At 61.4% G+C, this 112,759-nt stretch carries 108 protein-coding genes, 1 tRNA gene and 2 pseudogenes (1 of these 111 cut by a window edge); 45 read left to right on the top strand and 66 right to left on the bottom strand.

Annotated elements, in window-relative coordinates; all coding sequences use genetic code 11:
- Both BLU37_RS23350 and BLU37_RS23345 read left to right on the top strand, forming a co-directional pair.
- Nucleotides 1–464: the 3' portion of a DUF4174 domain-containing protein gene (locus BLU37_RS23350; RefSeq protein ID WP_090209380.1), read on the top strand. The gene continues 100 nt to the left of window position 1, outside the view; the window shows 464 of its 564 coding nt (coding positions 101–564); the start codon falls outside the window, past its left edge; it ends in the stop codon at nucleotides 462–464.
- A 43-nt stretch (nucleotides 465–507) separates the two neighbouring features.
- A complete protein-coding gene (locus BLU37_RS23345) occupies nucleotides 508–1,278 on the top strand; it encodes a class I SAM-dependent methyltransferase (RefSeq protein WP_010450874.1) in 771 nt (256 codons plus the stop codon).
- Nucleotides 1,279–1,334: 56 nt separating this feature from the next.
- Here BLU37_RS23345 and BLU37_RS23340 read toward each other — a convergent pair whose 3' ends face one another.
- Both BLU37_RS23340 and BLU37_RS23335 read right to left on the bottom strand, forming a co-directional pair.
- Nucleotides 1,335–1,937, bottom strand: a complete 603-nt coding sequence (locus BLU37_RS23340) for a 4'-phosphopantetheinyl transferase family protein (RefSeq protein ID WP_090209377.1) — start codon at nucleotides 1,935–1,937, stop codon at nucleotides 1,335–1,337.
- Between the two features lie 17 nt (nucleotides 1,938–1,954).
- A complete protein-coding gene (locus tag BLU37_RS23335) occupies nucleotides 1,955–5,995 on the bottom strand; it encodes a Pls/PosA family non-ribosomal peptide synthetase (RefSeq protein WP_090209375.1) in 4,041 nt (1,346 codons plus the stop codon).
- Nucleotides 5,996–6,467: 472 nt separating this feature from the next.
- Here BLU37_RS23335 and BLU37_RS23330 point away from each other — a divergent pair, with 472 nt between their 5' ends.
- Entirely contained in the window at nucleotides 6,468–7,253 is a 786-nt protein-coding gene (locus tag BLU37_RS23330) for a sulfite exporter TauE/SafE family protein (protein ID WP_090209372.1), read from the top strand.
- A gap of 62 nt (nucleotides 7,254–7,315) precedes the next feature.
- Nucleotides 7,316–7,600 (top strand): hypothetical protein, encoded by a 285-nt coding sequence (locus BLU37_RS23325; protein ID WP_029379552.1) that lies wholly within the window; start codon nucleotides 7,316–7,318, stop codon nucleotides 7,598–7,600.
- Nucleotides 7,601–7,715: 115 nt separating this feature from the next.
- Here BLU37_RS23325 and BLU37_RS23320 read toward each other — a convergent pair whose 3' ends face one another.
- From BLU37_RS23320 to BLU37_RS23290, 6 genes are all read right to left on the bottom strand, one after another.
- A complete protein-coding gene (locus BLU37_RS23320) occupies nucleotides 7,716–8,285 on the bottom strand; it encodes a hypothetical protein (RefSeq protein ID WP_090209369.1) in 570 nt (189 codons plus the stop codon).
- Between the two features lie 253 nt (nucleotides 8,286–8,538).
- Nucleotides 8,539–9,465: a DHH family phosphoesterase gene (locus tag BLU37_RS23315; protein WP_090209366.1), complete on the bottom strand. Its 927-nt coding sequence runs from the start codon at nucleotides 9,463–9,465 to the stop codon at nucleotides 8,539–8,541.
- A gap of 422 nt (nucleotides 9,466–9,887) precedes the next feature.
- Nucleotides 9,888–10,307 (bottom strand): MerR family transcriptional regulator, encoded by a 420-nt coding sequence (locus BLU37_RS23305; protein WP_090209363.1) that lies wholly within the window; start codon nucleotides 10,305–10,307, stop codon nucleotides 9,888–9,890.
- 75 nt (nucleotides 10,308–10,382) lie between these two features.
- Entirely contained in the window at nucleotides 10,383–10,961 is a 579-nt protein-coding gene (locus BLU37_RS23300; RefSeq protein WP_090209360.1) for an NAD(P)H-dependent oxidoreductase, read from the bottom strand.
- Nucleotides 10,962–11,081: 120 nt separating this feature from the next.
- Entirely contained in the window at nucleotides 11,082–11,903 is an 822-nt protein-coding gene (locus BLU37_RS23295; RefSeq protein ID WP_090209357.1) for an amino acid ABC transporter permease, read from the bottom strand.
- Nucleotides 11,900–12,721 carry an ABC transporter substrate-binding protein gene (locus BLU37_RS23290; RefSeq protein ID WP_010450848.1) on the bottom strand — a complete coding sequence of 274 codons (822 nt, stop codon included), beginning with the start codon at nucleotides 12,719–12,721 and terminating at the stop codon, nucleotides 11,900–11,902. Before BLU37_RS23290 ends, BLU37_RS23295 begins: the two co-directional genes overlap by 4 nt.
- A gap of 119 nt (nucleotides 12,722–12,840) precedes the next feature.
- Between BLU37_RS23290 and BLU37_RS23285 the strand changes: the two genes are divergently transcribed.
- Genes BLU37_RS23285 through BLU37_RS23275 form a run of 3 tightly spaced genes read left to right on the top strand, consistent with a single transcriptional unit; the run spans nucleotide 12,841 to nucleotide 14,614 of the window.
- Nucleotides 12,841–13,725: a homocysteine S-methyltransferase family protein gene (locus tag BLU37_RS23285; RefSeq protein WP_172833137.1), complete on the top strand. Its 885-nt coding sequence runs from the start codon at nucleotides 12,841–12,843 to the stop codon at nucleotides 13,723–13,725.
- 11 nt (nucleotides 13,726–13,736) lie between these two features.
- The gene (locus BLU37_RS23280; protein WP_090209350.1) at nucleotides 13,737–14,132 is read left to right on the top strand and encodes a DoxX-like family protein; all 396 of its coding nucleotides are present in this window, start codon (nucleotides 13,737–13,739) and stop codon (nucleotides 14,130–14,132) included.
- Between the two features lie 44 nt (nucleotides 14,133–14,176).
- The gene (locus BLU37_RS23275) at nucleotides 14,177–14,614 is read left to right on the top strand and encodes a hypothetical protein (RefSeq protein ID WP_090209347.1); all 438 of its coding nucleotides are present in this window, start codon (nucleotides 14,177–14,179) and stop codon (nucleotides 14,612–14,614) included.
- Here BLU37_RS23275 and BLU37_RS23270 read toward each other — a convergent pair.
- The 9 genes and pseudogenes from BLU37_RS23270 to BLU37_RS23225 all read right to left on the bottom strand — a co-directional run.
- Nucleotides 14,592–14,864: pseudogene (locus BLU37_RS23270) on the bottom strand (VOC family protein); the annotation flags it as partial. The gene BLU37_RS23275 and the pseudogene BLU37_RS23270 overlap by 23 nt on opposite strands.
- A 325-nt stretch (nucleotides 14,865–15,189) precedes the next feature.
- On the bottom strand, nucleotides 15,190–15,381 hold the full coding sequence (locus BLU37_RS23260; RefSeq protein ID WP_010450839.1) for a hypothetical protein: 192 nt from the start codon (nucleotides 15,379–15,381) through the stop codon (nucleotides 15,190–15,192).
- A gap of 216 nt (nucleotides 15,382–15,597) precedes the next feature.
- A complete protein-coding gene (locus BLU37_RS23255) occupies nucleotides 15,598–16,254 on the bottom strand; it encodes a nuclease-related domain-containing protein (RefSeq protein WP_090209338.1) in 657 nt (218 codons plus the stop codon).
- Between the two features lie 81 nt (nucleotides 16,255–16,335).
- Complete coding sequence (locus BLU37_RS23250; RefSeq protein WP_090209335.1) at nucleotides 16,336–17,169, bottom strand: phosphodiesterase; 834 nt, start codon at nucleotides 17,167–17,169, stop codon at nucleotides 16,336–16,338.
- A 25-nt stretch (nucleotides 17,170–17,194) separates the two neighbouring features.
- Complete coding sequence (locus tag BLU37_RS23245; RefSeq protein WP_090209332.1) at nucleotides 17,195–18,229, bottom strand: ABC transporter ATP-binding protein; 1,035 nt, start codon at nucleotides 18,227–18,229, stop codon at nucleotides 17,195–17,197.
- Complete coding sequence (locus BLU37_RS23240; RefSeq protein WP_090209329.1) at nucleotides 18,226–19,020, bottom strand: ABC transporter permease; 795 nt, start codon at nucleotides 19,018–19,020, stop codon at nucleotides 18,226–18,228. Before BLU37_RS23240 ends, BLU37_RS23245 begins: the two co-directional genes overlap by 4 nt.
- A complete protein-coding gene (locus BLU37_RS23235; protein WP_172833136.1) occupies nucleotides 19,017–19,790 on the bottom strand; it encodes an ABC transporter permease in 774 nt (257 codons plus the stop codon). The genes BLU37_RS23240 and BLU37_RS23235 overlap by 4 nt, the downstream gene beginning before the upstream one ends.
- A 96-nt stretch (nucleotides 19,791–19,886) precedes the next feature.
- On the bottom strand, nucleotides 19,887–20,891 hold the full coding sequence (locus BLU37_RS23230) for an ABC transporter substrate-binding protein (protein ID WP_019361911.1): 1,005 nt from the start codon (nucleotides 20,889–20,891) through the stop codon (nucleotides 19,887–19,889).
- Complete coding sequence (locus BLU37_RS23225) at nucleotides 20,875–21,894, bottom strand: LacI family DNA-binding transcriptional regulator (protein ID WP_019361912.1); 1,020 nt, start codon at nucleotides 21,892–21,894, stop codon at nucleotides 20,875–20,877. Before BLU37_RS23225 ends, BLU37_RS23230 begins: the two co-directional genes overlap by 17 nt.
- 623 nt (nucleotides 21,895–22,517) lie before the next feature.
- Here BLU37_RS23225 and mqo point away from each other — a divergent pair.
- The 3 genes from mqo to BLU37_RS23210 all read left to right on the top strand — a co-directional run bounded on the left by mqo (nucleotide 22,518) and on the right by BLU37_RS23210 (nucleotide 25,736).
- On the top strand, nucleotides 22,518–24,167 hold the full coding sequence (gene mqo, locus BLU37_RS23220) for a malate dehydrogenase (quinone) (RefSeq protein ID WP_090209323.1): 1,650 nt from the start codon (nucleotides 22,518–22,520) through the stop codon (nucleotides 24,165–24,167).
- A gap of 148 nt (nucleotides 24,168–24,315) precedes the next feature.
- Nucleotides 24,316–24,621, top strand: a complete 306-nt coding sequence (locus tag BLU37_RS23215; protein WP_010450821.1) for an RcnB family protein — start codon at nucleotides 24,316–24,318, stop codon at nucleotides 24,619–24,621.
- A gap of 107 nt (nucleotides 24,622–24,728) precedes the next feature.
- A complete protein-coding gene (locus tag BLU37_RS23210; protein ID WP_090209321.1) occupies nucleotides 24,729–25,736 on the top strand; it encodes an Ldh family oxidoreductase in 1,008 nt (335 codons plus the stop codon).
- A 104-nt stretch (nucleotides 25,737–25,840) separates the two neighbouring features.
- On the opposite strand, the gene BLU37_RS23205 is transcribed toward BLU37_RS23210, so the two are convergent.
- The 16 genes from BLU37_RS23205 to BLU37_RS23130 all read right to left on the bottom strand — a co-directional run bounded on the left by BLU37_RS23205 (nucleotide 25,841) and on the right by BLU37_RS23130 (nucleotide 40,144).
- On the bottom strand, nucleotides 25,841–26,758 hold the full coding sequence (locus tag BLU37_RS23205) for a dihydrodipicolinate synthase family protein (protein WP_010450817.1): 918 nt from the start codon (nucleotides 26,756–26,758) through the stop codon (nucleotides 25,841–25,843).
- Between the two features lie 126 nt (nucleotides 26,759–26,884).
- The gene (locus BLU37_RS23200) at nucleotides 26,885–27,913 is read right to left on the bottom strand and encodes a trans-3-hydroxy-L-proline dehydratase (protein WP_090209318.1); all 1,029 of its coding nucleotides are present in this window, start codon (nucleotides 27,911–27,913) and stop codon (nucleotides 26,885–26,887) included.
- A 360-nt stretch (nucleotides 27,914–28,273) separates the two neighbouring features.
- On the bottom strand, nucleotides 28,274–28,996 hold the full coding sequence (locus BLU37_RS23195; protein WP_010450814.1) for an amino acid ABC transporter ATP-binding protein: 723 nt from the start codon (nucleotides 28,994–28,996) through the stop codon (nucleotides 28,274–28,276).
- Nucleotides 28,989–29,639, bottom strand: a complete 651-nt coding sequence (locus BLU37_RS23190; RefSeq protein WP_019361915.1) for an amino acid ABC transporter permease — start codon at nucleotides 29,637–29,639, stop codon at nucleotides 28,989–28,991. Before BLU37_RS23190 ends, BLU37_RS23195 begins: the two co-directional genes overlap by 8 nt.
- 12 nt (nucleotides 29,640–29,651) lie before the next feature.
- Entirely contained in the window at nucleotides 29,652–30,323 is a 672-nt protein-coding gene (locus tag BLU37_RS23185) for an amino acid ABC transporter permease (protein ID WP_029532234.1), read from the bottom strand.
- A complete protein-coding gene (lhpI, locus tag BLU37_RS23180) occupies nucleotides 30,316–32,079 on the bottom strand; it encodes a cis-3-hydroxy-L-proline dehydratase (protein WP_090209315.1) in 1,764 nt (587 codons plus the stop codon). The genes BLU37_RS23185 and lhpI overlap by 8 nt, the downstream gene beginning before the upstream one ends.
- 10 nt (nucleotides 32,080–32,089) lie before the next feature.
- Nucleotides 32,090–32,908: an ABC transporter substrate-binding protein gene (locus tag BLU37_RS23175; protein ID WP_010450806.1), complete on the bottom strand. Its 819-nt coding sequence runs from the start codon at nucleotides 32,906–32,908 to the stop codon at nucleotides 32,090–32,092.
- 391 nt (nucleotides 32,909–33,299) lie between these two features.
- A complete protein-coding gene (locus tag BLU37_RS23170; RefSeq protein ID WP_090209312.1) occupies nucleotides 33,300–34,055 on the bottom strand; it encodes an AraC family transcriptional regulator in 756 nt (251 codons plus the stop codon).
- 74 nt (nucleotides 34,056–34,129) lie between these two features.
- Entirely contained in the window at nucleotides 34,130–35,386 is a 1,257-nt protein-coding gene (locus tag BLU37_RS23165) for an NAD(P)/FAD-dependent oxidoreductase (protein WP_090209310.1), read from the bottom strand.
- Entirely contained in the window at nucleotides 35,383–35,619 is a 237-nt protein-coding gene (locus tag BLU37_RS23160) for a (2Fe-2S)-binding protein (protein WP_090209307.1), read from the bottom strand. Before BLU37_RS23160 ends, BLU37_RS23165 begins: the two co-directional genes overlap by 4 nt.
- The gene (locus BLU37_RS23155) at nucleotides 35,612–36,727 is read right to left on the bottom strand and encodes an NAD(P)/FAD-dependent oxidoreductase (protein WP_019361921.1); all 1,116 of its coding nucleotides are present in this window, start codon (nucleotides 36,725–36,727) and stop codon (nucleotides 35,612–35,614) included. Before BLU37_RS23155 ends, BLU37_RS23160 begins: the two co-directional genes overlap by 8 nt.
- A complete protein-coding gene (locus BLU37_RS23150; protein WP_090209304.1) occupies nucleotides 36,724–37,656 on the bottom strand; it encodes a 4-hydroxyproline epimerase in 933 nt (310 codons plus the stop codon). Before BLU37_RS23150 ends, BLU37_RS23155 begins: the two co-directional genes overlap by 4 nt.
- A 109-nt stretch (nucleotides 37,657–37,765) precedes the next feature.
- On the bottom strand, nucleotides 37,766–38,437 hold the full coding sequence (locus BLU37_RS23145; protein WP_010450795.1) for a GntR family transcriptional regulator: 672 nt from the start codon (nucleotides 38,435–38,437) through the stop codon (nucleotides 37,766–37,768).
- 94 nt (nucleotides 38,438–38,531) lie between these two features.
- Nucleotides 38,532–38,936 (bottom strand): DUF2442 domain-containing protein, encoded by a 405-nt coding sequence (locus BLU37_RS23140; RefSeq protein ID WP_090209302.1) that lies wholly within the window; start codon nucleotides 38,934–38,936, stop codon nucleotides 38,532–38,534.
- Nucleotides 38,923–39,174, bottom strand: a complete 252-nt coding sequence (locus BLU37_RS23135) for a DUF4160 domain-containing protein (protein ID WP_010450792.1) — start codon at nucleotides 39,172–39,174, stop codon at nucleotides 38,923–38,925. The genes BLU37_RS23140 and BLU37_RS23135 overlap by 14 nt, the downstream gene beginning before the upstream one ends.
- 181 nt (nucleotides 39,175–39,355) lie before the next feature.
- Nucleotides 39,356–40,144, bottom strand: a complete 789-nt coding sequence (locus tag BLU37_RS23130; protein ID WP_090209299.1) for an N-acetylmuramoyl-L-alanine amidase-like domain-containing protein — start codon at nucleotides 40,142–40,144, stop codon at nucleotides 39,356–39,358.
- Between the two features lie 184 nt (nucleotides 40,145–40,328).
- On the opposite strand from BLU37_RS23130, the gene BLU37_RS23125 reads away from it, so the two are divergent.
- Complete coding sequence (locus BLU37_RS23125) at nucleotides 40,329–41,381, top strand: GlxA family transcriptional regulator (RefSeq protein WP_010450789.1); 1,053 nt, start codon at nucleotides 40,329–40,331, stop codon at nucleotides 41,379–41,381.
- A 128-nt stretch (nucleotides 41,382–41,509) separates the two neighbouring features.
- A complete protein-coding gene (locus tag BLU37_RS23120) occupies nucleotides 41,510–43,231 on the top strand; it encodes a hydrogenase maturation protein (RefSeq protein ID WP_090209296.1) in 1,722 nt (573 codons plus the stop codon).
- On the opposite strand, the gene BLU37_RS23115 is transcribed toward BLU37_RS23120, so the two are convergent.
- The 4 genes from BLU37_RS23115 to BLU37_RS23100 form a co-directional block, all read right to left on the bottom strand.
- A complete protein-coding gene (locus tag BLU37_RS23115; RefSeq protein ID WP_090209293.1) occupies nucleotides 43,228–44,271 on the bottom strand; it encodes an ABC transporter ATP-binding protein in 1,044 nt (347 codons plus the stop codon). The genes BLU37_RS23120 and BLU37_RS23115 overlap by 4 nt on opposite strands.
- Nucleotides 44,268–45,770 carry an ABC transporter permease gene (locus tag BLU37_RS23110; RefSeq protein WP_408003685.1) on the bottom strand — a complete coding sequence of 501 codons (1,503 nt, stop codon included), beginning with the start codon at nucleotides 45,768–45,770 and terminating at the stop codon, nucleotides 44,268–44,270. Before BLU37_RS23110 ends, BLU37_RS23115 begins: the two co-directional genes overlap by 4 nt.
- Nucleotides 45,771–45,881: 111 nt before the next feature.
- Complete coding sequence (locus tag BLU37_RS23105) at nucleotides 45,882–46,898, bottom strand: iron ABC transporter substrate-binding protein (RefSeq protein ID WP_010450781.1); 1,017 nt, start codon at nucleotides 46,896–46,898, stop codon at nucleotides 45,882–45,884.
- A 233-nt stretch (nucleotides 46,899–47,131) separates the two neighbouring features.
- The gene (locus BLU37_RS23100; RefSeq protein ID WP_090209291.1) at nucleotides 47,132–48,208 is read right to left on the bottom strand and encodes an AbrB family transcriptional regulator; all 1,077 of its coding nucleotides are present in this window, start codon (nucleotides 48,206–48,208) and stop codon (nucleotides 47,132–47,134) included.
- Between the two features lie 131 nt (nucleotides 48,209–48,339).
- On the opposite strand from BLU37_RS23100, the gene BLU37_RS23095 reads away from it, so the two are divergent.
- The gene (locus tag BLU37_RS23095) at nucleotides 48,340–49,242 is read left to right on the top strand and encodes a LysR family transcriptional regulator (RefSeq protein WP_090209288.1); all 903 of its coding nucleotides are present in this window, start codon (nucleotides 48,340–48,342) and stop codon (nucleotides 49,240–49,242) included.
- Between the two features lie 87 nt (nucleotides 49,243–49,329).
- Here the strand turns inward: BLU37_RS23095 and BLU37_RS23090 are convergent, their stop codons facing one another.
- From BLU37_RS23090 to BLU37_RS23055, 8 genes and pseudogenes are all read right to left on the bottom strand, one after another.
- Complete coding sequence (locus tag BLU37_RS23090) at nucleotides 49,330–50,148, bottom strand: dienelactone hydrolase family protein (RefSeq protein WP_090209285.1); 819 nt, start codon at nucleotides 50,146–50,148, stop codon at nucleotides 49,330–49,332.
- Between the two features lie 127 nt (nucleotides 50,149–50,275).
- The gene (locus BLU37_RS23085; protein WP_090209283.1) at nucleotides 50,276–50,635 is read right to left on the bottom strand and encodes a Na+/H+ antiporter subunit G; all 360 of its coding nucleotides are present in this window, start codon (nucleotides 50,633–50,635) and stop codon (nucleotides 50,276–50,278) included.
- Nucleotides 50,632–50,910, bottom strand: a complete 279-nt coding sequence (locus BLU37_RS23080) for a K+/H+ antiporter subunit F (RefSeq protein ID WP_010450770.1) — start codon at nucleotides 50,908–50,910, stop codon at nucleotides 50,632–50,634. The genes BLU37_RS23085 and BLU37_RS23080 overlap by 4 nt, the downstream gene beginning before the upstream one ends.
- Nucleotides 50,907–51,395 (bottom strand): Na+/H+ antiporter subunit E, encoded by a 489-nt coding sequence (locus BLU37_RS23075; RefSeq protein ID WP_010450768.1) that lies wholly within the window; start codon nucleotides 51,393–51,395, stop codon nucleotides 50,907–50,909. Before BLU37_RS23075 ends, BLU37_RS23080 begins: the two co-directional genes overlap by 4 nt.
- Nucleotides 51,392–53,071: a monovalent cation/H+ antiporter subunit D gene (locus BLU37_RS23070; protein ID WP_090209280.1), complete on the bottom strand. Its 1,680-nt coding sequence runs from the start codon at nucleotides 53,069–53,071 to the stop codon at nucleotides 51,392–51,394. Before BLU37_RS23070 ends, BLU37_RS23075 begins: the two co-directional genes overlap by 4 nt.
- On the bottom strand, nucleotides 53,068–53,412 hold the full coding sequence (locus BLU37_RS23065; RefSeq protein WP_007986256.1) for a Na+/H+ antiporter subunit C: 345 nt from the start codon (nucleotides 53,410–53,412) through the stop codon (nucleotides 53,068–53,070). Before BLU37_RS23065 ends, BLU37_RS23070 begins: the two co-directional genes overlap by 4 nt.
- Nucleotides 53,412–56,342, bottom strand: a complete 2,931-nt coding sequence (locus tag BLU37_RS23060) for a monovalent cation/H+ antiporter subunit A (RefSeq protein WP_090209277.1) — start codon at nucleotides 56,340–56,342, stop codon at nucleotides 53,412–53,414. Before BLU37_RS23060 ends, BLU37_RS23065 begins: the two co-directional genes overlap by 1 nt.
- A 166-nt stretch (nucleotides 56,343–56,508) precedes the next feature.
- Nucleotides 56,509–57,550, bottom strand: a pseudogene (locus tag BLU37_RS23055) (DMT family transporter).
- Here BLU37_RS23055 and BLU37_RS23050 point away from each other — a divergent pair.
- From BLU37_RS23050 to relB, 14 genes are all read left to right on the top strand, one after another.
- Entirely contained in the window at nucleotides 57,545–58,108 is a 564-nt protein-coding gene (locus tag BLU37_RS23050) for a helix-turn-helix domain-containing protein (RefSeq protein ID WP_010450758.1), read from the top strand. The pseudogene BLU37_RS23055 and the gene BLU37_RS23050 sit on opposite strands and share 6 nt — an antisense overlap.
- Nucleotides 58,109–58,285: 177 nt before the next feature.
- On the top strand, nucleotides 58,286–59,488 hold the full coding sequence (locus tag BLU37_RS23045) for an SfnB family sulfur acquisition oxidoreductase (protein WP_090209270.1): 1,203 nt from the start codon (nucleotides 58,286–58,288) through the stop codon (nucleotides 59,486–59,488).
- 9 nt (nucleotides 59,489–59,497) lie between these two features.
- On the top strand, nucleotides 59,498–59,953 hold the full coding sequence (locus tag BLU37_RS23040; protein WP_010450756.1) for an acyl-CoA dehydrogenase family protein: 456 nt from the start codon (nucleotides 59,498–59,500) through the stop codon (nucleotides 59,951–59,953).
- On the top strand, nucleotides 59,943–61,340 hold the full coding sequence (locus BLU37_RS23035; RefSeq protein WP_090209267.1) for an LLM class flavin-dependent oxidoreductase: 1,398 nt from the start codon (nucleotides 59,943–59,945) through the stop codon (nucleotides 61,338–61,340). The genes BLU37_RS23040 and BLU37_RS23035 overlap by 11 nt, the downstream gene beginning before the upstream one ends.
- Before the next feature lie 70 nt (nucleotides 61,341–61,410).
- The gene (locus tag BLU37_RS23030; RefSeq protein WP_090209264.1) at nucleotides 61,411–62,406 is read left to right on the top strand and encodes an AMP-binding protein; all 996 of its coding nucleotides are present in this window, start codon (nucleotides 61,411–61,413) and stop codon (nucleotides 62,404–62,406) included.
- Nucleotides 62,403–63,179: an ABC transporter ATP-binding protein gene (locus BLU37_RS23025; protein WP_090209262.1), complete on the top strand. Its 777-nt coding sequence runs from the start codon at nucleotides 62,403–62,405 to the stop codon at nucleotides 63,177–63,179. The genes BLU37_RS23030 and BLU37_RS23025 overlap by 4 nt, the downstream gene beginning before the upstream one ends.
- Nucleotides 63,179–64,060: a branched-chain amino acid ABC transporter permease gene (locus BLU37_RS23020; RefSeq protein WP_090209259.1), complete on the top strand. Its 882-nt coding sequence runs from the start codon at nucleotides 63,179–63,181 to the stop codon at nucleotides 64,058–64,060. The genes BLU37_RS23025 and BLU37_RS23020 overlap by 1 nt, the downstream gene beginning before the upstream one ends.
- Nucleotides 64,061–64,063: 3 nt before the next feature.
- Nucleotides 64,064–65,113 (top strand): branched-chain amino acid ABC transporter permease, encoded by a 1,050-nt coding sequence (locus tag BLU37_RS23015; RefSeq protein ID WP_090209256.1) that lies wholly within the window; start codon nucleotides 64,064–64,066, stop codon nucleotides 65,111–65,113.
- A gap of 36 nt (nucleotides 65,114–65,149) precedes the next feature.
- Complete coding sequence (locus tag BLU37_RS23010; protein WP_090209253.1) at nucleotides 65,150–66,490, top strand: ABC transporter substrate-binding protein; 1,341 nt, start codon at nucleotides 65,150–65,152, stop codon at nucleotides 66,488–66,490.
- Between the two features lie 3 nt (nucleotides 66,491–66,493).
- A complete protein-coding gene (locus tag BLU37_RS23005) occupies nucleotides 66,494–67,261 on the top strand; it encodes an ABC transporter ATP-binding protein (RefSeq protein WP_090209251.1) in 768 nt (255 codons plus the stop codon).
- 14 nt (nucleotides 67,262–67,275) lie between these two features.
- Nucleotides 67,276–68,754, top strand: coding sequence for an FAD/NAD(P)-binding protein (locus BLU37_RS23000; RefSeq protein WP_090209248.1), 1,479 nt, complete (start codon nucleotides 67,276–67,278; stop codon nucleotides 68,752–68,754).
- Nucleotides 68,755–68,898: 144 nt separating this feature from the next.
- Nucleotides 68,899–68,972, top strand: a tRNA-Cys gene (locus BLU37_RS22995).
- A gap of 390 nt (nucleotides 68,973–69,362) precedes the next feature.
- Nucleotides 69,363–69,692: a DUF6124 family protein gene (locus BLU37_RS29135; RefSeq protein WP_157696406.1), complete on the top strand. Its 330-nt coding sequence runs from the start codon at nucleotides 69,363–69,365 to the stop codon at nucleotides 69,690–69,692.
- Between the two features lie 29 nt (nucleotides 69,693–69,721).
- Nucleotides 69,722–69,907 carry a type II toxin-antitoxin system RelB family antitoxin gene (gene relB / locus BLU37_RS22990; protein ID WP_090209245.1) on the top strand — a complete coding sequence of 62 codons (186 nt, stop codon included), beginning with the start codon at nucleotides 69,722–69,724 and terminating at the stop codon, nucleotides 69,905–69,907.
- Between the two features lie 316 nt (nucleotides 69,908–70,223).
- Here relB and BLU37_RS29130 read toward each other — a convergent pair whose 3' ends face one another.
- Together BLU37_RS29130 and BLU37_RS22985 are read right to left on the bottom strand one after the other, a co-directional pair.
- Nucleotides 70,224–71,141 carry a hypothetical protein gene (locus tag BLU37_RS29130; RefSeq protein ID WP_157696405.1) on the bottom strand — a complete coding sequence of 306 codons (918 nt, stop codon included), beginning with the start codon at nucleotides 71,139–71,141 and terminating at the stop codon, nucleotides 70,224–70,226.
- The gene (locus BLU37_RS22985; protein WP_157696404.1) at nucleotides 71,138–72,640 is read right to left on the bottom strand and encodes a DUF3696 domain-containing protein; all 1,503 of its coding nucleotides are present in this window, start codon (nucleotides 72,638–72,640) and stop codon (nucleotides 71,138–71,140) included. Before BLU37_RS22985 ends, BLU37_RS29130 begins: the two co-directional genes overlap by 4 nt.
- A 1,066-nt stretch (nucleotides 72,641–73,706) precedes the next feature.
- Here BLU37_RS22985 and BLU37_RS22975 point away from each other — a divergent pair.
- Nucleotides 73,707–74,063, top strand: a complete 357-nt coding sequence (locus BLU37_RS22975) for a hypothetical protein (RefSeq protein ID WP_090209236.1) — start codon at nucleotides 73,707–73,709, stop codon at nucleotides 74,061–74,063.
- Nucleotides 74,064–74,428: 365 nt separating this feature from the next.
- Here the strand turns inward: BLU37_RS22975 and BLU37_RS22970 are convergent, their stop codons facing one another.
- Nucleotides 74,429–74,899 (bottom strand): hypothetical protein, encoded by a 471-nt coding sequence (locus BLU37_RS22970; protein ID WP_090209231.1) that lies wholly within the window; start codon nucleotides 74,897–74,899, stop codon nucleotides 74,429–74,431.
- A complete protein-coding gene (locus BLU37_RS22965) occupies nucleotides 74,893–75,348 on the bottom strand; it encodes a glucosaminidase domain-containing protein (protein WP_010448130.1) in 456 nt (151 codons plus the stop codon). The genes BLU37_RS22970 and BLU37_RS22965 overlap by 7 nt, the downstream gene beginning before the upstream one ends.
- Before the next feature lie 194 nt (nucleotides 75,349–75,542).
- Between BLU37_RS22965 and BLU37_RS22960 the strand changes: the two genes are divergently transcribed.
- The 5 genes from BLU37_RS22960 to BLU37_RS22940 all read left to right on the top strand — a co-directional run bounded on the left by BLU37_RS22960 (nucleotide 75,543) and on the right by BLU37_RS22940 (nucleotide 79,772).
- Nucleotides 75,543–76,013 carry an antitoxin Xre/MbcA/ParS toxin-binding domain-containing protein gene (locus BLU37_RS22960; protein WP_010448132.1) on the top strand — a complete coding sequence of 157 codons (471 nt, stop codon included), beginning with the start codon at nucleotides 75,543–75,545 and terminating at the stop codon, nucleotides 76,011–76,013.
- A complete protein-coding gene (locus BLU37_RS22955; RefSeq protein ID WP_090209228.1) occupies nucleotides 76,010–76,501 on the top strand; it encodes an RES family NAD+ phosphorylase in 492 nt (163 codons plus the stop codon). The genes BLU37_RS22960 and BLU37_RS22955 overlap by 4 nt, the downstream gene beginning before the upstream one ends.
- Before the next feature lie 267 nt (nucleotides 76,502–76,768).
- A complete protein-coding gene (locus BLU37_RS22950) occupies nucleotides 76,769–77,881 on the top strand; it encodes a hypothetical protein (protein ID WP_090209225.1) in 1,113 nt (370 codons plus the stop codon).
- Nucleotides 77,882–77,991: 110 nt separating this feature from the next.
- Nucleotides 77,992–79,224 carry a hypothetical protein gene (locus tag BLU37_RS22945; RefSeq protein ID WP_090209223.1) on the top strand — a complete coding sequence of 411 codons (1,233 nt, stop codon included), beginning with the start codon at nucleotides 77,992–77,994 and terminating at the stop codon, nucleotides 79,222–79,224.
- 95 nt (nucleotides 79,225–79,319) lie between these two features.
- The gene (locus BLU37_RS22940; protein ID WP_090209221.1) at nucleotides 79,320–79,772 is read left to right on the top strand and encodes a hypothetical protein; all 453 of its coding nucleotides are present in this window, start codon (nucleotides 79,320–79,322) and stop codon (nucleotides 79,770–79,772) included.
- A 52-nt stretch (nucleotides 79,773–79,824) separates the two neighbouring features.
- On the opposite strand, the gene BLU37_RS22935 is transcribed toward BLU37_RS22940, so the two are convergent.
- On the bottom strand, nucleotides 79,825–81,276 hold the full coding sequence (locus BLU37_RS22935) for an efflux transporter outer membrane subunit (RefSeq protein WP_090209218.1): 1,452 nt from the start codon (nucleotides 81,274–81,276) through the stop codon (nucleotides 79,825–79,827).
- Between the two features lie 88 nt (nucleotides 81,277–81,364).
- Here BLU37_RS22935 and BLU37_RS22930 point away from each other — a divergent pair, with 88 nt between their 5' ends.
- The 4 genes from BLU37_RS22930 (at nucleotide 81,365) to fabF (ending at nucleotide 87,625) form a co-directional block, all read left to right on the top strand.
- Nucleotides 81,365–81,979, top strand: coding sequence for a TetR/AcrR family transcriptional regulator (locus BLU37_RS22930; protein ID WP_090210994.1), 615 nt, complete (start codon nucleotides 81,365–81,367; stop codon nucleotides 81,977–81,979).
- An 80-nt stretch (nucleotides 81,980–82,059) separates the two neighbouring features.
- Nucleotides 82,060–83,166, top strand: a complete 1,107-nt coding sequence (locus BLU37_RS22925; protein WP_090209216.1) for an efflux RND transporter periplasmic adaptor subunit — start codon at nucleotides 82,060–82,062, stop codon at nucleotides 83,164–83,166.
- Nucleotides 83,163–86,243: an efflux RND transporter permease subunit gene (locus BLU37_RS22920; protein WP_090209213.1), complete on the top strand. Its 3,081-nt coding sequence runs from the start codon at nucleotides 83,163–83,165 to the stop codon at nucleotides 86,241–86,243. The genes BLU37_RS22925 and BLU37_RS22920 overlap by 4 nt, the downstream gene beginning before the upstream one ends.
- An 89-nt stretch (nucleotides 86,244–86,332) precedes the next feature.
- On the top strand, nucleotides 86,333–87,625 hold the full coding sequence (fabF, locus tag BLU37_RS22915) for a beta-ketoacyl-ACP synthase II (protein ID WP_090209210.1): 1,293 nt from the start codon (nucleotides 86,333–86,335) through the stop codon (nucleotides 87,623–87,625).
- A 55-nt stretch (nucleotides 87,626–87,680) separates the two neighbouring features.
- Here fabF and BLU37_RS22910 read toward each other — a convergent pair whose 3' ends face one another.
- Nucleotides 87,681–89,597 (bottom strand): methyl-accepting chemotaxis protein, encoded by a 1,917-nt coding sequence (locus BLU37_RS22910; protein ID WP_172833049.1) that lies wholly within the window; start codon nucleotides 89,595–89,597, stop codon nucleotides 87,681–87,683.
- Between the two features lie 313 nt (nucleotides 89,598–89,910).
- Complete coding sequence (locus tag BLU37_RS22905) at nucleotides 89,911–90,660, bottom strand: TIGR03747 family integrating conjugative element membrane protein (protein WP_090209204.1); 750 nt, start codon at nucleotides 90,658–90,660, stop codon at nucleotides 89,911–89,913.
- Nucleotides 90,661–90,958: 298 nt separating this feature from the next.
- On the opposite strand from BLU37_RS22905, the gene gabP reads away from it, so the two are divergent.
- Complete coding sequence (gene gabP, locus BLU37_RS22900; protein WP_019362399.1) at nucleotides 90,959–92,365, top strand: GABA permease; 1,407 nt, start codon at nucleotides 90,959–90,961, stop codon at nucleotides 92,363–92,365.
- 5 nt (nucleotides 92,366–92,370) lie between these two features.
- On the opposite strand, the gene traD is transcribed toward gabP, so the two are convergent.
- The 10 genes from traD to BLU37_RS22850 all read right to left on the bottom strand — a co-directional run bounded on the left by traD (nucleotide 92,371) and on the right by BLU37_RS22850 (nucleotide 103,593).
- Complete coding sequence (traD, locus tag BLU37_RS22895; protein WP_090209201.1) at nucleotides 92,371–94,473, bottom strand: type IV conjugative transfer system coupling protein TraD; 2,103 nt, start codon at nucleotides 94,471–94,473, stop codon at nucleotides 92,371–92,373.
- A 155-nt stretch (nucleotides 94,474–94,628) separates the two neighbouring features.
- The gene (locus tag BLU37_RS22890) at nucleotides 94,629–97,262 is read right to left on the bottom strand and encodes an MGH1-like glycoside hydrolase domain-containing protein (protein ID WP_090209199.1); all 2,634 of its coding nucleotides are present in this window, start codon (nucleotides 97,260–97,262) and stop codon (nucleotides 94,629–94,631) included.
- The gene (locus BLU37_RS22885) at nucleotides 97,259–98,326 is read right to left on the bottom strand and encodes a DNA topoisomerase IB (protein ID WP_090209196.1); all 1,068 of its coding nucleotides are present in this window, start codon (nucleotides 98,324–98,326) and stop codon (nucleotides 97,259–97,261) included. Before BLU37_RS22885 ends, BLU37_RS22890 begins: the two co-directional genes overlap by 4 nt.
- A 70-nt stretch (nucleotides 98,327–98,396) precedes the next feature.
- Nucleotides 98,397–99,485 carry a molybdenum ABC transporter ATP-binding protein gene (gene modC, locus BLU37_RS22880; protein ID WP_090209194.1) on the bottom strand — a complete coding sequence of 363 codons (1,089 nt, stop codon included), beginning with the start codon at nucleotides 99,483–99,485 and terminating at the stop codon, nucleotides 98,397–98,399.
- Nucleotides 99,486–99,488: 3 nt separating this feature from the next.
- The gene (gene modB, locus BLU37_RS22875; RefSeq protein WP_019362396.1) at nucleotides 99,489–100,169 is read right to left on the bottom strand and encodes a molybdate ABC transporter permease subunit; all 681 of its coding nucleotides are present in this window, start codon (nucleotides 100,167–100,169) and stop codon (nucleotides 99,489–99,491) included.
- Complete coding sequence (gene modA / locus BLU37_RS22870; RefSeq protein ID WP_010448163.1) at nucleotides 100,170–100,937, bottom strand: molybdate ABC transporter substrate-binding protein; 768 nt, start codon at nucleotides 100,935–100,937, stop codon at nucleotides 100,170–100,172.
- Nucleotides 100,938–101,212: 275 nt separating this feature from the next.
- Nucleotides 101,213–102,277: an NAD(P)H-dependent flavin oxidoreductase gene (locus BLU37_RS22865; protein ID WP_090209191.1), complete on the bottom strand. Its 1,065-nt coding sequence runs from the start codon at nucleotides 102,275–102,277 to the stop codon at nucleotides 101,213–101,215.
- Between the two features lie 135 nt (nucleotides 102,278–102,412).
- Nucleotides 102,413–103,075 carry a DNA oxidative demethylase AlkB gene (gene alkB / locus BLU37_RS22860; RefSeq protein ID WP_019362393.1) on the bottom strand — a complete coding sequence of 221 codons (663 nt, stop codon included), beginning with the start codon at nucleotides 103,073–103,075 and terminating at the stop codon, nucleotides 102,413–102,415.
- Between the two features lie 9 nt (nucleotides 103,076–103,084).
- Nucleotides 103,085–103,246, bottom strand: coding sequence for a hypothetical protein (locus BLU37_RS29275; protein WP_162173939.1), 162 nt, complete (start codon nucleotides 103,244–103,246; stop codon nucleotides 103,085–103,087).
- Between the two features lie 41 nt (nucleotides 103,247–103,287).
- Complete coding sequence (locus BLU37_RS22850) at nucleotides 103,288–103,593, bottom strand: DUF1883 domain-containing protein (protein ID WP_090209188.1); 306 nt, start codon at nucleotides 103,591–103,593, stop codon at nucleotides 103,288–103,290.
- 211 nt (nucleotides 103,594–103,804) lie between these two features.
- Between BLU37_RS22850 and BLU37_RS22845 the strand changes: the two genes are divergently transcribed.
- Nucleotides 103,805–104,164 carry a hypothetical protein gene (locus BLU37_RS22845; RefSeq protein ID WP_010448173.1) on the top strand — a complete coding sequence of 120 codons (360 nt, stop codon included), beginning with the start codon at nucleotides 103,805–103,807 and terminating at the stop codon, nucleotides 104,162–104,164.
- Nucleotides 104,165–104,183: 19 nt separating this feature from the next.
- Here the strand turns inward: BLU37_RS22845 and BLU37_RS22840 are convergent, their stop codons facing one another.
- Nucleotides 104,184–104,465: a hypothetical protein gene (locus BLU37_RS22840; protein ID WP_010448175.1), complete on the bottom strand. Its 282-nt coding sequence runs from the start codon at nucleotides 104,463–104,465 to the stop codon at nucleotides 104,184–104,186.
- A 12-nt stretch (nucleotides 104,466–104,477) separates the two neighbouring features.
- Nucleotides 104,478–104,660: a hypothetical protein gene (locus BLU37_RS22835; RefSeq protein ID WP_010448177.1), complete on the bottom strand. Its 183-nt coding sequence runs from the start codon at nucleotides 104,658–104,660 to the stop codon at nucleotides 104,478–104,480.
- A 280-nt stretch (nucleotides 104,661–104,940) separates the two neighbouring features.
- On the opposite strand from BLU37_RS22835, the gene galU reads away from it, so the two are divergent.
- The 5 genes from galU to BLU37_RS22810 all read left to right on the top strand — a co-directional run bounded on the left by galU (nucleotide 104,941) and on the right by BLU37_RS22810 (nucleotide 109,315).
- Nucleotides 104,941–105,780, top strand: a complete 840-nt coding sequence (galU, locus tag BLU37_RS22830; RefSeq protein ID WP_010448179.1) for a UTP--glucose-1-phosphate uridylyltransferase GalU — start codon at nucleotides 104,941–104,943, stop codon at nucleotides 105,778–105,780.
- Between the two features lie 134 nt (nucleotides 105,781–105,914).
- Nucleotides 105,915–107,273, top strand: coding sequence for a glutathione-disulfide reductase (gorA, locus tag BLU37_RS22825; RefSeq protein WP_090209185.1), 1,359 nt, complete (start codon nucleotides 105,915–105,917; stop codon nucleotides 107,271–107,273).
- 2 nt (nucleotides 107,274–107,275) lie between these two features.
- Nucleotides 107,276–108,043 carry an AraC family transcriptional regulator gene (locus BLU37_RS22820; protein WP_090209182.1) on the top strand — a complete coding sequence of 256 codons (768 nt, stop codon included), beginning with the start codon at nucleotides 107,276–107,278 and terminating at the stop codon, nucleotides 108,041–108,043.
- 104 nt (nucleotides 108,044–108,147) lie between these two features.
- Nucleotides 108,148–108,321 carry a DUF1427 family protein gene (locus tag BLU37_RS22815; RefSeq protein ID WP_010448184.1) on the top strand — a complete coding sequence of 58 codons (174 nt, stop codon included), beginning with the start codon at nucleotides 108,148–108,150 and terminating at the stop codon, nucleotides 108,319–108,321.
- 34 nt (nucleotides 108,322–108,355) lie between these two features.
- Entirely contained in the window at nucleotides 108,356–109,315 is a 960-nt protein-coding gene (locus BLU37_RS22810) for a quinone oxidoreductase family protein (protein ID WP_090209178.1), read from the top strand.
- 74 nt (nucleotides 109,316–109,389) lie between these two features.
- Here the strand turns inward: BLU37_RS22810 and BLU37_RS22805 are convergent, their stop codons facing one another.
- Nucleotides 109,390–109,935, bottom strand: a complete 546-nt coding sequence (locus BLU37_RS22805) for a DUF4946 domain-containing protein (RefSeq protein ID WP_010448189.1) — start codon at nucleotides 109,933–109,935, stop codon at nucleotides 109,390–109,392.
- 116 nt (nucleotides 109,936–110,051) lie between these two features.
- Nucleotides 110,052–111,089, bottom strand: a complete 1,038-nt coding sequence (locus tag BLU37_RS22800) for an alpha/beta hydrolase family protein (protein ID WP_090209175.1) — start codon at nucleotides 111,087–111,089, stop codon at nucleotides 110,052–110,054.
- Between the two features lie 353 nt (nucleotides 111,090–111,442).
- Between BLU37_RS22800 and BLU37_RS22795 the strand changes: the two genes are divergently transcribed.
- Nucleotides 111,443–112,720: a serine/threonine transporter gene (locus tag BLU37_RS22795; protein ID WP_090209172.1), complete on the top strand. Its 1,278-nt coding sequence runs from the start codon at nucleotides 111,443–111,445 to the stop codon at nucleotides 112,718–112,720.
- The last annotated feature ends 39 nt before the right edge of the window (nucleotides 112,721–112,759 follow it).

Genomic DNA, 112,759 nt, shown 5'->3' with positions numbered 1-112,759 from the left:
AATCCCGTGCCTTGGTGGTGATTGCGCCGAGCACCGCCGACCCGACCCTGGTCGGGTTGAAAAAGGCCCTCGACGACCCGGCCAACCGCAAGGCGTTCGACGAGCGTCAAATGGTCTTCTACGAGGTGGCGCAGACCGTGGGCAAGCGTGCCGACAAGTTCATGGAGCAGCCGACCACCATGGCGCTGATTCGCGGGTTGAAGCTGGGCGTCACGCCGGAAGGCAAGTCCACGGTGATCCTGGTCGGCAAGGACGGCCAGCAGCGGACCCTCGAACATGACGGGCCGTTGCCGATAGCCGAGGTGTTCAAGGCGGTCGATGCGTTGCCGGCCTCTGAGAAGGCAATTGTCGCGCCGACGCCACCGCCAGCCGCCGTCGAGGCCAAGCCGGAGAAGGGCGGCAAGCCCGGCAAGGCGGAAAAGCCGGGTAAGGCAACGGCGGCGCCCAAAGATCTGGATGACTGATTCGGCTGGTATTTCGCACCATTGACTTGAGGAGATCGTCGGTATGTCGGGTGTTCACAAGGCTGCAAACGTTGGTTTCAGTGCCGAGGCCAAGACCTACGCCAATGGGCGCCCGGATTATTCCTCCGAGCTGCTCCCGTGGTTGCGCGATACCTTGGGCATTGGCCCTGGTGCCCAGGTGGTCGACCTGGGCGCAGGTACCGGCAAGTTTACTCGCCTGCTCACGGAGACCGGGGCAACGCTGACGGCGATCGAGCCCGTCGAAGCCATGCGGGCCGAGCTGGTTGCGCGCTTGCCGCAGGTTCGCGCGTTGTCCGGCACGGCCGATAGCATGCCTCTGAACTCTGCCGCAGCCGATGCGCTGACGTGCGCCCAGGCTTTTCACTGGTTTGCCCATGAGGCGGCGCTGGCCGAGATTCATCGAGTGCTCAAGCCCGGCGGGCGACTGGGGCTGGTGTGGAACGTGCGTGATGAATCGGTGGACTGGGTAGCGCAAATCACCCGGATCATCACGCCCTACGAAGGTGATACTCCGCGTTTCCATACCGGAGCCTGGCGTTTGCCCTTCAACGGTCGTTACTTCTCGACGCTGGAACTGAGCCGTTTCGAGTACAGCCATGTGGGTACGCCGCAGGAGGTGATCATCGATCGTTTTCTGTCAGTCAGTTTTATTGCCGCGCTATCGGCGCCGGAAAAGACCGCTGTCGCCGAGCAGCTTCACCACCTCATTCAGACTCATCCGGACTTGCGTGGCCGCAAAACCATCGCTTTTCCCTATCGTACCGAAGCCTATAGCGGCATCCGTCTGGATTGATGCGCAGTACTTTCGGATGTCCGGTTCTGCCGGATGTCCAGCGCTGGCTGAGCAGCCTATGCGGTCAAGCCAGGTGCCCAAGCATCCTCTGCATCAGGTAATACCACGACACCCTGCACTGTTGCAGGCAGATCCAGTGTGAAGCTGCGGCCCGGGGGTTGTGTCGTGTCTGACCACTCCACCAGGGGTAGCCCGGCACACTTGAGCATTGCCTCACGCAGGCACCAGGCTTGGGCAAAGGCCGTTGGGCGTTGTTCTTCGGCGACCTGTTGCAACTGTCGGGTGGTGTGTGGCCCCAGGTAGTCGCAGGCGATGGTTTCCCAATCCGGCACTTCCTGCACCTGCATCAAGTCGATACCTACGGCACCGTGCAGGTTCAAGGCCGCTACCGAGAGTGTTCCTTCATGACTGATCGAGAGCCCCGGTTCAGCCCGCCCGGCAATGAGCACGCGAGGGCGATTGCCGGGGTTACGGGGGAAGCTGATGGCGTCTGCCCGGATGCTCAGGGTCTGCGCGAGGACACTGCCCAGAGCCTGACGAATCCGCTCCCGAGCCTCGGCCCGTGAGGTGCCCGGCTTGTGCCGGGTACCTATCAGCAGGATGCCTTGTTGCCAGGAGGGCTGCGGCCCCGGCCAGGAGTGAAGGGGCAAACTCAGCATCACCGTTCCTGCGCGACTCAGGCTTGTGCGGGTGCGGCAGGGCAGCCGGCCCAACTGCTCCCGGCGGGGATATGTTCGCCTTTCATCACCAGGGTCAGGGGACCGAGGCGCGCATTGTCCGCCACCTGTGCGCTGTAGAGCACCGCACTGCGTGGTCCCATATAGACGCGTTGACCGATCTGCACATGATCGATCTTCATGACCCGATCTTCGAACAGGTGCGTCTGGGGGCTCGCCATGGCGTTCAGTTCGCTGTCATGACCGATGGTCACACAGTCGAATTCGGTGATATCGGTGGTGTCCATGTAGACGCCTTTGCCGATCCGGCTGCCGAGCAGGTTGAACGCCAATGGCAACCACGGCGTACCCCTCAGGTAGCGCATGAAGTTGGGCACGGCCATGCCTTCGTAGAGGCTGGTGACGCTTTCCGAGAGCCACACAAACGGTGTCCACATCGGCTCGGCCCGCTTGCGGTAACGGCCCATTGCCAGCCACTTGCAGGCCACCACGAACAGGTAATTGCTCACGCCATAGGCCAGGCCGATCAGCGCCAGGTAAGCCAGCACCGCTCCCCAGCGCTCGTCGCCAGCCAGGGGCATCAGGTCGAGCATGACGGTGTAGCCCACTGCGATCACCAGGGCATGGGGAATGACGATACGCAGGCCTTCGATCAGGCCGCGAGCCAGGCGCCGCCATGGCGAAGGGCGGAAGGTCAGGGATTCGGGATAGCCGCTGACCTGCTCGCGCGCCGGCAGGTTGATCGCCGGTGAGCCCAACCAGGTATCGCCGTCGCGAAGTTCGGCAGTGGTCGGTGCACAGGAGTGCACGCCGATCAGCACGTTTTCCGGCACCACGGTGCCATCGGGGACATAGCTGCCGTTGCCGATGAAGCTGCGGTGGCCGATCACTGTCGGCTGAATGGACATCCAGCCGCCTTCGACCTGCTCGTCCCCGAGCATCACCGCATCGGCGATGAACGTTTCATCCCCCAGCGTCAGCATATAGGGCACCACACCCTGGGCGCTGGAGATCTCCGCATCACGGCCGACCTTGACGCCCAGCAGGCGGTACCAGGCCGGAGCGTAAACCGTGGCGTAGATACCCGAGAGCACATTCAGGCCCGCTTCCTGGATATGGCTGGCCAGCCACTTGGCGCAATAGGTGTTGCTGTGTACCGGATAGCGCCCTGGGGCCAGGCGCGGCAGGGCGACCTTGCGGATACCCGCCGAAACCAGGGCGGTGGCGACGATCAACACGGCACTGGCTGGCAGCGCCAGGACGAAATAGCGTGCCAATTGGATACCGACGCCGTCGCCTTGCAGCCAGGTCATCAGGTTCTGCTCATCGAACCAGTCGATCAGGGCGAAGGTTGGAAACACCGGGATAAAGAACAGGGTGGCGATCAACAGAATGCCGAACACGAAGAACAGGTTTTCGGCCAATCGGCGTCGTGCGCTGACGAGCGGCCGAGGAGGTAGGCGCTGGGGATCGAAAGCTCCGCTGTCGCGGGCCGGAGAGCCGCGCCAGACACGGCCAGCGGGTATTTGCTGACCATCGGCAAGGGCTGATTGACCTTCCAGACGGGCGTAGCGCCCCAGGCGGGTGTTGCCTTCGAGGATCGCGTAGGAGCCGACGCAGGCCTGTTCATCCAGAGTGATACGGCCCAAATGCAACTGACCGCGTTCGACCCGGGCGTTTTCGCAACTCACGGCGTTACCCAGGCTGACACCTGCGCCCACGCGCAACAGATCCGGCGCCCGCAGGCTCATCGAGCCGATGCTCACGTCCTTGCCGATCTGGGCTCCCAGTGCCCGCAGCCACATCGGGTAGAGCGGTGAACCGCTGAGCAGGTAGACCGGTGCCGATTCGAGCAGGCGGTCGGCGAGCCACCAACGGTAGTAGGTCAGACCCCAGAGTGGGTAAGTCCCAGGCTGCAGACGGCCGGCCACCAACCATTTGCCCGCGATCGCAATGACGAACTGCAGAAGGGTCGCGGCGAGGAACACCCCGATCGAGGCGATCGTGGCCACAGCCATGGAGTCGCCCGGGCTGCCGGTCAGGTAGTGGAAGGTGAAGAACGGGGCCAGCCACTGCATCATGCGCAGGCACACCATGGGCGGCAATGCCAGCGCCTGGGCGACTGCACAACGCCAGCGGCGAAACGCCGACGGCACTGTCCATTCGGCCTGGGGAGCCTGAGCTTGCGGTGTCTGCTCCAGCACTTGGGCAATCGCACCGACCCGCCGTTGCTGGTAGATGTCGCGCACGGTGACGTGAGCGAAGCGCGGATCGGCTCGCAAGGCCGAGGCCAGCCGCGCGGCAAAGAAGGAGTGGCCACCCAGGTCGGTGAAGAAGTCGGCGTTGCGGCTGATCGGCTGACCGGGGAAAAGCGTCTCCAAGGCCGCGAACAGCACCTGTTCGGCGACGGTTTCAGGCAGGTCACTTTCCTGCGCGGCAGTGGTGCAAAGGCTCAGGGGGCGAGCCCTGAGGGCCTTGCGGTCAATCTTGCCGGACGTCAGGCGGGGCATGCTGTCCAGCAGTTCGAAGCGCCCCGGCACCATGTAGGGTGGCAGTTGCAACTGCAGTGCCTTGCGCAGCAGCGGGGGGAGGGTGGTTTCATCGAGCGAGTGATCGGGGACCAGGTAGGCGACCAACTGATCCATGCCATTGTCGTTACGCAGCAGCACCGCCACGGTGCCGACGCCCGGCTGTTGTGCCAGCAGCGCCTCGATTTCACCCAGTTCAACGCGGAAACCGCGGATTTTCACCTGATCATCGGCACGTCCCAGGCATTGCACCTGGCCGTCGACATCAATGCGGGCCAGGTCGCCAGTGCGGTACAGACGGGCATCGTGATAGCCGGTGCTCCAGGGGTTGGCCAGGAACTTCTCCCGAGTCAGATCGGGACGGCCCAGATAGCCTTCGGCCAGGCCGGGGCCAATGATACACAGCTCACCGGTTTCGCCCCGTGGCAGCAGGCTCGGGGTCCAGCCGGTGGTATTGTCGGCGTCGTTGGCGATCACCAGCAGGCCGTAGTTGGGCAACGGTGTGCCGATGGTGACCGGCCGCCCGGGGACCAGGCGCGCAAGGCTGGCGGACACCGTGGCTTCGGTCGGGCCGTAAGTATTGAATATTTCCCGGCCAGGCCGGCTCCAGCGCTCGACCAGCGATTCGGGACACATCTCGCCGCCCAGGTTGATCAGGCGCAGGCTGGGTACTTCTTCGCTGAAGAGTGCGAGCAGCGTCGGTACGGCATGCAGCACACTGATGCGCTGTTCGTTGAGCATGCGTGGCAGCGTTTCGGGGTCGCCGCTGATTTCCTTGGGGCCTATCCACAGCGTGGCACCGACCAGGTAGGCGATCCAGATTTCCTCGAAGGACATGTCGAAGGCCACCGAGAAACCCTGATAGATCCGGTCTGCCGCGTGAATGCCGAGTATCGCGTTTTCACTGCGCAGAAAGTGGCAGATGCTGCGCTGGCTGATGAGAATGCCCTTGGGCTTGCCAGTGGAGCCGGAGGTGTAGATCACGTAGGCCGGGTGATCGGGCAGGGCGCCGCTGCGGCGCACCAGGGGCTCGGTGTTGGGAGCCAGCAGGGCCTCGGCGGTCCATACCTGCAAGCCGGTGCCGGCCAGACTGGGGGCCAGTTGTTCGCAACTGACTACACCGACGGCAGCGGCATCCTCCATGCACACCTGCAAGCGTTCGACCGGCGTGTCCTGGTCCAGCGGCAGCCAGGCAGCGCCGGCCTTGGCAATGGCGGCCTGCATCACCAGCAGCTCGATCCCCCGGGGCAACCATAGGCCGACGATCTGGCCTGGGCGGACACCGGCACAGATAAGGCTCGAGGCGACTCGATCGGCTTGCGCATCCAGTTCGCGATAGCTGAGCTGACGCTCACCGGCGATCAGCGCGATCTGATCAGGCATGCGTCTGGCCGTGGCCTCCAGCAGATCGGCGAGGATTTCCTCGTGCAGCAGTTCGGGTTGGATCGGCCCGTACAAAACGTCCGATATCGCCATGGTCTGACGTGGTTCTTGCGCTAGTGCTCTGTTCATAAGTGCGCTGTTCACTCTGTTGTGACGGGGGCTGAGGCTTTGTGCTCCACGTCGAAACCGCTGGGTGCGCCATCCATTGGCTGTACGTTTTGAAATATTTTGTTACATGTCATTTTTGATACATTTACGCCCTGAAGGGGCCTTTGATTTCGGGCTTCCCAGGGCTTTATGTATCGCTGCTGATACTGCTGATGACTGAAGTCTCTCAGAACGGAGCTGTACGGCAGTTGAACGTCAGAGGTGCTTGCACTTTGTCGAAGCACCGGCTGCCAGCGATGTTCCGGAACAGGGCAGATAGAGGGGCGCGGGACATCGCAGGGCAGAAAGGGGAACGATGGGAGGAGGGACCTGGGAGGCCGCGGGGTGAAATCGGTTATAACGTTAGATTATATTTTTATAAATGCTCATAACATTAACCGTTATGCTGCCCGCCAATTTTTCTGTCGTCGTGTCAGACTCCCAGGATTGGCTAATGGATGTCGGTAATTTCGGTTTTGTCGTAGCAGGCTTGGTGGTCGGCTTTATTGTCGGTATGACGGGGGTCGGTGGCGGCTCGCTGATGACGCCGATCCTGTTGTGGTTCGGTATCAACCCGGCCACCGCCGTGGGCACGGACCTGCTGTACGCGGCCATCACCAAGTCCGGTGGTGTGCTGGTGCACAAGCGCAACGACAATATCGACTGGAAGATCACCGGCTGGCTGACCTTGGGCAGCGTGCCTGCGGTGTTGCTGACCCTGTGGTTTCTCAGCAGCCTGCATGCAGCGCCCGATGAGCTGAACCGCACCATCAAATATGCTCTGGGCGTCGTGCTGTTGCTGACTGCACTGGCGGTGCTGTTCAAGAATCGCTTGCTGGCGTTTGCCCATCGGCGTGGCGTCGACCATTCGCAGATCAGCCCATCTAAGTTGAACAGCCTGACGGTACTGACCGGGCTGGTCCTCGGCACCATGGTCGCGCTGACGTCCATCGGTGCCGGCGCCCTGGGCACGGTGGCGTTGTTCATCCTCTATCCTTTCCTGCCGACACGACGTCTGGTCGGCACGGAGATTGCCCATGCAGTGCCGCTGACCCTGGTGGCGGGGCTGGGCCATGCGAGTATGGGCAACTTGAACTGGGAGCTGCTGGGCTTCCTGTTGATGGGCTCGTTGCCAGGTATTTATGTCGGCAGCCACTTGGCTGGCCGTGTACCCGATGGTTTGCTGCGACCGTTTTTGGCACTGATGCTGTTCGCGATCGGCTACAAGCTGGTGTTTTGAGCCGGCTGGCGGGTGCTCCGTAAATAATGTTCGCTCAGTTGGCGCAGGAATTTGGGAACATCATGAGTGATCGTCAGCCAATCATCAGGGGCAGGATCGAAGCGGTAGTGGCAGCCAGCGGAGTCGGCGAGATCACCTATCAGTCGGAGTGGCTTGGCTATCTGCCTTTCGGGGTGTTCCACTGGGTCGAGCATCGGGGCCGGGACATTTCCAGTGACTTTCCCGCAGGCTGGACGCTTGAGGACCTGACGGATCTTGAACGCTCCGGGTTCCTGGAGGTGCTGGAAACCCATGAGAACCCGGAGGACGAATTTGATCGGCGAATCAGGTATCGGGTGTGCTTGTAGGACTTCGAGAGCTTACGGCGCCGATGACTGCGTCTTGCCAAGCGCAGCATGGCCGTGGATTACTGCAGAAGCTCGATAATCAGAAAAAATCATGTCACCTGAAGCGTAGCGGTTCTCAGAGCAGTTCGGTCACCAGGAAGAAGTGATGCCCGTAGGGCTGCACCGATGCATTTTCCTGCCAGCGCCGCTCGTTCTTCGGCTGGGTCAGTGGCTTGTCGGTTTCATCGTAGACCAGGGTGTAGGTGACATTGGTGCCGATATCTCCACCGGTCGAACCCCAACTCCACTCATGATATTTCGCGGATGATTGCGGCAGGCTGCGGATCATTTCCAGGTAGATATGCCGCTTCAGTTGAAAACTCACCCAACCGGCATCCACCCCATAGTGGAACGATGCGGTCAACAGGCCGACGGTGACGACCGGGGCCACGATGACCGAGACCAGGCGTTTCCAGCGACGTTTCCAGAGGTTGGCCACGACCCCTACGACGAAGCTGCAGGACGCGATAAGGGCGGGAGCGGTAAGTAGCGGGATCAGCAGCATCCAGAGCCCCAGGAGGCGGTCCAGCTCGCTGCTGATGTAGATAATCAGGCAGAACACCAACCAGTCGGCAAGATGGCGAGCGGTGAAACGGTCGGCGGAGTCCTCGGGAGACGGTTTGATGCTGTTATCGAGAATGCTCAAGGCGTTTGTCCTTCCATGACAACGCGAAATGCCCGGCTTCTTTCGCGTACTGCTGTACCAGAAAGGACGTGAGTTACTTCAACTCGCAACGATCTATCCAAGAATCGTCGATAACCGGGTTCCGTCCCTGGAAGACGGTATAGTCAATAGTGACCAGTCAGTCAATACGGGCGCAGGCTGAAGGCCCGGATGTTTGAACTGCTCGACAAACTTGAACGGCGTCTTGCCTGTTTCACCGTGGCCGGCCGGCGATTCATCCGCCCGGGCACTGACGGTCTGCCGATCGGGATAGGGCGAGCAACTCTTTGCGCAGCAGCGAAGGTTCAATCACCGCCACGTCTTCCTCCCAACACAGGCTTATCAGACGACTGAGCTTGTCCTTTGATCGTTGGGTATCAGCCAGAAAGTAGCTCTTGCCATCGACGATACCGATCAGGTTCACCAAGCTGTCACCCCCTTGAGCTTTCAGCCAGGCGATCAGCGTGTGGTGATATCTCATCAGCAAACCCTTGGCATCCCAGACGGTCAGTTGCGCAAACACTTCAGGAAGCCTGGAAACCTGCAGCCGCTTGCAGTCGGCTTTCAGTGCGTCTGTCAGCGCTGATTCGATCGATGACTGGCATTCAAGAAAATACTGCGCTGGCCAGTCTCCTGGTAGTTGCGCCAGAGTTGCCAATACACGATATGCATCGGCATCTCCAGGCGTTGAGATCGCGCTGTTGAAATTCAGTGTGTTGTCCAGGATCGCCGTTGCCAGCAAGGCGGCGCTTTGCTGGCTGATTCGGGGCAGTAGTCCTGACGCCTCCCAGCGCTCGAAGACCTGGGTGGCTGCGGCACCGATGGAACGAATATCGGCCTTCGCTCCCAGCCTCTGGGCCCAGTGCAGTTCGAAGCCAGGATGATGATCGATGATCTCCACCACCCGATCCATGACAACGATGGGATCGAAGTGCCGGGGATCTGAAACATCGACGAGTACAAAGGTGTCATTGGGGCCTGGCTCATGGCGGGCGAGGGCACCGTTCCAGCTCAGTACCGTCGAGCAGATGCTGGCGTTGAACGGTGCACTGCTCACTGCACAAGCCTCGACACCCTGCTGATTCAGCAGTTCTGCGTAGGCAATGCAGCAGGCATAGGCGTCAATGTCGAGGTAGGCCGAGCCGGAAGTGACGATTTTCATCAGACCTCTGCCACCGTGCTCTTCCGAGTTGCCAAGGGCAGCTTCATTGCATGAGCCATTCCTGCCAGGATGCGATCGTAAGCGAGCTCGCATCCATCCTCCTCATTGGCTTTACGATCCGAGCAGGCCGACCCGCCTGTCACGTTGATCGCCTGTGAGTTCAACGCCATCTGGAGTGTCCTTGTATTGATCCCCGGCAATGAGAGAAAGCTCACGAAGATACGATTGCGTAGTCGACATCCGAGGCTCGTAGATCGACGGGGGATATTGTAAGCAGAGCGTTATCGCTCAGGTATGCTCGCGACGTCATGTTGCAGGCGGAGGAAAGATTTCATATTAAAATGACGGTGCTATGACATTTTTACTGGGTTTTAAAGGTGGATTCATGTCGATAGGGATGTCTTTCTGAAGCACCATTGCGCTCAACTCGTAACAGCGCCTTCATGCGAGGGTAGTATTGAACATTGAGTAGGCTGCGTTCTGGGAGCGACGCTATCTGGCAGTGACTCGTAGATGCTTTCAAACGCCTCCAGCCCCGCATGGATCTTTTGCAGCCCCTGGATCTGCGTCATCAGCTCCTGCTTTTTATCGGCGATGGCTTTTCTCGCCACTTCCCAGGGCAACTCTTGGCCGTGATGGTCCTCGAGGATCGCCTGCATTTCCTTGAGTTTGAAACCCAACTGCTGGGCGCATTTGATGAACGTCAGCAGTTCGACGCTTTGCTGGCTGTAAACCCGGTATTTTCCTTCGCGCCGAGGGGGCGGCAGCAAACCGATGTCTTCGTAGTGGCGGATGGTCTTGACGGTCGTGCCCGACAGTTGGGCGGCTTTGCCGATGTACATGAACGTCCTTTTTCGAGCGGGATGGGGCGGTGGCGCATCTTTGCACAACCCTATCGCAGCGGGAACCCGGACCAGTCAGCGGCGGGCGATTGCCTCGGTCTGTCGCAGCCAGGTATTTCGCTGCAGGTCGCTGGAACCGAGCAGTGGTCCGAACATCAGGGTCTTCATTGGCCTGATGCCACAGAACTGCAAGGTGGTCTTGCGCACCTGGTGCAGGCCGGGCATGCGGTAGACCCATTTGAAGTACCACGGCGGTGTATCCATCGTCACCAGCAGGTCAGCCGTGCGCCCCTTGAGAAGCTGGTCGGGGAAGGCTTTTCCCTGGCGGTAGCGGAAAGCGAAACCGGGCAGGAATGTCCTGTCGAAAAAGCCTTTCATCAAGGCCGGAATGCCTCCCCACCAGATCGGATAGACCCATGCCATGTGCTCGGCCCAGGTGATGTCCGTCTGGGCCTGGAGCAGGTCCGCTTCCAGTGGCTGGACCTGTCGGTAACCTTCGTGCAGTACAGGGTCGAAATCCAGGGTGCCAAGGCGCAACACACGGACCTCATGCCCGGCGTTCCTGGCTGTTTCGGCATAGCGCTCGGCCAGCGCACCACAGAAGCTCTCGGCTGAAGGGTGGCCCAGAATCACCAGAACTCGTTTGCTCATCATCACCGCATCCTGAACGTGGAGTCCCAGGGTAGGGTGTGCCCCTAAGGGGAGAGTCAATGGCAGGACGGGGCCGGTTCGCTCGGTGCATCGACAGGATGGCGAGGTCGCCATCCCCGAGGGTCACCGCCGGTAAGCCTTGCCGAAGTGTCTTTCCAGCCGCGCTTGCACCAGTTCCAGCAGGATCGACAGCAGCCAATAGATCACTGCCGCGGTGGTCAGCATTTCCAGGTAACGATAGCTGGAGCGGCCATAGGACTGCGCCAGGAACATCACTTCCCACACCCCCATCACCGAAATCAGTGATGAATCCTTGAGCATCGAGATGAACTGGTTGGCGGTCGGTGGAATGATCACGCGCATGGCCTGCGGCAGGACCACATACCGGAATATCTGTGGCTCACGCATTCCCAAGGCCAGCGCCGCTTCCCGCTGGCCGCGAGCGACGCCGAGGATGCCGGCGCGAAATATCTCGCTCAGGTAGGCGCCGTAGTTGAGCGACAGGGCGATGATGCCGGCACTGATTGCGCCCGGCACCATGCCCAGTTGCGGCAGCCCCAGGTAGATCAGCAGGATCTGGATCAGCAGCGGTGTGCCGCGAAAGAACGACGTGTAAAAACTGGCGATGCCCACCAGGACCGCGCTTTGCGACAACCGCGCCAGAGCCGCGGCGAAGCCGAACAGGACCGAGACCACCATCGAGCACAGACAGAGGAACAGAGTCAGTGCCGCGCCCTGCAGGAAACCGTTCGGCCCCAGCTTGAAACCGGCCAGGTTGGGGAACTTGTCGACGATGATCGAGAACTTCAGGTCGAAGCTCAGGAAGAACGCGATGAACAAGGCGAACAGCACCAGCCAGGTCAGGTACAGGCGGGTGCGAAAGCTGAACAGGCGTGGGCCCGTGGTGCTGACCACGGGCTTGGGGGTAGGCGGGAAGGCACTCATTTGCTGATGTCGGTACCGATCCATTTCTGCGACAGGCGGCTCAGGGTGCCATCGGCTTTAAGCTCTGCGAACACCTGGCGTACCTTCGCGTCCCATTCGGGGTCGCCTTTCTCGATGGCGACCGAGTTGGGCTCTTCATACAACGGGGCGCCCGCCAGCTTGAAACGCTTGTCCTGGTCAAGGCGCGGTTGAGCGGTCACCAGATTGGTCAGGATCGCATCCAGACGTACCCCGGCGCCCAGGCCCAAGTCCTGGAAGGCCACGTTATCGGTGTCATAGGGAGCGATCTGGACGAAGTCGAAGGGATAGTCGATCTTCTTGTCTTCGGCGCCTTCGATCACCAGGTTCTTGTTCAGGTAGCTCTCGTAGCTGGATGCGCTGGTCAGACCGACCTTGCGGCCTTCCAGATCCTTGGCCGAATGAATGCGGTCATCCTTGGCGTTGACCACGATCACCGCAGGCGAAGCGTAGTACTCCACCGGGAAGTCGAACACTTCGGCCCGGGCCTTGCTCGGCGTCATCGAACAGATGCAGATGTCATAGCGGCCACTCCAGCGGCCAGCGGCGATCACGTCCCACGAGGGGGTTTCCAGGCGCAGCTTGACGCCGAGCTTTTGCGCGACCGCCTTGGCTACATCGACGTCGAAACCATCGAGCTGGTTCTGGTCGTTCAGGAAGGAGAACGGCGGATAGCTTTCCATCAGCACGTTGACCAGTTCCTTGCGCGACTCGACCCGATCCAGAGTGGCACCGGCAAAAGCCTGTGAAGTAGCAGCAAGCGCGAGCAGTCCCGCGCCCAGCAAGGAAGGAAAACGCATGTAAGCTCCTGAAAAGTTGCTTGTAAGTAGAATTAAGCTATTAAATAGCTATAAGCGTACTGAACATAGTGAATTTTCTTCATAAGCACATTCAAGGAAGTTATATGAAACAACGATCGATGGTGGTGCTGGACGGTGGCATGGGGCGCGAGCTGCAACGCAGCGGCGCACCGTTCCGCCAGCCCGAATGGTCTGCCCTGGCGCTGAGCGAGGCTCCCGAAGCGGTTGTGGGTGTGCATGCATCGTTCATCGCGGCCGGTGCCCAGGTCATCACCAGCAACAGCTATGCGGTGGTGCCGTTTCATATCGGCGAGGAGCGCTTTGCCCGGGAAGGGCGTCAGCTTGCTGAAATCGCCGGCAAACTGGCCCGGACGGCCGCCGATGCCAGTGTGAACCCGGTGCGGGTGGCAGGCTCCCTGCCGCCGTTGTTCGGTTCCTACCGGCCAGACCTGTTCCAGCCGGAACGCGTGGCCGAAGTGCTCACGCCGCTGCTTGAGGGTTTGGCTGCGAATGTCGACCTGTGGCTGGCGGAAACCCAGAGCCTGATCGCCGAGGTCCGCGCGATCCACGCCCACCTGCCGGCGGACGGCAAACCGTTCTGGGTGTCGTTTACCCTGCAGGACGAAGACACCGACGAAACGCCGCGCCTGCGCTCCGGTGAACCGGTGGCCGAGGCCATCGAAGCGGTGGCGGGCCTGGGCGTGGGGGCGGTGCTGTTCAACTGCAGCCAACCCGAGGTCATTGGTGCGGCAGTGGATGTGGCGCGCTCGGTGATCGAGCGCCTGAGCGCTGATATCGCCATCGGCGCCTATGCCAACGCCTTCCCGCCGCAACCCAAGGAAGCCAAGGCCAACGATGGCCTGGATGAGTTGCGCGAAGACCTCGACCCGCCGGGCTACCTGGTATGGGCCAGGGACTGGCAACAACGTGGCGCCAGCCTGATCGGTGGCTGCTGCGGTATTGGCCCGGAGCATATCGCCGAACTGAAACGCAACCTGGCGTGAGTGACCGGGCCATGAATCGTCTGCAGCAGACCCACTGGCTCGCACGTGGGAGCCTCGCGTTCATGTTCGCCTATCATGGCCTGGTGCCCAAGCTCCTCGTCCAGAGCCCGGGTGAACGTGTGCTGTTGCAGGCCCACGGTCTTGGGCAGGCCACCTGGTTGCTACTGGTGGCGGGTGGGGCGGAGTTGCTTCTGGCGGTGCTGCTGCTCATGCCCAGGTTCATCTGGCCGCTGATCCTGGCGGCTGGCGCATTGCTGGGTCTGTTGCTTGATGTGGCGCTGATGCAGCCGGCGATGCTGGTCGATGCTTTTAATCCGGTATCGCTGAATGTGGCTGGGGTGGCGTTGTGTGCGATTGCGTGGATTACTCGAAGTACTGAAGGATGGCCTTCCAAGGGTTGCCAGTAGCTCAGGGAGGCGCCTGGATATGATGAGCGCCCCTGAGACCATCAATGGACGATGCCGTGTCGAGACTATCCTTTGCCATCCGGCTGATCTTTGCCGCCTGCCTTTTCGTTGCCACGGCCAACCACCTGCGAGCCTGTCTTGAACATGGGGTGTTCTGGGATTACGGCTATGGGAGCGGCACTCCCTGGGGCAGTCGCATATTCTGGGCTGCACTGACCGTATTCGATCCTCTGGCTGCGTTGCTGCTTTTCCTCAGGCCGCAGTTGGGGATCATTCTTACCGTGGCGATCATTGTCGCCGATGTGGTTCACAACACCTTCTATGTGGCACTGCACCGGCAGTGGTTGGAGGTGTTCTATTTGTCGCAGGTGGGGTTTCTACTGGCTGTGCTGCTTCTGGCACCGATTGCCTGGAGGCAGGTCCGGCTCCGTTCTACCTCGGATGGCAGTCGCTGCGATCTCAGGCAAACGCCTTCTCGATGAAGGCCCCCAGGGTCTTCTCTTCCAGGATCTCGATGGAAAAGTGCCCAAAACGCTTGGGCAGCCAGATGATGCGCGTCCCGGATGGATATTGCAGGTTCTCGCGGCTCAGCGGCCTGCCGTTCTCGTCTTCTGGCTGGACGCCGGAGGCAATCAGTTCGTCGTAGGCTTTCTCGATGTCCGGGGTGGTGTAGCAATGGCGATAGATCATGCCTTCACCCACCGTTTCCAGGAGCTGCTCGAGGTTACGTGCTCCCTGAATGATCCGGGCTACAGGCTAAACCGCTTCGGTTGGGGCTGTCTTGCTCGTGGCGAGGTACGACTGGCTGTCTTTAGTGCCGCATCAACGAGACGAGAATGAAGACGCCCAGCGCCATGCTGGCCCCCAGCACGAATGGCAACCAGACCTGGAAGAAATCATTGCTCGATCTGCTCATCTCCTTGTTGAGCATGGCCAGCTCGGTACGTATCTGATGCCGTTCTTCAGACGGCCTGCTGGAAGGTTTGGGGTATCGGCTATGCATGATTTTCCTTGTTGAAAGGCATCGACAGGCACATAAGTGCCCGGAGTCTCCTGACTACCTGTCCAGAACAGTGAACAGGGTGACCAGAGCGGTGAGCAGTCCAGCTCCGACGACGAAGGGGTACAGGAGCGCTTCGCGCTTGATCTTCTTTTCCTCTGCATTCAGCTTTCGTGTTTCCGCTAGGCACTTGCGGTTCGTAACCGAAAGGTTCTCAAGTTCCAGGTCTTCTCGGTCTTCTCTCAACATCGAGGTAGTCCAGCATGAGGTGGGGCAGGAGCAGTCTTGAGGGGTGAATGCTGCACCCATGGAGCGGATTTTTGAAGCGCAACGGTGTTTCAGCTCATGACCAGCGTTGTGCGTCCTGTAGAGGCTATATGCAGTGCATCAACGCCCATGCCGATCAATACACGTTCCCCGACGAGAAACTCGCCCGAATCGAGACTCAATAAGGGTTCCAGACGTTCAACGGTCATGTGAGCCCGGTGTTTTGCGGCGCTTCAGGTTCTGCACATGCTCACGGTGAGTCGCCAGGGTTGCGGCGCGTCGACCGGTTTGCAGGGCTTGGAGCAGGGCATCGACTTCGGTTTCGCTGAACACCGGTTGGCGAAAGGACTTGATGTAACGAATGAATCCGGTGCCCTGGGTAACGTTGGCCGGCATCGAGGTCTTGAAGGTACTGCTGCCGATGAAGGTGACGACCGAGTGCAGGTGTTCGAGAGGCACTCCGAGGGTGGCCTCAAGAGCCTTCAGATGCTTGTAGTTCTGCCGCAGCGGGTTCTGGAATCTGGAGGTGTGTCGGTAGATTTTCTGTGTCCACTGCGGCTGCTTCTCGTTGCCGAAAATCCAGCCTTTCATGTTCTTGGTTTCCAGCACGAAGATGCCGTAGGTCGAGATAAACACGTGGTCGATCTGCGTCGTACCGTCGAGCGTGTCCAGGGTGACGTTATGCAGGCGACGGTAGATTTGCTTGTCCAACTGCAAAGAAGCGAACAGGCGCACCTGGAGTTCGCCGATATGTCCCTTGGCCCAGGAGGTCTTGAGCAGGCGCAGCAGCAGTATCAGCGGAACCAGCCAGCCAAACTGGCTCCAGAGCTGGGCGATAACAGGGGAGAAGTCCATTTCTTGCCTTCGGTCATCCAGAAAGAATCCGGATACTACCGAAGGTTGGTGTCAATTAGCCATCAATTGCCTCGTCCAAGATCAGTCAATCAACCCATTATCATCATAAAACGGATATGGCCCCGCATACGCTCCAAACACCCCGTTATGGGTTACCAGCCCGCGCTGCGGATGCCAGGCATGCAACAGATACCCCGCAGGTTCCAGGTTGAAATGCGCCGGTGCCGCGTCCTGCAGGTCCAGTACGATCTGGTGGGATGTGCCCGGACACACGCAACTGATACTGCCACCAAAGCGTCGCTGCATGGGCCGGTGCATATGTCCGCAGAGCAAGCGCTCGACCTGTGGATGGCGCGCAACCACCGCTTCCAGCCCCGGTGCGTTCTGAAACGACTCGCGGTCCATATGGCCGATGCCGGTGATGAACGGCGGATGGTGCAGGATCAGCAGCGTCGGCACTTCCGGGCGCAGGCCCAGTTGTTCGTCGAGCCATTCAAGTTGCGTGTCCGTTACGCAGCCGCCATGGGCGCCGGGAGTGGTCGAGTCGAGGCCGATCAGGCGCACCGGGTACTCGTCCACCACCCAGTCCAGAGGACCATCGGTCACGCGCGGCAGGTAGCGGTGTTCAGGCAGGCCGGCCAGCAGGTGCTCGCGCTGGTCGTGGTTGCCGGGCACCAGGTAGCAGGGCATCTGCAGGCGCGCCAGCTCGGGGGCGAGTACGGCGTATTCGTCTGGTCGGCCGAAGTCCACCAGGTCACCGCTGATCACCACGATGTCCGGGCGCGGGAGGCTGGCGTTCAGGTGATCGACGGCGTGGCGCAAGGCGGCCAGGGTGTCTACTACGCCGTAGGTCAGGCGCTGGCCGGCCTTGAGGTGCAGGTCGCTGATCTGGGCGATTAGAAACGAAGAATTCAAGAAAACCTCTCGTACAGGGCAATTATCACGATTGCAGGGTGAACAGCGCCTGGGGCTCGATGGCCAGGGAGATCGGCGCGCCGTTGGCGTGGATGTGCGGGTCGCTGCTGTCGACCAGCAGCGGTTGCGCGGCGCCAACGTCCACCAGCAGGCGGCTCTGGGCACCCTGGAAGAATTGCCCGAGCAGGCGGCCGCGCAGGTGTCCGGAGCCGTTTTCCATCACCCGCAGGTGTTCAGGACGACAGTAGACTGTGGCCGGCTGTTGCGCGCCGCTCCAGGGCAGTTCGCCGCCGTCGACCCGCAGGCCATCGCGGTGCTGCGCGAGCACGCTGAAGGCGTTGAGGTTGCCGACGAAACCGGCGACGAAGGCGTTGGCCGGCTGCTGGTAGATGGCGCGCGGCGTACCCAGTTGGGCGACACGGCCGTTTTCCATCACCAGGATGCGATCACCGAGGGCCATGGCTTCGCCCTGGTCGTGGGTGACGAACACCGAGGTGATGCCGAGGCTGCGCAGCAGTTGATCCAGTTCGCTGCGCAGGCGCTCGCGCAGTTGTGCGTCCAGCGCCGCCAGCGGCTCGTCCAGCAGCAGCACGCGAGGCCGTGGCGCCAGTGCGCGGGCGAGGGCGACCCGCTGGCGCTGGCCGCCGGACAGTTCGTGGATGCTACGCTGGCCGTAGGTCTCAAGGCCCACCAGTTCCAGCAGTTCGGCGCAGCGCCGCTTGCGCTCGGTCGCGGCCACGCCCCGGACCTTGAGCCCGTAGACCACGTTCTCGGCGACGTTGAGGTTGGGGAACAGCGCATAGTTCTGGAACACCATGCCGACATCGCGCCGCTCGATTGGCAGGCCGGTGACGTCCTGTTGACCAAACCAGACCTGGCCGCTGTCGGGACGCTCCAGGCCGGCGATCAGGCGCAGGGTGGTGGTCTTGCCGCAGCCGGACGGGCCGAGGATCGCCAGGATCTCACCGGGCTCGATCTCCAGGTCCAGCGCGTGTACGGCCACCGTACCGTCAGAAAAGGTCTTGCGGCAGCCTTGCAGGCGAATCGGGGTGCCGGTCATGGGCGTTCTCCACGGGAAAGACGGGCGCTGATGGCCTGGACTGCAATCAGCAGCGGCACGATCAGCAACAGAAAAATCAGTGTGTAGGCGCTGGCAACTTCCAACCGCGCCGAGGCGTAGCTGTCGGCCAGGCCGACGGGCAAGGTCTTGGTCATCGGAGTGTGGAGCATCCAGGTCAGGTTGAATTCGCCCAGAGACAGGGTGATCACCATCAGCACCCCGGCGAGAATGCCGGCGCGGCTGTTGGGTACCACCACGCTGAAGAAACGACTCCAGGGACCGGCGCCCAGGCTGGCCGCCGCTTCCTCGAGCAGCGGCAACTGCTGGCGCTGCATCACCGCCATCACCGGGCGCACCAGAAAGGGCAGGGTGAACAGCACATGACCGACCAGGATGAACAGCCAACTGCCGCGAAAGGCGCCGAACTGGCCGTAGGTCAGCAGCAGCGCCAGGGCGCTCGCCAGGCCTGGCATTGCCACGGGCAGCACCATCAACTCCTCGAAGGCGCGGCTGAAACGGTTGTTCATCCGCACCAGGGCATAGGCGGCCGGCACGCCGATCACGCAGACGCAGACAGCGCAGGCCAGGGCCAGTTGCAGTGAGAGCCAGACGGTATCGGCATAGGCCTGCCAGACCTGCACCAGCCAGGTGAACGTCAGGCCACTGGACGGGCCCTGAAAGTAGTTGCGGGTGACGCCGGCGAGCAGCGACAGCAGCACCGGCACCAGCATGAAGGCGCAGACCAGCAGGGTGAATGCCAACTGGGCGAAAAACAGTTTCGAACGGTTCACAGCACGCTCCCCGACTGCTTGACCAGCCGCCGCGCCAGCAGCAATACCAGCCAGGTCACGCCGCCGAGCACCACGGAAAGCGCCGCGGCAACGGCGAAGTTGGCATAGTTGGTAAACACGTTGTAGATCGCCACCGGGGTGACATTGAGCCGGGTGCCGAGGGTGAAGGCGGTGCCGAAAGCGCCCATCGAGGTGGCGAAACAGATCGCCCCGCAGGACACCAGCGCCGGCGCCAGGCCAGGCACAATCACATCACGGACCACCTGCCAGAGACCGGCGCCGAGTGAACGGGCGGCTTCCTCCAGGCTGCGGTCGAGGCTTTCACAGGCGGCCATCACGGTGAGGATCACCCGTGGAATCGAGAAGTACAGGTAGCCGATGAACAGACCCATCAGCGAGTAGGCGAAGATCCAGCGTTCGCCAGCCAGTTGCAGGCCGAGTTGGGCGAACAGGCCCTGACGGCCGGCGAGCAGGATCACCAGAAAACCCACGACCACGCCGGGGAAGGCCAGGGGGAAGGTCAGCAGCGACACCAGCAGCGAGCGGCCGAGGAACCGCTGGCGGGCCAGGAACACGCCGCTGATGCCGCCGACCAACAAGGCGGCGAGGGTCGTCAGCGTTGCCAGCAGCACGGTCTGTACCAGGCTTTGCAGGTACTGCGCGCTGCTCAGCACCTGCCAGTAGCCGCTGCCGCCGGCATCGCGCTGTTGCGCGCCGAGCAGGATCAGGTGAGCCAGTGGCAGCAGCCAGAACGCCAGCAGCAGCGCCATGGCCGGTGCCAATGCCCAGGTCGCCGCCGATGGCCGGCGCAGCCTGGGCCAGCGACGTGGGCGGGCCGTCAGCTTGTCGTCGAGCGCCAGTGCCACTTATTTCACCTCGCTCAGGTAGCGGGCGGCGAAGGCTTCCTGGACGGCGGCCATGTGCTCGTAGTCGACCACGCCGGCGCGGGCGTAATCGCTGTCCGGGAGAAAGCGTGCGGCCACTTCGGCGGGCATTTTCATCTGCCGTACCGGGCGCAGGTAGGCGTTGGCCCACAGGGCCTGGCCCTGGTCCGAGAGCACGAAGTCCAGGACCTTCTCGGCATTGGCCCGATGCGGGGCGTTGCCGACCGGGCTCATCACGTAAGGCACGCTGAGGCTGCCTTCTTTCGGAATCACGAAGGCGACGTTGGCCTGGTCCTTGTAGCGGGCGCGGTAGGCGTTGAAGTCGTAATCGACCAGGATCGGCAACTCACCCGAGAGCACCCGCGCATAGGCGGTCTGCTTGGGAACGATGGGGGCGTTTTTCGCAAGCTTCTTGAAGTAGTCGATAGCGGGAGCGAAGTTATCCAGGTTGCCGCCCATGGCCTGGTTGATCGCCACGGCCGAGACGTAACCGACGAAGGCGCTGGAGGGGTCCAGGTAACCGACCATGCCCTTGTACTCGGGCTTGAGCAGGTCGGCCCAGCTCTGTGGTACGGGCAGGCCGCCGAGGGCGTCGACGTTGACCATCAGGCCGAGGGTGCCGGAATGGATCGCGAACCAGTGGCCGGCCGGGTCTTTGAGCCCGGCGGGAATCTCGTCCCAGTGCTTGGGTTTGTATTCGCCCAGCACCCCGGCTTTTTGCGCCTGCAGGCCAAAGGTCACGCCGTAGTAGACCACGTCGGCCACCGGCGCCCCACGTTCGGCGACCAGTTGCGCCAGGGCCTGGCCGGAGTTCTTGTTGTCCAGCGGCACTTGCACGCCCGTACTGTCGGCAATGGCCTTGAGCTGGGTGCCCCAGTCGGCCCATTCGGGCGGGCAGTTGTAGCAGATCGCGGTCTCGGCGGCGTGGGCGAGGCTGGCGATACCTCCGAGCAGCAGGGCTGCCAGGGTGTTACTGAGTTTGGTCATGACACGTTTCCTCGTAGGGCCGCATGCTTTCGCCGGGCCGGATATGACAGGGCAGACATTGGGATGTGGGGTTGGCACCGTTGATCCGCGCCAGCAGGTGCTCGATCACGGTGTTCGCCAGGGTGGTGATCGGCTGGACCACGCTGCACAGGGTTGGATGCATCTGGGTACCGATGGCGATGCCGTCGAAGCCGATGACCGACAACTGCTCGGGTACGCCCCAGTTGTTGCGGCGCAGTTCGGCGATCAGGCTGATCGCCAACATATCGTTGGAACAGACCAGCGCGGTGGGTGGCCGGGGGCCGCGCAGCAGCGGTTCGATGACGGCGAAGTCGGCGCTGATATGGGCCGGCATCTCGATGACCGGCAGCGGTGTCAGGCCACGTTCCTGCATGGCATCGCAGTAGCCGGCGTAGCGCAGGCGGGCGCGGTCCGATTGCAGGGCGGGCCCTGCAACCATGGCGATGCGCGAATGCCCGGCGTCCAGCAGGTAATCGGTTGCCAGGGCCATGCCAGCGCGGTTGTCGACCGAGACGGCGCAGTAGTCGGTGTTGTCCGGCTGGTGGTAGGCCAGCACGAAAGGGGTGTCTTCGCAGGACAGGCCCTCCAGCAGCGTGTTCTGTTCGACCTCGGTGACTGTCAGGACCAGGCCATCGACCCGCTGGCGCAGCAGTTCCTCGACCACCGCGCTTTCGCGCTCGGCGGCATAGTCGGTGGTTGCCAGCAGCAGGTTGTAGCCCCAGGCCCGGGCCGCTCGCTCCATGGCCTGGAACTGTTCGGCGAACACCGGGTTGAGCAGGTTGGGCACCACCACGCCGATCAGGTTGGTCTGCTGCAGGCGCAGTTGGCGGCCCAGGTGGTTGGGGCGGAAACCGAGTTCGCGGGCGGCGGCAAAGACCTGCTCGCGGGTCGCCGGGCGCACCACTTCAGGGGTGGCGAACGTGCGGGCGGCGGTCGCCCGGGAAACACCGGCCAGTCGGGCTACTTCTTTCAAATCGGTCATTGTCGCGTCCTTGAGATCGATCTCATTTAGCGACGACAGTACGGATTGGATATGGCGAACAGATAAAAGAGTGATGACAGTTTGAAGTCATGTGGCCCCTGACTCAGCCACTAAATGGCTGCCTCAGGCAGCAGGAGGGCAGGTTTCCGAATGCCGTCGCGAACTTCAGCTATCATGTTTTTTGTCAAAGAGTCGTCAGTCTTTGGTCGAAAATAAGTAGGAAAAAGACGCTTTTTTTGACGGATTTGCGTGTGCAGTGGACAATGGCATTTCTGCCACCATTGATACTGGCCAGTCTCTCCCGGGTTTCCGGAGCCAGACTGCCGCCAAAGCCGTGTGTCTGACGACTGTTCAGTCGCCAGATGGCTGGCCCATCAGCGGTGTCGACAGGGTGCGTGACCATGCACCCACATAACTGATGTCACTCAAGTCAGCTGAAGCCAACAACGATAAGAAGTCAGCGCAGGAGCGACATAAAAAGTGAGGCCGAGCCAGTCATGGCGGTCTTGTGTGCCCATCCTCCAGTTTTATCGAGTGCGGGAGTCCACGGTGTTTCCGTGTGTCGCGGTCCTGCATGAGCGAGGGCGGAGGAGCGGATGGCGTTCTATCGTAGGTATGACAATATGTTGAAAAAAGTGAACACGGCGCTCTTGGGCCTGGCCTTGTCGATGGGGGTGACATCCTCCTTCGCAGCGGAGTCCAAGAAGGTCGACGTGCTGCTGATCGGCGGCGGAATCATGAGTTCGACCCTGGGTATCTGGCTCAACGAGCTGCAGCCCGACTGGTCGATGGAAATGGTCGAGCGTCTCGATGGCGTGGCCGAAGAAAGCTCAAACGGCTGGAACAATGCCGGTACCGGTCACTCTGCCCTGGCCGAGTCGAACTACACGCCTTACGGCAAAGACGGCAAGATCGACATCTCCAAGGCGATCGAGATCAACGAGTCGTTCCAGATCACCCGTCAGTTCCTGTCCTGGCAGGTTCGCCAGGGTGTACTGAAGAACCCGCACTCGTTCATCAACTCGACTCCGCACATGAGCTTCATGTGGGGTGACGACAACGTCAAGTTCCTCAAGGATCGCTACACGGCCCTGCAGACCAGCCCGCTGTTCAGCGGCATGCAGTACACCGAAGATCAGGAGCAGATCAAGAAGTGGGTCCCGCTGATGATGCAAGGGCGTGATCCCAAGCAGAAAATCGCCGCGACCTGGACGCCGATCGGCACCGACGTGAACTTTGGCGAGATCACCCGCCAGTACGTCGCCCATCTGCAGGCCCAGCCTAACTTCAAGCTCAAGCTGTCCAGTGAAGTGCAGGACATCAAGCGCAATGAAGACGGCTCCTGGCGCGTCACCTACAAGAACCTGAAAGACGGCAGCGAAACCTCGACGGATGCCAAGTTCGTCTTCATCGGTGCCGGTGGCGGTGCGTTGCACCTGCTGCAGAAGTCCGGTATCCCGGAAGCCAACGACTACGCAGCCTTCCCGGTGGGTGGTTCGTTCCTGGTGACTGACAATCAGGACATCGCGCTCAAGCACATGGCCAAGGCCTACGGCATCGCTTCGACCGGTGCACCGCCCATGTCGGTTCCGCACCTGGACACCCGCGTGCTGGACGGCAAGCGCGTGATTCTGTTTGGCCCATTCGCGACCTTCTCCACCAAGTTCCTGAAGAACGGTTCGTACTTCGACCTGCTGACCAGTACCACCACCCACAACTTCTGGCCGATGACCCGCGTGGGGATCGATCAGTTCGACCTGGTCCAGTACCTGGGCGGCCAGTTGATGATGTCGGATGACGATCGCTTCAACGCCTTGAAAGAGTACTTCCCAGAGGCGAAGAAAGAAGACTGGCGTCTGTGGCAGGCCGGTCAGCGCGTGCAGATCATCAAGCGTGACGAAGAGAAGGGCGGCGTCCTCAAGCTCGGCACCGAAGTGGTCGCGGCCAAGGACAACAGCATTGCCGGCCTGCTGGGTGCATCGCCAGGTGCCTCGACCGCCGCGCCGATCATGCTGGGCGTGCTGGAAAAGATCTTCAAGGACAAGGTAGCCACCCCTGCCTGGCAGGAAAAGCTGCACCAGATCGTTCCTAGCTACGGCACCAAGCTGAACAGCAGCCCTGAGGCCGTGCAGAAGGAATGGAACTACACCGCCGAGATCCTGCAACTGACCACTCCTCCGGTGATCGGCCAGACCGCAGCGGCCCCGGCTGCAGTGCCTGCTGCAACCGACAAGCCGAAGGCTGAGGATCCGAAGTCTGACATGGCGCTGTAAGCGACCCTGATCACGCTTTGAGTTTCACCAGAACGCCACTCAACCGAGTGGCGTTCTTGTATCTGTTTTGCGCCAACCCTGTTGAGTCGAATGATTTTCTCGCGTTGCGGTCAGACCTTTTACATCCGCCTGAACCGAGGAGTTGTCCATGACCATGAAGTCCCTGATCGCCGGATTGTCCCTGTTGGCCTGTTCGGCCGCTATCAGCCTGCCGCTGCAGGCAGCACAGTCCACCGAAGAAAAAGTCCCGTCCACCTTCAGTAGCGGTGAACTGGTGGTGGGTGATCGTGCTCCGGCGGTTTACCAGCGCGAATCGGAGGCGTTGCACGACTGGAAGCAGCGTGGCCTGCATGCGCCCGAGGAAGACAGCCAATGGGTGAAGATCAAGAACCAGTACGTGCTGGTGGCGATCACCAATGGCAAGATTATCGAACTCAAGCCTGTGAAGCCGTGAGTCATGTTCCGGTGGCTGTGCTGAATTCGTCATGGCTGCCGGGCAAATTGATCAAGCCTCGGGCGAGTTGATCGGCAACGCTGGAGCACGACTTCCAGGAGCGCCCCATGACTCGACTGACGCTGGACCAGGCCCATGACCTGGCCAAATCGATCCTGCTGCACAACGGTTTCAGCCTTGCCCACGCCCATGCGGTGGCCGATACGGTCACCGCTGGCGAACGCGATGGCTGTGCTTCCCACGGGCTGTACCGAGTTCTCGGCTGTGTCGCCTCGCGCAAGGCCGGCAAGGTCGAGGCTGCCGCGGTGCCCGAGGTGTTTGATCAGGCACCGTCGATTATACGGGTTGATGCCGCTGGTGGATTTTCCCAGTTGGCCTTTCAGGCCGGCTTGCCTTTGCTGGTCGACAAGGCACGGGCCACCGGTATCGCTGCGTTGGCGATCAGCCGGTGTGTGCATTTTTCCGCGTTGTGGGTCGAGATCGAGCAACTGACCGAGGCTGGCCTGGTGGCGCTGGCCTTTACCCCAAGTCATGCCTGGGTGGCGCCGGCTGGCGGTAACCGGCCAGTGTTCGGCACCAACCCCATTGCCTTTGGCTGGCCACGTCCGGGGCGTGAGCCGTTTGTCTTCGACTTTGCCACCAGCGCCATTGCTCGGGGCGAGATCGAGTTGCACCGGCGGGCCGGCAAGGCCATCCCGGAGGGCTGGGGCGTGGATGCCGAGGGACGGCCGAGTACCGACCCGAACGTGGTGCTCGACCTTGGGGCGATGCTGACGTTTGGCGGGCACAAGGGCTCGGCGTTGGCGGCGATGGTGGAACTGATCGCCGGACCGTTGATTGGCGACCTGACCAGTGCCGAGTCGCTGGCCCATGACGCGGGCAGCAAGTCATCGCCGTACCATGGCGAACTGATCATTGCCCTCGATCCTCGGCGGTTTCTGGGGGAAGCCGCAGGGCAGCATCTGGAGCGGGCGGAGCAGGTGTTCGAGAGTATCCAGGGACAGGGCGCGCGCTTGCCTTCGCAACGTCGATATGAAGCGCGGGGGCGTAGCCGGGAGCAGGGCGTGGAGATTCCCGAGGCGCTCTACAACGACCTCAGGGCCTTGCTTGAGTAACGTGAGCATGAACATTGTGGCAAGCATGTTCGCCACAATGAGGGTGAGGCAGATAGTGTGATGGGGCAGGCCCTGCACAGTCGGCAGGCTGCCCCGTTGCTCTATCAGAGCCCCACATCCGGCAACGTCGGCCGGTTGGCAAGGGCCTTGGCCATGATCTGTTCGACGAACACCCGATCCGCTTCCGGCAACGCCAGGCGAGGCGGGCGGGTCAGTTCGCTGCCACGGCCGGCGATGGCTTCGCACAGCTTGATGCACTGCACCAGATCCGCTCGCGCGTCCAGGTGCAGGATCGGCATCAGCCACTCATAGATGGGCATTGCTTCGGCGAAACGTCCGGCCTTGGCCAGGCGGAAGATGGTCTCGCCCTCCTTGGGGAACACGTTGGACATTCCCGACACCCAACCCTCGGCGCCGACCGCGATACTTTCGAGCACCACGTCATCAAGGCCGGCGAACAGCACGAAACGATCGCCGACTTCATTGCGTACATCGATAAAGCGCCGGGTATCGCCCGACGAATCCTTGAAGCACACCACGTTGTCGCAGTCGGCCAGGGAAATCAGGATATCCGGGGTTACGTCGTTCTTGTAGATCGGTGGATTGTTGTAGACCATCAGCGGCACATCGGCGTGCCTGGCCACATAGCGGTAGTGCTCGGCCGTCTCGAATGGCTTGGAGCCATAGACTAGCGCCGGCATCAGCATGACCCCGTCGACGCCGACCTTGCGCACCGCATTGGCAACCTTGGCCGCCTGTACGCTGGTGAATTCGGCAACGCCGCAGATCACCGGCACCCGGCCCTTGGAGGCATCCACCGCGACCTCGGTGACGGCAATCTTTTCCTCGGCGCTCAGCGAGGTGTTTTCGCCCACCGAACCACACACCACCAGGCCCGAGACACCGTCGCGGATCACGTTGGAGATCACCTGGTGGGTCTTTTCCAGGTTGATGGAAAAGTCGTCGTTGAATTGGGTGGTGACCGCAGGGAAGACGCCACTCCAGTTGATACGTTTGCTCATGATTGACTCCTGGGTTTAATTGTATTTCGTATACGATGACGCTGATAAAAATCTGCTATTCGTGTGTTTCATCGGACGCTGTTCCAGCGCTCAGAGCTGTTGTAATCGGGTGAATCGTTGGTTGGCTCAGGCCCCGGGCCAAGTGTCCGACAGCCGATAACCCTGCGGCCACGGATCGGCGGGATCGAGCAGCAACTGGTGGGTGCCGGTGATCCAGGCCCGGCCGGAGAGGCAGGGATAGATCGCCTGGCGTCCGGCCACCTCGGTCAGGGAATCGATACGGCAGTGGAACTCGGAGCCGATGATCGAGCGGCCGATGAAAGGCTCGCCGTCCTTCAGCACGCCCTTGGCCTGCAACACCGCCATGCGCGCCGAGCAGCCGGTGCCGCAGGGTGAGCGGTCGATCTTGCCGGGACGGATCACCACTGCGTTGGCGCCACTGGCGACCCCGTTTTCGTAGGTCAGCGGGGCGGCGATCTGGCAGAAGGAGATGTGCGACCAGTCCGGGTTCAGCGGATGGGTGAACCCCAATTGCTCGTTGGCCGCGTGGGTGATCTTCAGGCCGGTCTCGACCAGCTCCCTGGCTTCGTCGGGGCGAATCGCAAAACCCAGGCGCTGGGCATCGACGATGGCGAAGCTGTCGCCGCCATAGGCGGTGTCGACCTGGATCGAGCCCAGGCCCTCGACTTCGATCCAGGCGTCGAGACGGTCAGCGAAAGACGGTACGTTCCTGATTTCCACGCGCTGGACCTTGCCATCCTTGCATTCGGCCACCGCTTCGATCAGGCCGCCGGGGGCTTCCAGCACCAGTCGGGTCTGCGGTTCGGTCATGGGCAGGATGCCGCTGTCGAGCAGCACCGTGGACACACAGAGCGAGTTGGAGCCGGACATGGGCGGCGTGTCGGCCGGCTCCATGATGATCCAGGCCATCTGCGCCCGAGGGTCCTTGGCCGGTACCAGCAGGTTGACGTGGCGAAACACGCCGCCGCGCGGTTCGTTGAGGACGAAATTGCGCAGGGTTTCATCCTCGGCGATCCAGCGCGACTGCTCCCACACGGTGGCGCCTGGCGGTGGGGCGATGCCACCGACGATCACGTCGCCGACTTCGCCCTCGGCGTGGCAACTGACTATATGAACGATCTTCGAAGAACGCATGGCTAACTCCTCTTGTGATGGTTCGTGGATATTTCTTGGTGCTTGGTGCTTGGTGCTTGTTGGTGCTGGTGCTGATGCTGATGCTGATGCTGGTGCTGATGCTGATGCTGATGCTGATGCTGATGCTGATGTGGTGGGAGCCGGCTTGCTGGCGATAGCGATCTTATTCACGCCGCCGGAGCCGGTGAATGGCCGCCTGCGGCGGGATCGCCAGCAAGCCGGCTCCCACAGGGTTGTTGTTCATTCCAGGCACTGGGCCAGGGTTCACTTCAGCCTCAGGTTGATTGTTCATTCCAGGCACTGGTTCAGGGGTCACTTCAGCCCCAGGTTGGTTGTTCATTCCAGACACAGTGGTCATGTTCATTTCACCGACTTGAGAAACGCCGCCGTTTCCGGCTGCTGCGGGTTGCCGATGACCTGGTCCGGTGCGCCGATCTCGTGTACCAGGCCATTGCGAAAGAACGCCACGCGGTCGGAAACGTCCCGGGCGAAGCGGATTTCATGGGTCACCAGGACCATGGTCATGCCGTCTTCGGCAAGCATGCGCATGGTATCCAGCACCTCGCCGACCAGCTGCGGATCCAGGGCCGAGGTGGCTTCGTCGAACAGCATGTAGTCCGGCGACATGGCCAGGGCGCGGGCGATCGCCATGCGTTGTTGCTGGCCGCCGGAGAGCTTGCCGGGAAAGGTCTTGAGCTTGTCGCTCAGGCCCACGTGGGTCAGTTGGCGCACGGCCAGTTCCTCGGCCTCCTGCCTGCTCTTGCCGAGCACCTTGCGCGGCGCCAGCATCACGTTTTCCAGCACGGTCAGGTGGGGGAAGGCGTTCCACTGCTGGAACACGATGCCGATTCTCTGCCGCAGGCGGTTGAGATCGGTGGCCTTGTCGTGGACCTCGATCCCGTCGACACGGATGCTGCCCTTGTGGATCGATTCCAGGCCGTTGATGCACATCAACAGGGTCGATTTGCCGGAGCCGGAGCCGCCGATGATCGACACCACCTCGCCCTTGTTCACCGTCAGGCTGACGCCCTTGACCACTTCCAGGTCGCCGAAGGATTTGTGTACGTTGTCGATCTCAATCATTTTCCTGCCACCTTCTTTCCAGACGAGCGCCCAGGCGAGCGACCACCAGGCTCATGACGTAGTAGATAAGACCCGCGATGCACAACACCAACAGCGGTTCCTGGATACGTGTGACGATGGTTTGCGAGGCGCGCAGCAGCTCGACGATGCCGATCCACATCACCAGTGCGGTGTCCTTCATGACCCCCAGCACCAGGTTCAGCCAGCCGGGGAAGGCGACTCGGGTGGCCATCGGCAGGACGATCCAGCGCAGGTCCTGCAGGTAGCTCAGCCCCAGTGAGCGGCTGGCCCGGCGCACGCTGGGTGGCACCGAAAGCACGCCACTGCGGACGATCTCGGTGAAGTACGCGGCGGCGTAGATTCCCAGCACGATGCAGCCGACGGAGAAGGCGCTGATCTTCAGGCCCAGGATGCTCTTGAACGAGTTGAACAGCACGAACTGGATCAGCAGCGGCACGCTGCGAAACACGTCGAGTACCCAGGCCAGCGGCAGGCTCGCCCGTGGCAGCAGCGCGCGCAACAGGCCGAACAGCAGGCCGGCGACGCTGCCCAGCAGGATCGACCAGAACGTCAGTTGCAGCGTGACCCAGGCGCCGCCGAGCAGGAACAGCAGGTCATTGGCGGTAAGGCTGGTAGAAAACATTGAGCAGACCCCTCAGTAACGGAACAGCCGCCAGGACAACAGCCGGGCTATCGCGACGATCGCCTTGGCGATCAGGTAATACAGCACGGCCGCGATGGCGAAGAATTCGAAGGTGCGGAATGTCTTGACGTTGTATTCCTGGGTCACCCCGGTCAGGTCGTTGTTGAGTCCGACGACCACCCCCAGCGAGGTCATCAACACCGCCCAGACCATCTGGTTGGTCAGGGGGTAGAACACCACCCGCAGCAGTTGCGGAACGACGATCATCCGGTAGGCCTGGAAGGCGCTCATGCCCAGCGAGCGGGCGGCGCGCATCTGCGTGGCAGGCACCGCCTTGAGGCCGCCGCGAAAGTTTTCCGCCAGGTAGCCGGCGTTGTTGAAGGTGATCCCGGCCAGCAGCGCGAACCAGGAGCTGACATGCAGCCCCAGTGAACCGAGGCCGAAGTACAGGATGTAGATCTGGAACAGCGACGGGGTGTTGCGGGCAATCGACACCCAGCCGTTGGCGACGCCGCGCAGCACCGGCTGCTTGGCCTCGCGCATCACCGTCAGGGTCAGGGCGATCAGCACGCCGAAGATCATCGACAGGGCGGCGGTTTCGAAGGTTACCCAGGCACCGCTGAGCATGTCGGGCAGGGCCCGGAATGCCGCGCGCCACTGGAAGGTGTACTTGAAGTCAAACATGGGCCGCTTCCTCCTGTTGCAACCAGGCCGGCAGGCGTCCGCTGGTGCGTGCGGTGCAGGCGCTGTCGACGCATTCGGCGAGGCTGGCGAAGTGCACGCTGCGCCCGACCAGGCCAGGCGCGTAGTGGGCATATTTGCCAGAGTTGGTCATCAGGGTGCGGGCGTTCGGCGGGATCACCGGTTCGCCGACCATGCACCAGCAAGTGTCGGTGATCAGCGTGGCGCCGAAGCCTTCGATCGCCTCCAAGTGGCCTGCTGCCCGAGCCTGTTCCAGCACGGCCCGGCCGCAGGTGATCGCGACGACCACCGCCGGGTGCTTGTGGCGGCCTTCGCACAGCCGCGCCAGGTGAGCGAATTCGCCGAGGGAGAAGTGCGGGTTGCCCAGCGAGACGACGTCTACCGATGGAGTACGGGCGCAGTTCAGCGCGTGCCAGCTTTCCAGCAGGTCGCTCAGGTTGATGTGTTTTACGGGCAGGGATGCGTCCGCCACTTGCGTCGGGTCGAGGGCTTCGGGCGTGACCCCGGCGATATGAAACAGCGGTGCCGCCGACGTGGTAGCGAACGCCGCGCCAAACGCCTTGAGGTCGTCGAGACTGGGCTGGTTGCGCTCCAGTCCGTGAATCAGCGGGATGCGGCTGCCGCAGAGCAGGCCGATGTGGTAGCCAAGCAGCGGATAGAAGGCGTCGTCGAGTGGCTCCACCGCAGGCACTTCGATCTGCAACTGCGCCTTGCGCCGTTCGGTCAGGTGGCAGCCGGTCAGCGGCGCGCGGCCAGTCAGGGCAATGCAGATATCCAGGTAGTCGGGGTATTTCTGGGTGCGGGCGCCGAGCACGCTGTTGGCGTAGACCACGGCGTTGGATTCGGCCCAGACGATCTGTTCGCCAGCCTTGGGCGCGCTGTCGAGCAGGTAGGGCGCGCAGGTGTAGCTCAGTTGCGCCCCCATGGCCATGTAGGCCGTGCCCAGGGCGCTGGCCGGTTCGCCAAGGGCGGCGTCGACCCCCAGCTCGCGCCAGCGTCGCTGGTCCACGGAAATGGAATTGAGGGTGGTCGGGACGCGCACCTGCGCGCCCCATTGCACCAGTTGTTCGGCAAAGCGCAGGCTCGCCGGCCCGGTATAGATGCAGCCGTCGATATGGGCCTGTGTCACGTCCAGCAGGGCCTTCGCCCCTTGCAGTTCAGCCATTTGCAGAACGATGCGCATGGCGACCTGGGCGGCCTTGCCGTAATGGCCCGCGAGCAGGGCCCGGTCGTGTTCGGTCAGTTCGATCTCAACCTGCGTGCGGTCGTTCGACAGCGGCGCTTGCAGGGCCTGCCAACGGTCCTCGGGGCAGTCGTCGAACAGGCTCAGGTGTGTGCCCTCGACCCGGGCGAAGGCACGGTCGCGCAGGGCGGCGAATGCCTGCGTGCCGATGCACAGCACCGGCAGGGAACGTTCGAAAATCACCCGTGCCACCAGCACACCCAACGTCAGGATCTCATCGGCCTCGGCCAGCACCAACGCGGCCGGTGCATGGCCGTTGCTGATCGCTTCCATCATCACACTGCTGCCGGTGCATGAGCCGCGCCCGCTGGGTAGCGCCAGCACGCGACCGGCCAGGTGTTCGCCGCTCAGGGGATGATGGCGGTCGATCACCTCGCCGCTGAACGGATCGACGCCACCCCAGAAACTGAGGCCGACATCGGCAAACAGCAGGGGACCTTGGGCAGACCCCTCGACCAGGCTGCGTCCGGTCAGGACAGTGGGCGTGCTGGACATTCAGCTGTCCTCAGTAATAGACGTGGGGAATGGTCAGCTCGGTCGGTGGAATCTCGGTGCCGACCCATTTAGTGAACAGTTCCTTGTAGCGTCCGGTACGCACCTGCTGGTTGACGAACAGATTGAGGTAGTTGATCAGGCCGTACTCGTTGCGTGCGGCACCCAACGACACATAGTCGATCACGTACGGGGCATTGCCGACGACCTTCAGCCCCTTGTATTTGCCGGACTTGAGCGTGGCGGCGGCCACGGTGTTGGTGACGACGGTGGCGTCGATATGCCCCTGGGCCACGGCCAGGATGGTGTCGTTCTGCGACTGGTAGGCACGGAAGCTGCCGCTGCCCCAGCTCTTCTGGTCCTTCTCCAGGGCGATGGCTTCGTAGGTGCTGCTGGTGTTGCCGACATTTTTGCCCTTGAGATCCTCGTATTTGGTAATACCGGTGTCCTCGCGGGTCAGGACGACCATCTGGAAGGCGAAGTAGGGAATGCTCATGCCGATGGTCTTGGCACGTTCGAGGGTGTCGGAGGTGGACGCGGTGATGACGTCGACGCGGTCCGACATCAGGGCCGGGATGCGATCGGCAAACGGCGTTTCGACGACCTCGGCGCTGACCCCGAGGACTTTCGCCAGGTCGTTGCAATAGTCGACGTCAAAGCCCACCGGCTTGTTGCTGGCATCGCGCGAGCCCATCGGTGGGAAGTCGAGGGTTACGGCGCAACGCAGCTTGCCCGAGCTGATGATGTCGTCGAGCTTGTCGGCCTGGGCCGTGGCGACGAAGGAAGAGCTGAGAACCACACTGAGCGCTGCGGCAAAAACGGGATTTTTCATGGAAGCCTCGTTTGTCGGTGAGTGGTGTTGGCTATCGTATTATGAATTTCGTATACGATATTAGATTAGCAATGACTGTGCCTGATTCCGGGCGAATGAATGGAATTCGTTACAGAGCCTTGAATTAGAGGGCTTGTTGAAAACAGGGGGGTAAAAGCGAGGGCCTAGGGTGGTGTTACAGAAGGGAGCAGGTGAGGGAGAAAGCGCGCCGTAAAGGAACACAGTGGCAGCAGGGAGGGCCTATTCGCGGGCAAGTCGGATCGCCGCCCACACGCTCCTACAGGGCTGTGTCGACCACAAGATGCGTGAACGCCGCGTCACTGAGCGTGGCTTGCCCGCGAATGGGCCCTCAAGATCAGCACCTGCTCCAGGCCCCGACTCGGTCCTGGTATCACCGCTGGCGATGGGTCTCGCGATAATGGCTCGGCGACAATCCCGTCAGCGCCCGGAACTGGCGGCTGAACGCGCTGTGGTCGGTATAGCCACAACGCAAGGCAATCTCGGTGATCGGCAAGTCTGCCTGCACCAGCAGTTGCGAGGCTTCTTCCAGCCTTGCCTTGTGAATCATCTGTCGTGGCGTGAGCTGGAAGATCCGCTTGCACTGACGCTCCAGCTGGGCCACCGACAGGCCGGCGATCCGGGTCAGTTCGGCGAGGCTGATGGGCTGGGCAAAATGCTCGCGGATATGCGCGTCCACCGCTGCGACTTTCTGAAAGGACGGATGGTTCGACTGTGGCAATTGCAGGTCACGGGAAATGCCCGCCAGGCCGACGATCTGTCCTTGCGGATCGCGCAGCGGCACCTTGTGGGTCAGGCACCAGATCGGCTGGTTGCCGTAATACAGGTGCAGCTCCAGTTGATCGGCCAGTTCGCGACCACTGCCGAGCACCCGACGATCCTGTTCGGTATAGGACGCGCCGAAGCGTTCGGGGAACACCCGGTCGGCGGTCAGCCCGAGCAATTGTCCGGTGTGCTTGAAGCCGCAGCGCCGGGCCAGGGTCTGGTTGGCGAAGGCGTAGCGGGCCTCGGCATCCTTGATGAAGAACACCACGTCCGCCAGGGTATCGAGCAACGGCGCGATGGCGTGCAGGCTGCTCAGCAGCGTCGGCAGGTCGCAGGGCTTGAAGCTGTAGGGCGGGGCATACATGGCGGCAGGCGTCTGGTGGCAACCCTGGGGATCATAGAGATCCGCCGGGGTTGCCGAAAGCCCTGCACTGCGGTTCATGCCTGAGGCGTGTCGTCGAGGCACAACAGGGTGTCGATCCGTGCCGGACTGAACGGTGGCCGTGCTGCTGCGGGCTGCCAGCCGAACAGGTGCGAGGTGGCGCCGCCGCACACCCGTCCCTGACAGGCGCCCATGCCGCAACGGCTGGCCAGCTTGGCCTCGCGCCAGTCGCGGTGGCCGAGCAGGGCGGCGTAGGTGACGTCTTCGCAACGGCAGACCAGGGTCTCCGGTTCGGCCAGGGACTTGAGCCGTGGGTCGAGGACGAAAGCCTTGTTCAAGGTGTCGGCGAAACCCTGCCAGCGCGCCCGGCGTGGCCACAGCGCGCGCGCGGCGTCCTGCTCGCCCACCGCCGCGTGGCCGGCAATCGCACCTTCGACCAGGGCCAACTCGCTGCTGCCGAAACCGGTGCATTCACCGGCTGCGTAATGGTCGGCCAGGCTGCTGGCCTGCCAGTCGTCGACGGCGATGGCCTGGCCCTCGAGCGCGCAACCCAGGGCCTGGCCGAGCTGGGTGTTGGGGATCAGGCCGAAACCGCAGGCCAATCGGTCGCAAGCCAGTTCGACGATCTTGCCGCGCTGCCGCAGACGCACGCCTTCCAGGCGGTCACTGCCAAGGGCGGCGAGCACGTGGGTATCGGTGCGATAGTGGCGGTCGAACAGACCGAAGGCTTGCAGCCATTTATGCGGCCAGCGTGGCAGTTGCGCGGCAAAGCCGGCGACGGCGGCACGCGATGCCTGTTCGGCGACCCGCAGGATCTGCGCGCCAGCCTGCCGGGCAGTGGCCGCGCTGGCCAGCAGCAACGGGCCGCTGCCAGCGATGACCAGGCGTTCGCCACTCATCGGCAGACCGCCCTTGATCAGCGCCTGCAGGCCGCCGGCGCCGGTGACGCCGGGCAGGGTCCAGCCGGGGAAGGGCAGCAGCAGCTCACGGGCGCCGGTGCACAGAAGCAGTTTGTCGTAGCGGATCTGCCAGCCCCGTTGCGGATCTTCGAGCAACAGTTGTTTCGGCGCACTTTGGGCGATCACTCGGGTGGCAGGGTAATAGCGCACGTTGGCGCAGGCGTGCAGGCGTTGGCGCAATTGCCGGGCCAGGGGCGGCAGTTTGGCCTGCGGCCCGTCACGCCAGATCTGCCCGCCGGCCAGCGGGTTGTCGTCGATCAGGCTGATGCGTGCACCGCTGGGTGCAGCCGCGAGGGCGGCGGCAATGCCGGCGGGGCCAGCACCGATGATCAGCAGGTCGGTGGTTTCGATCATGGCCGGGTCTCCACGCGCATGCCGTCCTGGCACAGGGTCTGGCAGGCCAGGCGGCGATAGCCGTCGATACTGACCCGGCACTCCTGGCAGATGCCCATGCCGCACAACGGCGCCCGGCGTTGGTCACTGACCGACGTGCGGCTGCAGCCGTCCCCGCCCAGGGCCAGGGCGGCGGCAACGGTGGTGCCTTCGGCGACGCGCAGGGCGCGGCCGTCCAGGGTCAGCTCAGGCATGGGGCGAAGCTCCGAGAAAGCGTTGCGGCAGATAGGGCGTGGCGGCCAGCGGTGGCGTTTCGTTGAATAGCTGGGCGACCAGCAGGTCAGCGGTGCCGGGTGCGGTGGTGACCCCCAGCCCTTCATGGCCGACCGCCAGCCACAGGCCCTGGCGTTGTGGGTGTTCTCCCACCAGCGGCAGGCCGTCCGGGCTGGCGGCGCGCAGGCCGGTCCAGGCGCGAATCGCATTCAAGTGGGCCAGCCCCGGCAGGTATTCGACGGCACGCTTGAGCATCTTCGCCAGCATCCAGCTTTCGACCGTGAGGTCGCGGGTGCCGAACTGTCGCGAGGCGCCAATGAACAACTGGCCGGTCGGGCGGGGCTGGATATTGCAGGCGGTGGACGGCCCCGTGGCGTTGTGGGCACTGGTGACATAACCCAGTTCCACCAGGGTGTGGGTGACGCGGCCAGGATAACGGTCGGTGATCAGCAGGTGACCTTTCTTCGGCTCGATCGGCAGTTCCGGGCATAGCTCATCTGCCTGCACGCCATTGGCCAGCACCACGGCATCGGCCGCGAGCCAATCGCCGTTGTCGAGGCGGATGCGGTTGCCATCGATTTCGCTGACCCGCGCCCGCCGCTGGCGAATTCCCGGGGTTTCCAGCATCCAGCGGGCGGTGGCCGGGGCATAGAGAATGCCGTCGCCCTGGATCAGCAGACCGCCTTCGAGTCCTTCGCGCAGGTGCGGCTCGCGCTCATGCAGGGCCGTGCCGTTGAGCCGTTCGCAGGCAATGCCGTGGGCCTGCAGGTTGTGGTACTTGCTCTCTGCCACCGCCATTTCCTCGGGGTTGGCGGCGATCCAGAGCGTGCCGTTGCTGCGATAGGCGCAGTGCTCCGGCAGGTCGGGGGCATGCTCACGCCAGCGCTGGACCGAGTATTGGCTCAGTGCCAGCTCCGCCGGGTTGTCGTCGAGCACCAGCAGGTGGCCCATGCCCGCCGCCGTGGCATTGGGCAGGCCGGCATCGAGTACCAGCACGTCGAGACCACGGCGGGCCAGGGCCTGGGCGCAGGCTGCGCCGACGATGCCGGCGCCGATCACGATCACGTTGGCCACCGTGCCTTCGTTCACAGGCGAATGCCCCAGGCGAACGGGTCGTCCTGTTCGAGGATCAGCGTCGCTTCGGCGCTGATATACGCGCGTCCGCGGATGGTCGGCACAATGCGTTGGTCTTCGGTCTCGTAGGAACCTTCGAATTCGCTGCCAATGACACTGGCCTGGCGCCAGATCTGTCCCGGCTGCAGTTTGCCATCCGCCGCCAGGCACGCCAGCTTGGCGCTGGTGCCGGTGCCGCAGGGCGAGCGGTCGTAGGCCTTGCCGGGGCAGAGGACGAAATTGCGGCTGTCGGCCCGGGCATCGTCGGCGAACAGCTCGATATGGTCGACCAGGCCGCCGTCCTCGCCCCGGATGCCTTGCTGTTCCAGCGCCTGCTGCACCGCGAAGCTGTAGGCGGTCAGTGCGTCGAGGTTGTCGCTGGCAACATCCAGGCCGTGCTCGGCGATCAGAAAGAACCAGTTACCGCCCCAGGCGATATCGCCGACCACCTCGCCGACGCCTTGCACTTCCAGGGCCACTGCCCGGCGGTAGCGATAGGACGGTACGTTGCGTACGCTGACCGAGCGATCTTCATGCAGGGTGGCATGCACCGTGCCGACGGGGGTTTCGATGGCGTGGGTACCCGGACCGATCCTGCCCAGATGCGCCAGGGACGCCACCAGGCCGATGGTGCCGTGGCCGCACATGCCGAGGTAGCCGGTGTTGTTGAAGAAGATCACGCCGGCACAGGCCTGTGGGTCTACCGGCTCGCAGAGCAGGGCGCCGACCAGCACATCGCTGCCGCGCGGTTCGAGCACGCAGGCGGCCCGCCAGGCATCGTATTGCTCGGCCAGGCGCTGGCGGCGCTCGGCCATGCTGCCGTGTCCCAGCTCGGGGAAACCGGCGGTCACCAGGCGGGTGGGTTCGCCGCCGGTATGAGAGTCGATCACGCTGATACGTTTCATGGCAGGCCATTGTCGAATGAGGGAGTTCGCAGAGTGGCCTGCGCGGGGGCTGTCCGGCTTGATGCTTTTATCGGACCCTCATGACGAAATCGGCACAGTGCGGGCTATTTCAGTGTGAGCGTGGCAGGTGCTCGAGCAGGGTCGCGCAGACGCCGGCGATATGCTCGTCGAGCAGTTTTACCGCGCGTTCCACATCACGGCTGCGGCAGGCGTCGATGATGTCCCGGTGTTCGTGATCGGCGCGTTCCTTACCGGCTGAAAGGCTCATCTGCATGCGCAGGTAGCGTTCCAGCTTGTCGTTGACCGAACGGATCAGCCCGACCAGGAACGGCCGCTGCGCCGGTTCGTAGAGGCAGGCGTGCAGTTCCCAGTTGAGCTCGGCCCAGCGGCCGACGTCGTTCTCGCCGACGAACTCCTGGCAGATGCGCTCGGCCTTGGCAAAGGTGCTCTCGGTCATGTTCGGGATGGCCAGGCGCAACACCTTGTCTTCGAGCAGCATGCGCACCTCGAACATCTGCGCCAGTTCCAGCTCGGAGAGACGCGTGACCATCGCCCCCCGGTTGCGCTGGAACATCACCAGCCCTTCGGCCTCCAGCCGCTTGAGCGCCTCGCGCACGGGGATCTTGCTGACGTTGAACTGACGGGCTATTTCGTCCTGACGAATCGGTTCGTCCTCGGCAAAGCTGCCGGCGATGATCGCATCGCGCAGGTATCGGGTGATGATCTCCGACGTGGAGGGCGCGTTGCCCAGGTCCGGCAGGTTGAATTTGGTCAGGGTCACGGCGCGGTCATTCGTGGGGGATGGAAAGGATATGGTATACAAAAAACGTTTTGTTTTCCCTTCCTGGTGACGAGCTGAGGCGCCTGGGCCTGATTCAGAGAGCGGGACGTTTGCGCGGCCGGCCGCCCAGCTTGCCGTTCTCGCGAGCCGCCCGGGACTTGGCCTCGGTCGAGCGCGAGCCGCCTTTCTTGCCCAACTGGCCGGCCATCCACGAAGCGCTGCCCAGTACGCCGTGGATCAGCGCAGGCAGGTGCAGGTCGACATCCAGGGCCGGAAAGTGCAGCCCCTGGCCGCTCGGGCTGATGTCGATCTGCGCCAGTTGCGCAGGCTTGGCGTCGGCCAGCCCCTGGGCCAGCCGTGGCGGGAATGACAGGCTCACCCCGGAATCGAGGCGGATCACGACGCAATCGCTGGCCGGATCGTAATGGGCCTCTTGCGCGCGAGGCACCTTGGGTTGAGGAGCATTTGCCTGCTTGAATTCAAGTTCAGTAAAAGTCACCGTGGATCTCCTTCCACTGTTGGCATTGATAGGCCAGGTCTTCGTTCAGTAGTGCACACAGGAGCTTGAGCCTGCGCGAGGAAAAACCGTCATTGCTCCGCAGTTGCGCAGGGCCCTCGGGGCAGCGTAGGTGGAACACCGCTTCGTGCTCCCAGTTCATGACATGCACGTGGCAGGGCCTGTGGTCGTTTGAATAGATCACTACCCGGACATCGTCGAATCGCGCTGTCGTTACCATGATTTGAGATTAACCTATCCGTTTAGGTTTTAGGGGAATTGTCGACGTGTGGCAGCTTCCCGCTGACACTCCCTGTCGACAGACTCAAGGTTAGACGGACACGGGATTACGGCCTTGTCACAGGTATTTCGCGATATATGTAACGACGGCTTTCGAGAGGGAGCGGCTGCGGGCCAGGACCTTAGAGTGCCCGCAGTACCACGATGCCCGGGGTTTTCTTCACATAGGCGAGGAACGGCGAGTCGATGACCTGATAGTGGCTCGATTGGGCCGAAGCGTTGCGCAGTACGGGGCCCTTGTCGGTCATGATGAAGATGCCGGTGTGGGTCACGTCCAGGCCTTCGGTGGGCGTGTAGATGCCAATGTAGTCGCCGGTGTGCAGGCGAGCGATGACCGTGTCGTCGACGAATCGGCTGGGAATGTAGCTGATGGCCCGGGTCACTTCGGCGCTTGAGTTGCCGGCGGCCGGTGTCTTGAGAAGCTTGGTGACCGTTGTCGCGTCCGGGCTGGTTTCACGGGTTATGTCGCGGGCATTGAGCGGTGTGGCATGGGCCCAGTCGGTGAAGAAATGCCGGCGGCTGAGGTAGCTGACGTCGCCGTGTTCGTAACGGGTGTTGATCACATTCGCAATAAAGCGCGGCAGGCTGTCGGACTTGCGCAATGCCTCGACGTAATCCAGGTAGGTGAAGCAGTCCAGGCCGCGAAAGTCGATCACCAGCTTTTCCGCCGACGTCGCCGACCCCACCAGCATGTGCGGCACGTAAGGCGTGCCGAGGAAACTGGCAGATATCTCGTCGATGCGCTGGCCTGGGTCGTCGTGGCGCTCTTGGATCAGCCGCGACTCGATCTGGTTGATCCTGTCCCGGGTGTAGTCGTCCAGCTTGAGTGTCGCTGCGAGCGATACCTGGGGGAAACCGCTCAGCATCAGGCCGATTGCCAGGCCCGACAGGATCGGCAGTAGCTTGTTCATACCCTCTCCGAAAGGCAGCACGTTGCTGTTCTTACCACGCGTGTGCCGCCGAACATTGTTTTCCCAGCCGCCGTGGCTGTCAAAGGAAACCGTGACGCGGCCTTGTGAACAGTTTTGATGACACTGCGCGAACGCGATATTCTCATGCCCGCCAGCCCCTGGTTTTCCTTGAGCATCATCACGCATGTCCGAATCACCGCCGGCGGGGCACCGCCAGTTCAGTCGCAGCCTCAAGACCCTGAACCTCGCCTACCTGAACGAGTCGGGCCAGGGCGCGGTTACGCCAGCGCCCCGGCGGATCGCCTTCGTGCTGCTCGACAACTTCTCGATGATGGCCTTCACCGGGGCCCTGGATGGGCTGGTCACGGCCAATCTGCTGGGACATGCGCCGCTGTACGAGGTGAAAACCTTCGGTATCGATCAACTGCAGATTGCCTGCGACCTGGGCATTTGCATCGCCGCCGATGACTACATCGACGCCTTGCGCCCCGATGGCGCCGACCTGCTTATCGTTTGCGGTGGTCTACGCAGCCCATTGCAACCGGCCGGCAAGAAGCTGGTGGAAAAACTGCGCCAGTGCGCGCGGGCATCGATGCAATTGGGCAGTCTCTGGAATGGCTGTTTCCAGCTGGCCCATGCCGGTCTGCTGGACGGCCGTTCCTGCACCGTGCACCCGGAGAACCGTGCCGGCCTGATGGAAATCTGTCCGACGGTCCGGCTGTTGCCACAACCCTACGTGGTCGATGAGGGGCTGATCAGCTGTGCCGGCGCCAACAGCGCCCTGGGCCTGATCCTCAACGTGATTCGTGCCCAGCAGGGTGACGAACTCGTCAGGGGGATCGAGGCGATCCTCAGTTGCGACCGCAGCGAGCAGACCGACAACATGCCGCTGGCCCGGGTCTCGCGTGATCCGCGCCTGCCGGTGGCCCTGCAAAGTCTGCTCGACCTGATGGAAAACAACATCGAAGACCCGTTGGAACTCGATCAACTGGCCGCCTACGTCAACCTGTCGCGGCGTCAGGTCGACCGGCTGTTCCAGCAGTTCATGCAGAGTTCGCCCAAGCGTTACTACCTGGAACTGCGCCTGACCCGTGGCCGGCAATTGCTGTTGCAGACCAACGAGTCGGTGATCAACATCGCCACCGCCTGCGGCTTTGTCAGCTCGGCGCACTTCAGCCGCTGTTTCCGTGATTTCTTCGGCCATACCGCCAGCGAGGCGCGCGCTCGCCATCGCTGAGGCAGGTCACAGCCTTGACCTCGGTCAAGGCTGGCTCCTCACACCGCGCTACTGTAGCCACTCCAACCGGGCCAGGGATTGCTCGCCGCAGCAATGGGCCCGGTACATGCTCAAGGAGGAGGTAAATCATGCGCTCACTGAAGATCATTCTGCTGTCCACTGCGTTCAACGGTCTCACCCAGCGTGCCTGGCTGTCGTTGCGTGAAGCCGGGCACGAGCCCAGCGTGGTGCTGTTCAGCAGCGAAGAGGAAGTCTGCCGACAGATCGAGGACAGCGGTGCACAGTTGGTCATCTGTCCGTTTCTCAAGGATCGTGTTCCCGCACAGTTGTGGCGCAATGCCGAACGCCCGGTGGTGATCATCCATCCGGGGATTGTCGGTGACCGTGGCGCCAGCGCGCTGGACTGGGCCATCAGCCGCAAGCTCTCATACTGGGGCGTGACCGCCATGCAGGCGGCCGAGGAGATGGACAGCGGCGCGATCTGGGCGACCCGTGAGTTCGAGATGCCCGCCCAGGTGCGCAAATCGCAGTTGTACAACGGCCCGGTGGCCGATGCGGCCTTGGCCTGCATCCATGAAGTGGTGGCCAAATTCGGTACCGACTTCGAGCCGACGCCGCTGAATTACGACTCGCCAGAGGTACGCGGACATCTGCAGCCGAACATGAAGCAGAGTGACCGCAGCTTCAGTTGGCATGACGGTGCCGAGTTCATCAAACGCCGTATCGACGCAGCCGATGGCCAGCCCGGCGTTCTCGCCACGCTTCAGGGCGAACAGTTCTACCTCTATGACGCGCATCTGGACAGCCGCTGCGGAACGCCGGGGCAACTGCTGGCAGTGCACGATGACGCGGTGCTGGTCGCCACCGGCGATCACAGCCTGTGGATCGGCGCCTTGCGCCGCAAGCCCGCGGCGGGCGAGGAAACCTTCAAGCGTCCTGCGCGTCATGTACTGGCCGGGCGTCTCGATCAGGTGCCAACCCTGGACTGGTCGATCAGCACCCATCGGCAATGCCAGGAAGCGTACCAGCCGATCTGTTACCGCGAAGTCGGTGATGTCGGTGAGCTGACCTTCGACTTCTACAATGGAGCGATGAGCACCGAACAGTGCCGTCGGCTGGTGAGTGCGCTGCGCTGGGCCAGGGCGCAGGACACCAAGGTCCTGGTATTTCGGGGTGGGCCCGGCAGTTTCTCCAACGGCGTGCACCTGAACGTCATTCAGGCGGCCGCAGTGCCGGGGCTGGAGGCCTGGGCCAATATCCGCGCCATCAATGATGTCTGCCGCGAGCTGCTCAGTGCCCGGCAACTGGTGATCAGTGGCCTGACCGGCAGTGCCGGGGCGGGCGGGGTGATGTTGGCGCTGGCGGCGGACGTGGTGCTGGCCCGCGACGGTATCGTGCTCAACCCGCACTACAAGACCATGGGGCTCTACGGCTCCGAATACTGGACCTACAGCCTGCCGCGTGCGGTAGGCAGCGACCTGGCGTTGCAACTGACCCAGCAATGCCTGCCGCTGAGCACCACCCAGGCGCTGGCGATGGGCATGCTCCAGGGGATCGGTCCACGTTGCCCGCAAGCCTTTGGCGAATGGTTGATGGGCGAGGCCCAGCGCCTGGTCGACGAGCCGCACAGGGCTCGTGAGAACAAGCAGGCGCCGGACCTGGACGCCATGGAGTATTGCCGCGACCTGGAACTGGCGCAGATGCAGCAGGACATGGTCCAGGACCGCAACGGCTTCGCCGGCAAGTGCCGCAACTTCGTGCTGAAACGCAAGGTCTGTGGCACTCCGGAACGTCTGATCGCCTCCTGGGCCCGTCCGACCCGGACGAAGCCTGGCGTGCTGAGCTGCTAAGCCAGCACGTGGGCATGACCGAGGGTCGACACCTGTACCTGGCTGCCGACCCTCGGTGCCAGCATGCCGCTGCTGCGAACCAGCAGCGGACGTTTTTCTGCGCTGCTCAGTTGCACGGTCAAGGTGCAGGTGTTGCCGCCGAAATCGCGGTCGGTCACCACTGCTGGGCAGCCGTCGACGTCCCCCGTACCGAGTGCGGCCAACTGCAGTTGCTCGGGGCGCAACATGATCCGTGCCGGGCCATGAATGCCTTGGTCGTTGACCGCAATCCGTCCCAGTTCACACTCCGCCCAGCCGTTATCGATCTGCGCGGGAAGAATCACGGCATCACCGAGAAACGCGGCCGTGTCCTCGTCGACCGGGCGTAGATAGAGATCCATCGGCGCCCCGGCCTGTACCAGTCGGCCCTGGCGCATGACCGCCAGTTGATCGGCAAACGACAGCGCCTCGGCCTGGTCGTGGGTCACCAGGATGGTGGTGACGCCAGCCTCCGAGAGCAGGCGGGCGACCATCTTGCGCATGGCCGCGCGCAACCCGGTGTCGAGGGCCGAGAAGGGCTCGTCGAGCAGCATCAGTCGTGGGCGTTGGGCCAGGGCCCGAGCCAGGGCGACCCGCTGCTGCTGGCCGCCAGACAGCTCATGGGGCCAACGTTTCGCCATCTGTGCATCCAGCGCGACGCTGTTCATCAGTTCGGCGATACGTGGCTGTTTCTCGCCAGGCCTGCCAACGAGTCCGAAGCCGATGTTCTCGGCCACCGTCATATGTGGGAACAACGCGCCATCCTGCGGTACATAGCCGATCAGCCGCTGGTGGGCGGGGATTGCGGTATTGGCGTCCACCAGCGGCTGGCCGTCGAGCAGGATGCTGCCGGCATCGGGGAACTCGAAGCCGGCGATCATCCGCAGCAGGGTGGTTTTGCCCGAGCCCGAAGGGCCGACAATCGCCGTGCGGCTGCCGGTGGCGATCGACAGGTTGATGTTCTCCAGGGCCGACTGTGCGCCGAAGGACTTGTAGAGGGAGTTGAGTTCCAGAGCGTTCATCGGCCCGCCGTGCGTTTCGATTGATGGTAGAGAAGCCCGGTCAGCGGCAGCGACAACAGGATCATGATCAGCGCATAGGGCGCGGCCCCGGCGTAGTCGATTTCGCTGGTCAATGCCCAGAAACCGGTGGCCAGGGTGCGCGTACCATTGGGCGCTAGCAGCAGGGTCGCGGTCAGTTCGTTGACCACGGCCAGGAACACCAGCGCTGCACCGGCGGCAGCCCCCGGTGCGGCGAGGCGCAGGGTGATCAGCCAGAGGGCCTGAGCCGGCGAACGGCCCAGGCTCTGGGCGATGTTCTCCAGCTCCACCGGCGCCTGGGCGATGCCGGCCCGAAGGCTGACCAGTGCCCTGGGCATGAACATCAGCAGGTAGGCGAGCAGTACGGTGAAGGAGGTCTGGTAGATCGGCCGGGCGAAGTTGATGGTGACCGTGACCAGCGCCAAGGCGACGACGATGCCGGGTAACGAACTGGTGATGTAGTTGCAGCTCTCCAGCAGACGATGCAGCCGACCGGGCGAGCGGATCGACAGCCAGGCCACGGGCACGGCGGCGCAGGTGGTCAACAGCGCACCGGCGATGCCGAGCAGCAGCGTCTGTTGCAGGGCCGGCCACAGTTCATCTGCCTGCCAGACCTCCCAGCCACCGGCGATCAGCCAGTTGCCCAGGGTCATCAGCGGCACCCCGAGGGCCAGCGCGCTGCTGAGCAGGGGGAGGCTCAGGCCCAGCAGCTTGCCGCCAGTACCAAGCTGTACCGTCCGTTGCTGGCGGGCCGTACCGGAGCCGACCCGGGCATAGCGGGCTTTGCCCCGGGCTGCCGATTCGACGGTCAACAGCCCCAGGCAGCACAGCGCGAGCAAACCGGCCAGGGTATGGGCCGCCGGGCCGCTGAAGGTGGATTTGAACTGGTCGAAGATCGCCGTGGTGAACGTGTCGAAACGGATCATCGCGTAGAGCCCGTATTCTGCCAGCAGATGCAGGCCCACCAGCAGCGAACCACCGCAGATCGCCAAGCGCAGTTGCGGCAACACGATACGCACGAACACCGCCCAGGGTTTGAGCCCCAGTGATTCGCCGACGTCCTCGATGGCCGGGTCCAGGCGTCGCAGGGTGGCGGCGATGGGCAGGTAGAGGAACGGGAAATAGGCGATCACCGAGACCAGCACCCCGGCCCCCAGGCCATGGATCGACGGCACCAGGCTGACCCAGGCGTAGCTGTGGACGAATGCCGGTACTGCCAGCGGCGCGGTGGCCAGCAGTGACCAGAGTCGGCGACCGGGCAGGTCGGTACGCTCGGTCAGCCAGGCCAGTGCCAGCCCCAGCATCACGCACAAGGGCAGGGTGATGAGGGTCAGCAGCAGGGTGTTGATGGCGAGTTCCGCCACGCGGGGGCGCCATACCAGTGCTTGCAGGGTGCTCCAGCCGGTCTGCCAGGCAGAGAGCATCACGAAGGCGATGGGCAGCAACGCCAGTAGGGAAAGCAGCAGCGACAAGCCGATGATCCACGGATTGCTCTGCCGCCGGAATAGTTTTCTGGTTCGCTCAGGCGAAAGCGCCGCAGGCGCGTGAGCGACTGCGGCGGGTTCCAGAGGCGGAGTGGACTCTGTGATCAATTACAGGATTCCGGCCTGAGTCATCAGTGCCACGGCCTTCTTGCTGTCGAGCTTCGAGGCATCGACCTTTGGTGCGTCGAGGTCCTTGAGTGGCACCAGCTTCGCGTTGGACTCGGCACCGATGCCGACTGCGTACTCGAACGAATTGCCGTCGCGCAGAACCGCCTGGCCGCCTTTGCCGGTGATCCACTTGAGGAACGCCTGGGCTTCTTCCTGATGTTTGCTGGACTTGAGTACGCCGCCACCGGAGAGGCTGACGAAGGCACCTGGATCCTGGTGCTTGAAGTAGTACAGCGAGGTGTTCTTGCTGTTTTCGCCGGTCTTGGCCTGGTCGCCAAAGCTGTAGTAGTGGTAGATCACGCCGCTTTCCACCTGGCCGGCATTGACCGCCTTGAGCACCGCGCTGTTACCGCGATAGATCGAGGCGTTGGCCTTCATCGCTTTCAGCCAGTCGAGGGTGGCGGCTTCGCCCTTGAGTTCCAGCACGGCGGCGACGATGGCCTGGAAGTCGGCACCGGCTGGCGAAGCGGCCCAGCGGCCCTTCCATTCAGGCTTGGCCAGGTCGAGCAGCGACTTGGGCAGTTGCGCGGGGCTCAGTTTGTCCTTGTTGTAGACGAATACGGTGGAACGAGCGGCGATGCCGACCCAGTTGCCGTGCGCCGGGCGGTAGGCTGCGCCGACCTGTTCCAGGGTGGTGGGCGCGACCGGGGCGAACAGCTTGGCGTTGTCGACCAGCACCATGGCTGGCGAGTTTTCGGTCAGGAACACGTCGGCTGGCGACTTGTCGCCTTCCTGCACCAGTTGGTTGCCCATCTCGGTGTCGTCGCCGTTGCGCAGGGTCACCTTGATCCCGGTCTCCTTGGTGAAACCCTCGACCCATGACTTGGTCAGGCTTTCATGCTGGGCGTTGTAGACCACGATACCCTCGGCACTGGGGGCCGCGTAGGCAGAGCCGGCGCCGAACAGGGCGGTGGCCAGCAGGGTTACTTTGAACAGCGAAGGGAAACGGGAAATCATGGGGTGCAAGCTCCTGCGGTCTTTTTGGGAAGTGCCGGAGAGCGGGCGCGGGACAACGACAGCCCATTCGCCGCTCCAATTAAAAAATAGGAATCATTCGCATATTTGTTCGGGCGGGAATGTAGAGTGGCATATGAGAAAAAAACGTCAAATGAACGGTTAAGCGGTGTTATTTCATGTGGGGCGGGTTGCGGGTGACCGTGGGGCATTTGACGCCCCACGGTGGGCGGGTATCAGCCCTGGCGGGCGAAGCGGATCACCAGGCGGGCGAAGAACGCGCCAGTGCAGATCACCGCCAGCAGGCGCAGGGTCTGCATTGCCAACACCAGGCCGACGTCGGAGTGGGTGTCGACGGCGATGATCGCCATGGTATCGAGGCCGCCGGGGCTGGTCGCCAGGTAGACCGAGAGGAAGTCCAGGCCCAGCCACTTCGCCAGGAGCCAGGCCGAGGCGGCGCACAGGGCGATCAGGCTGATTGCGCTGAGGATCATCGCCGGCAGGCGCTTCCAGACGTAGAGCACGGTGGGGCGATCGAAGCGCAGGCCGACGTAGCAACCGATGGCGCCATAAGCCGTTGCCAGCAGCCAGGCGGGCAGGGTGATAGGCAGCAGGCCGCACAGTTGCAGCACGCTGCCGATCAGCAACGGCATCAGCAAGGCCCCTGCCGGTAGGCGGGCACCCAGCAAGACGCCGATGGCCGCGGTCGCCAGCGTCAGTCCCAGGTTGAACAGATCCAGGCCGTGCTGTGTGGCGGCTGCGGCGTGCTGTGCGCTACCACTGGCCGGCGCTTCGAGCACATGGCTGACCAGGGCGCCGATCACCACCACGCAAACTACCCGCACGTATTGCATGGTTGCCACGACCCGACCGTCGGCACCGAAGTCATCGGCCATCGCGACCATTGCCGACGCTGCGCCAGGGGAGGTGCCCCAGGCCGCAGTACTGGCCTGGATGCCGCCGAAGCGAACCATCGCCAGTCCGACCATGGAACTCAGGACCACCGTCAGGACCGTGGCGAACAGCATCAGGTGCCAGGAGTCGACCATGGCCTCGAGTACAGCCAGGGTCATCGAATGGGCCGCCAGCAAACCAATGCAGCCCTGGCCCAGGCGGAAGGCCTGCCGATGGATGCGGATGCGGGCGCCGCTGACGCCAAAACCGATCGCCACCAGCATCGGGCCGATGAATTGCCCGGCGGGCAGGTCGGCGTACTTGAGCAGTTGGCCGGTACTGCCTGCGAGAAGAATCAGGGCCAGCCATTGCAGCGGGCGTGGCCAGTGGCCCAGGGAAAAACGTGATGAGTCAGACAAAACTCCCTCCAGAGCGTCGGACGCTCCTGTTGCAGGGCGCTGAGATCGACGCGATGGATCAATTATTGATAGCGCAATTGATCAAGTCCAGTTTCTAATTGTCATGAACCTATAACTTTGGTTGATCAATCATGGACCTGCGCGACCTCACCTATTTCGAAACCATCGCCGAACTCGGACACCTGGGGCGCGCCGCGCAAAAGCTCAATCGCAGCCAGCCGGCACTGACCAAGAGCATCCAGCGTCTTGAGGAGTCGTTCGGTACCAAGCTGTTCGAGCGCGAGGGCCGGCGTATCAAACTGACCCCGGTGGGCGTGCTGTTGCAGCAGCGGGCTCGGCAACTGCAGCAGAACATTGCCGAAACCCATCGTGAGGTGCGCGATTTCGCCAGCGGCGTGTTGGGCAATATCCGCCTGGGTTGTGCCTCGAGCATGGCCGAGTACCTGCTGCCGCAACTGACTGCGACCTTGCTCGAACGCGCGCCAGAGATCACCCTGAACCTGGTGATCGGTCAGGACAACATGCTGCGCGAGTCCCTGCGTGCCGGGCGACTGGACGTGGTGATCTGCCCGCAGTTCGACGACGATCCGCAGTTGCTGGCCCACCCGTTGTTCGATGACGAGGCCGTGGTGGTCGCCAGCCGCAACCACCCGATCTTCGACGGCCCGATCCGCCTGAGCGAACTGGGACGCTACCGCTGGGTGCTGCCGGCGGCGGGCGTTTCTTCCCGGCGCTGGATCGACAGCGTGTTTCTGGCCCGTGACCTGCCGCTGCCGTCGGTGCAGATCGAGACCAATACCATTTCCCTGTTGCCCCCGTTGATTGGCCAGACCCGGTTGCTGAGCTTCCTGGCGCGCAATACCTTGGAAGACGTGCGCGGGGCCATGCACCTGCGTGAGGTGCCGCTCAAGGAAACCACGATGAAGCGCACCCTGGTCGCTGCCGTGCGTGAAGGCGGCTACCTGTCCCCGGCGGCGCAGAGCCTGCTTGAATTGCTCAAGCATGGGGGGCGGAGTTTTTTTGTGGAGGGTTGATCGGCGGGAATGGCTACATGAGGCTGGTGGGGCGTTGAGAAGGACGCGTTGCGCCCTCTAAGGGGAAGCCCGCCCGTCACTGGTGCGTTAGGGAAGGAGTGTTTTGCTGTCGAGCGTAGGCCACAGCTCAGCCCAGTGCTCTGCCCAACAGCAATGATGGTTGTAGCCGGGCATGACCTGAATCTGGGCGGCGGGTTGGCTCGGGTGTTCGGCGACGAACTGCCGGGTCAACTCTGGCGGAATGACCGGATCGTCGGCCCCTACCAGGTGCACTTGCCTGAGGTGGCTCAGGGCTGGACCGAAATCGCCGGGGTTGAGCGAGCGGGTCAGCGGTTGTACGCGATGGAAACGGGTCCAGGCCTGGTGGTCGAGGTTGCCGGCGACGGTAATGACGCTGTCGATGTCATCGCGACGGGCCGCCAGTAGCAGGGCGATGGCGGCACCCCCGGAGTAGCCGACCAGTTGCAGCGTCTGGGCGTGGGCCTGTTGCTTGAGGGTATCGACGGCTCGGTCGAGGCTGGCGACCACTTCGACGGCGAAGCGCGCGTCGGTCCAGTAGTCGCGACTGCAGGCGGCTGATTTCAGGTATTGGCAAGGGCGGCCGAGGTAGGCCGCGTTGCCGTTTGGCTGGGCGAGTGCCAGGCGCAGGGCTACCGGGTCGATGGGAGTCGGATCGGTCGAGGGCTGGCTGGCGGTGACCCAGGCGAAGCCGTCGCCTTCGAGGTAGATCGTCAGGCGTGAGCCATCGCCGAATTGCTCCGGCCTGAAGGCCCTGAGCGAGAAGGGCTGGCTGTCGATCTGCTGGGCTTGCCAGTGATGACTGCGGGCCAGTTCGTTGGCCGTGGCATTGCGCGACTCGGGCGAAGGCACCGAAGCACAGCCACTGACCAGAAGCGCTGCCAGCACCAGCGCACATCCCCTGATGGTAGCAGGCTTGCCCGCGAATGGCGCCAGTCGTGACGCGAGCGTTCCAAAGGCCTGTTGCAGCCTTGAGGTTTTCGCGGGCAAGCCCGCTCCCACAGGGTGTCGCATTTTAGCTGCCGCCTTCGGTGCGGCCACTGCTGACTTCCCCCGGCACATCATCGCCGGCCATGCGCTTGCGAAACAGGCTGGTCCGGGCCAGCAGCAGGGTGGTCACCGGGACGGTGATCGACAGCAGGATCGGAATCAGCCAGGCATGCATCACCGGTTCCGACTTGAGCCCGGAAAAGTACAGGATCGACGCCAGCGCCACGCACCATGCACCGATGGTCGAAGCCAGGGCCGGTGGGTGCATGCGCTGGAAGAAGTCTTTCATGCGCAACAGGCCGATGGCGCCACACAGGGTGAACAGGCTGGCGAGTACCAGCAGCAATGCCACCGGGATCTCGATCCACAAGGACAGTGCGTTCATTCGATCACCTCGCCACGCAGGAGGAATTTGGCCAGGGCACAGGAGCCGACAAAGCCGAACAGGGCGATCAGCAGGGCTGCTTCGAAGTAGGTGTCACTGGCATAACGGATGCCCAGCACCAGCATCATCAGCATGGCGATGATGTACAGGTAGTCCAGTGCCAGGACCCGGTCCTGTGCCGAAGGGCCCTTGAACAGGCGCACCACGGTCAGGACCAGGGCCACACTGAAGATGAACAGGCTGAACAGGATCGCGTTGGCGAGCAGGGCGCTCATTCGAAGATCTCCATCAGGGGGCGTTCGTAGGTGTCCTTGAAGTGGCGGATAAACGCCGCCTCTTCGTCCAGGTCGAAGACGTGCAGCAACAGCACGCTGCGATCCAGTGCCAGTTCCGACCAGACCGTGCCGGGAATCACCGTGCAGATCATCGACAGGGCGGCCAGGCCATTGGCGTCGCGCAGTTCCAGGGGAATCTTGACGAAGGCCGAACGTGGCGGCCGGCGACCGGCGTTGAGCACGCCCCGGGCAACGATCAGGTTGGAGACGATCACGTCGCGACCCACCAGCAGAAACAGGCGCAGGATCACCCACGGGTTGCGGATGCGGACTGGCAGTGGGCGTAGCGGCGCCATCATCAGTGGTGCGAGAAAGCCCAGGGCCGCGCCCAGCAACAGGTGGCCCGGGCTGAGCGAAAGGTTCAGCACCAGCCACAGCAGCCACAGTGCCAGGGACAACCAGGGCGCGGGGAACAGGCGTTTCATGGCTGTTCCTCCTGTGCGACGGTCTTGACTGACGGGCTTGGCAGGGCGCGGGTCGCCAGGACGCTCATGACATAGTGCTCGGGATGATCGAGGCTGGCGGCCGTCGCCTGGGTGTAGCGCAGCAGCGGTTCGGCCTTGACCGTCAGCAGGATGCACAGACCCAGCAGGGTGATGATCGACAGGCACTCGAACCGGCGCAAGGTCGGCGAGGGGCGATCCGCCGGGCTCCAGAAACGCTGGACGCCCATGCGGCTGAAGGCGATCAGCGAGGCCAGGCCGGACAGTACCAGCAGCGCCACCAGGGCCCAGGCCGCAGGCGAGATCGGTGCCTCCTGGCCGAGCCCCAAGGGGTTGAGCAGGGCGCTGAGCAGGCTCAGCTTGGCGATGAAGCCCGACAGTGGCGGCATGCCGATGATCAGCAGGGCGCAGGCGATGAAGCTCAGGCCGAGAAAGGCCATGGTCCAGGGGATCACCTGGCCGACCACGGCTTTCTGTTCGTCGTCCAGGTTGGTGCCGGGACGCGGGTGCAGCGACTCCAGTGGCCGTGGCAGCGGGTCGATGTCTTCATCCAGCGGCAGTTCGTTGGCCGAGCGCGAACGCTCGATCAACTCGCCCAAGAGGAACAGCGCGCTCAGCGCCAGGGTCGAGCTGACCAGATAGAACAGCGCGCCTGCGGTGAGGCTCGGCTGGGCGAAGCCGATTGCGCAGAGCAGGATGCCCGCCGACACCAGAATACTAAGGCTGGCCATGCGCTCCAGGCGCTGGGCGGCGACGATGGCGATGGCGGCCACGCCGATGGTCGCCATGCCGCCGTAGATCAGCCAGTCGCCGCCGAAGTACGCCGAAGCGCCGGCCTGGCCGGAGAACAGCAGCGTCCACAAACGCAGCAGGGTGTAGACACCGACCTTGGTCATGATGGCGAACATCGCCGCCACCGGCGCGCTGGCCGAGGAGTAGGCCGGCACCAGCCAGAAGTTCAGCGGCCACATCCCGGCCTTGGCCAGGAACGCCACAGCCAGAATCGCCGCGCCAGCGTGCAGTAGACCACGGTCGGCCTCCGGCACCAGCGGGATCTTCAAGGCCAGGTCGGCCATGTTCAGGGTACCGGTCACCCCGTAGATCAGCGCCGCGCCGATCAGGAACAGCGACGAGGCCAGCAGGTTGATCGCGATGTAATGCAGGCCCGAGGATACCCGTGCCCGCCCCGAGCCATGCAGGATCAGGCCGTAGGAGGCGGCCAGCAGCACTTCGAAAAACACGAACAGGTTGAACAGATCGGCGGTCAGGAACGCACCGTACAGGCCCATCAACTGGATCTGGAACAGCGCATGGAAGCTGCTGCCGGCCCGGTCCCAACGGGCCATGGCAAACAGCAGGGCACAAACGCCGACGATGCCGGTGAGCACCAGCATCAGCGCCGAGAGGCGGTCGACCACCAGCACGATACCGAACGGCGCCTGCCAGTTGCCCGGCAGATACACGCCAATGGAGGCGGGGTCCGCCGACTGCTGGCTCCACACCAGCAAACATACGGAAATGCCCAGGCCCAGTAGGCTCGAGCACAGGTTGAGACGGGCCTTGAGCGGGCGGTGCTTCTCGCCAAGCATCAGCATCAGCGCGGCGGTCAGCAGCGGCAGCAGGATGGGCGCGACGATCAGGTGAGGCATCAGGTTCATTCCTTGGGCTCCCGACCGTCGACGTGGTCGGTGCCGGTCAGGCCCCGGGAAGCCAGCAGGACCACCAGGAACAACGCGGTCATGGCGAAGCTGATGACGATCGCCGTCAGTACCAGCGCCTGCGGCAGCGGATCGGTGTAGTGCAACAGGTCCTGGGGCACGCCGTCCTTGATGATGGGTTCCTTGCCGATAAACAGGCTGCCCATGCTGAAAATGAACAGGTTGACCCCGTAGGACAACAGGCACAGGCCCATCACCACCTGAAAGGTCCGTGGCCGCAGGATCAGCCAGACACCGGAGGCGGCGAGTACACCGATGGCAATGGCAATGACTTCTTCCATCAGGCGGTTCCTCCCTTGAGTGCAGGTTTGCCGGGGGACGCGGTCAATGTGCCCGGTCGGTGCGCACGGACCGACTGGTGCGCCAGCGCCGTGAGGATCAGCAGGGTCGAGCCGACCACCACCGCATACACGCCGATGTCGAAGAACAGCGCGCTGGCGACATGGATATCGCCCAGCAGCGGCAAGTGCAGGTGGGCGGTGTGGGTGGTCAGGAACGGATAACCGAAGGCCATCGCGCCCAGCCCGGTGAGCGTGGCGAACAGCAGCCCGGTGCCCATCCAGCGCAGCGGTCGCAGGCTCATCTGCGCCTCGACCCATTGGGTGCCGGCGACCATGTATTGCAGGATGAACGCCACCGACATCACCAGCCCGGCGACGAAGCCGCCGCCCGGCTGGTTGTGGCCGCGCATGAACAGGTACATCGACACCACCAGGGCGATCGGCAGCAGCAGGCGTACCAGTACCGCTGGCACCATCATGAAGCCCAGTGCGGTATCACTGGCGCTGCGCGGGTTGACCAGGTCGGTGACCACGTCGCTGGCCAGCAGGCGCTGCTGGTTGGGCAACTCGAGGCTTTCGCGGGGCGGACGGAAACGGCGCAGCAGGGCGAAGATCGCCAGCGCCGTGGCCACCAGCACGGTGATCTCACCGAGGGTGTCGAAGCCGCGGAAGTCCACCAGCATCACATTGACCACATTGCTGCCACCGCCTTCTGGCAGGGCGCGGCTGAGGTAGAACGAGGAAATGTCGTTCGGTGTCTGGCGCGTGAGCATGGCGTAGGACAGCAGCGCCATGCCGCCGCCGACCAGCACCGACAGCAACAGGTCGCGCAGGCGGCGGATGCGCGCCTTGCGCAGGCTGTTGGGCAGCGGCGAGACCTCTTCGATCCGTCGTGGCAGCCAGCGCAGGCCGAGCAGGATCAGCACGGTGGTCACCACCTCGACCACCAACTGGGTCAGGGCCAGGTCCGGCGCGGAGAACCAGACGAAGGTAATGCAGGTCATCAGGCCGCAGACGCTGACCATGGTCAGGGCTGCCAGCCGGTGGTACTTGGCCTGCCAGGCGGCACCAAGGGCGCAGGCGATCGCCAGCAGCCAGAGGGTGACGAAGACGATGGAGCCGGGGATCTTCGGCCGGTCGCCCCAACTCAGGCTGCTGTGCAGCATCGGGATCAGCCCGGCGACCAGGGCGGCCAATACCAGCAGGAACAACTGCGGTTGCAGGCGTTGGGTGCCGAGCAGGCGGGTCAGGCGCCGGGCAAGGCGCATCTTCAGGACCAGCACTGACTCGAACAGGCGCTTGCCGTCCAAACGGCCCACCAGGGGTGGACGGCGGAAACGTCCGCGGCGGAGTTGGTTGCGCAGCAACAGGTAAAGCAGCACGCCTGCGGACATGGCGATCAGGCTCATGATCATCGGCGCGTTGAGGCCGTGCCAGATCGCCAGGCTGTACTCGGGGAGGTTGCCGCCGACCACCGGCAAGGCCGCAGCGGCAAGGATGGCACCGACCACTTGGGCCGGGAAGATTCCCACCAGCAGGCAGGTGAACACCAGCAACTCCACCGGCGCGCGCATCCAGCGCGGCGGCTCGTGGGGCGTGTGCGGCAGGTCGGTGGCCGCTGGGCCGAAGAACACATCGACGGTGAAGCGCAGCGAGTAGGCGACACTGAAGGTCCCGGCGATGGTCGCGACGATGGGCAGGGCGGCCTCGACCCAGGCCGTGGAGTTGATGAACACTGTCTCGGCGAAGAACATTTCCTTGGACAGGAAACCATTGAGCAGCGGCACGCCGGCCATCGACGCGCTGGCGACCATCGCCAGGGTGGCGGTGAACGGGATCAGTTTGATCAGGCCGCTGAGTTTGCGGATGTCGCGGGTGCCGCTTTCATGGTCGATGATGCCAGCGGCCATGAACAGCGAGGCCTTGAAGGTGGCGTGGTTGAGAATGTGGAACACGGCGGCCACGGCCGCCAGGGGGCTGTTCAGACCGAGCAGCAGGGTGATCAGGCCCAGGTGGCTGATGGTCGAGTAGGCCAGCAGGCCCTTGAGGTCGTTCTGGAACATCGCACAGTAGGCACCGAGCACCAGCGTCGCCGCCCCGGCGCCGCCGACGATCCAGAACCATTCCTCGCTGCCCGACAGTGCCGGCCACAGCCGCGCGAGCAGGAAGACCCCGGCCTTGACCATGGTCGCCGAGTGCAGGTAGGCCGACACCGGCGTTGGCGCGGCCATGGCCCGGGGCAGCCAGAAGTGGAAGGGAAATTGCGCGCTCTTGCTCAGCGCGCCAATCAGGATCAAGGGCAGCAGCACCGGATACAGGGCGTGGGCGCGGATCCGGTCGCCGGCCGCCAGTACCACATCCAGCTCGTAGCTGCCGACCACATGGCCGAGAATCAGTACCCCCGCCAGCAGGCACAGGCCTCCGGCGCCGGTGACGGTCAGCGCCATGTAGGCGCCGCGTCGGGCGTCGGAACGGTGATGCCAATAGCCGATCAACAGGAACGAGAACAGGCTGGTCAGTTCCCAGAAAAACACGATCTGGATCAGATTGCCGGAAAGCACCAGGCCGAGCATCGCGCCCATGAACGCCAGGAAAAATGCGAAGAAGCGCGGCACCGGGTCTTCCGGCGACATGTAATAACGGGCGTAGAGCGACACCAGCGTGCCGATGCCCAGTACCAGCATGGAGAACAGCCAGGCGAAACCATCCAGGCGCAGCACCAGGTCCAGGCCGAGACTGGGCAACCAGCTGATGGTCTGGTGAATCACGCCGCCGTGGGCGATCTGCGGGTACAGCAAGGCCATCTGAATCGTGCCGACCAACGCCACCAGGCCGGCCAGGATCGATTCAGTGTTACGTGCGTTATGCGGCAGCACGGCTGCCAGACAGCTGCCCACAAAAGGCAGAAGCAGTAGAACTATCAGGGACATAGGCTTCTAATCTGCAGGAGTTTGCGAAGGATCATACGTGGCCCTTCCGGGATCACCAACCCGGAACCTGTCGCAGAATCCTACAAGGTAGGTGGTAAACGCCTTACGTGCATGCCCTGATTGCACAATAAGAAGGGCCTGTGGCAAGCCCGCTCGTCACAGAGGCCTAGAGTTTATTTGAATCCACTGCCTCGGATTCGACCTCAGGCTCAGCCGGCTCGGCCTGTTTACCCTTGGTCTTCAGTTCGCTGACAATCACCGCCGCCACGATCAACCCGGCTCCCACCAACGCAAGCCCCGGCAACCGCTCGCCAGCCAGGCGCCCGGCGATTCCGGCCCAGACCGGTTCCCCGGCATAGATCAGGGTGGCGCGGGTCGGCGAAACGCTTTTCTGCGCCCAGTTCATCGCCACCTGGATGGCCGCACTGGCCGCCCCCAGGCCGATCGCGCTGAACAGCAAGGTCCAGGAAAACACCGGCAACGGCTCCTGGGTCGGCGCGATCATCAGGAACGCCAGCACCGATGCGGTAGCCAGTTGCACCACGGTGACGCGGCGCACATCGACCTTGCCGGCATAGTTGCTGATCAGGATGATCTCGGCGGCAATGGCGATGGCGCTGATGATGGTGGCGATTTCCCCTGAGCTGAAGTTCAGTTCGGCGCCGTTCGGTCCCGACAGCAGCATCAGTCCGGTAAAGGCCAGCATGATGCCTATGCTTTGCATCAAACCGGGCCGCTTGCCCAGTACCAGCCATTGCAACAGCGGTACGAAAGGCACGTACAGCGCGGTGATAAACGCCGATTGGCTGCTGGGAATGGTCTGCAGGCCCACGGTTTGCAGGCCGTAACCGAGCATGATCGCCGTGCCGATGAACACCCCGGCCTTTACCTCGAAGGCGGTCATGCCGCGCAGGCTGCGCAGAGAAAAGAGTGCGACGAGACTGGCTGCTGCAGCAAACCGCAGGCCGACGAAAAACATCGGCCCGCTGACGGTCATGGCGTGTTGGACCAGCAGAAAGGTGCCGCCCCAGATCATGGTGATCAGGATCAGCACGCACTCGGCTTTGCTGAACCGCAGGATCGAAGGGATTAGACTGCTGGATTGGTCCGATGCCATGGCCTTGCGCGCTACCTTGAGGGGGACGCACAATGCGCCGAAAGATGGGCAGTATACTGCGCAAACCTACCCTGTGAGCAATATAGTGCACAAAGAAACTTCGCAACGCGCTTCGGTTCTGCAACATGTCAGCCTCAATGTACGGCGCTTGCGGCACGAGGCCCAGTTGAGCCAGGCGGCGCTCTCGGAGAAGTCCGGGGTCAGCCGGCGGATGCTGGTGGCCATCGAGGCGGGGGAAAAGAACGTCAGCCTGAGCACGCTCGACCGGGTGGCCGAAGCCCTCGACGTGGCCTTCAGCGACCTGATCCAGGCTCCGGGTGTCCGTGACCCGAGCCGTATCAACGAACTGGCCTGGGCCGGTTCCATTCCAGGTAGCAAGGCGGTGTTGCTGGCCAAGGCAGTGGCCAGTCGTGAGGTCGAACTATGGGAGTGGCGCCTGGAGCCGGGGGAGGTTTATCACTCGGAACCGGACAACGATGGCTGGAGTGAGCAGTTGTATGTGTTCGAGGGCTGCCTGACGGTGTGGCTGGGTGAGGAACAGCGGTCGGTGGCGGCGGGGGAGTTTTTCATGTTTCCGAGCAACCAGCCCCATGGGTATCGCAATGAGGGTGAGGTGGCGGTGCGCTTCGTCCGCAACGTGGTGCTGTGATGCCCTGACTGTTGCCCTGGCAACAGTCACTGAACAATTTGGCTGTTTTCTAGCTTTATCCATTTCTAGGTATAGTTCATAAGTATCTGAAATATATATATTATATTTTCAGGCACGACTCCTGCTATGTCCTGTGTATGCGTTCTTTCGCACTCAACAGGACTCTGGAGTCGGTCTATGACAACTGCCGCCAAACCCACCACTGTCGCCCATGTCATCCGTTCGGATGAAGAGGCGATTGCCGCCGCCAGGCAACTGGCCGCGCGTTTTGCCGTCGAGGCCAGCGTACGCGATCGCGAACGCCGCCTGCCGGCGGCCGAACTCGACGAATTCACCGCCACTGGCCTGTGGGGCATCACCGTGCCCAAGACCTATGGCGGTGCCGGGGTGTCGTATGTGACGGTGGCCGAGGTGATCAAGATCATCTCGGCGGCCGACCCGTCCCTGGGGCAGATCCCGCAGAACCACCTCGGCGTGCTCGATATCCTCGCGCAAACCGCCACTGAAGCGCAGAAGCGGCATTACTTCGCCAAGGTTCTGGAAGGTTACCGCTTCGGCAACGCCTTCTCCGAAGCCAAGAGCAAGAACGCCGGCACCTTCGACACCCGAATCCGCTTTGACGGCGACGAAGCCGTGATCAATGGCGAGAAGTTCTACTGCACCGGCGCCTTGTTCGCCCACATCGTGCCGGTGGTCGGCCTCGATGAGGCGGGTAACGCGCAGATTGCTTTCGTCGAGCGGCATGCCCAGGGCCTGACCATCGTCGACAACTGGGACGGTTTCGGCCAGCGCACCACCGCCAGCGGTAACGCGCTGTTCGTCGATGTCCGTGTGCCGCGCAGCAGTGTCATTCCGGCTCACCTGGCCTTCGACCAGCCCACGGCCAACGGCCCGATTTCGCAGATCATCCAGGCCGCGGTCGACACCGGCATCGCCCTGGGTGCCCTTGAGGAAACCAAGCGTCACGCCCGCCAGGCCCGGCCGTGGATCGACAGCCAGCAGGAGCATGGCTGGCAGGATCCGTTCAGCCTCGCCGCCATCGGCGACCTGGAATGGCGGGTCCACGGCACCGAAGCGATCCTGGAAAAGGCCGGTCGCGCCATCGACCACGCCCTGGCCGAGCCCAGCGAAGACAGCGTCGCCGAAGCCTCAGTCGTGGTGGCCCAGGCCAAGGTGCTCTCCGCAGAAACCGCGCTGCTGGCCGCCAGCAAGTTGTTCGAACTGGCCGGCACCCGCTCGGTGCTCGGCAAACACAACCTCGACCGCCACTGGCGTAATGCGCGCACTCATACCTTGCATGACCCGGCGCGCTGGAAGTACCACCTGATCGGCAACTACCTGCTCAACGGCGTCAAGCCGGCCCGGCATGCCTGGAACTAGGAGACCGCGATGAACGCCTTGAATCAATCCATTCCCCGTGATGCCGCGCTGAGCTACGCCAGCGCCGACCTGCAGGCCGCTCGCAACGGCCTTGAACGCACGCTCGCCGCTGTCCGCCGCCATACCAGCCAAGCCAGCGATCCCCAGGTGATCGGCCAGTTCGGTGACCTGCAGATCCGCATCGAGGTCGCCGCTGCGCTGATCGAGCGTGCCCGGCGTTTCGCCAACGGCGCCCACGACGAGGCGGAAAAACTCATCGCCGCCACCGAAGCGGCGATCGCCAGTGCCGAGGCTTTGCAGCAGGTCGGCAATACCGAATGGGCGTTGACCGGCCAACGCGCCGAACTGACACCCAGCCACGACCCGCAGCAAGACCCCCTGCATCTGAAATACACGCTGATTGGCAACTTCCGCCTCAATGGCGTGTTGCCCGACCGTTCCAGGAGTGCTGTCGATGTCCCGTGAAATCCGCCTCAACGCCTTCGACATGAACTGCGTGGGCCACCAGTCCCCCGGCCTGTGGGCTCACCCACGGGATCGCTCCTGGCAGTACAAGGACCTGGAATACTGGACCGACCTGGCGAAGATCCTCGAACGCGGCAAGTTCGACGGCCTGTTCATCGCCGACGTGCTGGGCATCTATGACGTCTACAACGGCAACGGTGACGCGGCGATCCGCCAGGCGGCGCAGGTGCCGGTCAACGATCCGCTGCAACTGATCCCGCCGATGGCACTGGTCACCGAGCACCTGGGCTTTGGCCTGACTGCCTCGCTGTCCTTCGAACACCCGTACCCATTTGCCCGCCGGCTGTCGACCCTCGACCACCTGACCAAGGGCCGCGCCGGCTGGAACATCGTCACCTCGTACCTGGAGAGCGGGGCAAAGAATATCGGCCAGCACGCCCAGACCGAGCACGATGCGCGCTACGACTACGCCGAGGAATACCTGGAGGTCTGCTACAAACTCTGGGAAGGCAGTTGGGAGGACGGCGCAGTGCTGCGCGACCGTGCGCGCAAGGTGTTCAGCGACCCGCGCAAGATCCACGAGATCCAGCATTTCGGCAAACACTTCCAGGTGCCTGGCATTCACCTGTGCGAACCGTCGCCGCAGCGCACGCCAGTGCTGTACCAGGCCGGCGCGTCTAGCCGTGGCAAGCAGTTCGCGGCCGAGCATGCCGAGTGTGTGTTCGTCGCCGCGCCGTCCAAGGTGTTGCTCAAGAAGGTGGTGGCCGACATCCGCCGACGTGCCGCTGAAGCGGGGCGCGATCCGAAGAGCATCCTGATCTTCAATCTGCAGACAGTGATCGTCGACGAGACCGACGCCAAGGCCAAGGCCAAGTTCGAGGAGTACAAATCCTACGTCAGCTACGAAGGCGCGCTGGCGCTGATTTCCGGCTGGACCGGGATCGACTTCAGCCAGTTCAAACCGGACGAGCCGTTGCGGCATGTGCACACCAATGCGATCCAGTCGGCGGTGGAGACGTTCTCCACAGCGGACCCGAATCGGGTCTGGACGCCCAACGAGTTGGCCAGCTGGGTCGGCATCGGCGGCTTTGGTCCGCTGTTCGTCGGCGGGCCGCAGACGGTGGCCGACCTGCTGCAGGAGTGGGTCGAGGAGACCGATGTCGATGGCTTCAACCTGGCGTATGCGCTGACCCACGAGAGCTTTGTCGATGCGGTCGAGTGGCTGGTGCCGGAGTTGCAGAAGCGTGGCGTGTACAAGCGCGAATACGCGCCGGGGACCTTGCGCGAGAAGCTGTTCGGGGCCGGGCCGAAGCTTGCGGATATTCATCCGGGGGCGGGTTACCGCGACTTGGCGGCGTTGCAGCAGAAGGCGGTGCGGTCGGCCTGATAACTTCAAAGACACACCCAATTCCCGCCAGCGGACCACCGCACGCCCAACCACAGCAAGAGGTGAGCCCATGAGCGTGCACGAACTCAAACGTCCGCCGGCGCTACAGTCGCCGCAACCCGAAACGGTCTCGATCTTTCCCGCCGCCCTTGAGCAACTGCGGCACTGGGCCCAGGTCAGCCCGCTGCAAAGCGCCTTGCGCCACAAGCGTCATGGCCAATGGCACAGCTGGCGCTGGATCGACACCCTGCGTGAAGTCGAGCGCCTGGCCGACGGACTGCGCCAGCACGGCTTCACTGCCGACTCGCGCCTGGCCCTCAGCGGTAGCCTGGAGCCGAACCTGTTGCTCTTGTCCCTGGCGGCCCATTCCATCGGCGGCGAGGTGTTCAGCCTGGCCCCGGAGCTGACTGCCGAAGCCCTCGGCCAGGCCTTCTGGCGCCTGCAACCGAGCCACGGCTTCGTCGACAGCCGCCAGCAACTGCTCGACTGGCTGGCCGTCGGCGACTCCAACACCGCCCCTGGCGTGCTGATCGCCAACCAACTGCCAGGCCGCCTGCCCGGTTCGCCTCGGCAGCGGGTGCTGGCGTTCGCCAGCCTCTGCGGCGAACTCCAGGAACCCCGCCCAATTGTGCTCTGGCGCGCCCCCACGACCCAGCCACAACTCTGGAGTGAGGAAGACACCCGCTGGCAGGGCGGCCTCGGCGTGGTCCTAGAGCAATGGCTGAACAGCGGCCACGGTCTGGCCTTCGCCGAAAGCCGCGACAGTGCCAGTCGTGACCGCCGCGAAGTGGCCCCGTCCGGCCTGCTGCTGTCCCCCGAGCGCTTGCAGAACCTGGCCGACGAGATCGAGCAGCGCCTTGCTCCCCAAGGCACCTGGCGCCGTCGTCTGTGCGAATGGTCGTTGGCCCATCCCGAACATTTCGTCGCGCGTCTGCTCAAGCAGCGGGTGCGGCGCCTGCTGGGGTTCCAGCGACTGCAATACATCTGGCAGCCGAGCACCCCCGCGAAGCTGCCGGCAACCTTCAACCAATGGCGGCTCCAGGCCCCGGGACGGAAAAGCGCATGAGTGTGGCCGAGCCGATTTTGCAGGTGCGGGAGCTATCCCTGTCGTTCAAGGGAGTGAAAGCCATCAATGCGCTGTCGTTCGACGTTAGGCGCGGCGAGATCTGCGCGCTGATCGGGCCCAATGGCGCCGGCAAGAGTTCGCTGCTCAACCTGTTGAACGGCGTCTACCGCTTCGACAGTGGTGAGATCGTCTTCGACCAGCAGCGCTTTCGCCGTATCGATCCACTCGATGCCGCACGCCGGGGCATCGGTCGCACGTTCCAGAACAACGCGCTGTTCAAGAAAATGAGCGTGATCGACAACCTGCTTACCGGTCTGTCGCGCTATCAGCGCAGCCACTTCCTCGAACAGGCCCTGGGCCTGCCACGGGCGCGGCGCGAGGCCGAGGCGTTTCGGCGCAAGGCCCAGCACATTCTGCAACTGCTGGAGCTGCAGGCCCTGCGTGATGTGCCGGTGGGCAACCTGTCCTACGGTCTGCAAAAGCGCGTCGAGCTGGGCAGGGCGCTGATCGCCGGGCCGACCCTGTTGCTGCTGGATGAACCGATGGCCGGGATGAACGCCGAGGAAAAACAGGAAATGGCCCGGTTCATCGCCGACGTCAATCGTGACCTCGGTACCACCGTGGTGTTGATCGAACATGACATGGGCGTGGTGATGGGCCTGTCCGATCACGTGGTGGTGCTCGACTACGGGCGCAAGGTCGGCGATGGCACGCCGGCCGAGGTGCAGGCCAACCCCGAAGTGATCGCGGCCTACCTGGGAGCGGTGCACTGATGGCCTTCTTCCTGGAAACCCTGCTTGGCGGCCTGCTCGCCGGCACCCTGTATTCGCTGGTCGCCATCGGCTTCGTGCTGATCTACAAGGCCAGCGGCGTGTTCAACTTCGCCCAGGGCTCGATGCTGCTGTTCGCCGCGTTGACCTTCGTCAGCCTGCACGAGCACGGCGTGCCCTTTGCCCTGGCCCTGCTGCTGACGGTGGCGGTGATGGTGATCGGTGCGCTGCTGATCGAGCGGCTGGTGTTGCGACCGCTGGTCAACCGTTCGCAGATCACCCTGTTCATGGCCACCCTCGGCCTGTCGTTCATCATCGAGGGCCTGGCCCAGGGGCTGATGGGCTCGCAGGTGCGCGCGCTGGACCTGGGCATCGACGACGTGCCGCTGTTCGTCCACGGGGTGATGCTCAGCCAGTTCGACCTGGTTGCTGCGGCCACTGCGGTGGTGCTGGTGGTGGTGCTTGCGTTGCTGTTCAACAAGACCCGCATCGGCGTATCGCTGCGCGCGGTGGCCGATGACACCCAGGCGGCGTTGTCCATCGGCATCCATCTCAACCGCATCTGGCAGATCGTCTGGGCGGTGGCCGGTGTCGTCGGCCTGGTGGCGGGACTGCTCTGGGGCGCGCGCCAGGGCGTGCAGTTCTCGCTGTCGCTGGTGGTGCTCAAGGCGCTGCCGGTGCTGATCATCGGCGGTTTCACCTCGATCGGCGGGGCCATTGTCGGCGGGCTGATCGTTGGCGCTGCCGAGAACCTCGCCGAGGTCTATATCGGCCCGCTGATCGGTGGCGGCATCACCCCCTGGTTCGCCTATGTCCTGGCGCTGGTCTTCCTTTACATCCGCCCGGCCGGCCTGTTCGGCGAGCGGGTCATCGAGCGAGTCTGAAGCATGTCCGTTCCCGTGATCACTGAAACGGCACCCTGGGTGCTGATCGAGCGGCGCCTGCCGTGGACCCTGATCGGCTTGCTGGTACTGGCCTTCGGCGTGGTGCCGTGGGTGGGCAATGACTACTGGCTCAGCGCGATCCTGATTCCGTTCCTGGTGCTGTCCCTGGCCGGCCTGGGGCTCAACCTGCTGACCGGCTACACCGGGCAGACCTCGGTGGGCGCCACCGGCTTCATGGCTGTCGGGGCGTTTGCCACCTACGGTTTTCTGTTGCGCCTGCCCGAACTGGGCCTGCCCCTGGCGCTGCTCGGCGGCGGGGTGATCAGTGGGCTGGTGGGTTTGCTGTTCGGGTTGCCCAGTTCGCGGATCAAGGGCTTCTACCTGATGGTCACCACCCTGGCCGCGCAGTTCTTTCTGGAGTGGCTGTTCGTCAAGTTCCCCTGGTTCTACAACTACGGTTCGTCCGGGACCATCTCCGCACCGAGCCTGAGCCTTTTTGGCCATGATCTGAACACACCGCTGGGGCGCTACCTGCTGACCCTGGTCACGGTGCTGCTGCTGACCTGGACCGCACGCAACCTGGTGAACAGCCAGACCGGGCGCAACTGGATGGCGATTCGCGACATGGACACCGCCGCCGCCGTGATCGGCATCCCGGTGGCGCGCTACAAACGCCTGGCGTTTGCCGTCAGCTCGTTCTACCTCGGCATTGCCGGCGCGCTCTGGGCTTTCGCCTACCTGGGAACGGCCAGCGCCGGCAGCTTCGACATCAACCGTTCGTTCCAGATCCTGTTCATCATCATTATCGGTGGCATGGGCAGCATCGCCGGCAACTTCGTCGGTGCGGCCTTCATCAGCCTGCTGCCGATCCTGCTCAGCCACCTCGGCCAGGCCCTGCTCGGTGGCGCGGTGTATGCCGGGCAATTGCAGAACCTGCAGAAAATCATTTTTGGCGTGCTGATCATCCTGTTCCTGGTCAAGGAGCCGGAAGGGCTGATCCGCCTGCTGGGCAATACCCGTGAACGGCTGCGGTACTGGCCGTTGCGCTTCTGACTTTCCGACCCGACATCCCTGGAGACCGATTCGACCATGCGTGCATTTTTCAAACGTTCACTGACTGCCACAGGCCTGGCCCTGACTCTCCTCGGCGCGGCGGCGCCACTGGCCCAGGCCTCGCCGGACCAGCAGTTCTTTCCGTTGGCCACCTACCGGGTCGGCGCCTACGCCTCCAGCGGCGTGCAGGTGTGGGCCGGGATGATCGACTACCTCAACTACATCAACGAGGTCGAGGGCGGCATCAACGGCGTCAAGCTGGTGTGGCAGGAGTGCGAGACCGAATGGACGGCCGAGAAGGGCATCGAGTGCTACGAGCGCTTCAAGAATGGCCTGGACGGCGCGCCGGTGGCGGTCTACCAGCCTAACGGTGCGCCGGCGGCCTATGCCCTGAGCGAGCGCGCGGAAGTCGACAAGATCCCGCTGATCACCCTCGGCTACGGCCGCACCGAAGCCACCGACGGCAAGGTCTTCCCCTACAACTTCCCGGTGATGCTGACCTTCTACAGTGAAGCCTCGACCCTGGTGAACTACATCGCCCAGCGCGAAGGCGGCTTCGACAAGCTCAAGGGCAAGAAGATCGCCACCGTCTACCACGACTCGGCCTATGGCCGCGAAACCCTCGGCCCGCTGAAACTGCTGGCGGAAAAGTACGGCTTCGAGAATATCCAGATTCCGGTCGCCGACCCGGGCAACGAGCAGTCCGCCCAATGGCGCCAGATACGCCAGCTCAACCCGGACTGGGTGTTCCTGCGCACCTGGGGCGTGTCGACTCCGGTGGCGGTGAAGACCGCCGCGCGCTTCGGCTTCCCGGTCGACCATATCATTGGCGACATCTGGGCCAGTTCCAGCGAAGACGTGCTGCCGGCCGGCGCCGCCGCCAAGGGCTACCTGGCGCTGACACCGTACCCGGCGGGCACGGATTTCGAGATCCACAAGCGCCTCAAGCAATACATCCTCGACAAGGGCAAGAGCGACCTCAAGGACCTCAACAACTTCGGCAGCGTCTACTACAACTCAGGCTTGGTGAACGCCGCCATCGCTGTGGAAGCGATCCGCACCGGGCAGGGCAAGTTCGGCAAGCGGCCGTTGCATGGCGAAGAAGGCCGCTGGGGCCTGGAGCACCTGAACATCGACGATGCGCGGCTCAAGGCCATGGGCTTCTACGGTCTGATGCAGAACCTCAAGCTGTCCTGCAGCGACCATGAGGGCGGCGGTTCGGCGCGGGTGCAGCAGTGGGATGGCGCGCACTGGAGCCTGGTCAGTGACTGGATCGCCGCCGACCGCGCGCTGCTGCGCCCACTGATCGACGAGAAATCGGCGGCCTTCGCCAAGGAAAAGAACCTGACCCCGCGCACCTGCGCGGCAGACGAGTAAGCCATGGGCCAGCCAGCGATTGAAGCGGGCGCCGCGCCGCTGCTAGGGGTCGATGACATCGAGGTGATCTACGACCGCAGCATCCTCGCGGTGTCCGGGGTGTCCCTGAGCGTGGCGCGCGGCGGCATCGTCGCCTTGCTCGGTGCCAATGGCGCCGGCAAGAGCACCACCCTCAAGGCCATCTCCGGGCTGGTGCGCGCCGAGCGCGCGCAGGTCACTCGCGGCAGCATCCACTTCCAGGGCCAGGACAGCCTGGCGGTGGAGCCCAGCCAGCGCGTACGCGACGGTCTGGTGCATGTGCTGGAAGGACGCCACGTATTCGGCCAACTGACCGTGGAGGACAACCTGCGCAGCGGCGGCTTCGTTCGCGGTCTCAGCCGACGCGAGCTGCAGGATGACCTGGAGCGTATCTACGCCTGGTTCCCGCGCCTGAAAACCAAGCGCAAGACCCAGGCCGGGCTGACCTCCGGCGGCGAGCAGCAGATGGTCGCCATCGGTCGGGCGCTGATGACCCGGCCGACTTTGGTCTTGCTCGACGAGCCATCCATGGGCCTGGCGCCTATTATCGTGGAAGAGATTTACGAAATCGTCGCGCAACTCAACCGCGAGCAACAGATGAGCTTCCTGATTGCCGAACAAAACATTAACGTAGCGCTGAAATACGCCACCCGTGCCCATGTGCTCGACACCGGCCGAGTGGTGCTCAGCGGCACGTCGGACGAATTGCTGGCCCGGGGCGACCTGCAGGATTTCTACCTGGGCAAGCACTGACAAGAGAGCGAAGAATGAGTGAAATCCTGAGCGGACAGGCGACGCACGCCATCGCGCCAGTAGCGGGGCCGGCTGACGTCGTGATCGTTGGCGGTGGCTTGAGCGGCGCCATGCTGGCGGTGCAGTTGCTGCGCCTGCCGGGACGGCGTCGGGTGCTGATCGTCGAGCCGCGTGCCGAACTCGGCCGTGGCGAGGCCTACAGCGCCACGGAACTGGGCCATACCTTGAACGGCAATGCCGCGCGGATGAGTGTCGACCCGGACAACCCCGATGATCTGCCCCAGTGGCTCGAAGCCTACATCGCCCAAGGCGGCTGGCCCGAATCGGATCAGCAACATGTGCCGGTCAGTGAGTTGTTCATGCCTCGCGGTCTCTTCGGCCTCTACGTGCAGCAGCGCCTGGCCGAGGCGCGGGAGCAGGGCGCAGCCTGGGGCTCGACCGCCGAGCATGTGCATGGCGAAGTGGTCGACTTGGTGACAGACAGCGATGGTGCAAGCCTGACCCTGGCTGATGGTCAGCAACTGCACGCTGCCCACGCAGTGTTGGCGACCGGCATGTTCCCGGCTGCGCGCACCCGCCAGAAACAATCCAGCGGCCTCAACGCTGCCGCCGTCGATCCCTGGGATGTCGCCGCCATATCGCGCCTCGATCCCCAGGGCACGGTACTGATCATCGGCTCCGGCCTGACCATGGTCGACGCCGTGGTGTCCCTGGAACAGGCCGGCCATCGCGGCCCGATCCGCGTCTTCTCCCGCCACGGCCTGCTGCCCCATGTGCGCCGTCAGCCACCGACTTGGGGCGACTTCCTGGCCGCTGATCACAGCCTGCGCAGCCCGCTGCAACTGTTGCGCGAAGTACGTCGACAGTGCGCCGAGGCCATTGCTGCCGGTATCGACTGGCAAGCGCCGCTGGACACCGTGCGGTCTCATATCGGCCGACTGTGGAGTCAGGCCACTGATGGGCAGCGTCGTCAGTTCGTCCGCCATGTACGGCCCTGGTGGGAAAGCCATCACCACCGCTCGCCACCCCTGAGCGCCGAACTGGTGGAACGCCTGCATGGGGAAGGGCGGTTGACCATCGAGGCAGCATCGCTCAAGGGCTTGGGCGAAGTACGCGACGGCCAGGTCAGCATCACCCTTCGGCGGCGGGGCGAGTCGCATGCCGTGACGGTCAGTGGTGTGGGCCTGATCAACTCTACGGGTATTGAATACGACTGGCGCCGCGTCGACCGCCCGTTGCCGCAGCAACTGCTGGCGCGCGGGTTGATTCGGCCGGGGCCATTGGCCTTGGGTATTGCGGCTGACCCCGGTGGCGCGGTGGTGGATGCCGACGGCAATATTTCGACCCGATTGTTCGCCATGGGGCCGCCATTGCGCGGCATGTGGTGGGAGAGCACGGCGGTGACCGACGTGGCAAGCCAGGCCAAGGCCCTGGCCGCGCGGCTGGTGCAATTGGCGGCGTCAGAGCAGGGCAGAGCCGATCCCGAAAAATAAAAAATATTTAGAATTCAGGGGGTTGCCAGTGTCATTCAACTAGGACATAATGCGCGCCATCAGCACGGACGGCAACGTCGCGATCGCTGAAGAATCAAGGAGTTGCGGCAAGCCTGGCTTGCAAGGGCGCTCGATTCGACCTGAGGCCGAGTAGCAAAATGGTTATGCAGTGGATTGCAAATCCATCTACGCCGGTTCGATTCCGACCTCGGCCTCCACTATTCGAAAGCCCCGTAGACGTAGCGTCTACGGGGTTTTTTATTTGTGTCTGGAAAAGCCGCTTCCAGGACAATTCCCTTTTCAATGCCTGAAGTTTCCTAGAAAATCCTTTCGCCTTGCGCCTGCCGAAACCGGTTAGTTAGTCTTCGTCCATCGCTGCCAAATCAGCGATCGGGCGTGAGAACCCGTTTCAGTAAGCGCATTTCGCGTCAGCCTCATTGCGGGTGTTTTCCACCTGCAAACGCTCCATGGCGGCTGTGCGTGGGCAGACTTCGGTCTGGCCGGTTGCCTACTGTCCGGTATTCTCACCCTGCGTACAGCTGCCACCCTTTGCCGCGTGAGAACGGCAGAAGTTGGCTCCTCTGATATTGACAGGTAGGAGCTGGACCATGGACAAGAAACTGATACCGGACCCACCGGCAGGTGTGTCTGCTGCTGTTGCTGAACGCGTGTTTGCTCACTATGGGCTTGGAGGCGGCAGTGATCCCGTCAAGTCGAGTTGTCTTCCGAAATTACCTTGTCGATCGTTATCGCTCAGTGCTGAAGAGAGGTTGATGGCTGCCTATTCGGTGCTGCAGTCGGCTGCGGCTACGGCTTATGAGTCGACGGACCAGTTGGATGGGGCGAATTGCAAGCTGGCGATGGGCGTGGTGCATCTGATCGAGTTGGCTCAGGCTGGGGTGGATCTGGTTTTGGAGGAGGGGCCTGTTGAGCGCTGACCCATCGTTTCGATTAGAGGAGGTAGCTGATGAGTGCTGGGCTTTCCCCGATTGTTTCGATGCTTGAAACAGAAGAGCAGGCTGCGAGTTATGAGGCATGGTTTCGGGCGAAGGTGTTGCGGTCGCTGGAAAATCCTGGCGTAGGTGTTCCTCATGATGAAGTGGTGGCTCGGATGGATGCCATTATTGAGGCGGCCGGACGGGAACAGAAGTGATCTTTCCGAGGACGGGTGGCGGCTCGGTAGGCCGTGAAAATAAATCTGTCCCCGTTTTTGTCTGTCCCCGTTTTTTCGCTAAAACTACTCTGTAGCAACCAAGAAAAATTTTATCCAAAAGTTGGCGTAGTATCAGTAAAGTCCAGTTTGACGAGGGGTAACTTCAGGGTGTTTTTATTTTTGTCTTTGTGGTCGATTTTGTTTTGATTTAGATAATTATGTGAGGCTAATTTGAGATGGTGTTGTGTTGATCCGAGGTATCCCAGGCTTGGATATACCTCGAATGCTATTTTTCATTTGATTTGAAGCGTTCTTGTTATATTTTTGAATAGGCTTTTATTATAATTGGTTTCCTTGAAGTTAAGCTGGTTAGTGCATAGTAGTCTCTCACAGCTGATGATTTTGATAAGTAGTGAACGCTTATTTCGCATTCGCTATTGCTCCACTTAGGATGCAGGCCAAAGCAGTCTGTGCCACTCGAAAATGATATCTGCAAACGATGTCCTAAATGGATATGGCGATCATGGGTGTCGACACAGTTTTTTAGATCAGGGTAGTAGCACTTAACATTTGCGTGTGGGCGTATTTTTTTTATCCTTTTTTGTGCTGCGTCAGCGGTGATAGGACTCGATGCGCTTCGGTCGAAATCACTAATAATAGTGATGTCAGCATTTTTGTGACAATATTTTAAGATGTTTTCAAATAGGCAAAGTGAAGAATTTTTGATGTATCGGTCATAAATTAAAATGTTTTTTTCCTTAGCGAAAAAATGCCTAATTATAGCGTGTCTATATGTGGTTTTGGAGTTTAGCAAAGCATTGAAAATGATTGCGTTGCCGGGCATGTTATCGATTTCTAAAGGTGATTTAGTATCATTTATTTGAATTCCGTAATCTTTCGCTTTTTCAATGAGTGACTGGTTTTTATTGGGGGATATCAGATAGTGTCCGTTAAAGAAAGCAGCGGCTACGTAAGACTGATCAACGTCAGAGTGATCTAGTTCATAGGTCTGCATTTCTTCAGTAGAAATAAGTCTAAATCTACTAGGAGTGCTAAATAGACGTGTCAGCCAGTCCTTACCCAGTCCAGCACCATCTTTCAGGACTTTTGAACTATAGTCGTCAATGATCTTCTCGTTGATCGCTAATATTGATGGCCTTAAAATATCTTCAAGCTCTGCGCGGGCACCCGAAAATGCAAATAATATAGCTTCGGAGTCAATTGCAATTCTCATTCGAATGCTTCCGTTTTGCGTTCTATATTTTCCGCATTCATCGCTGATAGTTTGTTTTTCAAGATTTGGCTAGATATTTGATAACTTTCGTCAAAAAAGCCTTCTGGCCATCCACCCTCTATTTCTCCCCATTGGTTGAGGGTCATATTGGTGATTTTGTCTTCTCTGTGAAAGTAATAGATCTTCACATTTGAAGCTTTTAAGCCTTTTTGATGATCTAGCTCATGGTTGCTTATATTAAGCTGTAAGCCTCTGAGTAAGTGCTCGCTATGGGTTTCTATGATGAACTTCACACCGCTTTTAGACGCTTCGGTTACAAACGTAGAAAATGCAACTTGTGCCTTCGGGTGTAGGTGGAGTTCTGGCTGTTCTATTATGAGTGTATCGCCAGGCTCCATAGCACTAGCTTGTACAAGAATTGGTAGAACTTGAGAAAATCCGAAGCCGACATCGGTAATAGAATCTATCCGGCCCGCGTGCTTAACCTTTAGTCTGACCACATCTTCGCTTGGCTCTACAGAGATTTCATATTCTGGAAAAATATATTGGAACCAGCGGCAAAATTTTTCATATCGAAGTTTATGAATTTTTGATTTGGTTTTGTCTTGTTGAGATTTTTTATACAGGTATGACAGTACCAAAGGTGTGAGTTCACCTGTAGGCCCTACTTCCGAAGTGTGGGAAGTTAGCTTGTAGCTGCGGAGAGGTGACATGCGAAGCGGACCAAGATAGTGGACTCGAGACAAGAATGCGGCAGACTCTCGAATAGCTCGCTCATATATCCGGAGCTTCATAAAGGCATTATCTTTATGTTTCTTTTTTTCGTTAGTTTGGCTGATGCTAAGACGCTGGTCAAAATTAACTTCTGTTGAGGTATTGACGCCGGATAGTTCTTCTCGCATCCAGTCGGGTGAATGATCGGGCGAGCCGAAGTATGACCGAAGTGCCAATCCGTCGACAGTAAGGTTGTAATGGCTACGAGTTTTAGGTTTTGAAATCTTTACAGATGTGTAGCAAGGAGCGATTGGTCCCGTTGTGCTTCCCTTCGAACCATGGTTAATTAGTTCGGTCAGAAGTACTTTGGAGTCTAAGGGAGTTGTGGTCTCATGAAATGAATGAATTTTTGCTTGGCTAGTTGCGCTGTCGTATTCGTACGTGAATTTTTGTTCGGTTATATGTCTGGCTTTACTATGCCTTCTGAGTTTGAAATCGTAAGGACTATAAAGATGGCTTTGCAATGAGATGCTAAACTTATTTTTGACGTTGTGGTCTTTTATATAGTCTTTATAAAGCCCAAGATCAACTAGCTCCCCCTGCGCATTCCAGCTTTGATATTTGTTGTTTTGTGAAAAAGTCTGTACAAGGCCTAGTATTGCCCTTAGTGCCGAAGATTTCCCAGAACTGTTTTCTCCATAAATAAGCGTAATGGGGCAAGTTAAGTCTAGAGTTATATTGCTAAACTTCTTGAAGTTCTCGATTCGTATGTGCTGAATGCTCAATATTAAAACTCTTAGAGTATTTGTTTATTGGCGTTCTTGCGAAAGCCAAGTCCTTTTTAGCTAACTTTGTACTTTTTTGAATTTTTGTTTGTGGCGGATGGCCAGCACGACGTTACCTAAAAGCTCATGGGTTTGGCAAGGTGTAAAGCATGCTCGGCGAATGAGACTGATGCTAAAGTCTACCGTTAGCATGGTCTACCGTATCTGTGGTTCGTACGAATCAATGATGACGCCATTGTTTTCCAATGCACTTAGGCTCTGCACAGAAACGCGGACGGATTTATTTTTTCAGCTCGGCAGGTCGTGAAAATAAATCCGTCCCCGTTTTGCTTTTATGGATGGCCTTCAGAGTGGTCAAATGAGTCGACGCAGGGGCAATTTGCCATTCAAAATCCCGCTTGGCTTGATGACAAAGGCGTGCAGAGCCCCTGTGGCGCTCAGTTTTTGGTTATCGATGCTTCGAAGGTACAATGGGTAGAGTTTGATCAAGCGATGGAGGACGAAAAATGACCAGCAAAGCGCCTCAGCCAATGCCGACACCTGCACGCAGCGGCGTTACGCAGGATGGTAAAAATCCACCACCATCACCCAGTGCTATTGTTAGACCCACTGCGCCATCTGCACCGCCTCCGCCCAAGAAATAAGATCGGGCGTTAACTGGCGTTCCATCTATATAGCCCGGTCTCTTGCTGGGCTTTTTTGTATCTCGCCTAGAGGTAGCGCATCGGCGTTACTCAAGCCTGACAAGGCTAAAGTGAAACGGCCCTCCTAAAAATCTCATATTTCCCACGTGATTCAGGCGTGGGAGAATATTGTGTGCGCCACACGTCATGGCTACAGTCCAGACATCGCTGAAAATTCAGCGATACGGGTTTTGCAGCTCGGATACGGAGGCGCACAGCGCCGCGAAAGCGGCATTTCTATGCTCGTGTCATGGCGAGCTGTGCGCAGGAGGCTTCGGCCTGCCGGTTCCTCTGTGCCGGTCTGCAAACCTGTGTACGGCTTGCCACCCTTCGTTTTGCAGCGGGGGTGACAAGTTCCTTTTCTCACAGAGGAGCTTTATGCAATGACCAAGAAACTTACCCCCGATCCACCTCCAGCGCACGACGCTGCCAACGACTTTGCTCCCTGCGAACTCGAACCTCTCACGTTCACCCGCGCCAAGCCTGTCAGCTCTGAATCTCCCGGCAAGCCGTCGTTGTTTGCGATCCAACAGGGCGTCAATGCCCATGAAGCGCTGGCTCACGTTTCGCGCTTGCTGGAGTCTGCGCAACTCAACGGCGACGAACTCAGTCTGCATACGGATCCCTTCGAACGGGCGCTGTTCTGGAGCATGCTGCATTCGGTGGAGATGGCGCGGGCAGTCGTGGATGCTTTGTTGGACGGTGCACCCGCAACAGACCTAAATACGCCCAATAGCTGATCTGATCCAGTGGAAGACTGGAGCGGATTTACTTTTATCAGCACTGTGGATGGTTAAAATAAATCTGTCCCCGCCTTGTTCAGGTTCCGCCGGCAAAGGAGGACACGTCGGCAAATGTGGGAATGGTGGTGCGGCAGGTCCTGGCGGTACACCAGGCGCCGATAGTGCCCCGGGCGTTGATGGTGCACGGGTTCCCAGCGATCCGCCTGATAAAAAATCAAGCAGCTGACTACTCGCAATAAATAGTTGGAAGTGGAAACGGGGACTGATTCATTTCATGGGTTCGACGGGCCGCGAAAGCAAATCTATCCCCTTTAGTCGGTATCTTGGGCGGGAAAGTGATGCGCTCAGTTCAAGCACGATACTCATTGTTCATCGCTACACCCCAGCCCCTGTCGTTGTACTTTTTCGTCATTCAGGCTCTTGCCTGTCCTGGTCATGATCCGGCTTTGCAATTGCTTGAGCTCTGCGCCTGCGAGGCGCTTGCAGGTATTGATTTCCCAGACGTCACCGGTGGCCACGCTCACCGAGAATAATCCCCAGTATTCGGTGGCTCCTGCCTTGGGATCGTTGTAGCCCAGGCTGAAGTCGAAATACCCGGGATGAGGTGGGTTGCCATTTTCATCGGCCAGGTCGCCGTCGATGAATACCCTGGGCCTGCCCAGTTTGTAGTCCTCATTCTTGAGTGCCACTTCCAGCACCTGTTGGGCTTGCTCGCGGCTCAGACCTTGCGGGTTGACCTGACCAGCCTGTAATGCCGGCGCAGAGCAGGCCGGGAGCGTGACGCAAGCCAGGCCCAGGGTAAGCAACCATGAAGTAGTCGTCTTGATCAGCATGCCAGGCGTCCTTTGACCGCAGTGATGATTTGTGCGAGGTACTTGGCAAATCCGTCGCGTCCTCCGGTAGCTGCGCTGCCAGTATTGAAGCCGATCTTCACCAGAGCCTGGGCAAAATCCATCGGATCTTTCTTTCCTCTGACCGCCGGGCCATAGCGGGTGGCGAACGATTGGGCGCATTGCTGAAAGGAAGAAAACTGCGCCACCTTGATTTTGCTATTGCCCATCGGAGCCTGCGAGCCGATCTGCAAGGGCGCTGGCGCGTGCAGGGAGAAATAATTGTTCAGTTCCCGGGCTATGCGTCCGCTGCCGTACTGGCTCTCCTGGGCAGCGAGTCCGAGGATGTTTTCTACCGGCATGTCCAACTGATCGGCAATCGGTTGGCAGGCTGCTTTGTGTTTGCTGATGAATGTTACGGCGGAGATGTTGTTGCAAAGTGCGGCGCTCAAAAGTCTTCCCTCATATGATCGGCCTATTCCATGGGCCCTTGGCGAGTATAGAGACTGTGCTTCGTTGACGGGAGCATGGGCGCGAAGAGGAGGCCGAGCTTTCGAGTGATCTCGGAACCGTTCACCGCAAAGCCGTGCGAATAGCGACAAACGGCGCTAAACTTGCGTCATATGTCGCACATGGAGGATATCCCATGCCTACCGCCGAAGCCCGCACCGACAAATCATCACCGCCCACCCGCAGGCCTACCGAGTACCTGCTGCGCAACGACATGGACCAGCTCAGTTCAGTGATGGTCTACCGCCTTACCATCAAAGGCTTTGCGCTGAAAGACGTGCAGGACATGCTGTCGCTCTCCGATCTTTTTTCCAACAAAAAGATCATGAGCCGCATCGTTGGAAAATCTATCAGGACGCTCCAGCGCCAAGGTACCCGGCAACCAGCCCTGCTCAATGCCCAACAGAGCGCCGTAGCATTCCAATATGCCAAGGTGCTTGAGCATGCCATCACCGTGTTTGGCACTCAAAAACTGGCCGAGGAATGGCTCGGGCGTCCGTGCAAGTACCTGGACGGCGACGTGCCCCTGGACGTGATCGACAACCCGGTCGGGTTTCAGGCCGTCGAGGATTACCTGGAGCGTGTCGAATACGGTGTGTACCAGTGAATCCATTGCCATGGTCTGGTTCATGGCACGCTTGGCGCCTTGATCGCGAAGTTTACAAAGGCAGTTGGGATAGCGGTATCGGTGCCCAGAAGATGGGAGGGCGGTGGAACCCTCCGGGGCGTAATGTAGTGTACGCATCGGCTGATCCATCGACCGCCATTCTCGAAGTGGCAGTACATGCAGGCTTCGACGCACTGGACACTGTGCCGCACGTTCTGACCTGTTTCGAAATTCTCAACCCTGATCTGATTCATGTCGTGCAGCCGGAGGACGTACCGAACCCGGTGTGGCTGTCGAGCGCCAGCGCATCACCGAACCAGCAAAAATTCGCTGACGCCTTACTGGCAGAACATCCCTTTGTGCTGATCCCATCTGCTGTCACCCGCCATTCATGGAACCTGCTCGTTAGCTGCGATCTTGCCGACGGCTACTACCGGCTGATCGCACAAGAGCGCTTCGGCCTGGATACTCGGCTGATCAAGGCCTGACAGAGGGTGGGGGGCAAGCCACGATTTTTCAGCGGCCGAGAAACGAGTTGATAATCGTGATCTGCCTCTACATCTACAGGGACTGAGCTGGTTTTTGCAACTGAGGGTGCTGGCTCGACTGGAAACGGGGCAGATTTTTTTCAGTGCGGTAGTTTAGGAAAATAAAGCTGTCCCCGCTCTCCTGGCCCCGGCTCTCCTGCATACTGCCAACACTCATGACATTGACTGATAAATAGCCAGCGTCACAGACCCGTAAAGGTGATGGGAATGTTCGACTTCTGCCTGCTCACGAAAAGCCAACTCGTTCGGCCTAGACCTTTGTGCCTGTTAGTGGCTTTGACGCTGTATGTACCTTTGTCAACCGCCCATGCAGCAGACAAGCAGCCCAATCTGGCAGACTCAAGCGCGACAAAAGACAGTTCTAAAATGAACGATATTCCACCACGCCTCCAATGGACAGCAAACTACGGCTATTGCGGTGAGACAGCGCTTATCAGTGCTGGGCTCTACTACGGCCAATACGTTTCCCAGTTCGATACTCGCGAAATCGCCAGCCCGAATGTCAACCAATCCAAACGGGGTAGCCAGCTCCTACTGGGAGTTAACGATGGAGCTACCGCTGCTCGGATGCACTTGAAGTCTGTCGAGTGGGACAGCGTTACCACGCCGAATGCAAATAAATTCCTGGCATGGGTCAAAGGCAATGTGCTGTCCGGCTATCCGGTCATCATTGGTGTTTACGAAAACCTTTCCAGATTCGAAGACTCCGAAGATGAAAATGCAGGTGATAATGAGTACGACCATATCGTTCCCGTCATCGGTGTTTCGTCGACAGGGCCTGCCAGCCAGTCGGCTGTCTATCACGCCGATGACATCATTACGTTCAGCGATAATGGCCTTTGGTCGCCCGATGGACAACCCGCATACCTTTATCGCTTTGAGTTCGGAGCATTTCAGTCGAGCCGCCAAGAGGCCAATAATGAAACGCGACCGGTGTATTCCTTGCCTCGCGGCGGAAAAAACTATGGTGTGGCCATTACCGGGATAATCGACCAGGACGGGAAGACTCTGCCGGTTCGTCTGACTACCGATGTGAACGAAGAACTGCCCGCCATGGGCGCTGGTTCGAATACTCGCCCAGCATCTGCCAAGGTAAACCTGACCGCCACGGTGTCGGGGCTCACTCCTGGCGTAACGTACACCTTGTACCGATACGATAGCTTCGACAAGGTGCCTGAGTCGGCCTTTAACAAACGAGCATCAATGGCGGACAAACAGTGGGAAATCAACATTAAAACGGGGTCGACCTACGTGTTGAAAGAAACAATACGTTCAGATCAGGTAGCTGTATATCGAGCCGTTCCAGTTACGGCCCCGTAAGTCACCTACACAGCGTGGGGATGGGAAGTGGGATGAGTGGAGAACGGGGACATGTTTATTTTTAGCGCGGTAGTTGAAGAGAATAAATCTGCTCTGAGCATAAGATCGCAATGACTTTCTTTTCAAAGCTATACGCCTACAAACAATCGCCGGTACGCAGCTCCCTGGAGGACTTCCTGACGGAGCTGCTGGCCCAGTGGCTGCGAATGGCTGATGAAGCTGGCTACACCAGGCGGGCCTTGTCTGTTCTATTCAAGCTCCCTGATTCAGACCATCCAACCGGACCGGTCAGCTGGATGACCCAGCACGCCATTCCAAAAGGCTACGGCAAAGCCAGTGGCCGAAAGCCTGACCTGGTAGCGTCCGGAGATGGATTCTTCTTTATTGTCGAGAACAAGGTAGCTGCTGGCTTCACTTCCCACATTGATGAGGAGTCCGGCTACGAAACCCTGCAATTGGATCTCTACCAAACCTACCTCGATGCAAGAGCCAGCCGCGGGATCGTCGAGAAGGGAGGGCTTTGCCTGCTGACCTTCGCCACACCCCCTCCAGCGGACTGGAAGGGAGCGGTGTGCTTTTGGAGTGAGCTGCATAGCCTGCTGCGAACTGATCTGGCTGCTGGGACGATCTTGAGCAGTTCTGCCTTCGGCTTTTTTACCATGGAATTACTCAAGTTTCTGGAGGGTCACGGCATGGGCAGCATTGACCTGCATGAGGGCGACATGATCGCTGTGCCGGCCATGCGTCGGTTGGAAACCGCGTTTGGCCAGTTGAAGGCGCTGGCTGTTCGAGAGTCAACCAGGCTGCTGAGCAGTCCCCAGTCCGTCAATCACTTGCAGCCATGCGGCGACCGTAAAAGTGATCGAAACAGTTTTGGCGCACCTTGGTTCTACGGCGAGGTGTTGACTAATGAAGGGAAGGGCTTCAATGAGTCCGCATTCGTTGCCTGGGCAGGTGTCATGGTCGATAGTGTCGATTGGATCGATCCTCTGGATCGGGATATCCCTGAGTTCACGGTCGGCCTTGCCGTATGGTGCGATGAAGCTTCTTTCGATGGGCCCAGCGAAAGCATCAGGAACGCCTTTCAAGCTGCTGTTGTGCAGCGATGCCCCGGGACTTGGGAATGGCAACGATTGGAGCGGCCCACCTATGGTCCCGTGATGATTTTCTCAGCTCGTGTGCCGTTCACGGACGCTTGGCGGCAAGCGCAGACAATGAGCTGGAATGACTGGTCGGCCGAATATTTCCGTACCCACCTGAGTGCCCTGTTTGCGGCTCTGCATGATAGCCACGAAGAGCAGGCTTTCGTGGAAACGCTATCCAGCTGGATTCACCAATCCTGAGTAACTTACAGACGATGTCGGTACCTGGACAGGCGAACTGCACGTCAATATCTATGGTCAAATGACCCACACCAACGGCCACCAGGAAAAATGGCATGGACCATCGCGAGCAAAGTGAGGCACACGAAGAGCGATTGCAGCAGGCGATTGCAGATCAGCTCGGCATTACTGCGGAAGAACTGGACGAGTGGGTCGTATCGGAGGATGGAGAATATACTGACGACGACGTGTTAGTCGTCCAATCCGTCGAGTTTCCCAAGAATACGCCATCGCGCATTCTGGCTCGGGTTGGCCTTCCGCAGGAAGGGACGAAAGTGAAACACTTGAAACCGATCAGAGCTGACAGCTTTGATGATGTCGCTCCCGGCCCGCAAGGCGCAGAGGGGATAGCACCTTTGCGGGACTCCAGCGTATCGGCGGATAAGCCGCCCGTGTTTCCCAAAATGATGAAGTGGCTATTTATCAGCTTGGCAGTCGCCGTGGGGGCCGCCGCGGCAACGGTTGCATGGATCCTGCACTCTTTAGGGCCGATGCCTTCTTTTGGCTAGTTACAGGTGGCCCCAGGTGGATATCTTGACTGGCTCTGGGCACAAGATGGCGTCAACGCTTGGCGAGTTCCGGAGGGGGTGACCATCCTCCTCCCAAGGCACGGAATACCGCTATCGCTGCTCGAGTGGATTCCGCTTGAGCCTGCGCCCTTGCGTCCGAAGCGCGCAGAAGTTGCTGGTCAGCGTTCAGCACATTGATGAGACTGGCAGCACCGCTCTGGTAGGCAGCAAAGGACGATTGTCTCGCTCGCTTGAGTGATGTTTCACCTTGTTCGAGGTTATCGGTCTGCGCCTCTCGGTTGACCAACGCCGACAAGGCGTTTTCCACGTCCTCTGAAGCGAGCAGTACCGATTTCCGGTAGTACGCCAACGCTTCAGCCTCTTGCCCCTTGGCTTGATTGATCTGCGCGTTAATACGGCCAAAGTCAAAGAGCCGCCATTTCAGGCCCAGGAACGCCGCCGACTGATTGGCAGTACCTGAGAAAAACTTCCCGCCGGAAGTAGCGGCACTGCCCGCTAATGCACCTAGCGAAAATTTTGGATAGTACTCACTGATCGCACTGCCGATCAAAGCATTGGCCGACATGAGCCGGCGTTCGGCGGCTATTAAATCAGGCCTGCGCCGGAGCAACTCGCCGGGTGCGCCGATATCAATCAATTGAGGTGCGCGGGGGATGGGCGAATTACTGGAAAGCTCCACTCGATGTGTGCCGGGTGGGCTTCCAAGCATCACATCCAGGGCATTCAAAGCGGCATCTACACCCGTACGTAGAGCCGGAACACTGGCTTTGACTTGCGCGAGTTCGCCTTCAGTCTGGCGAACTTCATAATCGGCAGCGAGCCCGTTCATATTGAGCAGTTTAACCTTGGCCAATAGCTCTTGCTGGGTCTTGACTTGTTCTTCAGCAATCGCAAGCCGGGTTTGAAGTCCCCGCAGCGTCGTGTAGATGTCAGCAGTCTGGGCTGCAACGGCGAGACGAGTGGCAATCGCGCCGGCTTCGGACGCTTGGTACTGCGCAAAGGCTGCTTCCCGATTGCGCCGCAAGCCGCCGAACAGATCAATGTCCCAGCTTGCGTCAAGGTTCAGCTCATAGCTGTTTCCGTAACGATCATAGCCTGGGGTCGAGTTGAGCACCTGACCCAAAGGCGTCTCGACGGATTGATATGAACGGGCCGCTTGACCGCTCACGCCGGCGCTTGGCGCGAGGGTCGCGTTGGCAAAACCCAAAGCGGCCCGCGCCTGAGTAACCTGAGCTTGAGCCTGAGCCAAGTCCAGATTCTGCTTAAGCGCTTCGGTAACGTATCGGGCCAGTAACGGATCTGCGAATCCGTCCCACCACGAATCAAGGATGACAATCGGTTTTTCTGACCGCTTGGCTATGTCCGCTTTACCTACGTATTGGTCTGCCAGCGGAGCGTCGGGCTGTTTATAATCGGGCCCGACCATGCACCCTGCAGCCAGGCTGGCGCTCAACACAAGAGCAATCGTTCGATAGGGTGGCATGATGATTCTCGTCTCTACACAAGTTGTGACCATATTACAGTTTGGTCACATACTGTCAATCAGATCCCAAGCAGGGTACGCTTTGAGCATGACTACACATTCCCCCACCCCTGCCACTCGCGGCCCAGCGGATCATGACGTCCGAGACCAAGTGATCAACGCTGCGATGGAGCATTTCGCCCACTACGGGTATGAGAAAACGACGGTCTCCGACCTGGCCAAGAGCATTGGCTTCTCGAAGGCCTATATCTATAAATTCTTCAACTCCAAGCAAGCTATTGGAGAGGTCATTTGTTCCAATCGGCTGTCGTTGATCATGCAGATCGTCAGCGATTCCATTGCTGATGCGCCTACGGCATCGGAGAAGGTGAGGCGTCTATTTCGCTCGATTTCAGAGGCTGGAAGCGATCTTTTCTTTCATGATCGAAAGCTGTATGACATCGCCGCAGTCGCATCGCGTGATCAATGGCCGTCCGTGATGGCGCACGAGGCACGCATCCGGCAGGTCATCCAGGAGATTTTGCTGGAAGGCCGGGAGAAGGGGGAGTTCGAGCGCAAAACCCCTCTGGACGAGGCTACCCAGGCGATTTATCTGACGCTCAGGCCATACGTCAATTCTGCCCAGTTGCAGTACAACCTGGACACTGTTCAGGAAGCGGTCGTGCTGCTGCCCGCGTTGATCTTGAGAAGCCTGGCGCCATAATTCTGATTTGTGACCATTGACAGTATTGGTCACTAGAATAAGAATGGGATTCCTACATAGCTCTATGAGTAAGGGATCCCATGCGCCTCAATCCCGTCGCATTCGCCATTTGTGCACTTCCTCTCGTCCTCGTGGCATGCGGCGATTCGTCCGCTCGCAAAGACCCTCGTGACAAACCGCCTTTAGTCAAAACGGCCACGGTGGAAAATTCCTTTGTGGCTGCTCGCTCATTCACCGGAATCGTGGCCGCCAGGACGCAGAGCGACCTCGGCTTCCGGGTCTCCGGCAAGATACTTGAGCGTCTGGTTGATACCGGCGAGACAGTAAAACGCGGCCAGCCTCTGATGCGCCTCGACCCTGTAGACCTGAAGCTACAAGCCCGAGCGGGACTGGACGCTGTTGAATCGGCCAGAGCTCGCGCCAGACAAACGGCCGACGATGAGGCCAGGTATCGCGGCCTGGTCGCTGAAGGTGCCGTTTCGGCATCGGCCTACGATCAGATCAAAGCCGCAGCAGATGCCGCAAAGGCTCAGCTGAGTGCAGCCCAGGCTGAGGCTGACGTGGCGAGAAATGCCACTGAGTATGCCGCCTTGTTGGCCGATGCTGACGGTGTTGTGATGGAAACGTTGGCAGAGCCAGGCCAGGTGGTCAGCGCAGGGCAACCTGTGGTGCGGTTGGCAAGGGCAGGGCAGCGGGAGGTCATTGTCCATCTCCCGGAAACGCTGCGCCCAGCGGTGGGTTCGGTCGCTCAGGCCACCCTGTATGGCAACCCCGGAAATACCGTGCCCGCCAGGCTACGTCTTCTCTCCGAAGCAGCCGACGCCACCACGCGAACCTTTGAAGCCAGGTATGTACTTGCAGGTCCGCTAGCGAACTCGCCGCTTGGTGCAACAATCACGCTGAAAATTGAGCAACAAAGCTCGGGATCAGAGGTACGTCGGGTGCCCGTGGGAGCACTTTACGATCCCGGCAATGGGGCGGGCGTCTGGGTCATCACCGGCGAGCCTGCAAAGGTCTCATGGCGGCCCGTTCAGGTGCTTACTGTCAGCGACGAGGCTGCACGGGTAATCGGCGAGCTGAAACCGGGTGAACAGGTCGTTGCATTGGGCGTGCATCTTTTGCAAGAGGGTGAACAAGTACGGACTGCACAGGCGGTTTCCGCTCAAACAGCGGGGAAACAGCCATGAGCGAGCGCCGTTTCAACCTTTCCGCGCTGGCGGTACGCGAGCGCTCTATCACGCTCTTTCTCATCTTGCTGATCGCGTTCGCAGGTACCCTGGCATTCTTCAAGCTGGGTCGTGCAGAAGATCCACCGTTTACCGTCAAACAGATGACCATTGTCGCAGCGTGGCCGGGTGCGACAGCCCGGGAGATGCAGGAACTCGTCGCCGAACCATTAGAGAAGCGCATGCAAGAGCTGCGCTGGTACGACCGTACTGAAACCTACACTCGGGCAGGTCTTGCCTTCTCCGTGGTCTTTCTGCGAGACAGCACCCCGCCGTCTCAAGTCCAGGAAGAATTCTACCAAGCACGAAAAAAGCTGGGCGACGAAGCCAAGACTTTGCCTGCTGGCGTCATTGGCCCAATGATCAACGACGAATTTTCGGACGTTACATTTGCGCTGTATGCCTTGAAGGCCAAGGGAGAACCTCAGCGTCAGCTGGTACGTGACGCCGAATCGCTACGCCAGCGTCTGCTGCACGTTCCGGGGGTCAAGAAGGTCAATATCCTGGGAGAGCAGGCGGAACGGATCTTCGTATCCTTTTCTCATGATCGTCTGGCAACCCTGGGCGTCACACCACAGGATATCTTCGCGGCCCTCAACAGCCAGAATGCACTGACACCGGCCGGCTCGGTTGAAACCCAAGGGCCGCAGGTAGTGATACGTGTGGAGGGTGCCTTCGATCAGCTTGCGAAGATCCGTGAGACGCCTATCGCCGCACGTGGACGGATTCTGAAGCTGTCCGACGTGGCAGAGGTGGCGCGCGGTTATGAAGACCCCGCTACGTTTCTTGTCCGAAATGGCGGAGAGCCTGCACTGCTGCTGGGCATTGTGATGCGGGAAGGGTGGAACGGCCTCGACCTGGGCAAGGCGCTCGATGACGAAACGACAAAGATCAACGAGGGCATGCCTTTAGGCATGACGCTGAGCAAAGTCACCGATCAGGCAGTCAATATCAGCTCATCCGTCGACGAGTTCATGATCAAGTTCTTTGTCGCGCTGCTTGTGGTCATGCTGGTGTGCTTCATCAGCATGGGCTGGCGGGTCGGGGTCGTCGTAGCGGCTGCCGTGCCGCTGACACTGGCCATCGTGTTCGTGGTGATGGCTGCGACGGGCAAGAGCTTCGACCGTATCACTCTAGGCTCTTTGATTCTGGCTTTGGGTCTTCTAGTCGATGACGCCATCATCGCAATTGAAATGATGGTGGTGAAAATGGAGGAGGGCTATGACCGCCTCAAGGCTTCGGCGTATGCATGGAGTCACACTGCCGCGCCAATGCTCAGCGGGACACTTGTCACTGCAATCGGCTTCATGCCCAACGGCTTTGCTCAATCGACAGCTGGCGAGTACACCAGCAACATGTTCTGGATCGTCGGCATAGCCTTGATTGCGTCCTGGGTTGTCGCAGTGGCTTTTACACCCTACCTGGGGGTCAAGCTGCTGCCAGCTATCAAAACGGTGGAAGGTGGTCACGCCGCTATCTACAACACCCGCCACTACAATCGATTCCGTTCACTGCTCGCTCGCGTCATCGTCCATAAATGGCTGGTAGCGGGCGCTGTTATCAGCGCATTCGTGATAGCGGTCCTCGGTATGAGTCTGGTCAAGAAACAGTTCTTCCCGACCTCCGATAGGCCTGAAGTTCTGGTGGAACTGCAGATGCCCTATGGTACCTCAATCGAGCAGACTCATGCCACTGCGATCAAGGTTGAGTCGTGGCTGCGCAAGCAAGCTGAAGCGAAGATCGTGAGTTCTTATATAGGCCAAGGCCCACCCCGTTTCTTTCTGGCGATGGCGCCTGAACTTCCAGATCCTTCCTTTGCAAAAATCGTCGTGCTCACCGAGAGCCAGGAGGCCCGGGAAGCCCTCAAACATCGCCTGAGAGAGGCAGCTTCCGAAGGTTTGGCGCCCGAAGCGCAATTACGCGTGACGCAACTGGTGTTCGGTCCTTATTCCCCATTCCCCGTGGCTTACAGGGTGATGGGGCCTGACATTTCGCAACTGCGTCAGATCGCTGCTCGCGTTCAAGATGTACTGCAAGCCAGTGCGATGATGAAAACGGTGAATACCGATTGGGGCCCGCGTGTACCCACTCTTCATTTCTCGCTGGATCAGGATCGCTTACAGGCCGTTGGCTTGACCTCTAATGGCGTCGCCCAGCAACTGCAGTTCCTGCTCTCAGGCGTGCCCATCACTTCGGTACGTGAAGATATCCGCTCAGTACAAGTGGTAGGCCGAGCGGCGGGCGATGTGCGTCTGAACCCCTCAAAAATCGAAGACTTCACTCTGATTGGGGCTGCCGGTCAGCGGATACCGCTGTCGCAAGTCGGGGGAGTCGATGTACGCATGGAAGACCCGATACTGCGGCGTCGTGATCGCACCCCTACGATCACAGTCCGTGGTGACATTGCCGAAGGGCTTCAGCCTCCGGACGTATCCACGGCGGTATGGAAAGACCTTCAGCCAATCATCGAGACGCTGCCGGCGGGTTATCGGATCGAGATGGCAGGCTCCATTGAAGAGTCGGGTAAGGCGAGCCAGGCCATCGTGCCTTTATTGCCCATCATGATCGCGCTGACCTTGCTGATCATCATCCTTCAGGTTCGCTCGATTTCGGCCATGGTGATGGTATTCCTGACCTCACCTCTGGGCTTGATCGGGGTAGTGCCTGTGCTGTTGCTGTTCGGGCAGCCGTTTGGGATCAATGCCCTGGTCGGCCTGATCGCGCTCTCGGGCATCCTGATGCGCAATACGCTGATATTGATCGGGCAAATCCACCTTAACGAAAGCGAAGGTCTTGACCCGTTCAAGGCCGTGGTTGACGCCACGGTACAACGGGCCAGACCCGTGTTGCTGACAGCGCTCGCGGCCATCTTGGCGTTCATCCCGCTGACCCATTCAGTGTTCTGGGGCACGTTGGCCTACACGCTAATCGGCGGCACGTTCGTTGGCACCATCATCACCCTGGTGTTTCTCCCAGCGATGTACTCCATCTGGTTCAAGATCCGACCAGAACCTCAAAACACCTCCACTAAAGCCTGACGCTTCGTGTCTACCAACCCTGGCCCCAGCGTATACAAGCCCAGCCCCTGGTTTATCCAGGGGATGCTGTTGAATCAAGAGAGAACATCATGAGCCCCATTTCGAATCAAAAGCGTATCGTGATAACCGGCACCGGGATCGTCAGCCCCCTGGGTTGTGGTGTGGAGCAAGTTTGGCGTCGGTTGCTGGCGGGGCAGTCCGGTATTCGTCAATTGTCAGCTGACATTGTCGAAGGCACTGGCGTCGCCGTTGGCGGCCAGGTGCCGACGTTCGAGGAGGACTCAGTCGCCGGGTATCAACCGGAGCTGATCATCGCCCCCAAAGAACGCAAGAAAATGGATCGGTTCATCGAGTTTGCACTGGTCGCTGCTGCTGAAGCACTCCAGCAAGCAGGTTGGCATCCAGAAACCAAAGCGCAGAAGATGAGAACCGCCACGATCATTGCATCAGGTGTGGGTGGTTTTGGAGCGATTGCCGACGCGGTGCGCACTACCGATTCACGCGGCCCTCGCAAGTTGTCACCTTTCACGGCTCCCTCATTTCTGGCGAACATGGCAGCAGGGCATGTTTCCATTCGCAATGGTTTCGAAGGGCCTTTAGGGGCGCCAGTGACGGCCTGTGCAGCCGGCGTACAGGCCATCGGCGACGCGGCTCGGCTGATCAGGAGCGGCGAGGCCGATATTGCCATTTGCGGCGGGACGGAAGCGGCTATTGATCGGGTGACCCTGGGCTGCTTCGCTGCGGCCCGTGCCTTGTCCACGGGATTCGCCGATAAACCGCAAGAGGCTTCGCGACCCTTCGATCAGAGCCGTGACGGATTCGTTATGGCTGAAGGTGCAGGTTTACTCGTCATCGAGTCACTTGAGCATGCCATGGCACGCGGAGCCACTCCTCTGGCTGAACTCGTTGGCTACGGAACCAGCGCCGATGCATACCATCTCACCGCAGGCCCCGACGATGGCGACGGCGCCAAACGTGCCATGCAAATGGCCTTGCAGCAGGCGGAGGTACAACCTGAAGAGGTACAGCACATAAACGCACACGCCACCTCTACTCAGGTAGGAGACAAGGGCGAACTGGCCGCGATACGCGCAATCTTCGGTAGCGACAGGACGGTGGCTATCACATCGACCAAGTCCGCCACCGGCCACCTCTTGGGTGCTGCAGGTGGGATCGGGGCGATTTTCACTGTCTTGGCATTGCGCGACCAAATCGCGCCGCCGACTCTAAACCTGGTCCAGCCGGATGAAGCGGCGGCGGGCCTGGATTTAGTCGGGCTTGAGGCCCGCAGAACGTCCATGACGCATGCCCTCTCTAACGGTTTTGGGTTTGGCGGCGTTAATGCGAGTGTGCTGTTCCGTCGGTGGGAGGGCAGGCTATGAGCCTGCCTTTCAATGCGCTATTCACTTTTCCAGATTCAATAGATGTCACTCAATGTCAACTGACCTTGAACCGCTCCACCAGGCCCCGCTGATGCTCGGCCAGTCGAGCCAGCTCGCGGCTGGTACTGGCTGTCTGCTCGGCACCGGCGCTGACCTGGATGACCAGTGAGTTGATGTCGTTGACATTGCGGTGGATTTCTTCGGCAACCAGGCTTTGTTCCTCGGCGGCCGAGGCAACCTGGATGTTGCGGTCGCTGATGCTGGCAATACCCTCGGCGATTTCTTCCAGCAACTCACCGGCACGAACCACGTTGTTCGCGCCTTCCTGGGCCTTGCCCAGGGTTTCCTGCATGGAAGTGGCGGCGCGGTCGGAACCGGATTGCAGGTTGCCGATCATTTTCTGGATGCTGACGGTGGAGTCCTGGGTCTTTTTGGCCAGGTTGCGGACTTCGTCGGCGACCACCGCGAAACCCCGGCCCTGCTCGCCGGCGCGAGCCGCTTCAATGGCTGCGTTCAGCGCGAGCAGGTTGGTTTGCTCGGCAACACCGCGAATAACGTCCAGCACCGAGGAGATGGAGTCGCTTTCACCCTTGAGCTCCATGATGATGCTGGCGGTCTGGGCGGCCTGCGCTTCAAGTCCCTGAATCAAGCTGATGGTGTTATCGATTTCGGATTTGCCCTGGCGGGTGCTGGCATTGACCCGCTGTGACATTTCAGCGGCATCGGTCGTGCTGCGGGCTACGTCTTTGACCGTGGCGCTCATCTCGCTGATGGCGGTAACGACCTGATCGGTACCCTGGCTCTGCAGTTCAACGTTCTGACTGGTCTGCAATGCCACGGCGGAAGACTGTTCGGCGGCGGTGGCGACCTGGGCCGTGGCGCTGCCGATCTCACGGATGACTTCGCTGATCTGCAGGGCCATGTTGTCCAGGTTGCGCGATATCTCGCCAAACTCGTCCTTGCCCGTGTATTGGGTCCTGACGGTGAGGTCGCGGGTTGAAAGCGAAACCAGGGTACGGTTCACGTCGACGACGGCGATCTTGATGTTGCGGATGATCACCAACGCCAGCCACAGCACGACAACCGATATCAGGATAACGATGGCGATTGCCGCATACAGGCTGCGCTCGGCTTCGTGACGTGCATCATTGGCCAGGCCCACCACGTTCTGGCCCAGTTCCGCTTCCACCTGAGCCATCAGGTCGATGCGGCTGGTCGCGACGTTGAACCAGTCCTCGGGCTTGATATTGAGCGGGTTGCCCAGTGGCGTATCAAAACCCAGGCGTTGCAGGCGAGCCACTTCCAGTGACACGGGTTGTTGCAGTACGGCATCCAGCTTGTTCTTGAACTCGACGGGAGACCAGCGCTGAAAAGCTTCGAAGTAGCCAGAGAACTCACCCATATTGCGGCTGAAGCGTGACAGCAGGGGGGCGTCGAAACGATTCTGGTTGAACGCCAGGCCCAGCAATACGCGTTCGCGGCCTGCACGCTCTTTCATGTCCACAAATTGATTGAGCGAGCCCAGGGCGCGCAGGATATGTGGATTATCGATGCTGGCTTCCAGCGAATAAGTGTAGCCGACCAGGGTTTTGATGAGGTCGGTAAAAAGGGCGCCGGATTCGGTGTTGTTGATCGCCAATGTATCGACTTTCAGGCGCAGGGCCGTCAGGTCGTCCATTGCGTGCGCGACCTTGTCCGGAGCGGGAACACCCTCGGTCGACTGCGCGCGCATCTCGGCCACGGCCTTGTTGGTTTCCTGGCGAAAGATTTGCAGCTTGTCCTGCATGGACTTTCCACCGCTGCCGATAAAAACGCCGCTGGCTCCGCGCTCGCGCTGGAGGGTGGTCACCAGATCGCTGAGTTTCTGTGCGGTACTGGTCGCGGTGAATGCGCGGTTCATGGCGCCAAGCGTTGCGCTTTTGTCTGCCACGAAAATCCCGGCGAAGGCCAGAAAGCCCAGCAGGGGAAACATTAGTATCAGCAGTAGTTTTGCACTCAAAGGAGCGTTTTTAAGCATTGCAAACCTCAGGATTTACAGATGTCGATTAAAGCTACCTCCGGCAAACGTTCTATTGCGTTGACGTTTTAAGAAGCCAAAGATGACCCGATATGAGCCTATCCTGGCCCTATTCTGTTCAGTTCAACTGCTTCGGCGGTAAAGCTCAAAGCTTTACCTGTCGCTCCGAATAAAAGTAAGGCACTCGGGGACAAATCCAGGTCTTTATGAGGGCGGGCAGGCTTAGATCCGTATGCCCGGTAACCTGTTTGAGCGGACGATGAGTCCTTTAGAGGTACTTCTTGAAGCTGCCCACCGCGATGCTCGCGATCAGGCCCAGGGCAATCGCGCCAGGCAACAGGATCAACAGTGGATTCACGCTGATCGGCAGTGCGGGATAAATGATCCAGGGGGCGACCCACAGCGGGATTATCAGCCGCTTGGCGCGGTGATAGATGAAACCGGACTCTCGCCCCGCACCAAAGCGCCGCAGGTCCCGGCGTACCAGGCCATCCACCACTCCGGTGAAGACGGCGCTCAGCACCAGAGGAAGGCTCAGGAGCAGGATCATGACGCGCGCCAGGAGGGTCAGTACGGCATACACCGCCGCCAGCCCGTAATCCTCGATGTGCACATAGGCGCGCCCCAGGTAATGCAGCAACCCCACACCTTGCCGGTTATTCAGGCGAGCCTGCTCGGCGGATCGGTTGATCCAGTGGATCAGCCCGGTTTGCTCGAAGCACCACTCGTAGGTCAGTACGATGATCCGCCGGGCGCTCTGCCCGACGTCATCGAGCCACAGGCTGTCGTGGTAGGTGGCCGAGATCCACGCGAGTTCGCTGTTCAGCATGTCCTGGGAGTGGCGCCAGCCTGCTTGCGGCCAGAAAAAGAACAGCCCGATCCATTCGCTGACAATGCTGAAAAACAACGCGACCATCAGGATGCCGAGGAAGGCGAAGGGCAGCCCCAGTAACGTGCTGATCAAGCCCTTTTCACGATAGGCCTGCTGGTTTCTTGCCGTTTCAGTGGTGCTTGCCATGGCCGTCTGTACTCAAGGGATTGATCGAGAGACGCCGGCAACGGGGCGGCAGGGAGAGCCAGGTCTCCCGATGTGCCCACGCGGCGATGAGCACACGCTTACACAGCCGTAGGGTTGTCACCGCAAGGAAACTGGATCAGGGTTGCAGGGTTCTGGCATCCGCCGCAGATGAGCCTCGTAGTACCGCGCCGCATGTCGAGATCAGAGCGGTGGGCGACGCGCTCAGGACATTTACTCTCTGCTGAAAATCCGTAAAGTGGCGTGCCGTCTCGTTGCGACACATCAGGGAAGAAAAATAATGCATAGCCCGCACCCCAAGGATTCCAACGGCCAGTTGGCGCAGGGTTTCAAACCGCGCCACGTCACCATGCTGTCCATTGCCGGGATCATCGGCGCCGGTCTGTTCGTCGGTTCGGGGCATGCGATTGCTGCGGCCGGTCCTGCGGTGATGCTGGCTTATCTGTTTTCCGGACTGTTGGTCGTGCTGGTCATGCGCATGCTCGGCGAGATGGCCGTCGCCAATCCGGACACCGGTTCCTTCTCGACCTACGCCGACCAGGCCATTGGCCGTTGGGCCGGTTTCACCATCGGCTGGCTCTACTGGTGGTTCTGGGTACTGGTGATTCCGATCGAGGCCCTTGCTGCCGGGCACGTGCTGAACCAATGGTTCCCGCAGGTCGATGCCTGGCTGTTCGCCTTGCTGTCGATCGTGCTGCTGGTGGTGACCAACCTGTTCAGCGTGTCCAAGTATGGCGAGTTCGAATTCTGGTTCGCGATGGCCAAGGTCGTGGCGATCATCGGCTTCATCGGTTTGGGCTTTGCGGTGCTGATGGGCTGGATTCCCGAGCGCGAGGCCAGCGGTCTGAGCCGGCTCATGGAGCAGCACGGCGGCTTTGCCCCCAACGGCCTGTCGGCGGTGGTCGGTGCGTTCATCACCATCATGTTCAGTTTCATCGGCACCGAGGCGGTGACCATTGCCGCAGCCGAATCCAACAACCCGGCACAGAACATCGCCAAGGCGACGCGCTCGGTGATCTGGCGCATCGGGGTGTTCTACCTGCTGTCGATCTTCGTGGTCATCTCCGTGGTGCCCTGGGACGACCCGCACCTGACGTCGGTGGGGTCCTATCAGCGGGCACTGGAGCTGATGAACATTCCCCATGCCAAATTCATGGTGGACGCGGTGGTGCTGATCGCCGTGGCCAGTTGCATGAACTCGTCGATCTACATTGCCTCGCGCATGCTGTTTTCGCTGGGTAGGCGCGGCGATGCACCCCGGCCGCTGAAGCGTACGTCGTTGGCCGGTGTGCCACGCGCGGCGGTCATCGCCAGCAGTGTGCTCGGTGCCGGTGTGACCCTGTTCAGCTACTTCGCCCCCGCTGGCCTGTTCGACTTCCTGTTGGCCAGTTCCGGGGCCATCGCCTTGCTGGTGTATCTGGTGATTGCGATATCACAGCTGCGCATGCGCAGACGGTTGCAGCGGCAGAACATCGAACTGGCCTTCCACATGTGGCTGTTTCCGTGGCTGACCTATCTGGTAATCGTCTTCATCTGTGCAGCGCTGGCGGTGATGATGATCACGCCCGAGCACCGCACGGAAGTGACCTCGACCATCGTCCTGGCGTTGGCGATTTCCTTTATCGGCCTGGTGACGGCGCGTCAGCATCGGCCGCTTGAAGAGGTTGCGCTGGCAGGGGAAGCCTAGGCCGATCAGGATGAGCTGGGGGCTGTCGAGGCGCTCCACCACTCGCCACCACCGTCGACATAACGCCTGCGCATGTGCGTAGCCAGGGTCTGCAGGTCCTTGGGCATGCAGTCATCCGGGTCGGGGGCGGGCAGGGGCATGCGGACTTTCCAGAGGTTGGCGCCTTCGATCAGGGCGAAGGCCTGGCCCTTGGGTAGGCTGACGATGTGTGCCGGCTCGATCAGCGGGACGCTGGTGGAACTGACTCGATCCTGGGTATTGCTGGTGAAGTCGGTACTGCCCGAGACATCCGAACTGTCGGTGGCGCCGCTGACCAGGGTGGTCGAGTAGACGTCGACCTTGGGCAACTGCCGGGTCAGTAGTTCGGCGGTGGCGGTTTCCCGCACCCGCAGCATGAACAGGTTGTTGAAGTTGCCGACCACCTGGCCGGCCTTGGCGCGGTTGCCGAGCCGCGCTTCGATGTCGCTGAGGGTCTGGGTATAGGCCGTGACCTGGATGCCGGCGCCGCCGCCCTTGTTGATCATCGGGATGAACTCTTCGCCCATCAGTTCGTTGAATTCGTCGGCGTGCAGGTTGATCGGAATCTTCTGTTCGCGGTCGGCATCGGGCAGCCCGTCATCGACACCGAATTTGTAGATATGGCCGGCCACCGAGACCAGGTCGGCGAACATCGAGTTGCCCACCGCTGCGGCCACCTCGGGATCGGACAGCGCATCGAGCCCGACATACACCACCGCCCGTTTACGGATCACCTGCATCCAGTCGAAGATCGGCCGGGGGTCGTCGAGGTCGCTGTAGTCGGGGGAGATCAGTTCGGCCATGCGTCCGGTGGTGAGTTTTTCCAGCAAGGGCAGCAGCGAAGCGACGATCTTGTCGAAATAGGTCTTGTCGTAGCGCACGGCGGAACGCAGGCCGTCCAGCACCGGGTCGGCGATCCGGGTGCGTGAGAGGTACTGGTCGATCGCCGTCACCCGTGGCTGGCGGCCGCGCAGGTTATGCGGAGTGTTCTTTTCGTTGAGTTTGCCTTCGAGGCTGGCAATCGATTCCCAGGCGTCCGGGTCATGGCGGGTGAAGTAATAGTGGCTGTAGTCGATGAACAAGGCATCGATGTTGATCACGTGCTGCTGGATCTTCAGGTAGTCCGGGCGGGTGCCTAGTTCCACCAGGGCCCGGGCGATGATGTTGACGAAACGCCAGGCGAACTCGCGAAACGCGGCGCTGCTGCCTTCGCCGCTGAGTTGCCCGGAGATTCGGCTGGCGACCTCGGAGATTCGCCCGAAGCGGCCGACGGCGTTGTAGCGGGCGGAGACATCCGGCCAGCCGAGATGAAAGACATGGAATTCCTTCTCGCGTCCGGCGCGGCGGGCTTCGACATACATGCGCTTGAGCAGGTCGGCATCGCCCTTGGGGTCAAAGACGATGACCGGTTCGAACTCCGGGCCTGCGTCGCCCTGTTTGACCCGGCGAATGTCCTGGGTGATGAACAGCTCGGCCAGGCGGGTTTTACCGACCCGTGTGGTGCCCAGCACCAGGCTATGGCCGACGCGCTCACCGAGCGGCAGGGAAACCTCGACCTCACTGGGTTCTACGCCGTGCAGGCGGGCAGAACCGCCTACGGGGGGCAGCGGACGGACCGGGTTGAGTGGGCTGTCCCAGGCGGTGAGGCGGGGGATCAGGCTCCAGGGAAAGGTCGCATGCTCAAGACGTCGCTCCAGGCGGCGAGCCTGCTGGAACAGCGGAGCGGGGTCGACATAGCGGCGAAACTCCGGACGGTAGGTCTGCATCAATCTTTGGGTATGGCGTTGTTCCCATTTGAAACCGATGCCGACAAACAGTCGCTGCTGACTGACCGGGATGCAGTGGCTGGTGATCACATAGCGCGGCAGGCGGCGGATATTGCGGCGAAAGCGCAACACTGTCAGCGCCTGGCGCAGACGGCACCAGCCAAGAGCCAGATAGAGGAGTGCCGTCACGGCACCGAACAACGGTGTCAGACCCAGCACCCAGGGCGCGAACAGGCAGACGCCGATACCGAGCAGGCACACCGCGACGGTGTACAGTTCCACGGCAGGGCGCAGCAGCACTTCGACGGTATGTTGTTGGGTCATGATCCTGGCTCTCCGTGCTGACCTTGAAGGCGCACGGTGGCAGAGCCGCAGGGGCGGTGCAGCAGCAAAACCGGCATCGGCGGCGAGGGTTTGCCCGTTGCAGTCTGTCACCCGCCATGGCCTGTTCTACCCGCCATACGACTTCCTGGATCGGATCAGCGGCGCGGCTGCAGCAGTAACGCCACCAGCGCACTCCAGCCGGTCTGGTGGGACGCGCCAAGGCCGCGCCCGTTATCACCGTGGAAGTACTCGTGAAACAGCACCAGGTCGCGGCTCGCCGGATCGGCCTGCAACTGCGGGTAGGCCGCCATGGCCGGGCGGCGGCCGTCTTCGTCGAGCAGGAACAGTGAGGTCAGTCGTCGGCCCAGCCCGTCGGCCACTTCTTCAAGGGTCGCCAGGTAACCGGAGCCGCTGGGGTACTCCACCGAAAAGTGGTCGTCGTAATAGCGGTGAAACTCACGTAGCGATTCGATCAGCAGGTAGTTGATCGGCATCCACAACGGCCCACGCCAGTTGGAGTTGCCGCCATACAGCCGCGAATCGGATTCTGCCGGCTGATAGCGGGCGCTCAGGCTCTTGCCTTCGAGTTGCATCGCCAGTGGTTGGTCGGCGAACACGCGGGACATCGAGCGGATGCCGAATTCGGAAAGAAACTCGGCTTCATCGAGCATGCGCTTGAGCAGGTTCTTGGTCCGTTCGCCACGTAGCAATGCCAGCAACAGACGGTTGCCGTCTCCCGGTTCGTTCCAGCGTGAAACCAATGCTGCCAGGTCCGGACGGTGGTGCATGAAGCCCAACAGTCGGTTGCGCAGGCCGGGCAGGTCCTGGTGTTCACGTTCTTCCAGCACCAGCACGGCGAACAACGGCATCAACCCGACGATGGAGCGCAGGCGTACCGGCTCACTGCGACCGTCCGGGTGCTGCAGCACGTCATAGAAAAACTCGTCCTGGGTGTCCCAGAGCCCTTCGGCGCTGTCGTCGACCCGATTGAGCGCCCCGGCGATGTACAGGAAGTGCTCGAAGAATTTCACGGCGATATCCACGTACACCGCATTGTGTTTGGCCAGTTCCAGGGCGATGCGCATCATGTCCAGGGCGTAGGCCGCTACCCAGGCGGTGCCGTCGGCCTGGTCGAGGGTGTAACCGGGGGGCAGGTCGTCGGAGCGGTTGAACAGGGCGATGTTGTCCAGCCCCAGGAAGCCGCCCTGGAACAGGTTGCGGCCTTCAGCGTCCTTGCGGTTGACCCACCAGGCGAAGTTCAGCAGCAGCTTGTGGAAGACCCGTTCGAGAAAATCCTGGTCGCCGCTGCCGGTCAGTTGCTTCTCCCGTTGGTAGACCTGCCAACAGGCCCAGGCATGCACGGGCGGATTGGCATCATCGAAACTCCATTCATAGGCCGGCAACTGGCCGTTGGGGTGCATGAAGCGATCCTTGACCAGGAGCAGCAGTTGCTGCTTGGCAAAGCCCGGATCGATCAGGGCGAAGGCCACGGCCTGGAAAGCCAGGTCCCAGGAGGCGTACCAGGGGTACTCCCATTTGTCCGGCATGGAGACGATGTCGAAGTTCGACAGGTGTCGCCAGTGGCTGTCGCGTCGAGTCAAGCGCTCGGCTGGCGGCCGTGGTTGGGCCGGGTCGCCGTCGAGCCACTGGTTTACGTCGAAGTAGTAGAGTTGCTTGGACCACAGCAGGCCGGCCAGGGCCTGGCGCTGGACCAGGCGGGCATCGGCGTCGGTGAGTCCGTCCTGCAGGGCCGCGTAGAAATCATCGGCCTCCTGGCGACGGGTTTCGAACAGGCGACGGGCATTGATCTGGGGCGCTTCGGGTGGCGCGAAGCGCAGATGGACCGTGCGGGTTTCCCCGCCTTGCAGCTGCAGGCAGAAGTGCGCGGCCACCCGTGTCCCGCTGTCCCGGCGAGTGCTTGGGGCGCCGCTGACCACATGGTCGTTGATGCCATCCTTGAACGGTCCGTCGGCCTGCGAACCTTCCAGGCGGCGGGTGTTGGTTTCGTTCTCGCAGAACAGCCATTCGAAAGGCGCATCGCCCCAGGCGCTGGCTTGCATCGGGTCGCAGCCGGGGTGCCGGGCGTCGACCCGCTCACCCAGCAGGCTCAGGCTCGGCCGCCGGGCATGCTCGTTCCAGCTCCAGTCGTTGCGCGCCCAGAGTTGCGGTAATACCCGCAGGCGGGCGGGTTGGTGGAAGCGGTTGTGCACGCTGATCCGCATGACGATGTCGTTCGGGCCCTGCTTGGCGTACTCGACCGTGACATCGAAATAACGGTCGTCCTCGAACACGCCGGTGTCGAGGATCTCGTATTCGGCATCACCGAGGCCGCGGCGGGCGTTTTCCGTCACCAGGTCGTTGTAGGGGAAGGCGGCCTGCGGGTACTTGTAGAGCATGCGCATGTACGCATGGCTGGGAACGCCATCGAGGTAGAAGTACAGCTCCTTGACGTCCTCGCCGTGGTTGCCTTCGGCGTTAGTCAGGCCGAACAGCCGCTCCTTGAGAATGGGGTCGTGTTCGTTCCACAGGGCCAGGCCCAGGCACCAGTGCTGGGACTTGTCGGAGAATCCGGCCAGGCCATCCTCGCCCCAGCGGTAGGCCCGGCTGCGGGCATGGTCGTGGGGAAAGTAGGCCCAGGCGTCGCCGTCGGCACTGTAGTCCTCGCGCACCGTGCCCCATTGCCGCTCGCTGAGGTAGGGGCCCCATTCGCGCCATTCGCTGGCGTTTTCGCCCTTGAGACGTTGGCCTTCAACGGTATCGAAAGCGCTTGCCGCAGGTTTTTCCGTCATCGGTGACTCCGTTGCGAAGGGTGTTTTGTCTGCGCCACAGCAGCCTCATGTCTGGCCTGCAGGAACATCGCCAGGCTGACTTCCTCCCGATGCAATCCCTTGCGCATCCGCGGCTTGGGCAGTTCGGCCAACTCGCCAAGGACGAAGGCTTCAAGGACACCTGGATGGATATAGCACTTGCGGCAGACGGCCGGGGTATTGCCCAACTGCCTGGAAACACTCTTGACCATTTCGACGATCTGTTTCTTTGCCTCGGTTTCCGGTTCCCACTGTAGTTCGCGCAACATGGCCAGGGCCATGGCGCTGCCGGCCCAGGTGCGGAAATCCTTGGCGGTGAAGTCGGCGCCGGTCAGCTCATGCAGGCAGGCGTTGACGTCCGAGGAAGTGACGACATGTCGCTCGCCGTTTTCGTCCAGATATTGAAACAGGTGTTGGCCCGGCAGTTCCAGGCAGCGTTTGAGCACCGTGGCCAGGCGCCGGTCCTTGACTGTGACTCGGTGCTCGACGCCGCTCTTGCCGCGAAACTGGAAGATCATTGCGCTGCCGTTGATCTCGACATGACGGTTACGCAAGGTCGTCAGACCGTAGGAACGGTTTTCCCGGGCATAGCGGCTGTTGCCGATGCGGATCAGAGTGGCGTCGAGCAGGCTGATCACGGTGGCCATGACCTTGTCGCGGTTGAAGCCGGGTCTTGCGAGGATGTGCTGTAATTGTTGCCGCAGCTTCGGGAGCGCCTTGCCGAAGGCCAGCAGCCGCGCGTATTTGTCCTGGTCGCGGATCTCCCGCCAGCGCGGGTGATAACGGTATTGCTTGCGGCCCCGGGCATCGCGACCGGTTGCCTGCAGATGGCCTTGCGGGTCGGCGCAGATCCACACATCGGTGTAGGCCGGCGGCACGGCCAGCGCATTGATGCGCTGGATTTCCTGCGGGTCGCGAATGCGTTCTCCGGTTGCGGTGAAGTAGGCGAAGCGGTTGCGCGATTTCCTGCGGCGGATGCCAGGCTGGGTGTCGTCGACGTAATGCAGCTCGGCAGGCAGTTCGACGGGCGCTGAAGCATCGGGCATGGCGGCGTCCTTGATAGAAAATCAGGCGGTATGACTGATGGACCGCAGCCGTGTCCAGAGGTGCCTTTTATCAGGCCAGTACGGCCACCGCCTTGATCTGCGCCCACAGCCGTTGCCCGGGCCGCAGCTGCAATTGGTCGCGCGAGTAACGGGTGATCCGCGCCAGCAGCGGGCTGCCGTCGGCATCGAGCCTGACCAGTACATGGGCACTGTTGTCCGCGGCGGTTTCGCCAGTCACGGTCACGGGCAGGCGGTTGAGGATGCTGCTGTGTTCTTCCGCCTGCAGGCTGAGGCTCACGTCCCGTGCCTGGACCTTGCAACGCAGTTGCTTGCCAATGGCCAATGGGGCATGGGCCACGCGCATGCTCCACGCACTGCCGGGCAGTTGCAGGGTGACCAGTTGGTAATCCGCGTCGTAGGCGCTGACCTGGCCGGCGATCACCACGCCGGCATCATCGCCCAGGGCCAGGGGCAGGTCGAGCCGCGCCAGGGTCTCGCCAATCGGGCCGCTGGCCAGTGCCTTGCCGTCGGCGAGCAGAACGATATGGTCGGCCAGGCGCGCGACTTCATCCTGGGAATGGCTGACGTAGAGCACCGGGATCTCCAGCTCGTCATGCAGGCGTTCGAGGTAGGGCAGGATCTCGTTTTTGCGCTGGCTGTCGAGTGCGGCAAGGGGTTCGTCCATCAACAGCAGCTTCGGGCTGGTGAGCAGCGCGCGGGCGATGCCGATGCGTTGGCGTTCGCCGCCCGAGAGGTGTTGCGGGTGGCGTTCCAGCAGGTGGCTGATGCCCAGCAGTTCGCAGGCCTGGGCCAGGTCTACCCGTCGCTCGGCGCGGGGAATACGCCGCAGGCCGAACGTCAGGTTAGCCTGCACCGAGAGGTGCGGGAACAGGCTGGCTTCCTGGAACACGTAGCCGAGGGCACGCTTGTGCGGCGGGACAAACTGCTGGCGGTCGCTGTCCTGCCAGATTTCGTCGTTGATCTGGATAAACGCCTGCGGGGCCTTTTCCAGGCCGGCGATGCAGCGCAGGCAGGTGGTCTTGCCCGAGCCCGAGTGGCCGAACAGCGCGGTGACGCCGCGTCCGGGCAGGTGCAGGTCGAGATCCAGGCTGAATGCCGGGTAGCTCCGTTGCAGGCGCACCTGTATCGACGAGGTCATGGCTCAGCTCCAGCCCATCCGGGTCTTGCGGCTTGAGTACAGTGCCAGCAACACGATGAAGGAGAACACCAGCATGGCTCCGGCCAGCCAGTGGGCCTGGAGGTATTCCATGGCCTCGACGTGGTCGTAGATCTGTACCGAAACCACGCGGGTTTTCTCCGGGATATTGCCACCGATCATCAACACCACGCCGAACTCGCCGACGGTGTGGGCGAAGCCGAGGATCGCGGCGGTGACGAAGCCGGGTCGTGCCAGGGGCAGGACCACGCTGAAGAAGGTGTCCCAGGGATTGGCGCGCAGGGTTGCCGCCACTTCCAAGGGACGGGTGCCAATGGCACTGAAGGCATTTTGCAGAGGTTGCACCACGAACGGCATCGAGTAGATCACCGAGCCGATGACCAGCCCGGTGAAACTGAAGGTCAGGGTGCCCAGGCCAATGGCCTGGGTGAACTGCCCGATGAACCCGTGGGGCCCGAAGGCCAGCAGCAGGTAGAAGCCGATCACCGTCGGCGGCAGTACCAGCGGCAGGGCCACCACCGCGCCGATCGGGCCGCGCAGCCAGGATCGGGTGTGGGCCAGCCACAGGGCGATTGGCGTCCCGATCAGCAACAGGATTGTCGTGGTCAGTGACGCCAGTTTCAGCGTCAGCCAGATCGCCGCGAGGTCGCTGCTGTCGAGTGGCATTTACAGTGTGTAGCCGTAGGATTTGATGATGGCTGCGGCTTTCGGGCCTTTGAGGTATTCCACCAGTGCCTTGGCGGCGGCGTTGTCCTTGCCCTTGTTGAGGATCACCGCGTCCTGCTTGATCGCTTCATGCATATCGGCCGGGACGATCCAGGCCGAACCGCTGGTGACTTTGCCGTCCTTGTAGATCTGCGACAGGGCGACGAAGCCCAGTTCGGCATTGCCGGTGGAGATGAACTGGTAAGCCTGGGTAATGTTCTGGCCGGTGACCAGCTTGTCCTTGACCTTGTCGGTCAGGCCCAGCTTGGCCAGTACCTGGGTGGCGGCCAGGCCATAGGGCGCAGCTTTCGGGTCGGCGATGGACAGGTGCTGGTAGTGGTTGTCCTTGAGCACCTGGCCCTTGGCATCGACGTAACCGTCCTTGGCCGACCACAGCGCCAGGGTACCGATGGCGTAGGTGAAGCGTGAGCCGGCGACGATCTCGCCTTCCTTCTCCAGCTTGGCCGGAGTGGTGTCGTCGGCGGCGAGGAACACTTCGAATGGTGCGCCGTTCTTGATCTGGGTGTAGAACTGGCCGGTGGCGCCATAGGCGGCGACCAGCTTGTGCCCGGTGTCTTTCTCGAAATCGCTGGCAATGGCCTGGATCGGCGCGGTGAAGTTGGCGGCGACCGCCACCTGCACTTCGTCGGCCTGGGCCGAGGCGACGGCGAACATCCCGAGCAGGGCGGCCAGGCAGGTCGGGGCAAGGCGTGAGGCACGAGGGATCATGAAGCAGCTCCGTTCAAAGGTCTTGGCGCTGGCGTCGTTTGTTATAAGTTGTGTGCGACGCCGAATGAGATGAATCGCTATATAGTGAAATATATAGCGATTTCATGGCCATGGCGAGCGGAAGGGTTGGTACACGGTTGGATGGCCGCCCTGGGCGGATCGCCAGCAAGCCGGCTCCCACATTCATACTGCGCCGGGCACACATTCTGCGTACACAGAAATACTCGTGGGAGCCGGCTTGCTGGCGATCCGCCGGAGGCGGCCATTCCATGAGGTCAATGGCCCTTTAGCCTGGTCAATGCCTGTTGCGCCAGTTGCCGGGTCAGCTCCTCGGCAGGCAGTTCCACCGCCAGCCGCAGCGCCTGGCCCGACCACAGGTTGCTGAAGTCCGCTTCGCCCTTGGCCCGCAGGGGCATCAGCGCGCCGCCAGCCAATGGAAACGCTGGCGCCATGTCACTGATCGGCCCCAGCTCACGCATGACCCGGTTCATGATCCCGCGCGCCGGCCGGCCGGTGAAGAGGTTGGTCAGGGCCGTCTCGCTTTCCTTGGCTGTGCGCAGTGCCTGCTGGTGAGATGCCGAGATCTTCGCTTCCGGGGTGAACAGGTAGCTGGTACCCAACTGCACCGCACTGGCACCCAGCATGAAGGCTGCGGCAATCCCCCGGGCATCGCCGATTCCGCCAGCGGCAATCACCGGCACCTTCACCGCATCGACGATCTGCGGCACCAGCGCGATGGTGCCGACCTGGGTGTTGAGATCGTTGCTGAGGAAAATCCCGCGATGGCCACCGGCTTCGTTGCCCATGGCGATGATCGCGTTGCAGCCGCGTTCCTGCAGCCAGCGTGCTTCATCCACGGTGGTGGCGCAGCCAATGACGAGCGCGCCGGTGGCCTTGACCCGATCGAGCAGGGGCTTGGGCGGCAGGCCGAAGTGAAAGCTGACGATCTCCGGGCGCAGCTCTTCCACCAACTGGCAACTGGTTTCATCGAACGGTGCCCGGCTGGAGACGGGTGTCGGCGCATTGAAGTCCAGACCTTGTTCACGGTAGTAGGGCGCCAGGCGCTCCTTCCAGCGCTTCTCCCGTTCCGGATCCGGTGTGGGCGGTTGGTGGCAGAAGAAGTTGATGTTCAAGGGCGCCTGGACCGCGCGGCGAAACGCTTCGGTCTGCTGGCGGATCTGTTCCGGGGTCAGCATGGCGGCAGGCAACGAGCCCAGGCCTCCCGCCTTGGCGACGCCGACCATCATGGCGAGCGTCGTTGCACCGGCCATGGGGCCCTGGATGATCGGTTGCTGGATGCCGAACAGGTCAAGCAGGCGGGTATCGGGCCAGTTGCTCATGACGACTTCTCTCCGGGGCAGATAAAGGGATTAAGACGAGAACAACACAAGCTTGTATCAGGAATGCCAGCGGCAAGGCCAGTGACGGTTTGGTAAAAGACTCTTGCCCGATGACGGCGAATCAGAACCCGCCGATCAAGGCTGGCCGGCAGTGCGCAGGGTGAAGTTGATGCGTTGCGCGCCCAAAACGGGGTGGTGGCCCTCCCGGATCGGCAGGATGCCGTGAAAGCGCAGGCGGTCGACGCCACCCCAGACCACCACGTCGCCATGCAGCAATGGAATGCGTTGGCTCTTGTCGGCACGGTCATGGCCGCCAAACAGGAACATCGCCGGCAGGCCCAGCGAAACCGATACCACCGGGGCGTTGAGGTCGCGTTCGTTACGGTCCTGATGCAAGGACATCTTGGCCCCCGGCACATAACGATTGATCAGGCAGGCATCGGGCGCGAAGTTTTCGAACCCTGCAGCCTCGGCCGCGTCCACCGCCAGTTGCCGGATCACCTCGGGCATGGCCGGCCAGGGCAGGCCGCTTTGTGGGTCGAGAGCGCTGTAGCGATAGCCGTGGCGGTCGCTGGTCCAGCCCCAGGCGCCACAACTGCTCAGGCTGGCGGACATGGTGAAACCGCCCGGAGTGACCATCTGGCGAAACGGCGCCTGGCGGATGACCTCACGCAGGGCGGGGAGCAGGTGCTCGACCCGGGGCAGGGCGAAGCCACGCAGTACCCAGGATTGTTCGCCGATCCGCTCGTGGCGTTCGGGTTGCCGCAGGTCTTCATCGGCAAACAGATCGAGGCTCATGCGTATGTCTTACAGCGCCTTGCTGACTTTCACATCGCTGATCACATCGTCTGCGCCATGCATCGCTTCCAGCACGGTGCGGGCCTCGGCTTCAGTGCCGTTTTCCAACTGGGCGAATTCGAAACGGCGTTCGCCGTTGAGGGTGTATTTGATGACGTATCGGGTAGTCACGGTCATTCCACTCATGTAAGAAGGAGGGGCAGTGCCTGGACTCAGCGCAGTTTCGAGCTGGAGCGGCGGATGATGCGGATCGAATGCTTCATGGTCGGCTTGCGGGTGACACTGATCGCCCGTTTGGTGACCACGGTGTCCAGCGTGATGTTCCAGAAGCCGGTACTGGGTACGGTGATCCTCGCGGGAAAGGTGTCGAAGGCGCCGCCGTGATAGCTGTGACGACCGCCGTTCTTGAAGCTGCGAAAGTTGGCATCGCTCATCAGGCGGATATTGCAGTTCTGGGAGCACTCGATCACGACAATGTCGTCTTCGTTGAGGTGCTCGCGCTGGTGGATGAATTTCATGACCGCCTCCAGAAGGCTTTTTCTACAAAATCAAAAAGATAGCACGTAGCGCAGCACGATTTTGCGGCTACGATGGGTTAATTCTGCGGGTAGGGTAACAAGTCTGACGGATTACACTGCTTTGTCGCCATAGAAGTTGGGTTAAATTCTACGCCACCAGGGAGAAAATTCGTGTTGATGCTGTCGGAGCGTCTTTATTGGAGGGTTTTTCATGAAGTGGGGCACTTGGATCGCTGTGGTGCTGGCGTTGGGGGGGTGTGCAAGTGTTTCGGATATTCAGCAGACGCCGCCGACGCTGAATGTGATATCGGGCAAGAAGCCTAATGAATACGCTCATTGTGTGGACACCATTCTGAACAAGAGTCGTGGTCCATCGTTGATGACCCCGCACAAGAACGGAATCAAGATGGTGGTACGCGATCGCCTGTCGACTTCGCCGGCTGCGCTGCTCGACATCGAAGAGCGCTCCAACGGCAGCAGCATCCGGCTCTACGAGAGTATGTCGAACAACCCGTTGCGCTCCAGTGCGGTCCTGGATGCGGCAACCCGTTGTATTTCAGGCCAGCCCTGAGCTGGCCTGAACGCCCGGGTCACTTGCAGATGACGATGACGCTGCGGCTCTTGAAATTTCCGACATCCACACCGAGGGTCTTGTCGCTCTCCTTGGGTTGCGGAGTGCCGTCGGTGCCGACGATGGTGTAGCCAGTGCCCGCGCAGGAGTCATTGGCCTTTTCGTAGCATTTGGCCCAGGACATCGCCTCGCCGGAGCAGTCGATTTCCAGACCTTGTTGACCATTGTTCAGGTAGGTTTTGGAGGCCGTTGCGCATCCCGCCAGGGCCAGTACCGCGAGCAGTGCCAGAAAACGCTTCATGTCATTCAGCCTTTATTTTTCGCGACGTTTGGCAGACGGGGCAGGGGTGTCTTCGAACACCGAGGCGACTTCACTGGCCAGGGCCTCGGTCGCGAACGGTCCGGCAATCTGCTCGCCGTCGTCACCGGCAACCCACCATTGGCCATCTGCCGCTTGGGTAATCAGGTAACCGTTCACTTTCTTTGCTGCCGACATCGATCCATCTCACTCATCAGGGGAATGTCAGGATGATAGCGCAGAACCCGGCACGAACCGCTATCTGCCGCTAGAATCAATTCGTCGGCAGTGTGCTGGACAGGGAGCGTCGGGGTCTGCCCCTGCCGGGCATCGGACAATTTTCCAATGTTTTGGAACTATCTGCCGCGATTTTTCTCTATGTTGACGTCAGTATGCTATCAGCGGGGCATTGTAAGGTGACTGCCGCCTGATTAGACTGCGCCGAAACTCGTACACACCGCCCTTTTTAAGGACTCATATGATCAAGAAATGCTTGTTCCCAGCAGCCGGTTACGGTACTCGCTTCCTGCCAGCGACTAAAGCCATGCCCAAAGAAATGCTGCCGGTGGTGAACAAGCCACTGATCCAGTACGGCGTTGAAGAAGCGCTGGACGCTGGCTTGAACGAGATCTCGATCGTTACCGGCCGCGGCAAGCGCGCACTGGAAGACCACTTCGACATCAGCTACGAGTTGGAAAACCAGATCAAGGGCACCGACAAGGAAAAGTACCTGGTCGGTATCCGCCGCCTGCTGGACGAGTGCTCGTTCTCCTACACTCGTCAGACCGAAATGAAAGGCCTGGGCCACGCCATCCTGACCGGCCGTCCACTGATCGGTGACGAACCGTTCGCCGTGGTGCTGGCGGATGACCTGTGCGTCAACCTGGACGGCGACGGCGTACTCAAGCAAATGGTCAAGCTGTACAAGCAGTACCGCTGCACCATCGTTGCGATCATGGAAGTCGACCCACAGGAAACCAGCAAGTACGGTGTGATCGCTGGCGACCTGATCGGTGATGACCTGTACCGCGTACGCAACATGGTCGAGAAGCCAAAGCCGGAAGATGCACCATCGAACCTGGCGATCATCGGCCGTTACATCATGACCCCGGACATCTTCAACCTGATCGAGCAGACCGAACCAGGCAAGGGCGGCGAGATCCAGATTACTGACGCCCTGATGAAACAGGCTCAGGACGGCTGCGTGATTGCCTACAAGTTCAAAGGCAAGCGTTTCGACTGCGGTGGCGCTGAAGGCTATATCGACGCGACCAACTTCTGCTTCGAGAATTTCTACAAGACTGGCAAGGCTTACTGATAGCTGCCGACTTCGTCGTCTCGTCGTAAAGAAAGCCACCTTCGGGTGGCTTTTTTGTTGTGCGCCCTTATGTAATGGCTAACTGACCAGAGAGGCTACAGCGGTTATGCTGTATGCCTGCCGAGGAGATAGAAATGGCCTACGATTTTGATCTGTTTGTGATTGGCGCCGGTTCCGGCGGTGTACGTGCGGCGCGGTTTGCCGCCGGTTTCGGGGCGAAGGTGGCGGTGGTTGAAAGCCGTTATCTGGGCGGGACCTGCGTCAACGTCGGCTGCGTGCCCAAGAAGTTGCTGGTCTACGGATCGCACTTCGCCGAGGAATTTGAACAGGCCAAGGGCTTTGGCTGGTCGTTGGGCGAGGCGAACTTTGACTGGGCGACGCTGATCGCCAACAAGGACAAGGAAATCAACCGCCTCAACGGCATCTATCGCAACCTGCTGGTCAACAGCGGTGTCACCCTGCTCGAAGGCCACGGCAAGTTGGTCGATCCGCATCAGGTCGAGGTCAACGGCCAGCGCTACAGCGCCAAGCACATTCTGATTGCTACTGGTGGCTGGCCACAGATCCCGGAGATTGCAGGGCATGAGCACGCCATCAGTTCCAATGAAGCGTTTTTCCTCAAGGAACTGCCCAAGCGCATTCTGGTGGTCGGCGGCGGCTATATTGCCGTCGAGTTCGCCGGTATCTTCAACGGTCTGGGCGCCGATACCCAATTGCTGTATCGCGGCGACCTGTTCCTGCGCGGTTTCGACGGCGCCGTGCGTAAACACTTGGCCGAAGAACTGACCAAGCAAGGCTTGAAGCTGCAGTTCAACAGCGATATCGAGCGTATCGACAAGCAGGCTGACGGCAGCCTCAAGGCCACGCTCAAGGATGGCCGCGAGTTGATCGCCGATTGTATTTTCTACGCCACCGGGCGGCGTCCGATGCTGGACAACCTGGGGCTGGAGAACACCGGAGTGAAGCTGGACAAGCACGGCTTCATCGAGGTCGACGAGCAGTACCAGACTGCAGAACCGTCGATCCTTGCCCTGGGCGATGTGATCGGTCGCGTGCAATTGACGCCGGTGGCCCTGGCCGAAGGCATGGCCGTGGCCCGGTGGCTGTTCAAACCCGAGCAGTATCGTCCGGTCGACTACAACCTGATCCCGACCGCAGTCTTCAGCCAGCCGAATATCGGCACCGTCGGCCTGACCGAAGAGCAGGCGCGAGAGCAGGGCCATGACGTGACAATCTTCGAAAGCCGCTTCCGGCCGATGAAGCTGACCCTCACCGAGTGCCAGGAAAAGACCCTGATGAAGCTGGTGGTGGACGCCCGTACCGACAAGGTTCTGGGTTGCCACATGGTCGGACCGGACGCCGGCGAGATCGTCCAGGGCCTGGCGATTGCGCTGAAAGCCGGTGCGACCAAGCAACACTTCGACGAAACCATCGGCGTGCACCCGACGGCGGCCGAAGAGTTCGTCACGATGCGTACGCCTGTCGCAGGCTGATCATGGCACTGGCCGCACCGCCCGACCTCAGCGACACCAACCGGCCCGTGCAACCACTGGCCCGGACCTACCCGAGGGGCTTGTACATCGAGCCCCACGAGCATGTTTGGGGGCAGTTGCTGTATGCGATGTCCGGAGTGATGTGGGTCGAAACGCCCGATGAGGCCCTGGCAGTACCGCCACAGCGGGCCGTCTGGCTGCCCCCTGGGGTTTGCCATGGCATTCGGGTGGTTTCGGATTTGCAGATGCGCAATATCTACCTGCGTCCGTCTCTGGCCAACACCCTTGAAAGCACGGTGCAGGTGATCGAGGTCGGTGGTCTGCTGCGTGAGTTGATCATTGGCCTGGTGGAGCAGGCCGACGAGGCTCGGCGCGACTATTACGAGGCGCTGGCCAACCTGGCGCTGCTGGAGTTGCGGCGGGCACGGCGTTCGATGCTGAAAGTCGCTTTGCCTTCCGGCAGTGACCGTCGTCTGTTGACGGTGTGCCAGGCGGTGATGAGTGCGCCGTCGCTGGCGATTTCCTTCGATCAGCATGCCGAGACCGCCGGTGCCAGTGTGCGTACCCTGGCGCGGCTGTTCCAGGCGGAACTGGGCATGGGCTTCGCCGAATGGCGCCGTCAGGTGCAGTTGGCGACGGCCGTGGCGGAGTTGATCCAGGGCGTGCCGGTCAGTCGCATCGCCCGTTCACTGGGGTATTCACCCAGCAGTTTCAGCGACATGTTTCGCCGCGCCTTGGGCATCTCGCCTTCGCATTATCCGATCGATTGAGCCGCTTCTTCCGCGTTTGACCGATATCCAGAAGTCTTTGGCCGATTCCCTCTGTTGGCCGGTCATAGACTGCAGGCATTCCTTCCTGGAGCCTGGATTTCATCATGAGCTATCTGATTTCTCTCGTCATCGGCGTTGCAGTCGGGCTGCTTTACGGCGGGCTCGATTTCCGTTCCCCGGCACCTCCCGCCGTGGCCCTGGTTGGCTTGCTGGGCATGCAGTTGGGCGAAAAGGCCTGGCCGCTGGGCAAGCAACTGGTGGCTGGCTGGTTGTCCTGAAACTCTTTCCGTTCCCTGTCTGGATGCGCACTCTATGAAAGCCCTGCAATTTTTGAAGACCGGTGACCTCTCGGCACTGCAACTGGCCGAGTTGCCGATGCCCGTACCCGCTGCTGGCGAGGTGCTGGTGCAGATCAAGGCGGCTGGCCTGAATCCCAGCGATGTGAAGAACGTGCTGGGCCGTTTCTCCTACACCACCTTGCCCAGGGTGCCCGGTCGCGATTTCGCCGGAGTGGTGGTCGAGGGGCCGCAGGCGCTGCTCGGCCAGGAAGTCTGGGGTAGCGGCAAGGAACTGGGCTTCACCGGCGATGGTTCCCACGCACAGTACCTGACCCTGTCGGCCAAGGGCGTGGCGCTCAAGCCGACACATTTGAGTTTCGCCCAGGCGGCCAGTCTCGGAGTTCCCTACACCACGGCCTGGGATGCCCTGGAGCGCAGCCTGGTGAAGGCTGAAACGCGCCTGTTGGTGATTGGCGCCAATGGCGCGGTCGGCAGCGCGACGATTGCCCTGGCGAAGATTCGCGGAGCGCAGGTGTTGGCGGCGGTGCGTCGGCCGGAGCAGGCCAGGGCGCTGCAAGCCAGGGGCTTCGAGGCGATCGTGCTGGATAAGCCGGAGGACCTGGCGGCGTCGGTCAATGGCGTTTTTCCCGGCGGGGCCGAGGTGATTTTCGACACCACCGGTTTCTGGCTGCCGGCGGCGGTCGCGGCATTGGCGCCGTTCGGCCGCATCGCGATCATTGCCGCTCCGGTCGATGGGCATGTGCAGTTGCCGGCATTGGCCTTGTACCGCAAGGGTGGTTCGGTGGTGGGTATCAATTCGTTGCTCTACGGCACCGAGGCGTGTGCACGGATGCTCGAGCAATTCGGTCGCTTCTTCGATGAAGGGCTGCTGGAGCTGCCGTCGGGTTTGCGCGAGTCGCCATTGGCAGAGGGGCCGGCGCGGTATGCCGAGGTCAATCAGGGCAGCAGCGAGAAGGTGATTCTGCTGCCTTGAGAGCGTCTGGACCCTGTTGCGCAACGGTTTGGGAACAGGCTCGCGCTGAGCCGCGAGCACTCCACTGATAGATATCAGGGTTCCAGGTGCAGGCTGGCACGGATGCCGTTGACTGCCGCTTCCTGCGCCTTGTAACCGTCTGCGGAGCCGGCGTACAGCAGCGAATAGGCCTTGCCTTCGCGAGCTGCGGCGACCAGGGTCTGAGTCATCACGTGGCCGCCGTTCTGGGTAATGGTGCAGGTGGTTTCCACTGCCGGCATGCCACCCAGGGTGCTGTCGTGGATGTGGTTGCATACGCTCATGAAACCGCGTTCGACGAAGTTTTTCTGCACCGCCTTGCGCATTTCCAGCAGTACGCCGGGCAGGTTGACCTCATGTCCGGGAGTCAGCGCCGACTGGGTCAGTTCCATGACCATCAGCGGATCACCGTTGGCATCGTTCTTCACGGCGCGCTGGCGCAGGCCACTGATGACCTCGCCGGCGGCATTCTGCGCGGGTGGCAGGGTCTGCACTTCCCAGTCGCCAGGCCAGGTGATCATCAGGTCGTCGGCCACGGCCGATGAGCCACACAGCAGCAGGAGCAGGGCGGTGAAACAGGCACGCGATTGCACAGGGGTCATGGACGGAGACTGCCGGGAGGAAGATAAGATATTGTTACAGTGTATCAATATCTTATCGGATTTTGCCGAATCTTCTACGTGCAGGTCGAGCCCCGGGTATTGATCCCGGGTGGCACCTAGCGGGGCGGTTGTGCCAGGAACCCGACGATCAATGAGCTGATCTGTTGGTGAAGGGTTTCCCGCGGACGGGCACCTTCACCATCCCGGCAGATGAAGCTTTCGCCCGGCGACGCTTCGTCGATCAGGGCTTCGGCGCCCGGCTTGCAGGTGGCCATGAAGGTGAAATGACTGGCTTCGCCGATTTTCACGTGTTGTATCAGGGCTTTGGGCAGGCGGCGGGCAAGGTCGTCCGACTCCAGCTCGGCGGGCAGCTCGGTAGACGGCACGCCAGCGGCAATGATCAGTGTCGGTACTTTCATGGCCGCAAGGCTGGCGTCGGTCAGGCCGCGTGACAGGCCCAGATCCAGCACCACGATCGCCGTGACGCGCTTGTCGCGCAGATCGCCGGCCAGCCGAGTCTTCAAGGCCGGGGTGCTGGTGGACGCCATCTGTTGGTACACCGAGCAACTGGACAATTCAGAGTGGGTCTTGCAGTCCTGGTCGAAGCGATCCGGATCGAAACGCGCCCCGGCGATTTCCATGGCGGTCCAGCCGCCGAGCGAATGGCCAACCACGGCAATGCGCTGCTTGTCCACCACGCCAAACCGTTGCGGCTCGGCCAGGACCGCATCGATGGCACGGCTGAGGTCGACCGGCCGTTGCCATAATTGTGCGGCGGCTTGAGGGCTGCGGTCCTTGCTGGTGCTACCCGGATGGTTGACCGCCGCGACGATGTAGCCCTGATGGGCCAGGGCGCTGGCCAGCCAGGTCTGGTTGCCCCAGTTGCCGCCGAAACCGTGGGAAATCACCACCAGTGGATGCGTGCCGCCAGCCGGTGCCGCGTTTTTGATCGCCGGGGCGCCGACAAACACGGAGTTGTCGGCGATCAATACTGGCTGTTCGGTGGTTGCGCCGGGATACCAGACCACCATCTGCAACGGTCGGTCGAGGTGGGTGTCTCGCAACTCGGACTCCTGGAAGCCGATCGTGGTATCGGCCGCGACTGCGGTGCGGACCAGGCAGAGCAGAAGCAAAACGCAGAGAGGGGTTTTCAACGGGGATGTCCTTGTCGGTGAAAGTAGGCTTCCTGCCCGTGAGCGGCTTGAGTCATGGCTCAAGCATTGGCTTGAACGGGCGCGGCAGTATAACCGGTCGGCGCACTGTCGCTCCTCGGTCATTGCCGGGTTGAATCTGCCGAAAAATGGCTGAACTGGCCCGGAAAACGGTGACGGGGCACGTTGCAGATGCTTGCAAAAACGCCGATACAGCCAACCGTTGCTCAGCTAACCCTTTGCTTCTCAAGCATAATCCCGGACAATCGCGCCCCTCTTATGGCCGGGGCGCTGCCAATAAGCTGTTTTTCCGTCCCGGTCGCGTGGTAATGACCGGCTAACGGAGATTCGACCGGATGAATGACCAGGCCAACAGCGTCGATGAACGCTATGAATCGGCTCCCGCTGTACTGAGCAGTTGGAGCCGCCACGACACTACCTGGATGCTGGGCCTGTTCGGCACGGCGATTGGGGCCGGAACCCTGTTCCTGCCGATCAACGCAGGTTTGGGCGGTTTCTGGCCGCTGCTGATCCTGGCGCTGCTGGCATTCCCCATGACGTTCTATGCCCACCGTGGCTTGACCCGCTTCGTGCTTTCCGGGCGTGATGGCTCGGACATCACCGAAGTGGTCGAAGAGCACTTCGGCCTCACTGCCGGCGCGCTGATCACTCTGCTGTATTTCTTCGCGATCTTTCCGATTCTGCTGATCTATAGCGTCGCCCTGACCAACACCGTAGGCAGCTTCCTCGAACACCAGTTGCACATCGCGCCGCCGCCGCGGGCGATTCTGTCGCTGGTGCTGATCCTCGGCCTGTTGGCGGTGGTGCGGTGTGGCGAGCAACTGATCGTCAAGGCGATGAGCATGCTGGTCTACCCGTTCATTGTCGCCTTGCTGTTTTTGGCGGTGTACCTGATTCCGCATTGGAACGGTGGCATTCTCGCCACGGCGAGCAGCCTGCCCGAGCCTTCGGCCCTGCTGCATACGTTGTGGCTGGCGATTCCGGTGATGGTATTTTCGTTCAACCATTCGCCGATCATTTCGGCCTTCGCGGTTGACCAGAAGCGTCGGCATGGTGCCCATGCAGAGGAACGCAGCAGCCAGATACTGTCCCGCGCTCACGCGTTGATGGTGGTGATGGTGCTGTTCTTCGTGTTCAGTTGCGTGCTGACCCTGTCACCTGCGCAGTTGGCTGAAGCCAAGGCGCAGAACCTGTCGATCCTGTCGTACCTGGCCAACCATTTCAGCAACCCGACCATCGCCTTCGCCGCGCCGCTGATTGCCTTCGTGGCGATCTCCAAGTCGTTTCTGGGCCACTACATCGGTGCCAGTGAAGGTCTCAAGGGACTGATCGCCAAGAGCGGTCGCAAGCCGGGTGCCAAGGCGCTGGACCGTATGACGGCGGCTTTCATGCTGGTGGTCTGCTGGCTGGTGGCAACGCTGAACCCGAGCATCCTGGGCATGATCGAAACCCTGGGCGGACCGATCATCGCCGCGTTGCTGTTCCTGATGCCGATGTATGCGATCCGTCGTGTCCCATCGATGCGCCAGTACTCGGGCAAACTGTCCAACCTGTTTGTGACGTTGGTGGGGCTGGTGTCGATTTCGGCGCTGATCTACTCGCTTTCGGCTTGATCCCATCCCTGGCAGGAGCCGGTAAACCGGCTCCTGCCA

The sequence above is a fragment of the Pseudomonas asplenii genome, from assembly GCF_900105475.1.
Classification (GTDB): Bacteria; Pseudomonadota; Gammaproteobacteria; order Pseudomonadales; family Pseudomonadaceae; genus Aquipseudomonas; species Aquipseudomonas asplenii.
Note: the sequence above shows the minus strand (reverse complement) of the source record. Positions and strands in the feature narration are given on the sequence as shown.

Coding starts and splice junctions, on each gene's coding strand:
- BLU37_RS23345 (WP_010450874.1), top strand. CDS start 508: ATGTCGGGTGTTCACAAGGCTGCAAACGTTGGTTTCAGTGCCGAGGCC.
- BLU37_RS23340 (WP_090209377.1), bottom strand. CDS start 1,937: ATGCTGAGTTTGCCCCTTCACTCCTGGCCGGGGCCGCAGCCCTCCTGG.
- BLU37_RS23335 (WP_090209375.1), bottom strand. CDS start 5,995: ATGAACAGAGCACTAGCGCAAGAACCACGTCAGACCATGGCGATATCG.
- BLU37_RS23330 (WP_090209372.1), top strand. CDS start 6,468: ATGGATGTCGGTAATTTCGGTTTTGTCGTAGCAGGCTTGGTGGTCGGC.
- BLU37_RS23325 (WP_029379552.1), top strand. CDS start 7,316: ATGAGTGATCGTCAGCCAATCATCAGGGGCAGGATCGAAGCGGTAGTG.
- BLU37_RS23315 (WP_090209366.1), bottom strand. CDS start 9,465: ATGAAAATCGTCACTTCCGGCTCGGCCTACCTCGACATTGACGCCTAT.
- BLU37_RS23305 (WP_090209363.1), bottom strand. CDS start 10,307: ATGTACATCGGCAAAGCCGCCCAACTGTCGGGCACGACCGTCAAGACC.
- BLU37_RS23300 (WP_090209360.1), bottom strand. CDS start 10,961: ATGATGAGCAAACGAGTTCTGGTGATTCTGGGCCACCCTTCAGCCGAG.
- BLU37_RS23295 (WP_090209357.1), bottom strand. CDS start 11,903: ATGAGTGCCTTCCCGCCTACCCCCAAGCCCGTGGTCAGCACCACGGGC.
- BLU37_RS23290 (WP_010450848.1), bottom strand. CDS start 12,721: ATGCGTTTTCCTTCCTTGCTGGGCGCGGGACTGCTCGCGCTTGCTGCT.
- BLU37_RS23285 (WP_172833137.1), top strand. CDS start 12,841: ATGGTGGTGCTGGACGGTGGCATGGGGCGCGAGCTGCAACGCAGCGGC.
- BLU37_RS23280 (WP_090209350.1), top strand. CDS start 13,737: ATGAATCGTCTGCAGCAGACCCACTGGCTCGCACGTGGGAGCCTCGCG.
- BLU37_RS23275 (WP_090209347.1), top strand. CDS start 14,177: ATGGACGATGCCGTGTCGAGACTATCCTTTGCCATCCGGCTGATCTTT.
- BLU37_RS23260 (WP_010450839.1), bottom strand. CDS start 15,381: ATGTTGAGAGAAGACCGAGAAGACCTGGAACTTGAGAACCTTTCGGTT.
- BLU37_RS23255 (WP_090209338.1), bottom strand. CDS start 16,254: ATGGACTTCTCCCCTGTTATCGCCCAGCTCTGGAGCCAGTTTGGCTGG.
- BLU37_RS23245 (WP_090209332.1), bottom strand. CDS start 18,229: ATGACCGGCACCCCGATTCGCCTGCAAGGCTGCCGCAAGACCTTTTCT.
- BLU37_RS23235 (WP_172833136.1), bottom strand. CDS start 19,790: ATGGCGCTGCTGCTGGCGTTCTGGCTGCTGCCACTGGCTCACCTGATC.
- BLU37_RS23230 (WP_019361911.1), bottom strand. CDS start 20,891: ATGACCAAACTCAGTAACACCCTGGCAGCCCTGCTGCTCGGAGGTATC.
- BLU37_RS23225 (WP_019361912.1), bottom strand. CDS start 21,894: ATGACCGATTTGAAAGAAGTAGCCCGACTGGCCGGTGTTTCCCGGGCG.
- mqo (WP_090209323.1), top strand. CDS start 22,518: ATGTTGAAAAAAGTGAACACGGCGCTCTTGGGCCTGGCCTTGTCGATG.
- BLU37_RS23215 (WP_010450821.1), top strand. CDS start 24,316: ATGACCATGAAGTCCCTGATCGCCGGATTGTCCCTGTTGGCCTGTTCG.
- BLU37_RS23210 (WP_090209321.1), top strand. CDS start 24,729: ATGACTCGACTGACGCTGGACCAGGCCCATGACCTGGCCAAATCGATC.
- BLU37_RS23205 (WP_010450817.1), bottom strand. CDS start 26,758: ATGAGCAAACGTATCAACTGGAGTGGCGTCTTCCCTGCGGTCACCACC.
- BLU37_RS23200 (WP_090209318.1), bottom strand. CDS start 27,913: ATGCGTTCTTCGAAGATCGTTCATATAGTCAGTTGCCACGCCGAGGGC.
- BLU37_RS23195 (WP_010450814.1), bottom strand. CDS start 28,996: ATGATTGAGATCGACAACGTACACAAATCCTTCGGCGACCTGGAAGTG.
- BLU37_RS23190 (WP_019361915.1), bottom strand. CDS start 29,639: ATGTTTTCTACCAGCCTTACCGCCAATGACCTGCTGTTCCTGCTCGGC.
- BLU37_RS23185 (WP_029532234.1), bottom strand. CDS start 30,323: ATGTTTGACTTCAAGTACACCTTCCAGTGGCGCGCGGCATTCCGGGCC.
- lhpI (WP_090209315.1), bottom strand. CDS start 32,079: ATGTCCAGCACGCCCACTGTCCTGACCGGACGCAGCCTGGTCGAGGGG.
- BLU37_RS23175 (WP_010450806.1), bottom strand. CDS start 32,908: ATGAAAAATCCCGTTTTTGCCGCAGCGCTCAGTGTGGTTCTCAGCTCT.
- BLU37_RS23170 (WP_090209312.1), bottom strand. CDS start 34,055: ATGTATGCCCCGCCCTACAGCTTCAAGCCCTGCGACCTGCCGACGCTG.
- BLU37_RS23165 (WP_090209310.1), bottom strand. CDS start 35,386: ATGATCGAAACCACCGACCTGCTGATCATCGGTGCTGGCCCCGCCGGC.
- BLU37_RS23160 (WP_090209307.1), bottom strand. CDS start 35,619: ATGCCTGAGCTGACCCTGGACGGCCGCGCCCTGCGCGTCGCCGAAGGC.
- BLU37_RS23150 (WP_090209304.1), bottom strand. CDS start 37,656: ATGAAACGTATCAGCGTGATCGACTCTCATACCGGCGGCGAACCCACC.
- BLU37_RS23135 (WP_010450792.1), bottom strand. CDS start 39,174: ATGGTAACGACAGCGCGATTCGACGATGTCCGGGTAGTGATCTATTCA.
- BLU37_RS23130 (WP_090209299.1), bottom strand. CDS start 40,144: ATGAACAAGCTACTGCCGATCCTGTCGGGCCTGGCAATCGGCCTGATG.
- BLU37_RS23125 (WP_010450789.1), top strand. CDS start 40,329: ATGTCCGAATCACCGCCGGCGGGGCACCGCCAGTTCAGTCGCAGCCTC.
- BLU37_RS23120 (WP_090209296.1), top strand. CDS start 41,510: ATGCGCTCACTGAAGATCATTCTGCTGTCCACTGCGTTCAACGGTCTC.
- BLU37_RS23115 (WP_090209293.1), bottom strand. CDS start 44,271: ATGAACGCTCTGGAACTCAACTCCCTCTACAAGTCCTTCGGCGCACAG.
- BLU37_RS23105 (WP_010450781.1), bottom strand. CDS start 46,898: ATGATTTCCCGTTTCCCTTCGCTGTTCAAAGTAACCCTGCTGGCCACC.
- BLU37_RS23095 (WP_090209288.1), top strand. CDS start 48,340: ATGGACCTGCGCGACCTCACCTATTTCGAAACCATCGCCGAACTCGGA.
- BLU37_RS23085 (WP_090209283.1), bottom strand. CDS start 50,635: ATGAACGCACTGTCCTTGTGGATCGAGATCCCGGTGGCATTGCTGCTG.
- BLU37_RS23080 (WP_010450770.1), bottom strand. CDS start 50,910: ATGAGCGCCCTGCTCGCCAACGCGATCCTGTTCAGCCTGTTCATCTTC.
- BLU37_RS23075 (WP_010450768.1), bottom strand. CDS start 51,395: ATGAAACGCCTGTTCCCCGCGCCCTGGTTGTCCCTGGCACTGTGGCTG.
- BLU37_RS23070 (WP_090209280.1), bottom strand. CDS start 53,071: ATGAACCTGATGCCTCACCTGATCGTCGCGCCCATCCTGCTGCCGCTG.
- BLU37_RS23065 (WP_007986256.1), bottom strand. CDS start 53,412: ATGGAAGAAGTCATTGCCATTGCCATCGGTGTACTCGCCGCCTCCGGT.
- BLU37_RS23060 (WP_090209277.1), bottom strand. CDS start 56,342: ATGTCCCTGATAGTTCTACTGCTTCTGCCTTTTGTGGGCAGCTGTCTG.
- BLU37_RS23045 (WP_090209270.1), top strand. CDS start 58,286: ATGACAACTGCCGCCAAACCCACCACTGTCGCCCATGTCATCCGTTCG.
- BLU37_RS23040 (WP_010450756.1), top strand. CDS start 59,498: ATGAACGCCTTGAATCAATCCATTCCCCGTGATGCCGCGCTGAGCTAC.
- BLU37_RS23035 (WP_090209267.1), top strand. CDS start 59,943: ATGTCCCGTGAAATCCGCCTCAACGCCTTCGACATGAACTGCGTGGGC.
- BLU37_RS23030 (WP_090209264.1), top strand. CDS start 61,411: ATGAGCGTGCACGAACTCAAACGTCCGCCGGCGCTACAGTCGCCGCAA.
- BLU37_RS23025 (WP_090209262.1), top strand. CDS start 62,403: ATGAGTGTGGCCGAGCCGATTTTGCAGGTGCGGGAGCTATCCCTGTCG.
- BLU37_RS23020 (WP_090209259.1), top strand. CDS start 63,179: ATGGCCTTCTTCCTGGAAACCCTGCTTGGCGGCCTGCTCGCCGGCACC.
- BLU37_RS23015 (WP_090209256.1), top strand. CDS start 64,064: ATGTCCGTTCCCGTGATCACTGAAACGGCACCCTGGGTGCTGATCGAG.
- BLU37_RS23010 (WP_090209253.1), top strand. CDS start 65,150: ATGCGTGCATTTTTCAAACGTTCACTGACTGCCACAGGCCTGGCCCTG.
- BLU37_RS23005 (WP_090209251.1), top strand. CDS start 66,494: ATGGGCCAGCCAGCGATTGAAGCGGGCGCCGCGCCGCTGCTAGGGGTC.
- BLU37_RS23000 (WP_090209248.1), top strand. CDS start 67,276: ATGAGTGAAATCCTGAGCGGACAGGCGACGCACGCCATCGCGCCAGTA.
- BLU37_RS29135 (WP_157696406.1), top strand. CDS start 69,363: ATGGACAAGAAACTGATACCGGACCCACCGGCAGGTGTGTCTGCTGCT.
- relB (WP_090209245.1), top strand. CDS start 69,722: ATGAGTGCTGGGCTTTCCCCGATTGTTTCGATGCTTGAAACAGAAGAG.
- BLU37_RS29130 (WP_157696405.1), bottom strand. CDS start 71,141: ATGAGAATTGCAATTGACTCCGAAGCTATATTATTTGCATTTTCGGGT.
- BLU37_RS22975 (WP_090209236.1), top strand. CDS start 73,707: ATGACCAAGAAACTTACCCCCGATCCACCTCCAGCGCACGACGCTGCC.
- BLU37_RS22970 (WP_090209231.1), bottom strand. CDS start 74,899: ATGCTGATCAAGACGACTACTTCATGGTTGCTTACCCTGGGCCTGGCT.
- BLU37_RS22960 (WP_010448132.1), top strand. CDS start 75,543: ATGCCTACCGCCGAAGCCCGCACCGACAAATCATCACCGCCCACCCGC.
- BLU37_RS22950 (WP_090209225.1), top strand. CDS start 76,769: ATGTTCGACTTCTGCCTGCTCACGAAAAGCCAACTCGTTCGGCCTAGA.
- BLU37_RS22945 (WP_090209223.1), top strand. CDS start 77,992: ATGACTTTCTTTTCAAAGCTATACGCCTACAAACAATCGCCGGTACGC.
- BLU37_RS22940 (WP_090209221.1), top strand. CDS start 79,320: ATGGACCATCGCGAGCAAAGTGAGGCACACGAAGAGCGATTGCAGCAG.
- BLU37_RS22935 (WP_090209218.1), bottom strand. CDS start 81,276: ATGCCACCCTATCGAACGATTGCTCTTGTGTTGAGCGCCAGCCTGGCT.
- BLU37_RS22930 (WP_090210994.1), top strand. CDS start 81,365: ATGACTACACATTCCCCCACCCCTGCCACTCGCGGCCCAGCGGATCAT.
- BLU37_RS22925 (WP_090209216.1), top strand. CDS start 82,060: ATGCGCCTCAATCCCGTCGCATTCGCCATTTGTGCACTTCCTCTCGTC.
- BLU37_RS22920 (WP_090209213.1), top strand. CDS start 83,163: ATGAGCGAGCGCCGTTTCAACCTTTCCGCGCTGGCGGTACGCGAGCGC.
- fabF (WP_090209210.1), top strand. CDS start 86,333: ATGAGCCCCATTTCGAATCAAAAGCGTATCGTGATAACCGGCACCGGG.
- BLU37_RS22910 (WP_172833049.1), bottom strand. CDS start 89,597: ATGTTTCCCCTGCTGGGCTTTCTGGCCTTCGCCGGGATTTTCGTGGCA.
- BLU37_RS22905 (WP_090209204.1), bottom strand. CDS start 90,660: ATGGCAAGCACCACTGAAACGGCAAGAAACCAGCAGGCCTATCGTGAA.
- gabP (WP_019362399.1), top strand. CDS start 90,959: ATGCATAGCCCGCACCCCAAGGATTCCAACGGCCAGTTGGCGCAGGGT.
- traD (WP_090209201.1), bottom strand. CDS start 94,473: ATGACCCAACAACATACCGTCGAAGTGCTGCTGCGCCCTGCCGTGGAA.
- BLU37_RS22890 (WP_090209199.1), bottom strand. CDS start 97,262: ATGACGGAAAAACCTGCGGCAAGCGCTTTCGATACCGTTGAAGGCCAA.
- BLU37_RS22885 (WP_090209196.1), bottom strand. CDS start 98,326: ATGCCCGATGCTTCAGCGCCCGTCGAACTGCCTGCCGAGCTGCATTAC.
- modC (WP_090209194.1), bottom strand. CDS start 99,485: ATGACCTCGTCGATACAGGTGCGCCTGCAACGGAGCTACCCGGCATTC.
- modB (WP_019362396.1), bottom strand. CDS start 100,169: ATGCCACTCGACAGCAGCGACCTCGCGGCGATCTGGCTGACGCTGAAA.
- modA (WP_010448163.1), bottom strand. CDS start 100,937: ATGATCCCTCGTGCCTCACGCCTTGCCCCGACCTGCCTGGCCGCCCTG.
- BLU37_RS22865 (WP_090209191.1), bottom strand. CDS start 102,277: ATGAGCAACTGGCCCGATACCCGCCTGCTTGACCTGTTCGGCATCCAG.
- alkB (WP_019362393.1), bottom strand. CDS start 103,075: ATGAGCCTCGATCTGTTTGCCGATGAAGACCTGCGGCAACCCGAACGC.
- BLU37_RS22850 (WP_090209188.1), bottom strand. CDS start 103,593: ATGAAATTCATCCACCAGCGCGAGCACCTCAACGAAGACGACATTGTC.
- BLU37_RS22845 (WP_010448173.1), top strand. CDS start 103,805: ATGAAGTGGGGCACTTGGATCGCTGTGGTGCTGGCGTTGGGGGGGTGT.
- BLU37_RS22840 (WP_010448175.1), bottom strand. CDS start 104,465: ATGAAGCGTTTTCTGGCACTGCTCGCGGTACTGGCCCTGGCGGGATGC.
- BLU37_RS22835 (WP_010448177.1), bottom strand. CDS start 104,660: ATGTCGGCAGCAAAGAAAGTGAACGGTTACCTGATTACCCAAGCGGCA.
- galU (WP_010448179.1), top strand. CDS start 104,941: ATGATCAAGAAATGCTTGTTCCCAGCAGCCGGTTACGGTACTCGCTTC.
- gorA (WP_090209185.1), top strand. CDS start 105,915: ATGGCCTACGATTTTGATCTGTTTGTGATTGGCGCCGGTTCCGGCGGT.
- BLU37_RS22820 (WP_090209182.1), top strand. CDS start 107,276: ATGGCACTGGCCGCACCGCCCGACCTCAGCGACACCAACCGGCCCGTG.
- BLU37_RS22815 (WP_010448184.1), top strand. CDS start 108,148: ATGAGCTATCTGATTTCTCTCGTCATCGGCGTTGCAGTCGGGCTGCTT.
- BLU37_RS22810 (WP_090209178.1), top strand. CDS start 108,356: ATGAAAGCCCTGCAATTTTTGAAGACCGGTGACCTCTCGGCACTGCAA.
- BLU37_RS22805 (WP_010448189.1), bottom strand. CDS start 109,935: ATGACCCCTGTGCAATCGCGTGCCTGTTTCACCGCCCTGCTCCTGCTG.
- BLU37_RS22795 (WP_090209172.1), top strand. CDS start 111,443: ATGAATGACCAGGCCAACAGCGTCGATGAACGCTATGAATCGGCTCCC.